Source organism: Streptomyces sp. NBC_00016, assembly GCF_045040885.1.
GTDB classification, from domain to species: domain Bacteria; phylum Actinomycetota; class Actinomycetes; order Streptomycetales; family Streptomycetaceae; genus Streptomyces; species Streptomyces coriariae.
On record NZ_CP108304.1, the window covers coordinates 4,690,769 to 4,806,111 of the forward strand.

At 71.5% G+C, this 115,343-nt stretch carries 101 protein-coding genes and 1 tRNA gene (1 of these 102 cut by a window edge); 45 read left to right on the plus strand and 57 right to left on the minus strand.

What is annotated here, in order from left to right; translation table 11 throughout:
• Positions 1–321, plus strand: the final stretch of a protein-coding gene (locus OG933_RS20720) for a hypothetical protein (protein ID WP_405628348.1). Its footprint begins 4,095 nt before the window's first position; only the last 321 of its 4,416 coding nucleotides appear in the window; its start codon lies beyond the left edge, outside the window; it ends in the stop codon at positions 319–321.
• 15 nt (positions 322–336) lie between these two features.
• Here the strand turns inward: OG933_RS20720 and OG933_RS20725 are convergent, their stop codons facing one another.
• The 3 genes from OG933_RS20725 to OG933_RS20735 form a co-directional block, all read right to left on the minus strand.
• Positions 337–1,002 (minus strand): DUF5063 domain-containing protein, encoded by a 666-nt coding sequence (locus OG933_RS20725; RefSeq protein WP_267019167.1) that lies wholly within the window; start codon positions 1,000–1,002, stop codon positions 337–339.
• Complete coding sequence (gene recR, locus OG933_RS20730; RefSeq protein WP_020129225.1) at positions 995–1,594, minus strand: recombination mediator RecR; 600 nt, start codon at positions 1,592–1,594, stop codon at positions 995–997. The genes OG933_RS20725 and recR overlap by 8 nt, the downstream gene beginning before the upstream one ends.
• Before the next feature lie 79 nt (positions 1,595–1,673).
• Entirely contained in the window at positions 1,674–2,018 is a 345-nt protein-coding gene (locus OG933_RS20735) for a YbaB/EbfC family nucleoid-associated protein (protein WP_028806749.1), read from the minus strand.
• Positions 2,019–2,337: 319 nt separating this feature from the next.
• On the opposite strand from OG933_RS20735, the gene OG933_RS20740 reads away from it, so the two are divergent.
• Positions 2,338–3,072 carry an SLATT domain-containing protein gene (locus tag OG933_RS20740; protein WP_405633454.1) on the plus strand — a complete coding sequence of 245 codons (735 nt, stop codon included), beginning with the start codon at positions 2,338–2,340 and terminating at the stop codon, positions 3,070–3,072.
• A 49-nt stretch (positions 3,073–3,121) separates the two neighbouring features.
• Here the strand turns inward: OG933_RS20740 and OG933_RS20745 are convergent, their stop codons facing one another.
• The 4 genes from OG933_RS20745 to OG933_RS20760 all read right to left on the minus strand — a co-directional run bounded on the left by OG933_RS20745 (position 3,122) and on the right by OG933_RS20760 (position 7,817).
• Positions 3,122–4,645 (minus strand): substrate-binding domain-containing protein, encoded by a 1,524-nt coding sequence (locus tag OG933_RS20745; protein WP_405628353.1) that lies wholly within the window; start codon positions 4,643–4,645, stop codon positions 3,122–3,124.
• 101 nt (positions 4,646–4,746) lie between these two features.
• Entirely contained in the window at positions 4,747–6,651 is a 1,905-nt protein-coding gene (locus OG933_RS20750) for a protein kinase domain-containing protein (RefSeq protein WP_405628356.1), read from the minus strand.
• A gap of 93 nt (positions 6,652–6,744) precedes the next feature.
• Positions 6,745–7,212: a MarR family winged helix-turn-helix transcriptional regulator gene (locus tag OG933_RS20755; protein WP_405628357.1), complete on the minus strand. Its 468-nt coding sequence runs from the start codon at positions 7,210–7,212 to the stop codon at positions 6,745–6,747.
• Positions 7,209–7,817 (minus strand): type 1 glutamine amidotransferase family protein, encoded by a 609-nt coding sequence (locus tag OG933_RS20760; protein WP_362522321.1) that lies wholly within the window; start codon positions 7,815–7,817, stop codon positions 7,209–7,211. The genes OG933_RS20755 and OG933_RS20760 overlap by 4 nt, the downstream gene beginning before the upstream one ends.
• A 180-nt stretch (positions 7,818–7,997) precedes the next feature.
• Between OG933_RS20760 and OG933_RS20765 the strand changes: the two genes are divergently transcribed.
• The 4 genes from OG933_RS20765 to OG933_RS20780 all read left to right on the plus strand — a co-directional run bounded on the left by OG933_RS20765 (position 7,998) and on the right by OG933_RS20780 (position 13,553).
• On the plus strand, positions 7,998–9,353 hold the full coding sequence (locus tag OG933_RS20765; RefSeq protein WP_362522319.1) for an aspartate aminotransferase family protein: 1,356 nt from the start codon (positions 7,998–8,000) through the stop codon (positions 9,351–9,353).
• A 278-nt stretch (positions 9,354–9,631) separates the two neighbouring features.
• Complete coding sequence (locus OG933_RS20770) at positions 9,632–10,333, plus strand: GntR family transcriptional regulator (RefSeq protein WP_383471049.1); 702 nt, start codon at positions 9,632–9,634, stop codon at positions 10,331–10,333.
• Positions 10,330–12,843: a glycosyltransferase gene (locus OG933_RS20775; RefSeq protein WP_405628361.1), complete on the plus strand. Its 2,514-nt coding sequence runs from the start codon at positions 10,330–10,332 to the stop codon at positions 12,841–12,843. The genes OG933_RS20770 and OG933_RS20775 overlap by 4 nt, the downstream gene beginning before the upstream one ends.
• A gap of 59 nt (positions 12,844–12,902) precedes the next feature.
• The gene (locus tag OG933_RS20780; protein ID WP_020129216.1) at positions 12,903–13,553 is read left to right on the plus strand and encodes a hypothetical protein; all 651 of its coding nucleotides are present in this window, start codon (positions 12,903–12,905) and stop codon (positions 13,551–13,553) included.
• A 20-nt stretch (positions 13,554–13,573) separates the two neighbouring features.
• Here OG933_RS20780 and OG933_RS20785 read toward each other — a convergent pair whose 3' ends face one another.
• The 3 genes from OG933_RS20785 to OG933_RS20795 all read right to left on the minus strand — a co-directional run bounded on the left by OG933_RS20785 (position 13,574) and on the right by OG933_RS20795 (position 17,221).
• Positions 13,574–13,867 carry a hypothetical protein gene (locus OG933_RS20785; protein ID WP_054241858.1) on the minus strand — a complete coding sequence of 98 codons (294 nt, stop codon included), beginning with the start codon at positions 13,865–13,867 and terminating at the stop codon, positions 13,574–13,576.
• Between the two features lie 97 nt (positions 13,868–13,964).
• Positions 13,965–15,794 (minus strand): bifunctional metallophosphatase/5'-nucleotidase, encoded by a 1,830-nt coding sequence (locus OG933_RS20790; RefSeq protein WP_405628364.1) that lies wholly within the window; start codon positions 15,792–15,794, stop codon positions 13,965–13,967.
• Between the two features lie 143 nt (positions 15,795–15,937).
• Positions 15,938–17,221 carry an adenylosuccinate synthase gene (locus OG933_RS20795; protein WP_028806748.1) on the minus strand — a complete coding sequence of 428 codons (1,284 nt, stop codon included), beginning with the start codon at positions 17,219–17,221 and terminating at the stop codon, positions 15,938–15,940.
• A gap of 206 nt (positions 17,222–17,427) precedes the next feature.
• On the opposite strand from OG933_RS20795, the gene OG933_RS20800 reads away from it, so the two are divergent.
• Positions 17,428–18,300: a diacylglycerol kinase gene (locus tag OG933_RS20800; RefSeq protein WP_405628366.1), complete on the plus strand. Its 873-nt coding sequence runs from the start codon at positions 17,428–17,430 to the stop codon at positions 18,298–18,300.
• A 95-nt stretch (positions 18,301–18,395) separates the two neighbouring features.
• Here the strand turns inward: OG933_RS20800 and eutC are convergent, their stop codons facing one another.
• The gene (eutC, locus tag OG933_RS20805; RefSeq protein ID WP_405628368.1) at positions 18,396–19,223 is read right to left on the minus strand and encodes an ethanolamine ammonia-lyase subunit EutC; all 828 of its coding nucleotides are present in this window, start codon (positions 19,221–19,223) and stop codon (positions 18,396–18,398) included.
• Entirely contained in the window at positions 19,220–20,659 is a 1,440-nt protein-coding gene (locus OG933_RS20810; protein WP_405628371.1) for an ethanolamine ammonia-lyase subunit EutB, read from the minus strand. Before OG933_RS20810 ends, eutC begins: the two co-directional genes overlap by 4 nt.
• A gap of 168 nt (positions 20,660–20,827) precedes the next feature.
• Here OG933_RS20810 and OG933_RS20815 point away from each other — a divergent pair, with 168 nt between their 5' ends.
• Positions 20,828–22,360 carry an APC family permease gene (locus tag OG933_RS20815; RefSeq protein WP_405628374.1) on the plus strand — a complete coding sequence of 511 codons (1,533 nt, stop codon included), beginning with the start codon at positions 20,828–20,830 and terminating at the stop codon, positions 22,358–22,360.
• A 20-nt stretch (positions 22,361–22,380) separates the two neighbouring features.
• Here the strand turns inward: OG933_RS20815 and OG933_RS20820 are convergent, their stop codons facing one another.
• Positions 22,381–22,896, minus strand: a complete 516-nt coding sequence (locus tag OG933_RS20820; RefSeq protein ID WP_171398517.1) for a GbsR/MarR family transcriptional regulator — start codon at positions 22,894–22,896, stop codon at positions 22,381–22,383.
• 73 nt (positions 22,897–22,969) lie between these two features.
• Here OG933_RS20820 and OG933_RS20825 point away from each other — a divergent pair, with 73 nt between their 5' ends.
• Complete coding sequence (locus OG933_RS20825; protein ID WP_362522308.1) at positions 22,970–23,860, plus strand: ABC transporter ATP-binding protein; 891 nt, start codon at positions 22,970–22,972, stop codon at positions 23,858–23,860.
• On the plus strand, positions 23,857–25,425 hold the full coding sequence (locus OG933_RS20830; RefSeq protein ID WP_405628376.1) for an ABC transporter permease: 1,569 nt from the start codon (positions 23,857–23,859) through the stop codon (positions 25,423–25,425). Before OG933_RS20825 ends, OG933_RS20830 begins: the two co-directional genes overlap by 4 nt.
• 180 nt (positions 25,426–25,605) lie before the next feature.
• On the opposite strand, the gene OG933_RS20835 is transcribed toward OG933_RS20830, so the two are convergent.
• Positions 25,606–27,777 carry a hypothetical protein gene (locus tag OG933_RS20835; RefSeq protein ID WP_405628379.1) on the minus strand — a complete coding sequence of 724 codons (2,172 nt, stop codon included), beginning with the start codon at positions 27,775–27,777 and terminating at the stop codon, positions 25,606–25,608.
• 143 nt (positions 27,778–27,920) lie between these two features.
• Here OG933_RS20835 and OG933_RS20840 point away from each other — a divergent pair, with 143 nt between their 5' ends.
• Positions 27,921–28,151, plus strand: coding sequence for a hypothetical protein (locus OG933_RS20840; RefSeq protein WP_405628381.1), 231 nt, complete (start codon positions 27,921–27,923; stop codon positions 28,149–28,151).
• On the opposite strand, the gene OG933_RS20845 is transcribed toward OG933_RS20840, so the two are convergent.
• The 20 genes from OG933_RS20845 to OG933_RS20940 form a co-directional block, all read right to left on the minus strand.
• The gene (locus tag OG933_RS20845; protein WP_405628383.1) at positions 28,135–29,352 is read right to left on the minus strand and encodes a cytochrome P450; all 1,218 of its coding nucleotides are present in this window, start codon (positions 29,350–29,352) and stop codon (positions 28,135–28,137) included. The two genes, OG933_RS20840 and OG933_RS20845, sit on opposite strands and share 17 nt — an antisense overlap.
• Before the next feature lie 9 nt (positions 29,353–29,361).
• Positions 29,362–29,559: a hypothetical protein gene (locus OG933_RS20850; RefSeq protein WP_362522301.1), complete on the minus strand. Its 198-nt coding sequence runs from the start codon at positions 29,557–29,559 to the stop codon at positions 29,362–29,364.
• 47 nt (positions 29,560–29,606) lie between these two features.
• The gene (locus tag OG933_RS20855; protein WP_020129201.1) at positions 29,607–30,272 is read right to left on the minus strand and encodes a response regulator transcription factor; all 666 of its coding nucleotides are present in this window, start codon (positions 30,270–30,272) and stop codon (positions 29,607–29,609) included.
• Entirely contained in the window at positions 30,269–31,630 is a 1,362-nt protein-coding gene (locus OG933_RS20860; RefSeq protein WP_362522299.1) for a histidine kinase, read from the minus strand. The genes OG933_RS20855 and OG933_RS20860 overlap by 4 nt, the downstream gene beginning before the upstream one ends.
• 101 nt (positions 31,631–31,731) lie before the next feature.
• Complete coding sequence (locus OG933_RS20865; RefSeq protein WP_020129199.1) at positions 31,732–32,409, minus strand: response regulator transcription factor; 678 nt, start codon at positions 32,407–32,409, stop codon at positions 31,732–31,734.
• On the minus strand, positions 32,406–33,896 hold the full coding sequence (locus OG933_RS20870) for a sensor histidine kinase (protein ID WP_405628386.1): 1,491 nt from the start codon (positions 33,894–33,896) through the stop codon (positions 32,406–32,408). Before OG933_RS20870 ends, OG933_RS20865 begins: the two co-directional genes overlap by 4 nt.
• Before the next feature lie 10 nt (positions 33,897–33,906).
• Entirely contained in the window at positions 33,907–35,157 is a 1,251-nt protein-coding gene (locus tag OG933_RS20875; protein ID WP_405633456.1) for an acyltransferase, read from the minus strand.
• 52 nt (positions 35,158–35,209) lie between these two features.
• Positions 35,210–36,220, minus strand: coding sequence for an alpha/beta hydrolase (locus tag OG933_RS20880; protein ID WP_405628388.1), 1,011 nt, complete (start codon positions 36,218–36,220; stop codon positions 35,210–35,212).
• Between the two features lie 231 nt (positions 36,221–36,451).
• Positions 36,452–37,336 carry an alpha/beta hydrolase gene (locus OG933_RS20885; RefSeq protein WP_405628391.1) on the minus strand — a complete coding sequence of 295 codons (885 nt, stop codon included), beginning with the start codon at positions 37,334–37,336 and terminating at the stop codon, positions 36,452–36,454.
• 275 nt (positions 37,337–37,611) lie between these two features.
• Entirely contained in the window at positions 37,612–38,814 is a 1,203-nt protein-coding gene (gene kynU, locus OG933_RS20890) for a kynureninase (protein WP_020129194.1), read from the minus strand.
• The gene (locus tag OG933_RS20895; protein WP_405628394.1) at positions 38,807–39,652 is read right to left on the minus strand and encodes a tryptophan 2,3-dioxygenase family protein; all 846 of its coding nucleotides are present in this window, start codon (positions 39,650–39,652) and stop codon (positions 38,807–38,809) included. The genes kynU and OG933_RS20895 overlap by 8 nt, the downstream gene beginning before the upstream one ends.
• A 160-nt stretch (positions 39,653–39,812) precedes the next feature.
• Positions 39,813–40,226, minus strand: coding sequence for a DUF3151 domain-containing protein (locus OG933_RS20900; protein ID WP_020129192.1), 414 nt, complete (start codon positions 40,224–40,226; stop codon positions 39,813–39,815).
• Positions 40,227–40,306: 80 nt separating this feature from the next.
• Positions 40,307–41,824: an MFS transporter gene (locus OG933_RS20905; protein WP_362522292.1), complete on the minus strand. Its 1,518-nt coding sequence runs from the start codon at positions 41,822–41,824 to the stop codon at positions 40,307–40,309.
• A 115-nt stretch (positions 41,825–41,939) separates the two neighbouring features.
• On the minus strand, positions 41,940–42,971 hold the full coding sequence (gene fbaA / locus OG933_RS20910; protein WP_020129190.1) for a class II fructose-bisphosphate aldolase: 1,032 nt from the start codon (positions 42,969–42,971) through the stop codon (positions 41,940–41,942).
• A 165-nt stretch (positions 42,972–43,136) separates the two neighbouring features.
• Positions 43,137–43,685 (minus strand): orotate phosphoribosyltransferase, encoded by a 549-nt coding sequence (pyrE, locus tag OG933_RS20915; RefSeq protein WP_020129189.1) that lies wholly within the window; start codon positions 43,683–43,685, stop codon positions 43,137–43,139.
• 36 nt (positions 43,686–43,721) lie between these two features.
• Complete coding sequence (locus OG933_RS20920) at positions 43,722–44,519, minus strand: aldose 1-epimerase (protein WP_405628399.1); 798 nt, start codon at positions 44,517–44,519, stop codon at positions 43,722–43,724.
• Between the two features lie 116 nt (positions 44,520–44,635).
• Positions 44,636–45,484 carry an SRPBCC domain-containing protein gene (locus tag OG933_RS20925; protein WP_405628401.1) on the minus strand — a complete coding sequence of 283 codons (849 nt, stop codon included), beginning with the start codon at positions 45,482–45,484 and terminating at the stop codon, positions 44,636–44,638.
• A gap of 97 nt (positions 45,485–45,581) precedes the next feature.
• A complete protein-coding gene (locus tag OG933_RS20930) occupies positions 45,582–47,228 on the minus strand; it encodes a polyamine aminopropyltransferase (RefSeq protein WP_405628403.1) in 1,647 nt (548 codons plus the stop codon).
• A 96-nt stretch (positions 47,229–47,324) separates the two neighbouring features.
• The gene (locus OG933_RS20935; protein WP_362522284.1) at positions 47,325–47,879 is read right to left on the minus strand and encodes a DUF2617 family protein; all 555 of its coding nucleotides are present in this window, start codon (positions 47,877–47,879) and stop codon (positions 47,325–47,327) included.
• Between the two features lie 409 nt (positions 47,880–48,288).
• A complete protein-coding gene (locus OG933_RS20940) occupies positions 48,289–48,585 on the minus strand; it encodes a hypothetical protein (protein ID WP_362522282.1) in 297 nt (98 codons plus the stop codon).
• Positions 48,586–48,725: 140 nt separating this feature from the next.
• Here OG933_RS20940 and OG933_RS20945 point away from each other — a divergent pair, with 140 nt between their 5' ends.
• A complete protein-coding gene (locus OG933_RS20945; protein WP_362270385.1) occupies positions 48,726–49,922 on the plus strand; it encodes a pyridoxal phosphate-dependent aminotransferase in 1,197 nt (398 codons plus the stop codon).
• A gap of 105 nt (positions 49,923–50,027) precedes the next feature.
• On the opposite strand, the gene OG933_RS20950 is transcribed toward OG933_RS20945, so the two are convergent.
• Positions 50,028–50,582, minus strand: a complete 555-nt coding sequence (locus OG933_RS20950) for a YbjN domain-containing protein (RefSeq protein WP_020129182.1) — start codon at positions 50,580–50,582, stop codon at positions 50,028–50,030.
• Between the two features lie 142 nt (positions 50,583–50,724).
• On the opposite strand from OG933_RS20950, the gene OG933_RS20955 reads away from it, so the two are divergent.
• A complete protein-coding gene (locus OG933_RS20955; protein ID WP_362522273.1) occupies positions 50,725–51,240 on the plus strand; it encodes a hypothetical protein in 516 nt (171 codons plus the stop codon).
• Positions 51,241–51,281: 41 nt separating this feature from the next.
• Here the strand turns inward: OG933_RS20955 and clpB are convergent, their stop codons facing one another.
• The gene (gene clpB, locus OG933_RS20960) at positions 51,282–53,885 is read right to left on the minus strand and encodes an ATP-dependent chaperone ClpB (RefSeq protein WP_405628406.1); all 2,604 of its coding nucleotides are present in this window, start codon (positions 53,883–53,885) and stop codon (positions 51,282–51,284) included.
• A 121-nt stretch (positions 53,886–54,006) separates the two neighbouring features.
• Between clpB and OG933_RS20965 the strand changes: the two genes are divergently transcribed.
• On the plus strand, positions 54,007–54,420 hold the full coding sequence (locus OG933_RS20965) for a pyridoxamine 5'-phosphate oxidase family protein (protein WP_362522271.1): 414 nt from the start codon (positions 54,007–54,009) through the stop codon (positions 54,418–54,420).
• Between the two features lie 177 nt (positions 54,421–54,597).
• Here the strand turns inward: OG933_RS20965 and OG933_RS20970 are convergent, their stop codons facing one another.
• Complete coding sequence (locus OG933_RS20970) at positions 54,598–54,933, minus strand: hypothetical protein (protein WP_054241900.1); 336 nt, start codon at positions 54,931–54,933, stop codon at positions 54,598–54,600.
• 525 nt (positions 54,934–55,458) lie between these two features.
• Between OG933_RS20970 and OG933_RS20975 the strand changes: the two genes are divergently transcribed.
• Together OG933_RS20975 and OG933_RS20980 are read left to right on the plus strand one after the other, a co-directional pair.
• Positions 55,459–56,307, plus strand: a complete 849-nt coding sequence (locus tag OG933_RS20975) for a hypothetical protein (protein ID WP_057601134.1) — start codon at positions 55,459–55,461, stop codon at positions 56,305–56,307.
• 162 nt (positions 56,308–56,469) lie between these two features.
• Positions 56,470–57,537 carry a helix-turn-helix transcriptional regulator gene (locus tag OG933_RS20980; protein ID WP_362522266.1) on the plus strand — a complete coding sequence of 356 codons (1,068 nt, stop codon included), beginning with the start codon at positions 56,470–56,472 and terminating at the stop codon, positions 57,535–57,537.
• Here OG933_RS20980 and OG933_RS20985 read toward each other — a convergent pair.
• Complete coding sequence (locus tag OG933_RS20985; RefSeq protein ID WP_362522264.1) at positions 57,425–58,540, minus strand: helix-turn-helix transcriptional regulator; 1,116 nt, start codon at positions 58,538–58,540, stop codon at positions 57,425–57,427. The genes OG933_RS20980 and OG933_RS20985 overlap by 113 nt on opposite strands.
• A gap of 382 nt (positions 58,541–58,922) precedes the next feature.
• On the opposite strand from OG933_RS20985, the gene OG933_RS20990 reads away from it, so the two are divergent.
• Genes OG933_RS20990 through OG933_RS21000 form a run of 3 tightly spaced genes read left to right on the plus strand, consistent with a single transcriptional unit; the run spans position 58,923 to position 62,262 of the window.
• Positions 58,923–60,470 carry a circularly permuted type 2 ATP-grasp protein gene (locus OG933_RS20990; RefSeq protein ID WP_362522263.1) on the plus strand — a complete coding sequence of 516 codons (1,548 nt, stop codon included), beginning with the start codon at positions 58,923–58,925 and terminating at the stop codon, positions 60,468–60,470.
• Positions 60,467–61,399 (plus strand): alpha-E domain-containing protein, encoded by a 933-nt coding sequence (locus OG933_RS20995; protein ID WP_405628410.1) that lies wholly within the window; start codon positions 60,467–60,469, stop codon positions 61,397–61,399. Before OG933_RS20990 ends, OG933_RS20995 begins: the two co-directional genes overlap by 4 nt.
• Before the next feature lie 5 nt (positions 61,400–61,404).
• Positions 61,405–62,262, plus strand: coding sequence for a transglutaminase family protein (locus tag OG933_RS21000; protein WP_362522507.1), 858 nt, complete (start codon positions 61,405–61,407; stop codon positions 62,260–62,262).
• Between the two features lie 92 nt (positions 62,263–62,354).
• On the opposite strand, the gene OG933_RS21005 is transcribed toward OG933_RS21000, so the two are convergent.
• Positions 62,355–63,464, minus strand: a complete 1,110-nt coding sequence (locus OG933_RS21005) for a substrate-binding domain-containing protein (protein WP_362522260.1) — start codon at positions 63,462–63,464, stop codon at positions 62,355–62,357.
• Between the two features lie 684 nt (positions 63,465–64,148).
• On the opposite strand from OG933_RS21005, the gene OG933_RS21010 reads away from it, so the two are divergent.
• A complete protein-coding gene (locus OG933_RS21010; protein WP_405628411.1) occupies positions 64,149–65,429 on the plus strand; it encodes a hypothetical protein in 1,281 nt (426 codons plus the stop codon).
• Between the two features lie 118 nt (positions 65,430–65,547).
• Here OG933_RS21010 and OG933_RS21015 read toward each other — a convergent pair whose 3' ends face one another.
• From OG933_RS21015 to OG933_RS21040, 6 genes are all read right to left on the minus strand, one after another.
• Positions 65,548–67,278 carry a type IV secretory system conjugative DNA transfer family protein gene (locus tag OG933_RS21015; RefSeq protein ID WP_405628412.1) on the minus strand — a complete coding sequence of 577 codons (1,731 nt, stop codon included), beginning with the start codon at positions 67,276–67,278 and terminating at the stop codon, positions 65,548–65,550.
• A gap of 98 nt (positions 67,279–67,376) precedes the next feature.
• The gene (locus tag OG933_RS21020; RefSeq protein ID WP_405628414.1) at positions 67,377–68,810 is read right to left on the minus strand and encodes a PQQ-binding-like beta-propeller repeat protein; all 1,434 of its coding nucleotides are present in this window, start codon (positions 68,808–68,810) and stop codon (positions 67,377–67,379) included.
• Positions 68,811–68,818: 8 nt separating this feature from the next.
• A complete protein-coding gene (locus OG933_RS21025; RefSeq protein ID WP_405628415.1) occupies positions 68,819–70,936 on the minus strand; it encodes a peptidoglycan DD-metalloendopeptidase family protein in 2,118 nt (705 codons plus the stop codon).
• Between the two features lie 6 nt (positions 70,937–70,942).
• On the minus strand, positions 70,943–71,623 hold the full coding sequence (locus OG933_RS21030) for a hypothetical protein (RefSeq protein WP_362522250.1): 681 nt from the start codon (positions 71,621–71,623) through the stop codon (positions 70,943–70,945).
• Between the two features lie 200 nt (positions 71,624–71,823).
• On the minus strand, positions 71,824–72,186 hold the full coding sequence (locus OG933_RS21035) for a DUF4913 domain-containing protein (protein ID WP_054241912.1): 363 nt from the start codon (positions 72,184–72,186) through the stop codon (positions 71,824–71,826).
• 74 nt (positions 72,187–72,260) lie between these two features.
• Positions 72,261–72,887, minus strand: a complete 627-nt coding sequence (locus OG933_RS21040) for a hypothetical protein (RefSeq protein WP_405628416.1) — start codon at positions 72,885–72,887, stop codon at positions 72,261–72,263.
• A gap of 335 nt (positions 72,888–73,222) precedes the next feature.
• On the opposite strand from OG933_RS21040, the gene OG933_RS21045 reads away from it, so the two are divergent.
• The 13 genes from OG933_RS21045 to OG933_RS21105 all read left to right on the plus strand — a co-directional run bounded on the left by OG933_RS21045 (position 73,223) and on the right by OG933_RS21105 (position 87,681).
• The gene (locus OG933_RS21045) at positions 73,223–74,962 is read left to right on the plus strand and encodes a conjugal transfer protein (RefSeq protein WP_405628417.1); all 1,740 of its coding nucleotides are present in this window, start codon (positions 73,223–73,225) and stop codon (positions 74,960–74,962) included.
• A gap of 69 nt (positions 74,963–75,031) precedes the next feature.
• Positions 75,032–75,286 (plus strand): hypothetical protein, encoded by a 255-nt coding sequence (locus OG933_RS21050; protein WP_230195104.1) that lies wholly within the window; start codon positions 75,032–75,034, stop codon positions 75,284–75,286.
• A 64-nt stretch (positions 75,287–75,350) separates the two neighbouring features.
• Positions 75,351–75,839 carry a hypothetical protein gene (locus OG933_RS21055; RefSeq protein WP_020129164.1) on the plus strand — a complete coding sequence of 163 codons (489 nt, stop codon included), beginning with the start codon at positions 75,351–75,353 and terminating at the stop codon, positions 75,837–75,839.
• Positions 75,840–75,893: 54 nt separating this feature from the next.
• The gene (locus OG933_RS21060; protein ID WP_405628419.1) at positions 75,894–78,884 is read left to right on the plus strand and encodes an ATP-binding protein; all 2,991 of its coding nucleotides are present in this window, start codon (positions 75,894–75,896) and stop codon (positions 78,882–78,884) included.
• Positions 78,885–78,949: 65 nt separating this feature from the next.
• Complete coding sequence (locus OG933_RS21065) at positions 78,950–79,555, plus strand: hypothetical protein (protein WP_405628420.1); 606 nt, start codon at positions 78,950–78,952, stop codon at positions 79,553–79,555.
• 13 nt (positions 79,556–79,568) lie between these two features.
• Complete coding sequence (locus OG933_RS21070; protein ID WP_405628421.1) at positions 79,569–80,186, plus strand: hypothetical protein; 618 nt, start codon at positions 79,569–79,571, stop codon at positions 80,184–80,186.
• Positions 80,187–80,205: 19 nt separating this feature from the next.
• Positions 80,206–82,395 (plus strand): hypothetical protein, encoded by a 2,190-nt coding sequence (locus OG933_RS21075; protein WP_405628422.1) that lies wholly within the window; start codon positions 80,206–80,208, stop codon positions 82,393–82,395.
• A 48-nt stretch (positions 82,396–82,443) separates the two neighbouring features.
• The gene (locus OG933_RS21080) at positions 82,444–83,073 is read left to right on the plus strand and encodes a hypothetical protein (protein WP_405628424.1); all 630 of its coding nucleotides are present in this window, start codon (positions 82,444–82,446) and stop codon (positions 83,071–83,073) included.
• 37 nt (positions 83,074–83,110) lie between these two features.
• Positions 83,111–83,719 (plus strand): hypothetical protein, encoded by a 609-nt coding sequence (locus tag OG933_RS21085; RefSeq protein ID WP_405628426.1) that lies wholly within the window; start codon positions 83,111–83,113, stop codon positions 83,717–83,719.
• Positions 83,716–84,969 carry a hypothetical protein gene (locus OG933_RS21090; RefSeq protein WP_362522231.1) on the plus strand — a complete coding sequence of 418 codons (1,254 nt, stop codon included), beginning with the start codon at positions 83,716–83,718 and terminating at the stop codon, positions 84,967–84,969. Before OG933_RS21085 ends, OG933_RS21090 begins: the two co-directional genes overlap by 4 nt.
• A gap of 7 nt (positions 84,970–84,976) precedes the next feature.
• Entirely contained in the window at positions 84,977–85,762 is a 786-nt protein-coding gene (locus OG933_RS21095) for a hypothetical protein (protein ID WP_405628428.1), read from the plus strand.
• A gap of 133 nt (positions 85,763–85,895) precedes the next feature.
• Positions 85,896–87,389, plus strand: a complete 1,494-nt coding sequence (locus OG933_RS21100; protein ID WP_362522227.1) for a WhiB family transcriptional regulator — start codon at positions 85,896–85,898, stop codon at positions 87,387–87,389.
• 34 nt (positions 87,390–87,423) lie between these two features.
• On the plus strand, positions 87,424–87,681 hold the full coding sequence (locus OG933_RS21105) for a hypothetical protein (RefSeq protein ID WP_362522225.1): 258 nt from the start codon (positions 87,424–87,426) through the stop codon (positions 87,679–87,681).
• 25 nt (positions 87,682–87,706) lie between these two features.
• On the opposite strand, the gene OG933_RS21110 is transcribed toward OG933_RS21105, so the two are convergent.
• The gene (locus OG933_RS21110; RefSeq protein ID WP_405628429.1) at positions 87,707–88,279 is read right to left on the minus strand and encodes a hypothetical protein; all 573 of its coding nucleotides are present in this window, start codon (positions 88,277–88,279) and stop codon (positions 87,707–87,709) included.
• Positions 88,280–88,341: 62 nt separating this feature from the next.
• Here OG933_RS21110 and OG933_RS21115 point away from each other — a divergent pair, with 62 nt between their 5' ends.
• A complete protein-coding gene (locus OG933_RS21115) occupies positions 88,342–91,329 on the plus strand; it encodes a hypothetical protein (RefSeq protein ID WP_405628431.1) in 2,988 nt (995 codons plus the stop codon).
• Positions 91,330–91,403: 74 nt separating this feature from the next.
• Here OG933_RS21115 and OG933_RS21120 read toward each other — a convergent pair whose 3' ends face one another.
• The 5 genes from OG933_RS21120 to OG933_RS21140 form a co-directional block, all read right to left on the minus strand.
• The gene (locus OG933_RS21120) at positions 91,404–91,856 is read right to left on the minus strand and encodes a heat shock protein transcriptional repressor HspR (protein WP_020129153.1); all 453 of its coding nucleotides are present in this window, start codon (positions 91,854–91,856) and stop codon (positions 91,404–91,406) included.
• Positions 91,857–91,861: 5 nt separating this feature from the next.
• Positions 91,862–93,040: a molecular chaperone DnaJ gene (gene dnaJ / locus OG933_RS21125; RefSeq protein ID WP_020129152.1), complete on the minus strand. Its 1,179-nt coding sequence runs from the start codon at positions 93,038–93,040 to the stop codon at positions 91,862–91,864.
• A gap of 39 nt (positions 93,041–93,079) precedes the next feature.
• Positions 93,080–93,736: a nucleotide exchange factor GrpE gene (gene grpE / locus OG933_RS21130; protein ID WP_054241924.1), complete on the minus strand. Its 657-nt coding sequence runs from the start codon at positions 93,734–93,736 to the stop codon at positions 93,080–93,082.
• Positions 93,733–95,571: a molecular chaperone DnaK gene (dnaK, locus tag OG933_RS21135; RefSeq protein WP_020129150.1), complete on the minus strand. Its 1,839-nt coding sequence runs from the start codon at positions 95,569–95,571 to the stop codon at positions 93,733–93,735. Before dnaK ends, grpE begins: the two co-directional genes overlap by 4 nt.
• Before the next feature lie 95 nt (positions 95,572–95,666).
• Entirely contained in the window at positions 95,667–96,926 is a 1,260-nt protein-coding gene (locus OG933_RS21140; protein ID WP_405628433.1) for an undecaprenyl/decaprenyl-phosphate alpha-N-acetylglucosaminyl 1-phosphate transferase, read from the minus strand.
• Between the two features lie 295 nt (positions 96,927–97,221).
• On the opposite strand from OG933_RS21140, the gene OG933_RS21145 reads away from it, so the two are divergent.
• From OG933_RS21145 to OG933_RS21155, 3 genes are all read left to right on the plus strand, one after another.
• On the plus strand, positions 97,222–99,513 hold the full coding sequence (locus OG933_RS21145; protein ID WP_405628435.1) for a heterodisulfide reductase-related iron-sulfur binding cluster: 2,292 nt from the start codon (positions 97,222–97,224) through the stop codon (positions 99,511–99,513).
• 146 nt (positions 99,514–99,659) lie between these two features.
• Positions 99,660–100,751 (plus strand): Yip1 family protein, encoded by a 1,092-nt coding sequence (locus OG933_RS21150; protein WP_362530613.1) that lies wholly within the window; start codon positions 99,660–99,662, stop codon positions 100,749–100,751.
• A gap of 184 nt (positions 100,752–100,935) precedes the next feature.
• Positions 100,936–101,715, plus strand: a complete 780-nt coding sequence (locus OG933_RS21155) for a hypothetical protein (RefSeq protein ID WP_362530610.1) — start codon at positions 100,936–100,938, stop codon at positions 101,713–101,715.
• 154 nt (positions 101,716–101,869) lie between these two features.
• On the opposite strand, the gene OG933_RS21160 is transcribed toward OG933_RS21155, so the two are convergent.
• Positions 101,870–102,403, minus strand: a complete 534-nt coding sequence (locus OG933_RS21160) for a phosphoribosyltransferase (RefSeq protein ID WP_405628437.1) — start codon at positions 102,401–102,403, stop codon at positions 101,870–101,872.
• Complete coding sequence (dcd, locus tag OG933_RS21165) at positions 102,400–102,975, minus strand: dCTP deaminase (RefSeq protein WP_020133056.1); 576 nt, start codon at positions 102,973–102,975, stop codon at positions 102,400–102,402. Before dcd ends, OG933_RS21160 begins: the two co-directional genes overlap by 4 nt.
• Before the next feature lie 540 nt (positions 102,976–103,515).
• On the opposite strand from dcd, the gene OG933_RS21170 reads away from it, so the two are divergent.
• Both OG933_RS21170 and OG933_RS21175 read left to right on the plus strand, forming a co-directional pair.
• Positions 103,516–103,589, plus strand: a tRNA-Gly gene (locus OG933_RS21170).
• Positions 103,590–104,029: 440 nt separating this feature from the next.
• On the plus strand, positions 104,030–104,506 hold the full coding sequence (locus OG933_RS21175; RefSeq protein WP_362530607.1) for a tautomerase enzyme: 477 nt from the start codon (positions 104,030–104,032) through the stop codon (positions 104,504–104,506).
• A 47-nt stretch (positions 104,507–104,553) separates the two neighbouring features.
• Here the strand turns inward: OG933_RS21175 and OG933_RS21180 are convergent, their stop codons facing one another.
• Entirely contained in the window at positions 104,554–105,138 is a 585-nt protein-coding gene (locus tag OG933_RS21180) for a TetR/AcrR family transcriptional regulator (protein WP_362530604.1), read from the minus strand.
• Between the two features lie 128 nt (positions 105,139–105,266).
• Here OG933_RS21180 and OG933_RS21185 point away from each other — a divergent pair, with 128 nt between their 5' ends.
• Together OG933_RS21185 and OG933_RS21190 are read left to right on the plus strand one after the other, a co-directional pair.
• Positions 105,267–105,698: a tautomerase family protein gene (locus OG933_RS21185; RefSeq protein ID WP_362530601.1), complete on the plus strand. Its 432-nt coding sequence runs from the start codon at positions 105,267–105,269 to the stop codon at positions 105,696–105,698.
• On the plus strand, positions 105,691–106,701 hold the full coding sequence (locus OG933_RS21190) for a zinc-binding dehydrogenase (RefSeq protein ID WP_405628439.1): 1,011 nt from the start codon (positions 105,691–105,693) through the stop codon (positions 106,699–106,701). Before OG933_RS21185 ends, OG933_RS21190 begins: the two co-directional genes overlap by 8 nt.
• Positions 106,702–106,916: 215 nt before the next feature.
• Here the strand turns inward: OG933_RS21190 and OG933_RS21195 are convergent, their stop codons facing one another.
• Positions 106,917–109,292: a histidine kinase gene (locus OG933_RS21195; protein ID WP_405628441.1), complete on the minus strand. Its 2,376-nt coding sequence runs from the start codon at positions 109,290–109,292 to the stop codon at positions 106,917–106,919.
• A gap of 138 nt (positions 109,293–109,430) precedes the next feature.
• On the opposite strand from OG933_RS21195, the gene OG933_RS21200 reads away from it, so the two are divergent.
• Positions 109,431–110,552 (plus strand): CPBP family intramembrane glutamic endopeptidase, encoded by a 1,122-nt coding sequence (locus OG933_RS21200; protein WP_405628442.1) that lies wholly within the window; start codon positions 109,431–109,433, stop codon positions 110,550–110,552.
• A 72-nt stretch (positions 110,553–110,624) separates the two neighbouring features.
• Entirely contained in the window at positions 110,625–111,686 is a 1,062-nt protein-coding gene (locus OG933_RS21205; protein ID WP_405628443.1) for a YihY/virulence factor BrkB family protein, read from the plus strand.
• 46 nt (positions 111,687–111,732) lie between these two features.
• On the opposite strand, the gene OG933_RS21210 is transcribed toward OG933_RS21205, so the two are convergent.
• Entirely contained in the window at positions 111,733–112,773 is a 1,041-nt protein-coding gene (locus OG933_RS21210) for a saccharopine dehydrogenase family protein (protein WP_405628444.1), read from the minus strand.
• On the opposite strand from OG933_RS21210, the gene OG933_RS21215 reads away from it, so the two are divergent.
• Positions 112,751–112,942, plus strand: a complete 192-nt coding sequence (locus OG933_RS21215; RefSeq protein ID WP_405628446.1) for a hypothetical protein — start codon at positions 112,751–112,753, stop codon at positions 112,940–112,942. The genes OG933_RS21210 and OG933_RS21215 overlap by 23 nt on opposite strands.
• A gap of 69 nt (positions 112,943–113,011) precedes the next feature.
• The gene (locus tag OG933_RS21220; protein ID WP_362530587.1) at positions 113,012–114,001 is read left to right on the plus strand and encodes a helix-turn-helix domain-containing protein; all 990 of its coding nucleotides are present in this window, start codon (positions 113,012–113,014) and stop codon (positions 113,999–114,001) included.
• A gap of 85 nt (positions 114,002–114,086) precedes the next feature.
• Here the strand turns inward: OG933_RS21220 and OG933_RS21225 are convergent, their stop codons facing one another.
• Positions 114,087–115,241 (minus strand): aromatic acid exporter family protein, encoded by a 1,155-nt coding sequence (locus OG933_RS21225; protein WP_405628448.1) that lies wholly within the window; start codon positions 115,239–115,241, stop codon positions 114,087–114,089.
• Between the last annotated feature and the right edge of the window lie 102 nt (positions 115,242–115,343).

The following is a 115,343-nucleotide window of genomic DNA, read 5'->3' on the forward strand; positions in this document are numbered from 1 at the left end:
ACAGAACCGCGGAACCTTGCCACATGGCTGGCCACGTACGGTTTCCAGGTCCTTCACGATCGGCTGGAGCTGCTGGACGAGACCGACCACCAGCTCTTTCGGCCGTCACGTCGAGGCGGATACGACTCGCAGATCGCCGCCCGCTTCAGCCTTCAGTCGCCGCTCACCGACTTCCTCCGGATCGCCCTCGCATCCGACCTGCCCGCCCCGGAACTCGTCGAGCGCCTCGAACGCCTGGATGTCGATCTCGACCGCGTTCGGGACACCGTCCGAGCCGCTCTCCCGCTGGTTCCCGGTCTGGTCATGAAGTCAGAGCCATAAGGAGGGCTACGAGGGCTACTCCTGTGCCTGGCCCAGGCGCAGCGGGGCCCCGATCTCCTCCTCCATGACCCGGCCCGCCTCGAACTCGAGGGTCTCGTCGCCCAGGGGGGACTGGTCGGTGTCGAGGCCGTTCAGTTCCTCGAGGGGCTGGTCCAGGCGGATGTGGGCGAGGACCGAGTGCAGGGCGCGCAGGGTTGCCGAGGCGGTGGAGCCCCAGTTGGAGAAGTAGGAGAACTGCCACCACCACAGGGCCTCCGTGGTGCGGCCCGCCCGGTAGTGGACCATGCCGTGGCGCAGGTCGGCGATGACGTCGGCGAGGTCGTCGGAGATCCGGGCCGGGACGGGCGCCTTGCGGGGCTCGTAGGGGTCGAAGACCTCCGAGTAGACGTCGACCGGCTCCAGGAGGCGGGCGAGGTTCTCGCGGAGTTCGTCGGCGTCCGGCTCGAAGCCCGGGTCGGGCTCGTAGCGCTCGTCGGGGACGATGTCCTCGTGGGCGCCGAGGCGGCCGCCGGCCAGCAGCAGCTGGGAGACCTCCAGGAGGAGGAAGGGGACCGCCAGGCCCGGCTCGTCGCCCTTCGCGACCTCTGTGACGGCTACCAGGAAGCTCTCGACCTGATCCGCGATCTGGACCACGAAATCGTCCGGGTTGTGGTCGGTCGCGTGCAGCGTGGCGTCAGACATCTAGGAGTCGTCTCCCCTCGAAGGCGCGACCGAGGGTCACCTCGTCCGCGTATTCCAGGTCGCCACCCACCGGGAGGCCGCTGGCCAGGCGGGTGACCTTCAGGCCCATGGGCTTGATCATGCGGGCGAGGTACGTGGCCGTCGCCTCGCCCTCCAGGTTCGGGTCGGTGGCCAGGATCAGCTCCGTGACCGTCCCGTCGGCCAACCGCGCGAGAAGTTCTCGTATACGCAGGTCGTCGGGACCGACACCTTCGATGGGGCTGATCGCGCCGCCCAGGACGTGGTACTTGCCGCGGAACTCACGCGTGCGCTCGACCGCCACGACGTCCTTCGGTTCCTCGACGACGCAGATGACGCTCGGGTCGCGGCGCGGGTCGCGGCAGATGCCGCAGAGCTCCTCCTGCGCCACGTTGCCGCAGGTCGCGCAGAAGCGGACCTTCGCCTTGACCTCCATCAGGCACTGCGCGAGCCGCCGTACGTCCGTCGGCTCCGCCTGGAGGATGTGGAAGGCGATCCGCTGCGCGCTCTTGGGACCGACGCCGGGCAGTCGCCCCAGTTCGTCGATGAGGTCCTGGACCACGCCTTCGTACAACGGACTGCCGTCCTTCCTGGGGTTCCTTGCGGTACGTACGGTAGTTGGCCGAGGCCGGTCTTAGAAAGGCGGACCGGTCCTAGAAAGGCAGTCCCGGGATGCCGCTGCCGCCGCCCAGGCCCTGGGCCAGCGGACCGAGCTTCTGCTGCTGGAGCGTCTGGGCGTTCTCGTTGGCCGCGTGGACGGCCGCGACGACCAGGTCGGCGAGGGTCTCGGTGTCGTCCGGGTCCACCGCCTTCGGGTCGATCCGCAGGGCGCGAAGCTCGCCGGAGCCGGTCACGGTGGCCTGCACCAGGCCGCCGCCCGCCTGTCCGTCGACCTCCGTGTTCGCCAGCTCCTCCTGGGCACGGGCCAGGTCCTGCTGCATCTTCTGGGCCTGCTGGAGCAGCTGCTGCATATTGGGCTGGCCACCACCGGGAATCACGATCAGCTCCTGTGTCCTACGACTGTCGGGCGTGCCTTCGGGCGGGTTATTTCCCGCTCGGCACGAGCCTACGTGGTCTGTGCGGGTGTCGCCCCAGCACTCTTTCGAGTGAGTCAGGTGTGAGGCCTATACCTGATCAAGGCCCACTTCCGGGCGTAAAAGAGATGAAACCTTCCTCTTCGCCACCCATTGGGAGGTAGGAAAGGTCCGGCGCAGCAGCATCAGGCGTCACGGGTGTCACGCAACGTGAGCGGTCGGGATCGGTCGGGTTCCATCGGCCGGGATCAGTAGGGAGTGCCGGGTGGGTCAGCAGCCGGAGATGCAGCCCGAGGGTCCGCCTCAGGACGGGCGGAGTGAGGGCGCGGCCGGGCTGCGGCCGGGCGACCTGGCCGGGCGGACGTTCCCGCTCGGGGACTGGGGTGAGCCAGCCGAGCGGCTGGACGAGCTGTACCGGTGGGTGGAGCGCGGGGCGCTGGAGACCGCCGCCTGGTACCTCGCGGACCGGGTGTGGAAGCGGCGGGGCGCCCGGGGCTTGCGCACCGGGGCGGCGGCGGGGGCGGTGTGCGCGGCCGCGCTGCCGTTGCTGGACCTCGCCCGGGTCCTGGGCGGTGCCGCTGCCTGGGGGTATCTGGCGTTGCTGCTCGCGGTGGCGTGTGTGGCGGTGGACCGGTTCTTCGGGGTGACGTCCGGCTGGATAAGGGACGTGGCCACGGCGCAGGCCGTGCAGCGCCGGCTCCAGGTGCTCCAGTTCGACTGGGCCTCGGAGAGCGTCCGGGAGGTGCTGGGCCCGGCGGAGGGTACGGCGAGCGAGGCCGCGGAGCGATGCCTGGCGGTGCTGCGCCGGTTCTCGGAGGACGTCTCGGAGCTGGTGCGTACGGAGACGGCGGACTGGATGGTCGAGTTCCGGACCGGGCCGGCGCCCATGGGGATCCAGGGGGCGGTCGCCTCCGGCGGGCGGGCGGACGTGGGCGGGGGGTACGGGCGGTTTCCGATGCCGCCGGGGGCGAACGCGCGGCCGAACATGCCGCGGCAGCGGCCGCCCGAGCCTCGGTGAGAGGGCGGCTTCGCCGCGTCTCCTCTCGCCCCCGCCGCCCCTTCCCTCTTCATCGGCACAGGCGCATGCCCTCCGGGGTCCAGCACGGTAGGTGGCCGTGGGTGCGGATCACGTCCTGGCCGTTGCCTCGGGTGAGGTAGGTCAGGAAGCTCGAGGCCAGGGAGTCGGCCGGGGGGCGGCCGTAGGTGTAGGCGTACTCGATCTCGCGGTACGGGTAGTCGCTCGTGCCGTGTTCGATGGCGTCCACGGAGGGCGGGTCGCCGCCCAGGTCGAGCGGGTGCAGGCCCTTCGCGCGTTCGGCCAGGTTGAGCTCGCTGTAGCCGATCGCGCCGGGGGTGGCGGCGACCGTGGACAGCACCTGGTCGGTGGAGTCGAGTTCGCAGCGGATGACGGGGGCCGTCGGGTCGTCCTTGTGGACACAGTCGACGGACGAGTTCGCGATCTCGCCGCGGCCCAGCACCCGCCGCTGGAACACCTGCCGGGTCCCGGAGTTGGCGTCCCTGCTGACCAGGACCACCGGCAGGTCCGGCCCGCCGACCTCGTCCCAGTTGGTGATCTGCCCCAGGTACAGCCGCCGCACGTCAGCCGTGGAGAGGTTCTTCAGCGTGACGTCGTCGTGGACGACCAGCGCGAACACGGACACGGCGACCCGGTTCTCGCGCAGTTCGTCGAGCCCGGCGGGCTTGGGGCCGTCGGAGAGGGCGACGACCGACGGCGAGCCCTTCCTGCCCGCCGCGGCGGCGGCGGCGAGTTCACGGATCCCGGCCGTCGAACCGTGCGGGTCCACGGTGATCGACGACCCCTCGCAGTCGCGCTCGTACTTGGCCGCCACCTCCCGGACCACCGGCGCGAACGCGGTCGAGCCGGTGACCGTGAGCGTGCCGCGCTCGCAGCCGACCGGGGGCGGGGCGTCCCGGACGACGACGATCGTCGCGAGGGTGACCACACAGACCGTGAGCAGGATGGAGATCAGCCGGGCGGCCCGGCTGAACAGCGGCGGGGTGTCGTCCGGGGTCGCGCTGCGGTTGGGGTGCACCTCGCCGTCGCGCAGCCCGCCGTAGAGCCGTATCCCGCGGCCGACATCGCCGCCCGACAGCAGCACGAGCAGCTTGAAGTGCTCGCGTGGGTTGAGCGGGACGCGCGGGATGCGCAGGGTGTTGTCCTCGTAGCCGAAGCCCCGGTCCGCAGTGAAATGGTCCATGAGGTGGTCGGTGTCGGTCGGCTGGGTCACCGACACCCCGCGGATGGTGCGGTCGGTGAAGACGGCGGTCAGACCGTGGCGTTCGGGGCCCGTGTAGTCGTCACGGGCGATGCCCTGCGAGCCGTCGTTCTCGATGCGCAGCAGGACGAGCGTCGCGTCCGACATGCCGGGGGCCTCGTCGAAGAGGCCGAGCCGGCGGTTGGGGCGGCCGGATCTGACGTCGTCGCCGATCGGGTTGTCCATCTGCACGCGGTAGCCGACCCGCTTGCGACGCGGCACCCGGCGCTCGTACCAGACCATGATCCCGGACGCGACGATACCGACGAAGGCCGTCCCCACGGCCACCACGTTCTCCGCGTTCAGCCACTCCACTGTGGGCGCCCCCGCCACTCCCGCCGACCGGCTCGTAGGCGGTCACCGTACGTCTGTCCGACGGGACATTCCGGACCGGTCGCCCGACGTTCGCGCGACGTTCACCGCCGGGTGTAGGTCAGCTTCTCCCCGGTGCCGGTGTTCACCCGGCGCAGCGTGCCGTCGGCGAGCAGGGTGACCTCGGAGGCGGCGCCCGGGCTGCACGAGGAGAGGGGTTCACCGGTGGTGACCTTGGACGGGCCTATCTTCAACGGGCCTTCACCGCCCGGTCGTTCGGAGAGGGCGGCGCTGAACTCGCAGTGGTAGCCGTCCCCGTCGGCGACGAGGGCGAGCACCGCGTCGCCCACCTTGCCCTGGGCGAGGGTCAGCCGGCGCGTGTTCGTGCCGCTCTCGTTCTCGATCGTGGTCGTCCAGGTGCCGAGGTAGGCCGCCGGGACCACTCCGTTCGCCGAGGACGCGGAGGGGGACGCGGAAGGGGACGGCGACGAGTCCTGCGCGGGCAGCTCCGAGGCCTTCGCGGAGGAGGACGCCGAGCCGCCGGACGTGGTGGGCGCCGCGTTCGCGGCGGCATCGTCGTCACCGTTCATGAACGCGTACACCGAGCCACCCGCGGCCATCGCGACCACCAGGGCGACGGCGACGAGCACGGCGGTCGTCCGGCCGCTGCGGCGCGGCGGCTCAGGCGGGCCGGCGGGGTCGGCGGGGACGGCCGGCCCGTACGGGTCGTGCGCGGGAGCGGCGCCGGGGCCCGCGGTGCCGTCCGCATACGGGTTGTACGCCGCCCCGCCCGGCGCCGCGGACCAGGCGGCCGACGGCTGCTGCGGGTGACCGTAGGCGGCCTGGGCCTGCTGCGGATGCTGCTGGGGATAGCCGTACACCGGGTGGGCCGGGGCGGCCTGTCCGCCGGGCGGGCGGGGCTGCGCCGGGATGCCGTCGGCGCCCGCGATCAGGGTGGGGCGGCGGTCCGGCGAGGGCGCGTGGCCGCGCGGGCCGGAGTGTTCCGGGAAGGCCTCGGGGGCGGTCGCCGCGTGGTCGAGGAGGGTGGGGCGCGCCCCGTGGCCGGCGGGGTACGGGGCCGCGCCCTCCGGGTCCTCCACCTCCAGCAGTCGCACGGCGTGACGGCCGAGCTGCGCCACGAGGGCACCGGGCAGCCAGGGGTCGCGGGAGCGGCCGTCGGAGACGGTGTCGTCGACGCCGGTGAGTTCCAGGACGCGGTCGAGGGAGGGGCGGGCGCCCGGGTCCTTGCGCAGACAGGCGCGGACCAGGTCGGCGATGCCCTCGGGGACGCCCGCGAGGTCGGGTTCGTCCTCGGCGATGCGGAACATCAGGGCGTGTGCCGCGCTGTCGGCGGAGCCGAAGGGGAGGGTGCCGGTCGCGGCGTAGGTGATGACCGAGCCGAGGCAGAAGACGTCGCTGGCGGGCGTGACCGGATCGCCGCGCAGCTGCTCGGGGGCCATGAAGCCGGGCGAGCCGATCACCGCGCCGGTCTGGGTCAGCCGGCTGTCGCCGGTCACGCTCTCCAGCGCCCGCGCGACACCGAAGTCGATGACCCGGGGCCCTTCGATGGTGACCATCACATTCGACGGCTTTAGGTCACGGTGGACGATCCCGGCCGCGTGGATGTTCGCCAGCGCGTGCGCGAGCCCGGCGGCGAGGATGCGCACCGACCGCTCGGGCAGCGGACCGTGGTCGTGGCTCACCACCTGCTGGAGGCTCGGCCCGGCGACATAGCCGGTGGCGACCCAGGGCACGGCGGCCTCGGTGTCGGCGTCGAGGACGGGCGCGGTCCAGAAGCCACCGACCCGCTGCGCGTTGCGCACCTCCTGCCGGAACCGCGCCCGGAACTCCTCGCGCGCCGCGAGCTCCCGCCGGACCAGCTTCACGGCGACCGTGCGCCCCCGGTCCGAGCGGGCGAGGTAGACCTGCCCCATGCCGCCCGCGCCCAGCCGCGCGAGCAGCCGGTAGCCGCCGATGCGCTGCGGGTCCCCCTGGCCCAGCTTCTCCATCGCAGCGCCGCCTTTCCCGCACATGTGTGATCGAGACATGTGCAACCCAGCCGAGAATAATCCGGCGGTTCGGGGAGTAGTGCGGTGCGGTGTCTACGGTTGCGTAACAGCGGGCGCGGCGGGCTCCAGGCCGTCCAGCACCTTGGACAGCCGTTCCAGTACATGGACGGCCTCGGCGAGCTCCGCCTGCCCGAACGCCTCCGCCAGCCGGTCGGCGAGGGCCTCGTGCCCGGGATCGATACGGGCGACCGCGGCCCGCCCGGCCTCCGTGGGCGCGAGCAGCTTGGCGCGCCGGTGGGCGGGGTTGGGCCGGTACTCGGCGAGGCCGTGCTCCACCAGCAGGTCGGCGACGCGCTGGACGCTCTGCCGGGTGATGCCCATGGCACGGGCGATGCCGGACACGGGCAGCGGGTCACCGAGCACCGCGCCGAGCACCTGCCACCGGGCGGCGGTGAGCCCGGCGGGCCCGGCCAGCTCCTCGGCCACGGCGAGGAACTGGCCGTTCAGCCGGAACACCCCGAGGGCGCTGCGGCTGAGCAGATCCTGTCGCTCCAGGCTCACCGGCCGGCCGTCGCCTTCTCCAGTACCTCGTACGCCGCCGCGTCGGAGTCGTGGAACAGCCGGTACCAGGCGTCCAGCACCTCGCCCTCGTACACGCCGAGCAGCCGGAAGATCTCACGCGCGAAGGCGACCGGCTCGGTCGGGCCCGCGGTGATCAGGTTCGAGTCGGTGACCGCGTCCGCCTCGACGTACCGGTCGCCGCCCGCGTAGCCGGTCGCCGCCAGGTAGAAGGAGACCGCACCGGTGTGGTCCCGGTCGTCCAGCAGCCCCTCGCGGGCGAGTCCCGCGGTGGCCCCGCAGATCGCGGCGACGGGCACCCCGGCGTCGAGGAACGCGCGCGCCGTGCGGGCGAAGGGCGCGAGGTCGTCGGAGGTGTCCCAGAGGTCGGCGCCCGGCAGGATCAGCAGGGAGCTGTCCTCGGGCCGTACGGCGTCCAGCGCCAGGTCGGGCCGGATCCGCAGTCCGCCGGTGCTGACCACCGGCTCCTCCGACCCGCCGACGGTCCGGATCTCGTACCCGTTGCGCGCGAGGTACGCCGTCGCGAACCCCGTCTCCCAGTCGGCGAGCGTGTCGTACACGGCGAGATGCACCGGCTTGTGGCTCATGGTTTCTCCTCGGTGAGCGGATCCCCGTAAAGCTTGATGACAGCAGACTGTCACTTCGACAGTAGGCTGTCAACACCGGAAGGGCTCCCCCCACGCCCGACAACCTGTCGCGGAATCGCCCCCTCCACGGAACAGGACGCCGATACCGCTTCCGCATCGCGGACATTTACGCTCACTGACATGACCCCTCAGTCCAGCCCCCAGGCCGGCGCCGCCGTGAAGGCCGCGGACCGCGCGCATGTCTTCCACTCCTGGTCCGCCCAGGAGCTCATCGACCCGCTCGCCGTGGCCGGCGCCGAGGGGTCGTACTTCTGGGACTACGACGGCAAGCGGTACCTCGACCTCACCAGCGGGCTCGTCTACGCCAACATCGGCTATCAGCACCCGAAGGTCGTCGCCGCGATCCAGGAGCAGGCCGCACACCTGACCACCTTCGCGCCCGCCTTCGCCGTCGAGGCGCGTTCGGAGGCGGCCCGGCTGATCGCCGAGCGGACCCCCGGCGACCTGGACAAGATCTTCTTCACCAACGGCGGCGCCGACGCGGTCGAGCACGCGGTGCGCATGGCCCGGCTGCACACCGGGCGCGCCAAGGTGCTGTCCGCCTACCGCTCGTACCACGGCGGCACCCAGCAGGCCGTGAACCTCACCGGCGACCCGCGCCGCTGGGCCTCGGACAGCGCGACGGCCGGGGTCGTCCACTTCTGGGCGCCGTACCTGTACCGCTCCCGCTTCTACGCGGAGACGGAGGAGCAGGAGACCGCGCGGGCGCTCGAGCACCTGGAGACGACGATCGCCTTCGAGGGGCCGGGGACGATCGCCGCGATCATCCTGGAGACCGTGCCGGGCACCGCCGGGATCATGGTCCCGCCGCCCGGCTATCTCGCCGGGGTGCGCCGGCTCTGCGACCAGTACGGGATCGTCTTCGTCCTGGACGAGGTCATGGCCGGGTTCGGGCGCACCGGTGAGTGGTTCGCGGCCGACCTGTTCGACGTGACGCCCGACCTGATGACCTTCGCCAAGGGCGTGAACAGCGGATATGTGCCGCTCGGCGGGGTCGCCATCTCCGGCGCGATCGCGGAGACCTTCGCCAGGCGGCCCTACCCGGGCGGTCTGACGTACTCCGGGCACCCGCTGGCCTGCGCGGCCGCCGTCGCGACGATCAACGTCATGGCGGAGGAGGGCATCGTCGAGAACGCCAAGAACCTGGGCGCCTCGGTCGTCGGACCGGGGCTGCGGGAACTGGCCGAGCGGCACGCGTGCGTCGGCGAGGTGCGCGGTGTCGGCATGTTCTGGGCGCTCGAGCTGGTGAAGAACCGCGAGACCCGCGAGCCGCTCGTGCCGTACAACGCGGCGGGCGAGGCCAACGCGGCCATGGCCGCCTTCGGCGCGGCCGCCAAGAAGGCCGGCGTGTGGCCGTTCGTGAACATGAACCGCACCCACTTCGTGCCGCCGCTCAACGCCTCCGAGTCCGAGATCAAGGAGGGCCTCGCAGCCCTGGACACGGCACTTTCGGTGGCCGACGAGTACACCGACTAGAACCGGACGGGACACGGACCGGAACCCGGACGGGACACGGACAGGAACCCGGACGGGACACGGACAGGACCGCGCGAGGGCCGGACGCGGACGAGTCCGGTCAGGGCGCCGCGCCCCTCGGGGGCGCGGGGAACTGCGCGACCGGACCCCACCGGCCCGCACCCTGCGACGCGACAATCGTCCAAGGTCTTGATTTCGTCGAACGCGTAAGGTGGCGTGCTCGTACATACCGACGAGCACGCCGCTTTCCCGCACCTGACGATGGAGACGCCCCGACCATGCCCGGCAGCACCGGCAACGGAGCCGTGACGCGCAGCACCCTGCGACAGCAGATCGCCGACGCGTTGCGCGACGAGGTGCTGGGGGGACGGCTCCAGCCGGGCCAGGAGTTCACCGTCAAGGAGATCGCCGAGCAGTACGGCGTCTCCGCGACCCCCGTCCGCGAGGCCCTCGTCGACCTCTCCGCGCAGGGCCTCCTGGAGGCCGACCAGCACCGGGGCTTCCGGGTCCACGAGTACTCCGTCGCGGACTTCCGGGGCATGATCGAGGCGCGCAGCCTGATCATCGAGGGCATGTTCCTCGCCCTGGACGAGGGCCGTCAGCGCCACCACAACTACGAGGACCCGCGGACCGCCGCCGCCATAGCGGGGGTGCGCCGCCGCGGCGAGGAGGCGCAGCGGGCCGCGGCCGCCGGTGACCTCACCGTCCTCATCGGCTACGACCTGCGCTTCTGGCGCGAGCTGAGTGCCCTGTTCGGCAACCCCTATCTCGCCGACTTCCTGCACCGGCTGCGGCTCCAGTCCTGGGTGTGCACGGTGCAGCACCTGCGCCGGCCGACCGATCTGCGCGGCCACCTGTGGTCCGGCCACACCGAACTGGTCGACGCCCTGTACGACCGCGACACCGCCACCGCCCGGGCGATGCTCGCCGCGTACAACGACGACTCCATCGCCCTGATCGAGCGACTGGCGGCGGAATGAGCAGGGCGCACGCCCCCGGCTCGCCCGCCCCCGGCACGTCCCCCACCGGCACGTCCCCCACCGGCACGCCCGCCCCCGCGCACCGCACCGCGCCCGTAGAACTCTCCGTCGTCATCCCCGCCTTCAACGAGGAGCGCCGGCTCGGCCCCACCCTGGACGCCGTCACCCGCTACCTCGACGCGACCGGGAGCCACTGGCGCACCTGGGAGATCCTGGTCGCCGACGACGGTTCCACCGACGCCACCCGTGAGCTGGTCACCGTCCGCCGCGACCCCCGGGTGAAGCTCGTCGCGGGCTCCGGCAACCGGGGCAAGGGCCACGCCCTGCGCCGCGGTGTCGCCGCCTGCCGGGGCCGCCAGGTACTGGTCATGGACGCCGATCTCGCCACTCCCGTGGAGGAGCTGGAGCGCCTGGAGAAGGCGCTCGCGGACGGCAACGCGGCGGCGATCGGCTCGCGGGCCGTACCCGGCGCGACCCTCGGCGACCGCCAGCACCGGATACGCGAACTCGCCGGCCGGGCGGGCAACCTGCTCATACGCAGGACGACCCTGCGCGGGACACGCGACACCCAGTGCGGTTTCAAGCTGTTCGACGGCGACAAGGCCCGCGCCGCCTTCGCCGCCTCCCGCCTCAACGGCTGGGCCATCGACGTGGAGGTGCTGCGCCACTTCCAGCGGGTCGGCTGGCCCGTCGCCGAGGTGCCCGTGCACTGGTCGCACCAGCCCGGCTCGAAGGTCCGTCCGGCGGACTACCTCCGGGTCCTGCGCGATCTGGTCCGGCTCCGGATCCCGGTGCCGAGACCCGCGGACGTCGTCGCCGTCCTGCTGTTCCTCGCGATGGCGGTGGCCCTCTACTCCGGCCGCCTCCTCGACCCGGCCCACCGCTATCTCACCGACTCCCTCCAGGACCAGAACCAGTGGGAGTGGTTCTTCGCGGTGACCGCCGACAACATCGCTCACCTGCGCAATCCCCTCTTCACCGGCCTCCAGGGCGCCCCGGACGGCGTGAACCTGATGGCCAACACCACGATGCTGGGCCTGTCCGTCCCGCTCACGCCCGTCACGCTGCTGTTCGGCCCGGCCGTCACGCTGAGCCTGGTGATGACACTGGGCCTGGCCGCGACGGCCGTCGCCTGGTACCGGCTGATCGTGAAACGGCTCGTCCGCCAGCGGGCGGCCGCCTTCGCCGGAGCCGCGCTGGCCACGTTCGCGCCGCCCATGATCAGCCACGCCAACGCGCACCCGAACTTCGTCGTGCTGTTCATGATCCCGCCGATCATCGACCGCGCGCTGCGGCTCACGGCCGGTGAACAGGTCACCCGGAACGCCGTCGTCCTCGGCCTGATGGCGGCCTACCAGTTCTTCCTCGGCGAGGAGCCGCTGCTGCTCGCCGCGATGGGCATGCTGCTGTTCGCGGCCGCCTACGCGGCCGTGCGCCCGGACGTCGCGCGGAACGCCGTACGGCCCCTGCTGAACGGTCTGGCGGTCGCCGCCGCCGTCTGTCTCCCGCTCGTCGTCTACCCGCTGGCCTGGCAGTTCTCCGGCCCGCAGAGCTACACCGGCATCGACCACGGCACCGCGCCCGGCGTCGCCAACTCCGTCCGGGCGCTGCTCTCCTTCGCCGAGCGCTCCCTCATCGCGGGCGACGCCCACCGCGCCGACGCCCTCTCCCTGAACCCGACCGAACAGAACGCCTTCTACGGCTGGCCGCTGGTGCTGCTCGCGTTCGCGATCGCGGTGGGGCTGCGGCGGCGGCCGGTGGTCAAGGCGCTGGCCGCTACGGCGGCGGCCGCGGCCGTGCTGTCCCTCGGCTCGCGCATCGCCCTCCCGCTCACCGACACCACGGTCCCCGGCCCCTGGGCCGCGCCGGCGGGCCTGCCGCTCTTCGATTCGGTCATCGAGAGCCGGGTGGCGCTGGTCTGCGCCCCGCCGCTGGGCATGCTGCTCGCCCTGGCGGTCGACCGCCTCGCCCAGGCCCGCCGGCTGGGCACGCAGTACGCCGGACTGCTCGCCGTCTGCCTCGCCCTGCTCCCCCTCGTCCCCGCCCCGCTGAAATCCGAGCCGCGCGCCGAGGTGCCCGCCTTCTTCACCGACGGCACCTGGAAGACCTACGTCCGGGGCGACGAGAGTCTGGTCCCGGTGCCGCTCGCCGAACCCGAGGACGCCGAGGCGCTGCACTGGCAGACGGCGGCCGGCCTCGGCTTCCGGATGCCCGGCGGCTACTTCAACGGACCGTACGGCGACGGCGACCGCACCGGCGTCTACGGCGTCCCGCTGCGCTTCACGGCGAGTCTGCTGCGGGACGTGCGCTACACGGGCGTCGTCCCGGTGATCGACGCCCGGGCCCGGGCCGAGACCCGCGAGGACCTCGCGTACTGGCGGGCGGGCGCGCTGGTGCTGGCCCCGCAACCGCACGAGGACCGGCTGCGTGAGACGGTGGAGAAGCTGGTCGGCCGGCCGGGTAGGCGGGTGGCCGGAGTGTGGGTATGGGATCTGCACAGGGGGAGCTGATGCGGGTCGCACCGACTAGTCTTCCCTGACCGGTCAACGTACTGAGTGAGGAGCTCTCTTTGGCCTGTGACCTGTGGCTGGTGCCACTCGTCGACGTGTTGTGCCACACCCCCGACAATCCCTTCGCCGACGAACTCGCCCAGTACAACAAGGTGCTGGCCGAGGCGGGTCTGCCGCCCGTGCCGGTGTACCAGTACATGCCGGGGCTGTCCGGCGAGGTCGCCCCGGTGGCCGGCTTCGACTACGACGCCCTGCACTTCCTGCGCCGCGCCTACCTCCTCCAGGTGTGCGGGCTGCCGGTGACGCCGGTGGACGCGCTGGGCGGCGACTACGAGCAGCTCCTGGAGATGTTCGAGGCGACGGCCCAGCAGTCGCACCTGGTCTGGCACTACGACCACGCGGGCGCCTACGTTCCGGTCGACTTCCCGCAGCCCCTGTCCAACGACGAACTCCTCGCGGGCGGCGGACCCCTGGGTTCCGCGCAGTCCCTGCTGCGGGAACTGGAGTTCGTGGCCCCGTCGATCGGCATCGATCCGGCCAATCCGCCGTTGGCTCCGCAACCGCCCGCCGGGCCCACGGAGTTGGAGGAGCCCGCCGTTCCGGCACCGTACGACTCCAGCCCCTTCGCGCGCGAGCGGCACGTCTGGCTCGGGCTGCACGCGGCGGCGACGCGGAGTCTGGCGCAGGGGTCGATGATCGTGTTCAGCTGAGCGGCCGGTCGGGTGGGCGGTCAACGGCCGAGCTGCGAGAGGCCCTTTTGTACGTCCTCCCTGTTCATCACCGGGGTGTAGGAGATCTCGGCCCCGAGGTTGAGGAAGAACGGTTCGCTGAGCACGGGCATCTGCGCGCTCTCTTCCATGTCGAAGAACAGGAAGGCGGTGCGCTTGCCGTGGTCGGTGGTGAAGTAGGCGGCCTCGGGCTTGAGCTGCGCCATGGACTCCTCGATCAGCTTCCCGAGGGTGCCGTTGCGGATGGCCTCGTTCGCCTTCTCGGTGTCCATGGACGCCTTCAGCATCATGCGCATCGCAGTCACTTCCTTCTGGTCGACACACATGTCTGTCAACCCCAGGATATGCCTGTATGCGGCATTTCTCCCCTGACTCGGGGCCGGCCGGCCGGCGTCAGAAGACGGCCGTGCCGGCCTGCGTCAGCTTCCAGTCGGCGGCGGCGAAGCCGGCCGGGTCCAGGGTTCCCTCGGACGTGACGTAGTCGATCATCAGCTGACGGATCTCATCGGTGGAGCTGTAGGCGATGTCGGCGGCGGCCATGTGCGGGTAGCCGCTGCCGCCGTTGGCGCGATAGTTGTTGACGGCGACCACGAAGACCTGGTCGTCGGCGACGGCGGCGCCGTCGTAGGTGAGGTTCCTGATCCGCGCCCCCTCCGCCTGCGCGATGTCGATGTCGTACGAGACGCCCGCCGCCGTGTCGTACATGTAGTCCCAGAAGCTGTTGGCGTTGGTCAGGGTCGCGGTGTCGACCGCCGTGCCCGCCGGCACCTGGTGGTAGTACCTCGCCGCGAACTCCAGGTAGTCCTTGAGCTGGGCGCCGGTGAGCTTCTTGCCGTACAGGGTGTTGTCGTAGATGTAGAGCCCGGCGATGTCGCGGATGGTGACGTCACCGGCCGGGATGTCGGCGGTGCGGCTGAAGGGCGCGGCGACGGAGATCAGGGGCAGGGCGGCGTCGGCGGCCGACAGCCCGGCGGCCACCGCCTTCATCTGGACCTCGTGGATGAAGTCCATGATCGGGACGTCCTTCCAGCAGGACTCCGCCGCCGACAGGTCCTGCGTGCAGGTGCCCACGGCCGTGTTGACGTACTTCACGACCAGGTCGTGGTCGGCCTTGAGGAGCCTGGTGATCTCCGGGTCCTCGTCGACGGTGCGGGGGTCGAGCGTCTGGGCCTTCTTGCCGGTGACCTTCCAGCGCCCGTGGTGGAGTTCGAGTTCGAAGTCGAAGACGGTCAGCCGATAGCCCCAGCAGTACGGCTCGGAGAGCAGGACCTCCTCGCCGGTCTCCGCGTTCTTGACGGTGTACGAGGGAACCTCGACGTGGGTGTGCCCGACGAGGATCGCGTCGATGCCGGGGACCTGCTCGGCGACGAGGTTGGAGGCGTTCTCGACGTACGGGAGCGCGTCGCCGTAGGAGGTCGATCCGTCGAGCCCGGAGTGATCGGTCAGGAAGACGACGTCACAGCCCAGCGCCCGCAGTCTCGGCACGTACTTCTTCGCCTGTTCCACCAGCCCCGGGAAGACCATCCTGCCGCTGACGTTGTCCTTGTCCCACAGGGCGATGCCGGGGTTGGTGAGCCCCAGGATGCCGACCTTGATGTCGGGGGCGCCCGGGACGCGGATCTTCTTGACCGTGTACGGGGCGAAGGCGGGCCTGAGGGTCTTGGCGTCCAGCGCGTTCGCGCCGAGCAGCGGGAAGCGGCACTGCTGCTCGAACTTCCGCAGCACCTCGATGCCGTAGTTGAACTCGTGGTTGCCGAGGGCGGCGGCGTCGTAGCGCATGTGGTTCATGGCGACGGCCATGGGGTGCTTCGGCCCCTGCCTGCCGTCGGTCCCGGTGATCGGGTCGACGCGCGCGAAGTAGTAGGCGAGCGAGGTGCCCTGGATGATGTCGCCGGCGTCGACGAGGAGGACGTGATCCTCGCCCTTCGCCGCCCGCTGCTGCTTGACGAGCGTGGCGACCCGGGCGACCCCGACCGAGTTGCCCTTGCTGTCCGTGTACGCGGCGTCGGTGTAGTAGTCCCAGTCGAAGACGTGACTGTGCAGGTCGGTGGTGCCCAGGATGGAGAACGACCAGGTGCGGGGCGGCTTCCCGGGCGCGTGGCCGGCGTGGCCGGTGGCGGCCTCGGCGCTACCGGAACCGACCGCTCCCGCGACGGCCACGGCCGCTCCGGTGACGGCCGACTTCTGCACGAACTCACGCCGGTTCATGGGGTTCACGGGCATACGGGGCTCCTGGAACTGGTGAGGAAGGAGGGGCAACTACCCGCGTAGATGCTTGCTTCCGCCAGTTACGGGCGTAACCGCGAACAGGCCATGGGCCGGTCAAGGATGTCCAAGACCGGCCCAAGCCGAGGTGGCCCGTGGGACTACAGGAACGAGTTGATCTCGATCGTCTCGTCCCGGCCCGGACCCACGCCGATCGCGGAGATCGGGGCGCCGGACATCTCCTCCAGCGCCTTGACGTACGCCTGCGCGTTCTTCGGCAGGTCGGAGAAGGACTTCGCCTTGGTGATGTCCTCGGACCAGCCGGGCAGGGTCTCGTAGATCGGCTTCGCGTGGTGGAAGTCGCTCTGCGAGTACGGAAGTTCCTCGACGCGCTTGCCGTCGATCTCGTACGCCACGCAGACCGGGATCTGCTCCCAGCCGGTCAGGACGTCGAGCTTCGTCAGGAAGAAGTCCGTCAGGCCGTTCACGCGGGTCGCGTAGCGGGCGATGACCGCGTCGAACCAGCCGCAGCGGCGGTCACGACCGGTCGTCACGCCCCGCTCGCCGCCGATGCGGCGCAGCGCCTCGCCGTCCTCGTCGAACAGCTCGGTCGGGAACGGGCCCGAGCCGACGCGGGTCGTGTAGGCCTTCAGGATGCCGATGACCCGGCTGATCTTCGTCGGACCCACGCCCGCGCCCGTGCAGGCGCCGCCCGCGGTCGGGTTCGACGAGGTGACGAAGGGGTACGTGCCGTGGTCGATGTCGAGGAGCGTGCCCTGACCGCCCTCGAAGAGGACGACCTTGTCCGCCTCGAGCGCCTGGTTGAGGAGCAGGACCGTGTCGGTGACGTACGGAGCGAGCTTCTCCGCGTAGCCGAGCAGTTCCTCGACGACCTGGTCGACCGCGATCGCACGGCGGTTGTACAGCTTGGTCAGCAGCTGGTTCTTGCCGTCCAGCGCCGCCTCGACCTTCTGGGTGAGGATCGACTCGTCGTACAGGTCCTGGACCCGGATGCCGACCCGGTTGATCTTGTCGGCGTAGGTCGGGCCGATACCGCGGCCGGTGGTGCCGATCTTGCGCTTTCCGAGGAAGCGTTCCGTCACCTTGTCGACAGTGACGTTGTACGGGGTGATGATGTGCGCGTTGCCGCTGATCAGCAGCTTCGACGTGTCGACGCCGCGCTCGTTCAGACCGCTCAGCTCGGAGAGCAGGACCGACGGGTCGACAACGACACCGTTACCGATGACCGGCGTACAGCCGGGTGACAGAATTCCCGAAGGGAGCAGGTGGAGTGCGTACTTCTGGTCGCCCACGACGACCGTGTGGCCGGCGTTGTTGCCGCCCTGGTAACGCACTACGTAATCCACCGAGCCACCGAGAAGGTCGGTGGCCTTTCCCTTGCCTTCGTCACCCCACTGAGCACCGAGCAGCACAAGTGCGGGCACGCGCGTACACCCCTTCCGGGTGGGGCATGTCCAAGGCCAGGGGCGTACGCGGTGGCACTTTCCACCGCGTGCACCACGTGCACCGCGACCGTCGTCGGTCGCCGCTTGTCGGACCCGGATGCCCCGGAATAGACCAAGCCCCTGGCGCAATAGCGCAAGGGGCTCTTGCACAAAGATGCTACCCGAGGAAGCGAGGCAGGACCGAGGTGGCGACTTTCGCGACGTCCGATCAGCTGCTGGTGATCATCGATCCGGTCGCCCGGCGCTGGGACGGGGAGTCCGTACGCATCGCGAAAGACGTGCTCAGCGCGGGTGCGGCGAGTACGAAGGTGTGCCTGCCCGAGGACCAGGACGAATTCGCCCGGGTGCTGGCCCGGCGGGGCTCGCGGCGGCCGGTGGTCGTCGGCGACGACCGCGCGCTGATGCGGGCGGTGGCCCTGCTGCACCGCCAGCGGGCCCTGGCCGAAACCGTGCTGTCGGTGGTGCCGGTGGGTGCGGGCCTGGGCGTCTCGCACGCCCTGGGGGTGCCCTCGGGTGCGGTGGCGGCGGCCCGGGCCGTCCTGGACGGCGCCGAGCGGCGCCTGGACGTACTGGTGGACGACAGCGACGGGGTGGTGCTGGGCGCGCTGCGGATCCCGCCGGTGCCGCTCGCCGCGCAGTCGGACCCGACCGTGGCGGAGGCCGGCCTCGAACAGGGCGGTGGCCACCCCTGGCTGCGGACCTACCAGTCGCTCTTCCGGACGCTGGTGCCGTCACGGCCGTCCCGGCTCTCCGCCGCCCCGGCCACACCCGGCCCGGCCCGGCTGCGGATCGAGGTCGACGGGGTGACCCTGGTCGACCTCGACCAGCCGGTGGAGGCGGTGTCGGTGACCCCGGGACCCTCCGGCACGGCGTTCGTGCGGGTGCGGCCGCTGTCCCTGGGCGCGGTGGCGGTGCCCCTGGAGGCGCGGGGGCGGACGGTGACCGTCTCGGGCGCGGACTTCCGCTACCGGGCGGACGCGGCGGTCGCGGGGCCGGTACGCGTGCGCACCTGGACGGTGCGCGAGGGGGCGTTGGGGCTGATGCTGCCGGGGCGGTGAGTCAGGCCTGCCCGTTGTCCGGTGCCGTTCATCGTCGGTCGCTCCGTCATCAACGTCATGATGCGCCCTCCCCTCGCCACGAAACCATCCGCCACTCATGGCAGTCGCTCGACTACAGCCTCGTCGCCGGACTCGTCCTTCAGGCCCACCCCCGACCGGCCCAGCTCCCGCGCCCCGGCCAGCAGCGCCACCAGCTTCGTCGCCGCCGTCTCGTAGGCGAGGCCCAGCGGCGGGCGGATGTTGGACAGGCAGTTGCGGTCGGCGTCGGTGGTGACGCCCGGTACGGGCCGGTGGGTCAGGTACGCGCCCAGGGAGTCCGCCGCCGACATGCCGGGGCGTTCGCCGACGAGGAGCACCACGGCCGTGGCGCCCATGGCGTGCGCGATGTCGTCACCGAGGGCCACCCGGGCCTGTTCGGCGAGGACGACGGGCGCCACCCCGGTGCCGGACGGCAGCCGCGCGGTCGTCGCCCGGATCAGCGCCGCCGCGTGCTCGTGCACCGCCCGGCTGGAGAGTCCGTCGGCGACCACGAAGACGACGTCCCACCCGCCCGTGGGCAGATGGGCCCGGTCGACGGGGTTCAGCCGGCGGCCCAGGTCGGGGCGCTGGAGGTAGGTGAGGCGGTCGGGGGCGGCGCTGCGGACCCGGACCACCGAGGTGCCGGTCAGCCGCGCGGCCACCGCGTCCGGGTCGAACGGCGAGTGCACCGCGTCCCGGGCGGCGGCATGCGCCGCCTGGAGTTCCAGGCGGTGCCGGGTGGGCAGGGCGGAACCGGCCCGGCCCAGGCCGATACGGGCCTGGGTGCGCAGGCGCAGGGACGCCCACAGCTCGCCCTGGCCGTCGGTGATCCGGTTGTCGGTGACCTGGCCGTCGGTGACCTGGCCGTCGGTGATCCGGCCGTCGGTGATCTGGTTGAGGGTCATGCCGCGAGCTCCCGTCCGGTGGCGTGTCCGGTGGTCCCGCCGACGGCGGTCCCGGTGGTGGCGATCTCCGTCAACGGGTGGGCCGTTCCGGACAGTTGGCGGATGCCGCCGCGCGGGTCCAGCAGCCCGATCGAATCCAGCCATGCCTCGAACTCCGGCGCCGGGCGCAGCCCCAGCACCTCCCGCAGGTACAACGCGTCGTGGTACGAGGCCGACTGGTAGTTGAGCATGATGTCGTCGCCGCCAGGGGTGCAGATCACGAAGGAGGCCCCGGCCACGCCGAGCATCGTCAGCATCGTGGCGATGTCGTCGTCATCGGCGTCGGCGTGGTTGGTGTAGCAGATGTCCAGGCCCATGGGCAGGCCGAGCAGCTTGCCGCAGAAGTGGTCCTCCAGGGCGGCGCGCAGGATCTGCCGGCCGTCGTAGAGGTACTCCGGGCCGATGAAGCCGACGACCGTGTTCACCAGCAGCGGGTCGTAGCGGCGGGCGACCGCGTACGCCCGCGCCTCGACCGTCTGCTGGTCGACCCCGTGGTGGGCGCCGGCGGAGAGGGCACTGCCCTGCCCGGTCTCGAAGTACATGACGTTCCGGCCGACCGTCCCCCGCTCCAGCGCCAGAGCCGCCTCGTACGCCTCGTCGAGCAGGCCGAGGGTGACCCCGAAGGAGGCGTTCGCGGCCTGGGTGCCCGCGACGGACTGGAAGACGAGGTCGACGGGGGCGCCCCGCTCCATCAGGTCCACGCTGGTGGTGACGTGGCACAGCACGCAGGACTGGGTGGGGATCGCGTACCGGCCGATCACCCCGTCCAGCAGTTCCAGCAGGTCCCGTACGGCCTTCGGGCTGTCGGTGGCCGGGTTGACGCCGATCACCGCGTCGCCGGAGCCCAGCAGGAGGCCGTCGAGAAGCGCCGCCGCGACGCCCGCCGGGTCGTCGGTCGGGTGGTTGGGCTGGAGGCGGGTGGCCAGTCGGCCCGGCAGCCCGATGGTCGAGCGGAACGCGGTCACCACCCGTATCTTCCGGGCCACCGCCACCAGATCCGCGTTCCCCATGAGCTTGGAGACGGCGGCCGCCATCTCCGGGGTGAGCCCCGGCGCCAGCGCGGCCAGTGTCACCGCGTCCGCGGCCTCCGACAGCAGCCACTCCCGCAGCTCACCGACCGTCCTCGACGCCACCGGCGCGAAGGCGGCCGGGTCGTGGGTGTCGAGGATCAGCCGGGTGACGTCGTCGTCCTCGTAGGGGATCAGGGGCCGGGTCAGGAAGTCGGTCAGCGGCACGTCCGCCAGCGCCCAGCGCGCGGCGACCCGCTGCCGGGCGTCCTGCGCCGCGAGACCGGCCAGGCGGTCGCCGGAGCGTTCGGGGCTCGCGGCGGCGAGCAGCCGGGCGAGCGAGTCGAAGCGGTACCGCTCGCCGCCGAGGGTGGAGGTGTAGGCGCTCATGGCGGCGACCGTACGAGGCGCGTGTTGCGACCAGATTTCTCAAGGGTCTGCCAGATTTCTAAAGGTCTGGTTGACAAGCATTTAACGCCCCGACACCCTTGACCGACTCATTCGGGCTACAGAGTTCCGGTCCAGCACACCAGCGGACGACCAGAGAGGGGCCACCCGATGGCAGTGGACGAGGGCGTCGCCTCAGCGGCGGGCGCGGCGACGGACACAGCGGCGAAATCAGGCGAGGAAGGCACCGTTCACCGGCTCAAGCCCAACGCCATCGGTCTGCTCGGGGTGGTCTTCATGGCCGTCGCGACGGCCGCGCCGATCACCGCGATGACCGGCAACGTGCCCTTCATGGTGTCGTCGGGCAACGGCATCGGCGCCCCGGCGAGCTATCTCGTCGCAATGGTCGTCCTGGCAATCTTTTCCGTCGGCTTCACCTCGATGGCGAAGCACATCACCTCGACGGGCGCCTTCTACGGCTTCATCTCCTACGGCCTCGGCCGCTCGGTCGGGCTCGCCTCGGGGCTGCTCGCGACCTTCGCGTACGTGGTGTTCGAGCCGGCGCTGATCGGCATCTTCTCGACCTTCGCCACCACCACCCTGCACGACCAGACGGGCCTCGACATCCCCTGGTGGGCGTTCGCGGTGCTGATGCTCGCGGTCAACGCGACGGGCACCTGGTTCGGCGTCTCCGTCGCCGAGAAGCTGCTCGTCGTCCTGCTCGCCACCGAGGTGACGATCCTCGCGGCGATGGCGGTCTCGGTCGCCTTCCACGGCGGCGGCCCGGACGGCTTCAGCATCGACCCGGTCAACCCGGTCAACGCCTTCAAGGGGACCAGCGCGGGCCTCGGACTCTTCTTCGCGTTCTGGTCCTGGGTCGGCTTCGAGTCGACGGCCATGTACGGCGAGGAGTCGCGCAACCCGAAGAAGATCATCCCCAAGGCCACGATGATCTCGGTGCTGGGCGTCGGCGTCTTCTACGTGTTCGTCTCCTGGATGGCCATCACGGGCACCGGACAGTCGTCGGCCGTGAAGGTCGCCGGCGACAACCCGCTCGGCCTGTTCTTCGGCCCCACCGAGCGGTACGTCGGCCACTGGGCCGTCGACGTCATGCAGTGGCTGATGATCACCGGTTCGCTGGCCTGCGGCATGGCCTTCCACAACTGCGCCGCCCGCTACATGTACGCCCTGGGCCGCGAGGGCGTGCTGCCCTCCCTGAAGAACACCGTCGGCCGCACCCACGCCCGGCACGGCTCCCCGCACATCGCGGGCCTGGTCCAGACCGTCGTCTCGGCCGTGCTGATCGGCGCGTTCTGGGCGGCGGGCAAGGACCCGTACACCGGTACGTACGTGCTGCTCGCGATCCTCGGCACGATGGCGATCCTGGTGGTGCAGGCGGTGTGCTCGTTCGCCGTGCTGGTCTACTTCCGCTCCCACCACCCCGAGAGCAGGCACTGGTTCAGGACGTTCACCGCCCCGCTGGTCGGCGGCGTCGCGATGCTCGCCGTGGTCACGCTGCTGGTGTCCAACATGGGGGTCGCGGCCGGGCCGGAGTCGGGTTCGCTGGTGCTGAAGGCGACGCCGTGGCTGGTCGCGCTGATCGCGGTGGCCGGCGTGGGGTACGCCCAGTACCTCAAGCGCCGGGACCCGTCCCGCTACCTGCTGCTGGGGCGGACGGTGCTGGAGGAGACGAAGGAGCGCTAGCGCGTGCCGGCCCCAGCGTGCTAGCCCTCCCCGAACACGGTGGCCCGGTGGACGCGCCAGCGTTCCATCATGGCCGAGATCTCGCCGTCGACGAACTCGAAGAAGGCGAGCGTCTCGGCCATGCGGCGTCCGGCGGGAGTGTCGCCGCCGAGGCTGGTGACGCCCTCGCGCAGCGCGCCCTCCCACCGCTTGAGCACGGTCTCGCGGTTGGTGAGAGCCTCGTACCACTGGTTGCTGTGCACCCGGTAGCGCTCGCGCCGTGAACCGGGCTCGCGCTCCCGCGAGACCATGTGCTGCTGGGCCAGGTAACGCACCGCGCCGGACACCGCCGCGGGGCTGATCCGCAGCTGGTCGCCCAGCTCGGCGGAGGTCATCGCGCCCTCGTCCGAGGAGAGGAGCGCGGCGAAGACCCGGGCGGGCATCCGCTGCATTCCGGCCTCGACGAGCTGCGCCGCGAAGGACTCGACGAACCGCGACACGGCATCGGCGTCCCGGTGACCACCGGCTTCTTCCCGCTCGACCCGTTCGTCCGCCATGGCCTCATCCTAACGTCGGTTCACCGTCTTCCTTAACTTCACAAATTTCTGAAAGAAGCGTACGTTCTGAAGCATGACGAAGGCCATCTCGGTGTCCGGACTGCACAAGTCCTTCGGCCGTGCCCACGCTCTGGACGGCCTCGACCTGGAGGTCGAGACCGGTGAGGTGCACGGCTTCCTCGGCCCCAACGGCGCCGGCAAGTCCACCACCATCCGCGTCCTGCTCGGCCTGCTGCGCGCCGACTCCGGCGCCGCGCAGGTCCTCGGCCGCGACCCGTGGACCGACGCGGTCGAGGCACACCGCCGCATCGCGTACGTCCCGGGCGACGTGACCCTGTGGCGCAACCTCTCCGGCGGCGAGGTCATCGACCTGTACGGCAGACTGCGCGGCGGCCTGGACCCGGCCCGCCGGGCCGACCTGATCGACCGCTTCGAACTGGACCCCACCAAGAAGGGCCGTACGTACTCCAAGGGCAACCGCCAGAAGGTCGCCCTGGTGGCCGCGTTCGCCTCCGACGTCGACCTGCTGATCCTGGACGAGCCGACCTCGGGCCTGGACCCCCTGATGGAGGAGGTCTTCCAGGCTTGCGTACGGGAGGAACGGGACCGCGGCCGGACGGTCCTGCTGTCCTCCCACATCCTCAGCGAGGTCGAGGAACTGTGCGACCGCGTCAGCATCATCCGCAAGGGCCGCACCGTGGAGACGGGCTCACTGGCCGACCTGCGCCACCTGACGAGGACGAGCGTGACGGCCGAACTCGCCCACTCCCCCAACGGGTTGGCCCAGCTGCCGGGCGTGCACGACCTCGACGTACAGGGAAAGCACGTGACGCTGCACGTCGACACCGACAAACTCGACGCGGTGCTGCGGTCGTTGGCGGACTCGGGCGTACGGTCGCTGAGGTCGACGCCACCGACGCTGGAGGAGCTGTTCCTGCGGCACTACCAGGAGGCGCGGGCATGACCACGCTGGCGGGCACCGGCCCGCTCCTGCGCTTCGCGCTGCGCCGCGACCGGGTGCTGATCCCCGTCTGGGTGGCCGTGAACACCCTGATGGTCCTCTCCATGCCGAACACGCTCGAGAGCCTCTACGGCACCCCGGCCGACCGGGCCGACCTGCTGCGGCAGCTGGAGACCAACGCCTCCCTGCGGGCCCTGATCGGCCCCGTCTTCGACGACTCGATCGGCGCGCTGACGGCCTGGCGGGTGGGCGTGTACGCGGGCGCGCTCGCCGCCGTGACGAGCCTGCTGATCGTCGTACGGCACACCCGTGACGAGGAGGAGAGCGGCCGCCAGGAACTCCTCGCGTCCGGCATGGTCGGCCGCCGCGCCTCCCTGACGGCGGCCCTGCTGGCGGCGGGCGTCGCCAACGCCGTGCTGGCCCTGCTGGTGACGGCGGGCCTGGCGGGTCAGGGAGCGGCGGGCGCGGTCGCGTTCGGCCTCGGGCTCGCCGGGGTGGGCATGCTGTTCGCGACCATGGCGGCCATCGTCGCGCAGCTCACCGAGAGCGCACGGCTGGCCCGCGGCCTGACGGCCGCCGCCCTGGGCGCCGCATTCGTCCTGCGGGCGGCGGGGGACTCGGCGACCGATGGGGGCACCTCCGTGCTGACCTGGCTGTCACCGCTGGGCTGGCTGGAGAACCTGCGGGCGTTCGCGGACGAGCGGTGGTGGGTGCTGTCCCTGTTCGCGGCGACGGTCGTGGCGCAGGGCGCGCTGGCGTACGGGCTGGCCGGCCGCCGGGACGTGGGCATGAGCTTCCTGCCCACTCGGCCGGGCCCCCCGACAGGACGTCTGGGCACGGCCTCCGCGCTGGCCCGGCGGCTGCAGCGGGGCGCCGTGCTGGGCTGGAGCGTCGGCTTCTTCCTCGCGGGGGTGGTGTACGGCGGGCTCACCGAGGGCGCGGCCGACCTGGTCGCCGACAACGACAGGGCCCGCGAGATCTTCGAACGGATGGGCGGCCGGTCGGATCTGACGGACGCGTTCCTCGCCTCGATGATCGGCATGCTCGGCCTGATCGCGGCCCTGTTCATCGTGTCGTCCGTCCTGCGGCTGCACGGCGAGGAGACGTCGGGCCGCGCGGAACCGGTCCTGGCGAACGCGGTGGGCCGGCTGCGCTGGGCGGCCGGTCACCTCCTGACCGCCTTCGTCGGCGCCACCCTGATCATGCTCCTGGCCGGGCTGGGCTTCGCGGCGGGCTACGGCAAGGAGGTCCTGCCGATCCTGGGCGCCTGTCTGGTGCAGCTCCCGGCGATCTGGCTGGTCGGCGGCCTGGCCGTCCTGCTGTACGGCACGGCCCCGCGACTGGCGCCGGCCGCGTGGGGTGTGGCGGGCGCGATCCTGCTCATCGGCTGGATCGGCCCGGCCCTGGACGCTCCGCAGGCCGTCCTGAACCTGTCGCCCTTCGGTCACCTGCCGAAGCTGCCGGGCGGCGGGATGCGGTGGGGGCCTGTGCTGGTGCTCTCGGGTGCGGCGGCGGCGCTGGTGGCCGCGGGGCTGGCGGCGCTGCGACGGCGGGACCTGACGACCTAGGGCGCCCGCGGGCCGGGTTCACCATGGCGGTCGGCGCACGGATGCCGCACGAAAACCGGGAGGCGCCGCGTGGGCGCCTCCCGGTCGAAGTCGACGGCGAGGAAAGCGAAGGAACTTGTTTCATTGCAGGAAATTGAGAAGGAAGCCCCTTCATGGCCTCGCCGTGGGCAACGCTAGCAGTCAGCCCGGGATCAGGTCGCGCAGATTTTCGAGCGTGATGACCCGGGAGTCCGGGTGCAGCCCCTCGGGACGTTCGAGACCGATGTACGTCACGGGCTCGTCCGGGACCGGCTCGCCGTCCCACAGTTCCGCATCCGTGGTGTCGCCGCACATCAGGTCGATCAGGTACCACACCGTCAGCTGCTCGCGCTCCACGATGGCGCGCACCGCCTTGGACACCGACACCTGGTTCTCCTCGACCCGGTTGGCCGACGAGATGCCCTTCAGATACAGGTGCAGCCACTTCGCGCGCCACCGGCCGTCGGCCTCGCGCCGGAACACCAGCGGCAGCGCCACCCGCCCCGCCCCGCGCAGCTCCGACTTCATCCGCACCGTGCGCGGCTCGAACGGCCGGCCCTTCTGCTCACCGTCGCGCAGCATGAAACCGAAGAACGACTCCTCGACCTCCTCGAAGCTCTCGCCGGCGTAGATGTTGACCTGCGGCACGATGAACGAGCTGCGTACCCGGTCCAGGGACAGGTTGATGAACTCCGAGGCCCCGTCGGGCGCCTCGGTGACATCACCCGAGTGCACGCCCCCGACAGCCCTGAGAGAGGTGTAGGAGAGCCAGGAGTCGGTGCTGTAGTCGGCGTGCAGGAGCAGCGCCGAGAGGTCGTAGTCGGTCCGGCGCTCGGTCTCCTTCCAGTACACGAAGAAGCGCAGCTGTTCGCCGTCCACCGCGGAGACGGAGCCCCGGGGCAGCACGCCGAGCCCGGCCGCGGTCGCCCTGCCGCTGAGCGGGAGCGCCACGTCGAGGATGTCGGGGTCGACGAGCAGCCGCCCCGGCGCCGGAAGCCTGCGGCGCAGCTCGGCGTCGAGGGCGGCGATCAGACGATCGCGGTCGGCGGCCGGTACGGGCGGCCGGTGGTCGGGGGTCACCCAGGCGCGGCCCAGGCGGTTGACGAAGATACGGGGTTCGTCGGTCTCCCGCTCCCGGTTGTGGAAGTGCTCGCGGACCGAGAGCACGACCCGGCCGGAGACCTCGGGGGCGACCCGCACCGCGGCGGCCACCACCGCGTCCCGCGCCTCCTGGTCGGCGGCGATACGCAGCAGGAGGTCAAGGGCGCGGAACAGCTTGCCGGGAGCGGACTCCAGCAGCCGCACCGCACCGAGGACGTCGAACTCGTCGAGCAGCTTCTCGGCACGGCTGTCGAAGGACCGCGCCTCCTTCTCGCCCCGCGCCACGGCGAACACGTCGGCGGCGTGCAGCCAGCGCGGGTACTCGTGCGGGTGGAGACGCTCACCGAGCCGCTTGAAGGGCTCGCGGTACGCGTGCACATCGGCGAGCTTGGCGGGGTTCGCCGCGACCACGGCGTCGAGGCCCGCGAGCAGCGCACGGCGGGCCGGCCGCGAGAGCGCCCGGAACCGGGTCGGCTCCCCCAGCGTCACGTCGCCGCCGGACAGCGCGCAGGCCAGCCGCAGCACATCGACGACGGTGTCCAGGAGCAGGTCCGCGCCGACGGCGAGACGGGCCTCGTTGACGACCGCCCGGTTCTCCCGGACCGGGATCGACTCCGGCTGGGGGCCGAGCGCGCACTGCTCGGCGAGGGCCTTGAGATCGCGCAGGTGCTCCTCGCCCAGCGGCGTCGTGCTGCCCGCCAGGGCCAGGTACAGGTCGGTGAGTTCGTCGTCCAGGTCCCGCCCGAGATGCAGGACGGTCACCCGGTCGCCCGCCGAGGCGATCAGCTCGTCCTGCGCCGCGAGCAGCTCCTCGTAGGTGTGCTGGTAGCGGCCGTAGGTGGGGAGGCTGAGCAGGTCCAGCACCCCGTGTGCCAGCTGCGTCAGCACGTTCTCGCGCGCCTTGTCGTCGCCGAGCGCCTTCGTCACACACCGCATCCAGAACTCTTCGGTGTCCGGCACGTTCGCCGGGAAGTCGATGAAGTACGCGTTGTGCCGGACGTGGTCGCCCACCATCTCGCTCACGGTGCGCAGCGTCCGTCGGGCGGTGTGCGCGACCGCGGCCTCGGACAGCCCCGACAGGTGCTCCAGCAGCTCCGCCGAGAGCTTGAAGCCCACGGACGTCAGCGCCGCGTCGAACTGCCGCGCGGCGGTGGCTCCTTGCCCGGCGGAGCCCTTCGGGAAGGGAAGGCGATGGGTGTGCCGGATGACCAGCGGTTCGAGACTGTGCGCCATCCGGGGATGATCGCAGAGCCGCACGAGCAGACGCGCGGGAGTTTTCTGCGCGCGGCCCTAACCGGAGCCACGGGCAGCCGACCCGGACCCGTGAGTGGCGCGGGTGGGGAACCCGGGGCGGCCGGCGTGCGTCCGTCCCAGGCATGGGACAACGTACGCAGGCCGCCGGCGGCTGCCTTGCCATGGCGCTCGGCTGGGGCGCGGGACTCGCGGTGTGGTCCGTCGACGTCCGCGCCCGCCTCTGGCGCTTCGAGCAGGCACCCGACTGGGGCGTCCTCTACGCGGAACTGCCGCTGGCCCTGCTGGGCGGGACGGCCGCGGGCCTGGCCCTGTGGGCCGTGTTCGCCCGCGTCCGCCTCAGAGGGTCACGCTGAGCCCCTCCAGCCCCCGGATCACGAAGTTCGGCTTGCGCCGGGGCTCCGCCGCCAGGGCCAGGGTGGGGGCCCGTTCCAGCAGGGCCGTCATCGAGGCGGCCAGCTCGATACGGGCCAGCGGGGCGCCGATGCAGTAGTGGATGCCCGCGCTGAAGGAGATGTGCGGGTTGTCGGGGCGGCTGAGATCGAGCCGGTCCGGGTCCGCGAAGACGGCCGGATCGTGGTTCGCCGACCCGAAGAGCATGGCGATCTCCGCTCCCCGGGGCACGGTCGTCCCGTCGATCTCGATGTCGTCGAGCACCCACCGCTCGAAGAGCTGGAGCGGGGTGTCGTACCGCATCAGCTCCTCGACGGCGGAGGGGACGAGCGAGTGGTCGGCGCGCAGCGCGGCCAGTTGCTCCGGGTTCCTGAAGAGCGCCGCCCACCCGTTGACGGTGGCGTTCACGGTCGCCTCGTGCCCCGCGTTGAGCAGCAGCACCGCGGTCGAGATCATCTCCTGCTCGGTGAGCCGGTCGCCCTCGTCGTGCGCGGCGATGAGACCCGAGATGAGATCGTCGCCGGGCTCCTTGCGCCGCGCGGCGATCAGCTCCAGCAGATACTCGGAGAACTCCACCGAGGCCCGCACGGCCTTCGCCGCGGTCTCCTTCGACGGGCTGAGCTCGTACATCCCGCAGATGTCCGCCGACCAGGGCCTGAGCGGCGCCCGGTCCGCCTCCGGGATGCCGAGCATCTCCGCGATCACGGCGACGGGCAGCGGCTCCGCGACGTCGCCGAGCAGATCGCCCCCGCCCGCCGCCACCAGCCGGTCCACCAGCTCCCCGGCCAGCCGCCGCACATACGGCTTCAGCCGCTCCACCGTGCGCGGGGTGAACGCCTTCGACACCAGCCGCCGGATCCGGGTGTGGTCGGGCGGCTCCAGGTCGAGCATCCCGTGGTCGTTGAGCGTGTGGAACGGCTCCTGCTCGGCCGGTGGCGCCGTCCGCCCGAAGTCCTCGTGCGTGAACCGGTGCTGATACGTCCGCCCGAGCCGCCGCTCCCGCAGCAGCGCCGAGACATCCGCGTGCCGCGGCACCAGCCACTGGTCGGTCGGCTCGTAGTAGATCACCCGCCCCCGCTCCCGGAGCTCGGCGTAGGCCGGGTAGGGATCCGCCACGAACGCGGGATCCCAGGGGTCGAACGAGAGAGCGTCAACTACTGCCATGAACGGACGCTAGCCGGTGGAGGGGCTGCTGACCAGGGGGGTCCCGCGGAACGGCGATCGGCTGCTCCCTCGGCGCGCGGACGGCTGGACCACCGACGGGCCGCCCCGGTGGGGCGTGGCGACATGGCGTTCGGCCGGTTCGGGCAGCGCGTCGACGCAAGCCCGCGAACAGGCGTCGAAGAGCCGCGGTTCCCCGCCCTCGGTCATGCCGACAAGCTACCGATGCACCGGCGGACGGCGATACGGTGCGCGTTCTAGCCCGGGGTCACCAGTCGGGCCTCGTAGGCGAAGACCGCCGCCTGGGTGCGGTCTCTCAGGCCCAGCTTGACCAGGATCCTGCTCACGTGGGTCTTGATGGTCGACTCCGCGACCACCAGCCGGCCGGCTATCTCCAGATTCGACAGGCCCTGGGCGATGAGGACCAGCACCTCCGTCTCCCGTTCGGTCAGGTCGCCGTAGGCCGCCTGCGCGGTCGGCGACAGTCGCGGGGTGTCGGACAGCTTGGAGAACTCCGTGATCAGACGCCGGGTGACGGACGGGGCCAGGAGCGCCTCGCCGGCCGCCACCACCCGTACCCCGTCGGCCAGTTGGCGGGCCGACGCGTCCTTCAGCAGGAAGCCCGAGGCGCCCGCGCGCAGCGCCTGGTAGACGTACTCGTCCAGGTCGAAGGTCGTCAGTACCAGGACCTTCGCCGAGCCGTCCGCCGCCACGATCTCCCGCGTCGCCTCGATGCCGTTCAGCTCCGGCATGCGGATGTCCATCAGGACCACGTCGGGCGCGAGCTCGCGGACGCGGTCGATCGCCTCCCGGCCGTTGACCGCCTCGCCCACGACCTCGATGTCCGGCATCGCGTTCAGCAGGACCGAGAAGCCCTCGCGCACCATCATCTGGTCGTCGGCGATCAGTACTCGGATCGTCATGTTCCACTCTCGCTCGCGGCGGGCACCGGCAGGAACACCGTCACCTCGTAGCCGCCCGTCGGGGTCGGCTCCGCCGTCATCTCGCCGTTCAGCATGCCGACTCTCTCCCGCATTCCGGTGATGCCGTGACCGGCCCCGGGTGAGGGCTTGACCAGGGACGGGTTCGGCGGTGCGCCGTTGACTATCCGCAGCCCCAGGCCGCCCAGTACATAGCCGATCTCCACGCGGGCGCCCGCCCCGGGGGCATGGCGCAGGGTGTTGCTCAGCGCCTCCTGGACTATCCGGTACGCCGACAGCTCCACGCCCTGCGGCAGCTCGCGCACCGCGCCGGTGACGGTCTTCTCCACGTCCAGGCCCGTCTCCCGCACGTTGGCGAGCAGCCCGTCCAGTTCGGCGAGCGTGGGCTGCGGGGCGTCGGGGACCTCGTAGTCCTCGGCGCGGACCACGCCCAGGACCCGGCGCAGCTCCGTGAGAGCCGCCACCGCGTTCTCCCGGATGGTGGCGAAGGCGTTCTCCAGCTCCGGCGGCGGATTCTCCACCCGGTAGGGGGCGGCCTCGGCCTGGATGGCGACCACCGACATGTGGTGGGCGACGACGTCGTGCAGCTCGCGGGCGATCGTGGTGCGCTCCTCCAGCAGGGTGCGGCGGGAGCGCTCGTGCGCGGTCACCGTCTGCTGGGCCGTGACCTTCTCCTCGGCCTGCCGGCGGATGTGCCAGACGGTGACGGCGAGGAGGAGGATCGCCGAGAAGACCAGCATGGGCGCGACGTTCGTGAAGTAGTGGCCCCAGCTGAAGACGGTCTCGGCGACGAAGCCGTAGGCCGCCGTCACCATCCACATCCACGCCGCCGTGCGCGGGCGGGTGCGTATCGCCACGACCGTCAGCACGATCAGGTGGGCGGCGAAGCTGCCCGGCAGCCAGGGCCACTCGGTGTACGTGGTGCCGATGACCGCGACGACGGTGGTCCCCGCGAGCGACAGCCAGAACGCGCCGACCGGCCGCACCAGCGTCAGCAGCACCGGGGCCAGGGCGAGCAGTCCGGTCGGCAGACCGACGCCGCTGCCCTCCGAGTCCGCCCAGGCGATCAACATCGCCAGGACGCCGGCCGCCCCGACCACCGCGTGCCGGGACCAGGCCGCGTACTCCCGCCTGCGGCCCTTCAGGCGGCCCAGGACACGTCCGGCGGGCTCCTTGCGGGGCAGCGGGCGGTAGGCGAAGGCGTCGTGGAAGAGGTCCTCCCGCAGGCCGCGCAGGGTGTCCACGGCCGCCCGGAACTCCGGACTGCGCGGCCGGTAGGCCTCGTAGGAGTCGTCCGGGTCGTCCGGGCGGGTGGTGTGCGTCTGCGTCGTCTCTGTCACGTTGAGAACGGTAGGCGGAGGAGGGGGTCCCGGTCGTCACCAGTGAGAGGGGTTCGTGCGGATCCCTCTCAAGTACTACGGGTCCGACGGGGAGCCATCGCTCAGTACCCCGACGGTCTCACCAGCCCCGACTCGTACGCGAACACCGCCGCCTGGGTGCGGTCCCGCAGCCCCAGTTTCACCAGGATGCGGCCCACGTGCGTCTTCACGGTCTGTTCGGCCACGAAGAGATGGTCGGCGATCTCCGCGTTGGACAGGCCCTGCGCGATCAGGGTGAGCACCTCCGTCTCGCGCTCGGTGAGATCGCCGACCCGCTCCTTCAGCGGGGCTCTGGGCCTGCCGTCGAGACGGGAGAACTCGGCGATCAGCTTGCGGGTGATGACGGGCGCGAGCAGGGCGTCACCGGCCGCCACCACCCGGACCGCCTCGGCGAGCCGGTCCGCGGAGGCGTCCTTCAGCAGGAAGCCGGACGCCCCGGCCCGCAGCGCGTCGTACACGTACTCGTCGAGGTCGAAGGTGGTGAGGACCAGCACCTTGATGTGCGGGTGCGCGAGGGTGATGCGCTGCGTGGCCTCGATGCCGCCGAGCTCGGGCATGCGAATGTCCATCAGGACGACGTCCGGGGCGAGTTCGTCGACCTTGGCGACGGCGTCCAGGCCGTGCACCGCCTGCCCGACCACCTCGATGCCCGGGTGGGCGTTGAGCAGCACGGTGAAGCCCTGCCGGACCATCTCCTGGTCGTCGGCGATCAGTACGCGGATGGTGCCGCCGGTCGTCATGGGGTTCCTTCTCCTGTCGGGGGCGGGCCGCCCGCGTCGTGCACGGCGTCCACGTCGTCCTTGCCGTCCATGCCGTCGACCTCGTCCATGTCGTCCGGGAAGACGAGTTCGAGGCCCTCGGGGGTAGCGGGATCCGCGGAGTCTTTTCCGGAGCGGGATGCGGGGAGGGCGTCCGAGTCGTCGCGGGGCGTCGCCGCGCCGTCCCGCGGGAGGAACGCCGACACCGCGAAACCTCCGTGCAGGGTCGGACGGGCGCTGACATGGCCGCCCAGCATCACCGCCCGCTCGCGCATCCCGAGCAGACCGTGCCCCGCTCCCGGGGAGGACGGTACGGGTGCGCTCGGGCGGGAGTTGACGACCTCCAGGTACAGGCCATGGCCATGGTGGGTGACCTCCACCCGCACCTGGGAACCCGGCGCGTGCCGCAGGGCGTTGCTGAGCGCCTCCTGGACTATCCGGTACGCCGACAGCTGCACACCCGGCGGATACACGGGAGCCTCGCCCTCGACGGTGGCGACCACGTCCAGTCCCGCGGCACGGGTGTTCTCCATGAGGGCGTCGAGGCGGTCGAGGGTGGGCTGCGGGGTGTCCGGGGCGGCGCCGGTGCCGGCCGCGCCGAGGCCGTAGGGGTCCTCGGGGTTCTCCGAGCGCAGCACGCCGAGCACCCGGCGCAGTTCGGCGAGCGCCTCCAGGGCGTTCTTCCGGATGCCGGCGAGGTTCTCCTTCAGTTCCTCGGACGGGTTCTCCACCAGGTGCGGGGCGACCTGGGCCTGGATGGAGATCACCGACATGTGGTGGGCGACCACGTCGTGCAGTTCGCGCGCGATCCGGTTGCGCTCCTCGAGCACAGTGCGACGGGCGCGTTCCTCGGCGGTGATGCCGGTCTGCTCGACCAGCTGCTTACGGGCCTCGCGCCGGCCGCGCAGAGAGCTGCCGACGAGGACCACGGCGGCGAACAGGATCACCGCCACGGGGCCGGTCGGCCCGTAGTTGGCGGCGCCGATGAGTCCTTCCACGACGTAGGTGACGAGCGCCGTCAGGCCCAGCGCCGCCACGGAGGCTCGGGTGGGCACGCGCAGCGACAGCAGAAGCAGCACCATGGCGTGTGCGATGAGGCCCGGTCCGCCCCAGGGCCATGAGGCCTCGGGCTCGGCCTGGCCCGAGAGCAGTTGGGAGCGGGCGCCCAGGGCCACGACCACCGTGACCGTCATCGACAGCCACCACGCCGGAACCGGCCGCCACAGTGCCAGGGCCACTGCCCCGCCCTGCGCCGCCGCGCACAGCAAGCCGTAGTTCACGCCCTGGCGGTATTCGTCGGCGATCTGATCCACTCCGCCCAGCGTGATGCCGACGGCGACCAGGATCACATGCACGTGCGGAAGCCGGCGCAGCCATACGAACGACGGCAGCGGTGCCGCCCGGGTCGTCCACAGGTCGTCACGCAGGACCCGCAACCTCCCGGTCAGCCACTCCCCCACACCGTTCATCCGCACCACCCTAGACATGCCGTGTCTCCCGCGAACCCGACGGCTTCGGCCGCCCTCCGACGCGGACCACACGCGATCGGCCCTCGCTCTTCCGCCCACGCCGCCCTCCGCTGTTCTCACAGCCGTGGAACGCCGCCCAGCACACCCCCAGCACCAGGGCGAAGACCGGCAGCCACAGCAGCCGGGCCGCCACCCAGTCCAGCCCGTCGGGGACCGTGTGCAGGCCGGGCAGGCGGCCCGCGAACAGACCCGTCGCGGTGGTCGCCATCATGGCCGTCTGGTGCCAGAGGAACACCGTCATCGCCGAGAGGTTGACCAGCGCGACCGCCGCCCAGGCCAGGGGCCCGCGCACGGCCCGGCGCAGCCGGTCACGCAGCAGCAGCGCCAGTCCGCACTGGGCGAGACCGAAGGTGACGGCGGCCAGCGTCGGCGGGTTGAGGTTGGACACCGCCGCGCCCGGCACACCCACCATCGACGGCGGGTATCCGGCCCAGCCGACGAGCAGTGCCGTCGCCACCGCCCCGCCGACCAGCAGCAGCCGGCCCGCGCGGGGCCGCTCCAGCTCACCGCGGGTCCAGGCCGCGCCCACGGTGTACGGCACCAGCCAGCCCGCCACCACGTTCACCCAGCCCAGCCACGACGGGCCGCCCAGGCCGAAGCGCACCAGATCCACATGGAGGACGACGGCCAGCGGCCACAGCGGGTTGAGCCGTACCAGCAGCGGGGTCGCGGCCGTCAGCACGGCGAAGACCAGCAGGAACCAGAGGGGGGACAGCGCCAGTTTGACCACGGTGTGCACGGTGACGAAGGACGCGCCGCCGAGCAGGAGCCCGATCGCGGCGACCGTCCACACGGCCGTCAAGGCGGCGACCGGGACGAACAGCCGCGTCAGCCGGCTTCTGAGCCATCCGCCGTAGGTCCCGCCCCGCGTGCGGGCCGAGGCGAGGCCTCGGGTCGCCACATGGCCGCCCACCATGAAGAACACCGCGAGGGTCTGGAACATCCACGACACCGGGGCCAGCCAGGGCATGGGCCCCAACGGGCTCGCGGCCCGCAGGGTTCCGCCGTCGGCGACGAGCGCCGTCACCAGCCAGTGGCCGAGGACGACACCGAGGATCGCCAGTGCGCGCAGGGCGTCCACGGCCCGGTCGCGCTGCGGCGGCGTGGCGGCGTCGATCCGGACGGCGGCCCGCCGGATCCCGAACAACGCCCGCCCCTGCGCCCCACGCTCCGGGGTCTCATGCTCCGGCGCCCCACGCACCGGCGCCCCACGCTCCGGCGACTCACGCACCGGCGACTCACGCTTCTGGGTCTCACGCACCGGTGACCTCCGAGGTCTGGCCGAGGACGATCCGGGCGATGTTGGCGAGGGAGGGCGAACCCGGCCTGAAGTAGTCGCTGTGGCCGCCGGAGCCCGCCGCGAAGACCCGGGCGCCGAACGACGGGGACAGGGGATCGGTGCCGAAGCCGACCGTCGTGCCGAACAGGTCGGCGCTGACGTGCGGGACGTCGGCCACCCAGTCGTCGGCGCCCCGGGCCGCCCAGATCCGCGCGCGGGTGCGCAGGTCGGCCGCCGATGCCGCACCCGTGCCCGGGCTGCCGAGGAGGACGAGATCCGTCACGTCCAGGTGCGGGGCGGCGCGGCCGCACACGACCGTGCCGTACGAGTGGCACAGGAGGGTGAACCGGGCACCCGGCGCGGTGACGGAGCGCAGTTCGCGCAGGAACTCCCGCAGGTCCGGGGCCGCTTCCTCGGCACGGTCCGGGGTGATCACGGTGGCGCTGACCGTGCCGGGGGTGGTGTAGCCGAGCCAGGCCACCACCGCCGTACGGGGATCGGCGCCGGTCTGCCCGGTGAGCCGGTGGTGCAGTGCGGCCGCTCCCGCGCGGAAGCGTCCGAAGGTGTCCAGCGAGGTGTCGGAGCCCGGTACGAGGACGGCGACACGATCGGCGTGGGCGAGGTCCCCGAACACCTCGACCGCACGGCCGGAACCCCGGCCGTCGAAGGAGAGCAGATTGCGGGACGGGGCGGCCAACTCCCGCTCGGCGGCGGCGCGGTGGCGGTCCCCGTGGTCGGCGGCCATCCCGGACGCCAGTGTGGCGTTGGCCCGGTTGGCGGCGTACGCCCTCTCCAGCGTCGCCGCCGTCGGCGGGGCGAGGGCGGCGGGGGCCGGGGCCGGGATCCGCGGCCGGGCCGCCGCCGCCGTGAGGGGGACGACCACGGCGGCGGTGATGAGGACGGCCAACAGGGCGCGGAACCAGTGCCGCCCCCCGCGCGTTTCCCTCGCACGGCGCCACCGCCCGCGAAAACGAAGCTCCGCCATCCCGCCCCTCCCCCGCCACAGCGCCCGGCCATCGGGCCTTTCTGGCATGGAAGTTACGGATCGGCGCTCGTCGTTCGCGTCCCGCTGAGGAGCTCTTCTTCGACGTAGCTCTCAGGTACTACGGGGACGACCTAGGGGACTTCACCCCGCCGGACCGCCCCGCCGGACCACCCCGCCGGACCGCCCCGCCGGACCACCCCGCCGGACCACCCCGCCGGACCGGGGCCACGGCTACCACGCCAGCTGCGCGATCTCCTCCGCCACCACCGCGCACGCGTCCGCCGCCGGGTCGATCAGCGGGAAGTGGCCGACGTCCTCCAGGAGGGTCAGCCCCACCACCTCACCCGCCTTCGCCGCCGCGTCCGCGTACGCCTCGGCGACCGCCTGCGGGACGACCAGGTCGGTGCGGCCCTGGACGAGGGTCGTCGCGACCCCGGTCGGCAACAGCAGCGCGGGGTCGGCGTACGGCCGCCGCTCTCCGAACTGCTCTTCGCCGCCCAGGAGTTGGTGGGCCGCTCCGCCGCACACGTCCAGCTTCTCGGCGACCGCGAAGTCGGCGATCGGGGCCAGCGCGACGACGCCCCGCAGCGAGGCCGAGCCCCCGGTGCGCCAGGGCGCGTCGGCGGGCAGCACATGCCGGGACGCCGCCCACAGGGCGAGGTGGCCGCCCGCCGAGTGACCGGTGAGCACCGTACGGCGGGCATCGGCCTGCGGCACGGCCTCCCGGACCAGGGCGGGGAGGGCGTCGAGGGCCGCGGCGACATCGTCGAAGGTGTCCGGCCAGCGTCCCGCGATCGGGGATGTCCCCTCCGGGGCGGGGCTCTCGGCGCCCCGCCGGTACTCCACGTTGGCCACGGCGAAGCCGCGCTGGGCCAGGAAGTCCGCGAAGGGCGTGATGTGCCGCCGGTCGTACGGCGCCCGCCAGGCCCCGCCGTGCAGCACGACGACGAGCGGGACGGACCCGCCCGGGCCGACCTGCGCACGCGGGACGTAGAACTCGATCACCTGGTCGGGGTGATCGCCGTACGCCGTGGTGACGTCGGGCTCGACGGGCGGATGCGCGAAGGCCGACGCCTCCTCGGCGGCGGCCCGGGCTGCGACAACGTCGTCCGGCATGCTCCAACCTCTCAGCGGCGAAACAGATTTGGCGGACCAGATGAGAATTCGGCCGTTGGCCGGGACGGTATCAGGCCCGTGACGTGCGCGGACACGCGGATGTCACGCTCGGTGAGAGGCAACCGGTTCAGGTAAACGGTTCTGCTGTTCCGCCGCCCCGGCAGGCCCGCCCGCCGGGAATCCCCCTGGGCGTACCCCTAGGTACGCCCGGGAGACCCGGCCGGTTCAGCCCACCGGGCCCACCGTCCGGGTCTGTCCGCCGGCCGGCCGCCGGGTCAGCCCAGTTCCTCCGCCAGCACCCGCGCCGCCCGCTCCACGTCCGCGAACCCGACGTACAGCGGGGTGAAGCCGAAGCGCAGGACGTCCGGGCGGCGGAAGTCGCCGACGACCCCGCGCCCGATCAGCCGTTTCATGACCTCGCCGGCGTCCTCGCAGCGCAGCGCCACCTGGCTGCCGCGCTCCTCGTGACGGACCGGAGTCAGCGACTCGACCCGCCCCTGGGGGACGTACGCGGCGACGCATTCCAGGAAGAAGTCCGTCAGGGCCAACGACTTCGCCCGCACCGCCTCGACCGAGACCCCGTCCCAGACCTCGAGTGCCGCCTCCAGGGCGAGCATCGACAGGATGTCCGGGGTGCCGACCCGCCCGCGCGGGGCACCCGCCGCCGGCTCGTACGTCTCCCGCATGCCGAAGGGCTCGGCGTGCGAGTTCCAGCCGGGCAGCGGTGAGTCGAACCGGTCCTGGAGGCCGCGGCGGACGTACAGGTACGCCGGCGAACCCGGTCCGCCGTTCAGGTACTTGTAGGTGCAGCCGACCGCGAGGTCCACGCCGTGCTCGTCGAGACCGACGGGCAGGGCGCCCGCGCTGTGGCACAGGTCCCACACGGCGATCGCGCCGGCCGCGTGCACGGCGGCGGTGAGCGAGGGCAGGTCGTGCAGCCGCCCGGTGCGGTAGTCGACATGGTTGAGCAGCACGGCGGCCGTACGCTCCGACAGCGCCGCCGGCACCTCGCCCGGTGTCACCGCGCGCAGGGTGCGGCCGGTGAGACGGGCCGCGGACTCGGCGATGTAGCCGTCCGTGGGGAAGGTCGTCGCGTCGACGAGGATCTCGTCCCGGGCGCCGTCCACCAGGCGTACCGCTCCCACGAGCGCCTTGAAGACGTTGACACTCGTCGAGTCGCCGACCACGATCTGGCCGGCCGCCGCGCCCACCAGCGGGGCGATCAGGTCGCCGATCCGCTCGGGCGCCGTCCACCAGCCGCTCTCGTCCCAGGAGCGGATCTTCAGCGCGCCCCACTGACGGCGTACGACGTCCTCCACGTGCCCGGGGACGGAGCGCGGCAGCGCGCCCAGCGAGTTGCCGTCGAGGTAGACGCCGTCGTCGAGAAGGAACTGGGCGCGCTTGCCCGCCAGTTCGTCGCCGCCGTCCAACTCCTTCGCCCTGAAGGCGAGTTGCTCGAAGCCGGGGCGCTCAGACATGGGACCTGGCCGTCCACAGCTCGGGGAACACATTCTTCTGCGCGCGCTTCTCCAGCCAGGCCACGCCGGCCGAGCCGCCCGTGCCGGCCTTCGCGCCCATCGCGCGGCGGGTGGCGACGAGGTGGTCGTTGCGCCAGCGCCACACCAGCTCGGCGACGTCCGTCAGCGCCTCGCCGAGGCGCGCGATCTCGTCACCCTCGTCGCCCGCGTACACGGCCGTCCAGACCGCCTCGACCTCCGTCGAGGGCTCGTACCGGCGCGAGATGTCCCGCTCCAGGACGGCCGCCGGGATCGCGTGACCGCGCCGGGCCAGCAGCCGCAGCACCTCGTCGTACAGGCTCGGCTCGTGCAGCGCCTTCTCCAGCTCCGCGTGGACGCGGGGCGCGCCGCGGTGCGGGACCAGCATGGACGCGGACTTCTCACCGAGCAGGAACTCCATGCGGCGGTACATCGCCGACTGGAAGCCGGAGCCCTCGCCGAGCGCGGAGCGGTACGAGTTGAACTGCGCCGGGGTCAGCTGCCCGAGCGGCCGCCAGGACGCGTTCAGCGCGTCCAGCTCGCGGACGGACCGCTTCAGCGCGTCGATCGCCACCGGCACCCGGTCCTGGCGGAGCGCCTGCGCGGCGGTCTCCCACTCGTGCACGATGACCGTGAACCACAGCTCCATGACCTGGGTGGTGACCAGGAAGACCATCTCTCCGGGATCGTCGGAGAGGGTGTGCTGGAGGTGGGTGAGCACGTCCGCCTTGACGTAGTCCTCGTACGGCGTCGTGCCGGCGAAGTCGAGATGCGGGGTCTCGGGCTCCGAAGCCTCTTGGGGCTGAGCCTGCTGGGACATCGCTGTCTCCTGTTGTGTACTCCGGGTAGCGGTCCGCCCCTGCCGTTACCGACACGGGGGCCCCGGTCCCCACCGGCACATAGTGCGCAATGCTCTCCCGAAAACGCAAGGCCCGCCTGGTCACACCAGACGGGCCTCGGAGGAACACACAGCTGAACGGCTATCCCAGGGTCTGGGCCGCCGTCGGCGAGGAGTCCTTCAGGAACTGCGAGCAGCGCTCCCACTCCGCCTGCTCGCCGATCGCCTGCGCGGCGCGGGCGAGGCCGTGCAGGGCACGCAGGAAACCGCGGTTCGGCTCGTGCTCCCACGGCACCGGGCCGTGGCCCTTCCAGCCGTTGCGGCGCAGGCTGTCCAGGCCGCGGTGGTACCCCGTACGGGCGTACGCGTACGACTCCACCACGCTGCCCCGCTCGAACGCGTCGTCGGCGAGCTGGGCCCAGGCCAGCGAGGACGTCGGGTACTTCGCGGCGACGTCGGCGGGCGCCGTGCCGTTCGCGAGGAGCTCGCGCGGCTCGGGGTCGTCGGGGAGGTGGGTCGGGGGCGGTCCCCCGAGGAGGTTTTCGTGAATGGACATGCGTCCAGTCTGCGCCATCCGCGGGCCCTCGGCCCCGGCCCGCCGGGTAAACCCGGACAGCCGTCGCGCCCGGGACCCGGCTAGGACAGCCGGCCCTTCGTCCGCTCCCCCTCGAGAGGCGGTGCCAGCACGCTCCCGTGCGTCCTGCACTCCGGCCTGCGGCAGTCCGGGGCCGGGCGGCGCACCGTCGTGAAGGCGACCACCGCGCCCACCACCAGCACCCCCGCACACAGCACCATGGCCCGCTGGAACGCCTCGTCGAAGGCGGTGGCCGAGCGGTACGCCTCCGAGCTCATCCCGGTCAGCAGGGGCAGCGCGGCCACCGCGACGAGACCGGCCGCGCGGGCCGCCGCGTTGTTGACGCCGCTGGCCACCCCGGCCCGTGTGACGTCCACGGAGGCCAGCACGGTCGCGGTGAGCGGGGCGACCAGCGCGACCATGCCGAAGCCCAGCACCAGGACGGCGGGCAGGACGTCGGTGGCGTAGGACGCGCCGGGCCCGACGCGCAGCATCAGGAGCATCCCGGCGGCGCACAGCAGCGGGCCGACGGTGAGCGGGATCCGCGGCCCGATGTGCTCGGCCAGTTCCCCGGAGCGGGCGGACAGCAGCAGCATCAGCACCGTCGTCGGCAGCAGCGCCGTACCGGCCCCGAGAGCGGACCAGCCGACCACGACCTGGAGCTGGACCGCGGACAGGAAGAAGAATCCGCCGAAGGCCGCGTACACGCACAGGGTGACCAGGTTGACGGCCGTGAACTGGCGGGACGCGAAGATGTCGAGCGGCAGCATCGGGTCCGGGTGGCGGCGCTCCACCGCCACGAAGGCGACCCCGGCGGCCAGTCCCGCGACCGCCGCCCCCGTGACGACCCCTACGGGTCCGCTCCGGGCCTCGATCAGCGCGTAGGTGACGAGGGCGAGCGCCAGCGCGCCCAGGAAGGCGCCCAGCACGTCGAAGCGCTCGTGCGGACGCCCTGTCCCGCTCCCGGTCACGCTCTCGGCCGCGCTGGGGCGGACGGGCCGCCCGTCCGACTCCGGTACGTGCCGCAACGCCACCGGCACGCACACCACCGCCAGCGGCACGTTCAGCAGGAACACCCACCGCCAGCCCGGACCGTCCACCAGCCAGCCGCCCAGGAACGGCCCCACGGCCGCCCCCATGCCGCCGAACCCGGACCACAGGCCCACCGCCCGCCCCCGGTCCTCGGGGTGGAAGGAAGCCTGGATGAGCGCGAGGGAACCCGGCGTGAGAAGCGCGCCGCCGACCCCCTGCAACGCCCGGGCGGCGACCAGCACCCCCGCGTTCGGGGCGATACCGCACAGCAGCGAGGCGACGGCGAACCACACCACCCCGACCACGAACACCTTGCGCCGCCCGTAGTGGTCGCCCAGGGAGCCGCCGAGCAGGATCAGCCCGGCCAGCGTCAGCAGATACGCGTTGACGGTCCACTGGAGGGCGGCCAGGTCGGCGTCCAGGTCGCGGCCGATGCGCGGGAGGGCGACGTTGACGACCGTCGAGTCCAGCAGGGCCATGCTGGAGCCGAGCACGGTGGTGAGCAGGATCCACTTGCCCTGCGGCGAGGCCAACCGGACGTCAGGCATGCCCCCAGGTATACAGCGAGCCCGGCGCCGTAGACAGACGCCGGGCTCACCCGTACCCGTAGTACCTCCGGGTGCCTGCGGGGGTCCGGAGGCACCGCGGAGGTGCCTTCGGGGATTACTTGATCTTCTGGCCCGCCGAACGCAGGTGCTGCGTGGCCTCGAGGACCCGCGCGGCCATGCCCGCCTCGGCCAGCTTGCCCCAGGTCCGCGGGTCGTAGGTCTTCTTGGAGCCGACCTCGCCGTCGACCTTCAGGACGCCGTCGTAGTTGCGGAACATGTGGTCGGCGACGGGACGCGTGAAGGCGTACTGCGTGTCCGTGTCGATGTTCATCTTGACGACGCCGTTCTCCAGCGCGGTCGCGATCTCCTCCGGGCTGGAGCCGGAGCCGCCGTGGAAGACGAAGTCGAACGGCTGGGAGCCGGCCGGCTTGCCGTACTTCGCGGCGATGCCCTCGTTCAGCTCCTTGAGCAGATCGGGGCGGAGCACGACGTTGCCCGGCTTGTACACGCCGTGGACGTTGCCGAAGGACGCGGCCAGCAGGTAGCGGCCCTTGTCGCCCAGACCCAGCGCCTCGACGGTGCGCACCGCGTCGTCGACCGTCGTGTACAGCGAGTCGTTGATCTCGTGCGAGACGCCGTCCTCCTCGCCGCCCGTCGGGGTGATCTCCACCTCGAGGATGATCTTCGCGGCGGCGGTGCGGGCGAGCAGCTCCTGCGCGACGGTGAGGTTGTCGGCGAGGGTCTCGGCCGAGCCGTCCCACATGTGGGACTGGAAGAGCGGGTTGCGGCCGGCCTTCACGCGCTCCTCGGAGATCGCGAGCAGCGGACGGACGAACCCGTCGAGCTTGTCCTTCGGGCAGTGGTCCGTGTGCAGCGCGATGGTGACCGGGTACTTCTCGGCGACGATGTGCGCGAACTCGGCGAGGGCCAGCGCGCCCGTCACCATGTCCTTGCTGTACTGGCCGCCGGCGAACTCGGCGCCACCCGTCGTGATCTGGACGATGCCGTCGCTCTCCGCCTCCGCGAAGCCGCGCAGTGCCGCGTGCAGGGTCTGGCTCGAGGTCACGTTGATGGCCGGGTAGGCGAACTTGCCTGCCTTCGCCCGGTCGAGCATCTCGTTGTAGACCTCGGGGGTTGCGATGGGCATCTGTCCGCTCCTTGGTATCTGCGGGTTGGCGATCTGTCGATCTGCGTACTACGGCCCTGACCTAGACCTGGGGTGCGACGTCATCGTCGGCCCCATCTTTCCAGACCTGGGCGAATGGTCCATGCCTGGTCCACGCCCCGGTCAAGTGCAGGTCAATACGGCCCGTCAGTCCAGACCCAGTTCATCCTTCGAGAAGGCGAACAGGTACGGCACACCCGCGCCCTCGCGGATCTTCTCGTCGGCGCCGGTCGCCCGGTCCACGATCGTCGCCACGGCCACGACCTCGGCGCCCGCCTCGCGGACGGCCTCCACCGCGGCCAGCGGCGAACCGCCCGTGGTCGAGGTGTCCTCGACGACCAGGACGCGCCGGCCCTTGATCTCCGGGCCCTCGACCCGCCGCTGGAGCCCGTGCGCCTTCGCCGCCTTGCGGACGACGAAGGCGTCCAGCTTCTTCCCGCGCGCGGCGGCCGCGTGCAGCATGGCGCCGGCCACCGGGTCGGCGCCCATGGTCAGACCGCCCACCGCGTCGAAGTCGAGCTCGGCGGTCAGGTCGAGCAGCACCTGTCCGACCAGCGGAGCGGCCTCCCCGTCGAGGGTGATGCGGCGGAGGTCGATGTAGTAGTCCGCCTCCAGACCCGACGACAGGGTCACCTTGCCGTGCACCACGGCCTTGTCCTTGATCTGCTGCAGCAGCGCGCCACGTACGTCCGTCATGCCGCCCAGCTTAAAGGCGAAGCCAGGAGGCCGAACTCAGAGCCGGGTCCAGTGCCAGGCGGTGGTGGCCTCCAGCGGATCCAGGGGCGTGACCAGGCGCGGAAGCGTGTTCAGTCCGTCGGGCGGCCCGGTCTGCGGCTCCACGCACACGGCCGCCTCCTGCTCGTCGTAGACGACGACCCACTCCTCGGGGCTGGTCACCCTCAGCTCCAGCCGGCCCGGCCAGGTGAGGCCGACGGCGACACCGCCGGGCATGCCGAAGCAGTCGTCCCAGGGCCCGGGCTTCGGCTCGATCCGGTTGCCGGTCGGCAGATGGTCCTCGCCGCGCTCCTCCTGCCACGCGGGGTCGAAGGAGACCCGCACGTCCTGGTCGTCCGGGCCGCCGAGGTTGCGGTTGAACCAGGGGTGCCAGCCGATCTGCGCCGGGAACGACGAGCCGTGCGTCTCCACGGCCATCGCGAGGGTCAGGGTGTCCTCGGTCAGCGTGACCACCTGGGTGACCCGGCCGGGGTAGGGCCAGGGTTCCACCAGGTCGTACGTCAGGACGGCCTCGTCGGCGGTCCGCCGCGCCACCTTCCAGGCACCGTCACGGACGGTGCCGTGGATGGCGTTGGGCGCGGCGTTGAGCGGCATCTGGCGGACGGTTCCGCCGTCCCGGAAACGGCCGTCGCGGATCCTGCCGCACCAGGGGACCATCGGGAAGCACCCGAAGCGCTCTCCCTGGCGCAGCAGTTCGAGGCCGCCGACGCGCAGCCCACCGACCCGGCCGCCGTTGCCCGGCTGGACGGTCACCTCCGCGTCGCCCGCGGTCAGCGTGATGTCTTCGTCACTCACGGGACGACCCTACTGGGGCGGTCGGACCGGTGCGGTGGCGGACCGGCCGAGACGCCGGGCGAGGCACCGGGCGACGCACCGGGCCGCGCTGTCGGCCCGCGTGGAGGTGTCGGTCCTCAGCCGCGTCGGCGCAGCGCCCTGCCCACCACGATCGCCGACGCCACGACCAGTGCGGCGGCCGGAGCGGCCCACCGCAGCGTGCTGTTCGGTACGACGGTCTGCGGGGCCGGGACCGGCGCGTAGCGCCCGCGCGGCGGGGCGTGGTCCACCTCCTCGGCGCTGCGCCCGATCATCGTCCGGCGCGCGTGCGCGGCCTCGGCGGGCGGCTCTCCGGGCCCGGCGAGGTCGTCGAGCCCGGCGGGCGACACCTCCGCCTCGAAGACGGCCCCGGGGACCGGTGATCCGTCGACGTCATCGACGTCATCGACCGCGTCGACCGCGTCGACGTGATCGGCGGCGTCGTCCAAGGCGTCCGCATCCACGGCTTTCGCCGATTCCGCCGCCTCTGTCGTTTCCGCCGTTTCCGCAGTTGCCGCAGTTGCCGCAGTTGCCGCGGCCAGGTTCGCCGCGAAGCGGTTCAGCAGCCGGGTGACCGCCGAGTCCACCGCCTCCGACGGCAGCTCCGCGATCCGGCCGTCCGCCGACGCCGTCCCCTCGAAGCGGAGTGTCGTGCCCGCCTGCGCCTCCCGCAGCCACAGCGTGAGGATCGGTTTCACCACCCCGCTGCCGCGCACCTCGGTCGCGTCGCCCTCCACGGCGTACGCACCGTCCTCGCGCGGGGAGACACGCAGGGCACCCCGGTACGTGATGGTGTGCCCGCCGACCCGCACCTTCAGCCGTCCCGCGACGGGCTCGGTGCCCGCGTCCTGCTGGAGCCCGGGGACCGCCCGGGCCACCTGCGCCGGATCTGCGAGAGCCGCCCTCAACCGCTCGGCCGGAACCGGAACGAACACCTCTTGCTCCATGACATCGGAGCCTACCCAGCAGGTACCGGAAAGCACCCGGCGAAACCGGGATTCGGCTCCGCCGGGGCCCGGCCGGTGATACGCCCCCGGCGCCGGGTCAGTACCGCGGATGCACCAGTGTCGAGGGCCGCAGCCCCGTCACCCGGGTCGCCTCCGCCGCCCGCGCGTCCGCCGTCAGCTCCGCCTGGGTCAGGGTGCGCGGCGGCTGCCCGAACCGGTCGAGGCGCAGTGGCGGGCGGGTGTCGGCGGTGGCCAGGACGAAGCCCCAGTCGCGGGGGGCCCGGGAGCCGCCTGCGGTGTCGGCGCCCGCGGTGCGGCCGGCGTCGCGGCCGTCCACGCGGTAGGGGGCGGTGTGCAGGCCCGCCGCGCGCATCGTCGCCTCGACCGTCCAGAACGCGCGCGGCCGGCCGGCGACCGGCCCCGCGTGCACGACGAGGCGGCCGCCCGGGGCGAGGGCGCGGCGGGCGAGACCGTAGAACTCCTGGGAGTAGAGCTTCGTGCTCGCCGTCATGCCGGGGTCGGGCAGATCCGCGACGACCACGTCGTACGTCGCCGGAGGGGCCCCGCGCAGCCACTGGAAGGCCTCCCCCGTGGCGACGTGTACGCGCGGGTCGCCGTAGACGTGGTCGTTGAGGCGGGACAGGCCCGGGTCGGTGCGGGCCAGCCGGACCAGGCCGGGGTCGAGTGCGACGACGTCGGCGCGGCGCACGCCGGGGTGGCCGAGGACCTCGCGGGCGGCCAGGCCGTCGCCGCCGCCGAGGATCAGCACGCGCGCGTGGGGGCCGCTCATCGCCGGCTGGACCAGGGCCTCGTGATACCGCCGCTCGTCGTGGCCGGCGAAGCGGAGCCGGCCGTCCAGGTAGAGGTCGAGGGGCCGGCCGTCGGTGCCGCCGGTGAGGACGATCTCCTGGACGCCGGTCCGCACCGCCACGCGCACGTCGTCGCCGTACACCGCCTGCCGGGCCGCCCGTTCGAAGTCGTCGACGAGGACGGCGGCGGAGGCGAGGACGCCGAGGACGGTGATGTTGGCGACGAGGAGCAGGCAGCGGGCCCGGCAGGTGAGGTCGCGCCGGAAGAGGCCCAGGACCAGGGCGGCGCCGGCCACGACGTTGACCCCGCCGGTCAGCAGGGAGCTGGTCAGCTGGCCCAGGAAGGGCAGCAGCAGGAACGGGAAGGCGAGGCCGCCCACCAGCGCGCCCACGTAGTCCGCGGCGAACAGGTCGGCCACCGCGCCGCCCGCGTCCTGGCGGCGGATGCGCTGGATGAGCTCCATGAGGAGGGGCACCTCGGCGCCGATGAGCACACCGATGGCGAGGGAGAACGCGACGAGGAGCACGCGGGGGCCGTGGGCCCACACGCCGCCCCAGTCGCCGGTCCAGGCGAACACCGCGTAGAGCGCCATGGCGCTGCATCCGCCGACCAGCGCGAGGGTCGTCTCCAGGGCGCCGAAGCCGACCGCGGCGAACCGGCGCAGCCGTTTGGCGGCGAGGGAGCCGATGCCCATCGCGAAGACCATGACGGACAGCACGACGGAGGCCTGGGTGACGGAGTCGCCCATCAAGTAGGAGGCGAGTGCGACGAGTTCCAGTTCGTAGACCAGACCGCAGGCCGCGCAGACGAAGACGCACGCGAGGACCAGGAACCGCCCGGTGGCCGGCCGGACGGGGAGCCGTGCGGGCCCCGGCGGGGGCGGCTCCCGGTCCGGTCGGACACCGGGCGGGGCCGGTGCGTGCGGTTCGATCACGACTGCGACGTTACGTCACGACCTGGTTGCCCTTCGTCACCCACACGTGTGGAATCCGAGGTCGTTCGCGCGGCGGACGTTTGAGCCGCCGGTGCCTCAGGCTCCCTGGGCGGAGGCGCTCACGGACAGGCCGGGATCGCCCGACCGGACCCGGACGCCCACCCTCGTCCTGGTCGCCACCAGCTGCCCGTCCTGCGGGTAGGCGTGCCAGGTGCGCCAGTGCACCTGGCCGTCGCTGCGGTGGGCGAGCAGGGCGGTGAAGGCGTGCGGGCTGCCGGGGAAGACGCCGGCGAGGCCGTGCGGGTGCTCGGAGACGAGGGCCAGGAGTTCCTGGGCGCGGCCCGCGAACTGGCCGGGCGAGAGCTCCTCGACGCGCGCCGCGAACTCGTACTCCCAGTCGCCGACCCGCTTGGCGACGCCCAGCGGGAGCGGGGTGCTGGTGCCGGGAAGGCAGGCCACCGTCTCGGAACAACTGCCCTGCTCCTCCTCCAGCAGCACCTGGTGCGATGCGCCGAGCAGTCTCAGCTGCAACCTGGCGGCGGACAGTTCGAGGTCGAGTGTGGCGAGGGCGGGCAGCGGCTCTCGCCCCAGTGCCCAGGCGAGATCGGCCGCGCGCGTGTCGGTGTAGGAGGTGTTCAGGGTCGTGAGCATGGATCGGCTCCGCGGAGACGCAAAGAAAGGAGGGGGCAGGTCGGCGCACCCCGGTCGAAGCCGGGAGAACGGCCCCGGTCGGCCCGGTCCGGAAGGTCGTCCGCACGGGACGTCCGAAGGGGTCCGAGGGGCTGCGTTGGTCGTCTAGAGGGAATCATGAACTGCGGTTGCTCCACAGCGTTTTTACCCAACTTCGTGGGGTTTCCATCCCTCGGGGGGTCCACAGCTCAATTGTTCAACTATGGCGTACCCCGGGCGGCCCAGGCGTGCATCCGCGCGCCCCACATGAAAGCGGCGAGCGCGGGTAGACGAGGTGGCCGTCCCGACCGTACGACCGCGGAGCCCGTGGTCAGCTCGGGCCCCGCGGTCCGGATGCGGCTTCCCCCGCGGGGAGCTCAGCTGCCCCGTGTCAGCTGCCTCCGCCGCATCCGCCGCCCCCGCCGCCTCCGCCGCAGGACGATCCGCCGCCCCCGCAGGACGACCCTCCGCCGCAGGAGTGGCCACCGTGGTGACCGCCGCCGGAGCCGCCGTCTCCCCCGCCGGCCCACCAGCTGCCACCGCCATCGCCGGCCGCGCTGCCGCCGGCGCTGTAGCGGCGCGGCCGGCCGCCGCGGTACGACCTCGCGGCGCCGCGAGTGCGGACGTTGACCAGCATGGCCGCCACGAGCACGATTCCGATCACCGCCAGGATGATGCCGAAGACCATGGCGCCACCCTCCTTCCCTGTCCCCCGAAGCGGCCCCCCGTGGGCGCCTCGCGTGGCGTCCGAGCGCCACGTGCACGGGGGATGCCCGCCCGTCTCATCTGCCAAAGCAGAGTTGAGGAACTCCAGAGCTTCGGCGCAGGATGACGGGCATGACCTCCACCGCGCGCCCCTTCCTCAACCGCCGTCTCGCCGAGTTCGGGACGACGATCTTCGCCGAGATGTCCGCCCTGGCCGCGGCGACCGGCGCGATCAACCTGGGGCAGGGTTTCCCCGACACCGACGGCCCCGAGGAGGTCCGCGAGGCGGCCGTGCGGGCGCTGCGGGACGGGCGCGGCAACCAGTACCCGCCGGGCCCCGGCGTCCCCGAGCTGCGCACGGCGATCGCCGACCACCAGCTCCGCCGCTACGGCCTCTCCTTCGACCCGGACACCGAGGTCCTGGTCACCGCGGGCGCCACGGAGGCCATCGCCGCGACCCTGCTCGCGCTGCTGGAGCCGGGCGACGAGGTCGTGGCCCTCGAGCCGTACTACGACTCCTACGCGGCCTGCATCGCGATGGCGGGCGCCACGCGGGTGCCGGTCACCCTGCGCCCGGACCCCGAGCAGGCCCGTTTCCGCCTCGACCTGGACGAACTGCGCGACGCGGTCACCGGGCGCACCCGGCTGCTGCTGATCAACACCCCGCACAACCCGACCGGCACGGTCCTCACCCGCGAGGAGCTGACCGCGATCGCCGAGCTGGCGGTGGAGCGGGACCTGCTGGTCGTGACGGACGAGGTGTACGAGCACCTGGTGTTCGACGAGGCCGAGCATGTGCCGCTGGCGACGCTGCCCGGGATGCGGGAGCGGACGGTCACCATCGGGTCGAGCGGCAAGACCTTCTCGTTCACGGGCTGGAAGGTCGGCTGGGTCACGGCGTCGCCCGGACTGGTCACGGCGGTGCGCTCGGCGAAGCAGTTCCTCACATATGTGTCGTCCGGTCCGTTCCAGTACGCGGTCGCCGAGGCGCTGGCCCTGCCCGACAGCTACTTCGCCGACTTCCGCGCGGACATGCGGGTCAAGCGCGACCTGCTGGCGGCGGGGCTCGCGGACGCGGGCTTCGCGGTCTTCCGCCCGGCCGGCACCTATTTCGTGACCACCGACATCCGCCCCCTCGGCGAGTCCGACGGCTTCGCCTTCTGCCGCTCGCTGCCCGAGCGGGCGGGCGTGGTCGCCATCCCGAACGCCGTCTTCTACGACCACCGCGAGGAGGGCGCGCCCTTCGTACGGTTCGCGTTCTGCAAGCGGGTGAGCGTGCTGGAGGAGGCGGCCACCCGGCTGAAGGCACTGGCGGGCTGACGGCGCCGGGCGGGAGCGGGGCCCACGGAAGCGGGCGCACGGAAGCGGGCGCCCGTCCACAGGCTGTGGACGGGCGCCCGCTCGGCGTACAGGCAGGGTGTGGACCTAGTTGTCGCCCTCGGCGCCCTCGGCGCCGTCTTCGGGCTTCTCGTCGGCGTCGTTGACCGCCGACTCCAGGCCCAGCTGCTCCACGAGCCACTTGTCGAACTCGATCGCCGCCCGCACCCAGCTCACCGTCGAGGAGACGAAGAGTTCGATGTTCACACCGGCGCCGATCAGCAGCTGCGCCTCGCCGATGAGGCGGACGGTGCCGTCGTCGTGGGTGTGGGTGTAGACCTTCGGCCACAGGGTGCGGCGGTTCCAGTCGTCGATCGACTCGAGCAGCGCCACCTTGTCGTCGATCTTGTGGGGCCGGTCGTAGAACGTCCGCACCGAGTAGACCGCCTGGTCACCCTCGCCGCGGAACATGAAGTACGTACGGAACTCCTCCCACGGCGCCGCGAGGTCACCCTCGTCGTCGACGACGTACTTCAGCTCCATCTGGTCGAGGAGCTGCTTCACGAGATCCTGATCCGGGACGACGGGGCCCGCCGGTCCACCCTGGGGCTGCGGCTCCTGCTGGCCCCCGAAGTTCGGAATCGAGGACGGGTCGATGCTCACCGTGATTTTCCCTTCGTACGGATCCCGCCATCCTCCCCCATGCGGGGAGGGGGGTGGCAAGCCCAGCACGGGCCTGTCAGCCCTGAGCTGACATGATCCGGCCTGTTGCGCGAAGAGGCAGTGACAGGTGGAGGGGAATCGCATGGCGAACGAGCGAAGCGAGGCCGCGGTGCCGCCGGGGCCGGCGCCACGGGGCCGGACCAGGTGGGGCCTGGTGGCGGCGGTCCTGGCCCTGCCGGTGCTGCTGGTGGGCGGCCTGCTGGTGCTGGCCGTCGTCTGGGTGCTGACCGACGACGAGGAAGTGGACGGGACCCGGCTGAAGAAGGTGCCCTGCGCCGAAGCGCTGGCGTTCGGCGGGGCCGAGCTGCCGACGGGCGCCCAGGACGCCGCGTGCACGGTGCAGTCCTGGCTGGACACGAACTACGAGGCCGACTTCCGGATGCCGCGCGCGGGCTTCGACGCCTGGCTGGCCGACACCTATCCGCAGGCGCCCGAGCCGGGCGGCCCCGGGACCCAGGCCTGTGTGCACGGCTCGGACTACTGCTTCCAGCTCGACGTCACCGACCGCCCCGGGACGGACGCCTACTACGTCAACGTGAACGTGACGCACGTGAACGCCGAGACCGTACGGGTGCGGTACTCGGCGTTCACGACGTGAGGTGACCGGGGCGGGCGGGGCCGGGGGTGGCGGCGGGGGCGCTACAGCGTCTTGCCGGTCGCCGGGCCCACGATCAGGCCCTCGCCCTCGCCGAAGGTGTCCACCCGGACCGTGTCGCCGTCCTTGATCTCGCCGGCCAGGATCTCCTTGGCGAGCCGGTCGCCGATGGCCGTCTGGACCAGGCGGCGCAGCGGGCGGGCGCCGTACGCCGGGTCGTTGCCCTCGTCGGCGAGCCAGGCCAGGGCCGCGTCGGTGACCTCCAGGGTGAGGCGGCGTTCGGCGAGCCGCTTGGCCAGGCGGTCGATCTGGAGGCGGGCGATCCGCTCCAGCTCCTCCTTGTTCAGGGCCGAGAAGACGACCAGGTCGTCGAGCCGGTTGAGGAACTCCGGCTTGAACGAGGCCCGCACCACCTCCAGGACCTGCTCCTTCTTCTCCGCCTCGGTGGTCACCGGGTCGACCAGGTACTGGCTGCCCAGGTTCGACGTCAGCACCAGGATGGTGTTGCGGAAGTCGACCGTGCGGCCCTGGCCGTCGGTCAGCCGGCCGTCGTCCAGGACCTGGAGGAGGACGTCGAAGACCTCCGGGTGCGCCTTCTCCACCTCGTCCAGCAGGACCACGCTGTACGGGCGCCTGCGCACCGCCTCCGTGAGCTGGCCGCCCTCCTCGTAGCCGATGTAGCCGGGGGGCGCGCCGACCAGGCGGGCGACGCTGTGCTTCTCGCCGTACTCCGACATGTCGATGCGGATCATGGCCCGCTCGTCGTCGAAGAGGAAGTCGGCGAGGGCCTTGGCCAGCTCGGTCTTGCCGACGCCGGTCGGGCCGAGGAAGAGGAAGGAGCCGGTGGGGCGGTCGGGGTCGGCGATGCCGGCGCGGGAGCGGCGTACGGCGTCGGAGACGGCCTGCACCGCCTGCGCCTGGCCGATGAGACGGCGGCCGAGCTCCTCCTCCATGCGCAGCAGCTTCTGCGTCTCGCCCTCCAGGAGGCGGCCGGCGGGGATGCCGGTCCAGGAGGCGACGACGTCGGCGATGTCGTCCGAGCCGACCTCCTCCTTGACCATGGTGTCCTTCGCGGCCTCCTCCTCGGCCTCGGACGCGGCCTCCAGGTCGCGCTCCAGGGTCGGGATCTCGCCGTACAGCAGCTTGCTGGCGGTGTCGAAGTCGCCGTCGCGCTGGGCGCGCTCGGCCTGGCCGCGCAGGTCGTCGAGCTTCTCCTTCAGCGCGCCGACCCGGTTGAGGGACTGCTTCTCCTTCTCCCAGCGGGCGGTGAGCAGGCGCAGCTCCTCCTCCCGGTCGGCGAGGTCGCGGCGCAGCTTCTCCAGCCGCTCGCGGGAGGCGGCGTCCGTCTCCTTGCTGAGCGCCAGCTCCTCCATCTTCAGCCGGTCCACGGACCGCTGGAGCTCGTCGATCTCGACCGGCGAGGAGTCGATCTCCATGCGCAGGCGGGAGGCCGCCTCGTCGACCAGGTCGATGGCCTTGTCGGGGAGGAAGCGGGAGGTGATGTACCGGTCGGAGAGGGTCGCGGCGGCCACCAGGGCCGCGTCCGCGATCTGCACCTTGTGGTGGGCCTCGTAGCGGCCCTTGAGACCGCGCAGGATCGCGATGGTGTCCTCGACCGACGGCTCCGCCACCAGCACCTGCTGGAAGCGGCGCTCCAGCGCCGGGTCCTTCTCGATCCGCTCCCGGTACTCGTCGAGCGTCGTCGCGCCGACCATGCGCAGCTCACCGCGCGCGAGCATGGGCTTGAGCATGTTGCCGGCGTCCATCGCGGAGTCGCCGCCGGCGCCCGCGCCGACGACCGTGTGCAGCTCGTCGATGAAGGTGATGATCTGCCCGTCGGAGTCCTTGATCTCTGCGAGGACGGTCTTCAGCCGCTCCTCGAACTCGCCCCGGTACTTGGCGCCCGCGACCATCGCGCCGAGGTCCAGCGCGACGAGCCGCTTGTTCCTGAGGGACTCGGGCACGTCGCCCTTGACGATCCGCTGGGCGAGCCCCTCGACGACGGCGGTCTTGCCGACGCCGGGCTCGCCGATGAGGACGGGGTTGTTCTTGGTGCGCCGGGAGAGGACCTGCACGACGCGCCGGATCTCCTGGTCCCGCCCGATGACCGGGTCGAGCTTGCCCTCGCGGGCGGCGGCGGTGAAGTCCGTGCCGAACTTCTCCAGGGCCTTGTACTGCCCCTCGGGGTCGGCGCTGGTCACCCGGCGCCCGCCGCGGGACTTCCGGAAGGCCTCCTGGAGCTTCTTCGGGGTCGCTCCCTGCCGGGCCAGCACGTCGCTGGCCTGTCCGCCCTTGGCGGCGATGCCGATGAGCAGGTGCTCGGTCGACAGGTACTCGTCACCCAGGTCGCTTGCCCGGCTCTGCGCGTCGGCGATGACGGACAGCAGCTCGCGGTTGGGCTGCGGGGGCGCGACGGTGGACCCGGTCACGCTGGGCAGCGCGCCGAGCACCTTCTCGGCCCCGGCCCGCACGGCCGCCTGGTCCGCGTCGACGGCGGCGAGGAGGTCGACGATGTTGTCGTTCTCCTGCCCCTGGAGCAGAGCGAGCAGCAGATGGGCGGGGATGAGGTCGGCGTGTCCCTGGGACACGGCCCTGTTGCTGGCCGCGTTGATCGCGTCCCGGCTCCGGTTGGTCAGCTCGGCGTCCACGTTCGCTTTCTCCTCCTGGCGTCAGCAGTCTCCCGTGTCTGACTCAGTCAGCGTACACAAAGTTGAGTCTATTCCGCTCAAGGTGTGCGCGGGAGTCCGGGAACGGGTTAGGTTCCGGGCCATGGCCGCATATCCCCAGGACCCGGGTTCCCCGGACGCGTCGTATCTCGCCTTCTGGCGCGAACGGCACCTGTGCACACTGACCACACCACGTCCGGACGGCAGCCCGCACGTGGTTCCGGTCGGAGTGACATACGAACCCGGGGCCCGACTCGCTCGGGTCATCGCCGACAAGCGCAGCACGAAGGTCGGCAACGTCCTGGCGGCGGGTCCGGACGGCGCCCGGGTCGCGGTGTGCCAGGTGGACGGCCGGCGCTGGGCCACCCTGGAGGGCAGGGCGTACGTGCGCGGGGAGCCGGACCGGGTCGCGGAGGCGGAGCGCCGGTACGCCGAGCGCTACGGGCGCACGCCGAGCCCGAACCCCGCGCGCGTGGTGATCGAGATCGAGCTGACCCGGGCGATGGGCCGCGGCTGACGCGGGTGAGGCGTGGCGGATGACCAGATCCGTCCCCGTCGTTTTTCGGCCAACGCTCAAGCGGGTGCATGTGCGGAAATGTCCCCGCAAATTACAGCGGCGTCACCGTGTTCAGGTCACGGTGACGCCGCTGCGGGGGGAAGCACCTGAGCGATCTGTTACGACGGGGGAATCGCGTCAGGCACTGCGGGGGGTGGCTGAGATGGTCTTCAGGGGCGGGGTCTCGGGCTCCACGAGCCTGTGGTCCCGCTGGTCCAGGTTCACAAAGATCATTCCGTAACGAATGGCGCACCGCACGGGCTGCGGCGCCCCCCGGGGCTTGCGCAGGCACCGGTAGGCCCGTACGTCCTCGTCCTCGTCGCGCGTCACGACCACCGGCTCGCCGAACACGGTCACCATCAACGAGTCACCACTGTGGGGGATGGCGGTGACCAGGTCGATGAAGTGCCAGCCGGAGCGGTAGGCGGTGGCCATTTCGCGGCGGAAGGAGCGGTCGTCGGGTGGAGTGGTCATGACTCGGCGACCCACGTACTGTCGCCGGGAGCGACCCATGTGCTGTCACCCGGCACGTCTGCCGCCGTGATCACCCATGTGCTGTCACTGGGCGCGACCCACGTACTGTCCGCGGGCGCCGCGACGGTCTCGGTACCCGTGCTCCAGGTACTGTCGCGCGCCGTGTCGCCCGTCGTTCCCGCAAGGCCACTCAGCGCCCCGAAGGCCAAGGCGGCGGAGAAGGCGGCGGCAAGCGCCGAGCGAAGCATTCTCTTATGCATAGTCGGCTTCGTCCTCATTTGAAGGTCACCTCTCCCCCGTCCACTACGACGATGGCCCATTCGGGCACGTCATGGCCACACAATCGATGCATCATGTTCCTGCACGTTCAGGACCCTGGGGGGTGGAGATTTGACGAAAAATGAGACAAAGCAGACACATCCTCATGCGTCGACTGAGCTGTGCGAGGAAGGTCGCCGTCTCTATGGGAACGCTCTTCGGACGGGCCGCCTAGCCCGTGCCGACGTGGAGCCTGCTCCGTGTTTGATGGAGTTCGCCCTGCTTCATGCGGACCCCGACGACGCGAACTGGCTACGTCCGGTGCCCCCGTCGATCGCCCTGTCCCAGCTGCTCAACCCGATCGAGCGCGAGATCACCCAGCGCAGACGGCTGTCGGTCGAACTCGCCGACGCTTTCGAGCCGTTCATGACCCTCAGCGCCCAGCCGACGCCGACCACACACTCGATCACGGTGCTGGAGGGCATCGACCGGATCAACGCGGCACTCGATCTGGCCACCTCCCAGTGCCAGACCGAGATGCTCACCGTCCAGCCGAGCCGCCGGCGCCTCGAACACACCCTCGTACAGGGCCTCGAGCGCGACCGGCCGCTGATCGAACGCGGCTGCCGGATCCGGACCCTCTACCAGCACACGGCCCGGTACAGCCCCGAGACGCTGGCCTACGTCTCCCAGTTCACCGACGGCAAGGTGGAGTACCGCACCATCGACGAACTCGTGGAGCGGCTGATCATCTGTGACGAGACCGTCGCCTTCATCCCGACCCGGGACGACGGACAGGTCGCCCTCGAGCTCCGGCACCCGGGACTCGTCCGCTACCTGATCAAGGTCTTCGAGTTCATGTGGGGCCGCGCGGTCCCGCTGGCCACCGGCGCCCCCTACGAGACCGCCCCCGACGGCATCACGGACATCCAGCACTCCATCGCCAAGCTCCTCGTCGAGGGGCATGTCGACGAGGCCATAGCCCGCCGTCTGGGCATGAACGTACGCACCTGCCGAGCCCACATAGCGAAACTCGCCACGGCTCTGGGCAGCGGCAGCCGCGCCCAACTCGGCTTCCTCATAGCTCAGTCGGGGATCCTCAAACAGGAACCCTGACCCTGCGGGCGGGCCCGGAACCGAGAACCGGGAACGGCACGCCCGCGCCCGGCCGGGCCGCGCACCTCCCGGCCGCCCGCAGTCGACCGCACGCCGTCGTCGTCCACCGTCCGCAGTCCGCAGTCCGCCGTCCGCCGTCCTCGAACAGGAGAGAGATTCGCAGTGAACGCGCCGCCGCACGCCCACCACGGCGTGGAGAACCTGTGCGCCGCCGGCACGAACCTCTACGAGACGGCCCTGCGCGACGGACGGGTCAAGACCGAGGAGGCCGAGACGGCGGCCCCCTGTCTGCTGTCCTTCGGCCTGCTGCACCCGGTCGTGGACGACCCGGACCAGCTCGAACCCGTCTCCCCCGCCCTGGCCCTGCACCGGCTGCTGCGCGCCTCGGGCACCCGCATCGCCGACGAACGGCGCCGCGAGGAACGACTGGCGACCCTCTTCGAACCCCTGATGCGGATCACCGGCAGCCGCACCGCCGCCGCCGATCCCGCCTCCCTGCGGCTCCTCAGCGGCACGGAACAGATCAACGGGGCCATCACCGAGGCGACGGCCGAGGCGTCCGACGAACTGCTCTGCATCCAGCCCAACGTCCACTACAGCGGGCCGCGCGGCGAGACGGCCCAGACCGTGGCCATGGCTCGCGACCAGGCCCTGCTCGACCGGGGCTGTCGCATCCGCACCCTCTACCAGCACACCCAGCGCCACCAGCCCCTCGTCCTGGCCCGCTACGAGCAGCTCCGGGGCGACGTGGCGGCCCGGACCCTCGACGAGGTCACCGACCGGCTGATCGTCATCGACGGCAAGGTCGCCTTCATCCCCGCCGGCGAGGACGGCCGACTGGCCCTGGAGGTCCGCCACCCCGCCCTCCTCACGTACTTCACCATCACCTTCGACCGCCTCTGGCGGCTGGCCACCCCGATGTACCCGCAGGCGGTGCACCGCCCCTCCCTCAACGGCGTCACCCCCCGGCAGCAGGCCATCGCCGCCCTCCTCGTCGAAGGGCACACCGACGCCGTCATCGCCGACCGCCTCGGCATGAACATCCGGACCGCACGCGTCCACATCGCCAAACTCGCCACCACCCTCGGCAGCGAGAGCCGCGCCCAACTCGGCTACCTCATCGGGCAGTCGGGGATCCTTGACCAGGAACGGAACCGGAACCGGGCGGCGCAGGAGCAGGAGCAGGAGCAGCGGCCGGGTCCGGACCGGCCCCCGGCGCCGGAAGGCTGACCGACGGCGGCTCCGCCTCCCCGGACGGCCGGTCGAGGCCGACCTGCGCGATCCGCACCCCCAACTGGGTCCGGCTGGCCGCGCCCAGGGTCTCCGAGAGCCGGGCGATGTGCGCGCGGCAGGTGCGCACACTGATGCCCAGGCGCTCGGCGATCACCGCGTCCTGATGCCCCTCCGCCAGCAGGGCGGCGATCGACTGCTCCCGGTGCGAGATGCCCTCGATCCGGGTCTCGGGCAGGGGCGCGGTGAGCGGGATCGCCAGCCGCCACAACCGCTCGAAGACCGTCACCAGGTAGGAGACCAGGGCCGGGTGGCGCAGCTCCAGGGCCATCGTGCGGTCGGTGTTCGCCGGGATGAAGGCGACCGTGCGGTCGAAGAGGATCAGCCGGTCGATGACCTCGTCCAGCGTGCGGGCCTCCACCGCGTCGCCCATCAGCTCCAGGTAGGTCAGCAGGCCCTGGCCGTGCCGGGCGACGTGGTTGTAGATGTCCCGCATGCGCACGCCCCGGCCGCGCAGCTCCAGCGCCCGGTGCAGGCCCTCCGACAACTCGTGCTCACGCCGGATGCCGCCGGGCTGCACGGTGAGGACCTCGGTCGTGCACGCCACGGTCGCCGCGTCCAGGGCGGCCTGGATGCGGGAGGCGCCGTCCAGGACCCGGATCGCCGCGCCCTCACCGGCCGTCCCGCCCCGCGCCGGGCCGCCCAGGCCCGCGTACCACTCGAAGGCGGCGACCGCCGAGCCCATCCGGCGCCCGCTCGCGCTCACCTCGTCGTACAGACCGCGCAGCAGCCGGGTCATGACCTCCTGCGGGGAGGTCGGCACCAGCCAGTCCATGTCGTCGGGGTCGGGGTGCAGCAGGGCGAGTTCCAGGAGGCACGGGACCGGCTCGGCGTCGGTCCGCGCCACCCGACCGCGCCGCACGGCCCGGGAATACACCCGATCCCCGGCCTCGCACAGTCGGTCGGCACCGTGTGGATGCTCCTCCGTCCCGTGCCCGGCCATCGCCCATCCCACCCCCGCCGTACGCCGCTTCCGGAGCGCAACTATGCGCGGCCCGGACCGGCTCCGCAACACGGCTGCCCCGGCCGACGCCTGAGAAAACCACCGGTCTGTTCCTGTTTCTCCCGGCCTCCTCCCCTCGCACTGCAACAAGCTGACGGTGGTGCCGGGCGCTCGCGACAAGGCATGGTGGGTTCCGCTTGCCCCCGGGTGCTCCCCACTCGGGGGAGGGCACAGCCAACCCGGCCGGACCACGGGGGAGTCCGGCCGGGCCCAGGCCACGGGCCACCACACCCGCGATGCCCCGCGGACACACCGAGCACCCGTGCACTCCCGGAAATGCCGGAGTGATCGCCGTGTCACGTACCCCACTTAACGTCGGCCCATGGCGGACATATTTGACGCGTACGCGCTGGCCGACGCGTGGGACGAGATGTTCGAGCGGCCGGGTGAGGTCAGGACCGCCTACGAGCCGGTACTGGCCGCGCTGCAGCCGATCGAACCGGGTGAACTGCGCTTCAGGGCAGACCAGATGGCCCGCGCCTTCACCGACCGCGGGGTGACCTACGCCTTCGCGGGCGAGGAGCGGCCCTGGCCGCTGGACCTGGTGCCCAGGATCCTCGACGCGCTGGAATGGGATTTCGTACAACGGGGGGTCGCTCAGCGGGTCAGAGCCCTGGAGGCCTATCTCGCCGACGCCTACGGGCCCTGCCGCGCCTTCGAGGACGGCGTCGTCCCCTGGCGGCTGCTGCTGGGCTCCCCGCACTTCCACCGCGCCGCCCACGGCGTCGAACCGCCCGGCGGGGTACGCATCCACGTGGCCGGCATCGACCTCGTCCGGGACGAGGCGGGGGACTTCCGGGTGCTCGAGGACAACGTGCGGGTCCCCAGCGGGGTGTCGTACGTCATCGAGAACCGGCGGGCGATGACCCGGGTGTTCCCCTCGCTCTTCGACGGACAGCACGTCGTGCCGGTGGACGGCTACCCCGCGCGGCTGCTCGCCGCCCTGCGGGCCGCCGCGCCCGAGGGGACCGCGGACCCACGGGTCGTCGTCCTCACCCCCGGCCCCAGCAACGCCGCCTACTTCGAACACGCCCTGCTGGCCCGGCTGATGGGCGTGCAACTGGTCGAGGGCCACGACCTCGTGTGCCGCAACCACCGGGTGTGGATGCGGACCACCAAGGGCGAGGTCCCGGTCCATGTCGTCTACCGGCGGCTCGACGACGACTTCCTCGACCCGCTCCACTTCCGCCCCGACTCGGTGATCGGCTGCCCGGGCATCATGACCGCGGCCCTGGCCGGAAAGGTCACGCTCGCCAACGCCGTCGGCAACGGCATCGCGGACGACAAGCTGCTGTACACCTACGTCCCGGACCTCATCCGGTACTACCTCGGCGAGGAACCGGTCCTCCCCAACGTGGAGTCGTACCGCCCCGACGAACCCGGGCAGCTCGACGCCGTCCTCGACCAGCTGGACAAGCTGGTGATCAAGCCCGTGGACGGCGCCGGCGGACAGGGCATCGTCATCGGCCCGAAGGCCGACGCCAAGACCCTGGCGAAGACGCGGAAGGCCGTCGCCGCCGACCCGCGCGGCTTCATCGCCCAGCGGCCCGTGGCCCTGTCCACCTCCCCCACCCTCGCGGGCGACCGCATGGCACCGCGCCACATCGACCTGCGGCCGTTCGCCGTCAACGACGGCACCGACGTCTGGGTGCTGCCCGGCGGACTGACCCGCGTGGCCCTGCAGGAGGGCAACCTGATCGTCAACTCCAGTCAGGGCGGCGGCTCCAAGGACACCTGGGTGCTCGCCGAGGGCCCGGCGGACGGCCCGGCCGCCCTGCCGGCCGACGACGCGCCCCCGGCCGTCGCACCCCGCCAGCTGGGCCCGGACGGGGTCCCCACCGCCGTACAGGAAGGGGCGCAGCAGCAGTGAACGACGTCATCCTCTCCCGCATAGCGGAAGCGCTGACCTGGACCGGCCGCTACGCCGAACGGGCCGACGCGACCGCGCGCATCCTCGACGCCTACCTCCACCGCATGCTGGAGGACCCCTGGCGCGACGAGGACGCGGCCTGCCGGTCGCTGTACGCGATCCTCGGCGTCGACGCGGGCCCCGACACCGTCGACATGCGGCAGGTCCTGGACCAGCTGGCCTTCGACTCCCGCTCCACCTGCGCCATCGAGGGCGCGCTGGGCGCCGCCCGGCTGAACGCGCGCAGCGCCCGCGAGGCCGTCTCCTCGGCGATGTGGGAGTGCCTGAACGCCACCTGGCACGCCCTGGCCGACCAGCGCCGCGCGGCCTCCCGTACGGGCCCCTACGGCTACCTGGAGCTCGTCCGCAGCCGCGCGGCCCTCTTCTTCGGGCTCGCCGACTCCACGATGAGCCGCGACGACAGCTGGCGGTTCGTCGTCCTGGGCCGGAGCCTGGAGCGGGTGGACATGACCGTACGGCTGCTGTCGGTGCGCGTCCTGGACGCCGCCCACGCGCCCGACTGGCCGACCCTGCTGAGCGCCTCCGGCGCCGACGAGGCGTACGCGCGCGTGTACGGCGGTTTCGGCGACACCCCGAGAGTGGCCGAATTCCTGCTCCTGGACCGGGACTTCCCGCGTTCGGCGCTGCACGCGCTGACGACGGCCGAGGAGTGTCTGAGTGCGCTCGGCCGTCCCCGGCAGGACCCCGCCCGCCGTCCCATCGGCCGGCTGCGCACCCGCCTCGAATACCTCGACTCGCCCGCCCTGGAGGATCAACTGCCGCTGCTCCTGGCCGACTTGCAGGCCGCGTGCATGGCGTCGGCGGAGGCGGTGGCGGAGCGGTTCTACCCGTACCAGGGGCCCGTGGTGTGGGCCCAGGAAGGAGCGTGAGCACGATGACCACCGCGGCCACCACCCGCAGGCTCCGTATCCGGCACACGACCCGTGTCTCCTACACGCAGGCCGCCGTCCTCTCGCACAACGAGGTCCGGATGACCCCGCTCACCCTGCCGGGCCAGACGACGCTGGACTCCCGGGTGACCGTCCGCCCGGCGGCCACCACCTGGTCGTACTGGGACTACTGGGGCACCCAGGTCACCGCCTTCGAGCTGATGGACCCGCACGCGGACCTGACCATCACGGCGTCCAGCCTGGTGGAGACGGCCCCGCCGGGCGCGCTGCCGCCGGCCCCGGGGTGGCCGGAGATCGCCGCGCACACGGCCGGCTCGCGCCTGCTGGAGTTCGCCGGCCCCACGGCCCGTACGACGGTCCCGCCGAAGCTGGTGAAGAAGGCGAGGAAGGCGGCCATGGGCCTGGACCCGCACGGGACGGCGGAGGCCGTGTCGGCGATGGTCGCCGACCAGGTGTCCTACCTGCCCGGCGTCACCGGCGTGAACACCTCGGCCGCCGAGGCCTGGGACCAGGGCGCCGGGGTCTGCCAGGACATCGCCCATGTCACGATCGCGCTGCTGCGCGGCCTGGGCCTGCCCACCCGGTACGTCTCCGGCTACCTCCACCCCGAGCGGGACGCGGAGCTGCACCGCCCGGTGGCCGGGCAGAGCCACGCCTGGGTCGAGTACTGGGCCGGCGACTGGCACGGCTACGACCCGACGAACCGGACCCGGCCCGACGAGTCCCACGTGGTGGTCGGCCGGGGTCGCGACTACGACGACGTCACCCCGCACAAGGGCATCTACCGGGGTGTCGCAGGCGGACCGCCGGAGGTGACGGTGGAGTTCACCCGGGTGGCGTGAGCGGCGGCCCGGGCGGGCGCGGGCCGGCCCGGTGCGGTCCGAGCCGGTACGTCCGGGCGGGCGCTCGGCCCGCCCGGCGTCCGTGGCTCGGATCAGAGCAGGTCGAGGGCCTGGCAGGCGGCCTTGTACTTGGCGGTGCAGATCTCGGAGACCTTGTAGATGCCGTCGGCGACGATGGTCGACTTGATGTTGCTCTTCGTCAGCGCGACCACGGTCACCAGCTTGGCCGGGATGTCCTTGGCGGTCGGGCTGTCGACCCGGTCGCGGGTGAGGGCGTCGAACTGGATGTCGCGGCCCTGGACCTTGGCGACGGCGGCCTCGGCGGCGGCCTCGGCCTCGTTGGGGTACGGCTTGTAGACGCTCATGAACTGCTCGCCGCTGATGATGCGCTGCACGGCCGCCAGCTCCGCGTCCTGGCCGGTGATCGGGGGCAGGTCGCCGGAGCTGACACCCGCGGCCTTGAGGGCCTTGATGATGCCGCCGGCCATGGCGTCGTTGGCGGAGTAGACGCCGGCGATGTTGGACACGCCCAGTGCCTCGATCGCCTTCGTCATGTTGGCCTCGGCGACCTCGGGGCTCCACTTGTCGGTGTCGTACGACTTCGCCACCGTGACGCGGCCGTTGAGCTCGTTGAGCGCGCCCGCCTTGAACTGCCCGGCGTTCGGGTCGGTGGGCGAGCCGTTCACCATGACGATCTTGTCGCTGGCCTGAAGGTTGGGGATGGCCTCCGCGAGGGTGCGGCCCTGCACCTCGCCGACGAGCTCGTTGTCGAAGGAGACGTACCCGTCGATCGGCCCCTGGGCCAGGCGGTCGTAGGCGATGACGGGGATGTTCGCGTCCTTGGCCTTCTGCACCATCGTCGCGATCGACTTCGAGTCGACGGCGTCCAGCAGGATGACGTCGACCTTCTCGTCGATCATCTTCTGCATCTGGGTGAGCTGCGTCTTGGCTTCCCCGGCGGCGTTCGCGTACTCCGTCCTGCCCTTGTTCTCGGTGAGCTCGGCGACCTTCTTCTTGATGATGGGGTAGTCGAAGTCCGCGTACCGGGTGTTGGTCTCCTCCGGCATCAGCACGCCCACCGTGACGTCGTTGCTCCGGGTCGGTGTCGCACTGCTGCTGTTCTCCGAGGCCCCCAGCATTCCGCACCCGGCGAGCGACAGGGACATCGTGGAGGCGACCACAGCTATGGCGATACGACGCATTCGGGGGCTCACTTCAGGTGCGTTCGGTGCGATTCCGGACACATGGGTGTGACATGTAGACCCAGGTGTCTGAAAAGACAACGCGGCGGCGGCCGTCGGCGTCAAGCGGAACTACTTAACGAAGTAGCAACATCACACTCCGCTTAGCAGGTGAAGACGCATGGAGAGCACGCGGAGACGTTGAAAAGACCTGGACGGAGAACCAGCCGACGAGTGCGCAAAAAGGTCGCACGACCAAGGCCGTTCCTCGCGGTCACGATCACGACGGCGTCCCTTCCGGCCCGAGGGACGTACGAATCCCGCCGGCCTCGCCACGGCCGTCGTACTGACCACGACCGGCGGCCTCCTCACCACCGACGTCGCCGCCGCGCGAGGACAACCGCCTCCGCAGGGCACGGCGGAGCGGAGCGTGACCCCCCGGTTATAGGCCCGTGACCAGCGGAATTGTCGCCTCCGGCGCTGTTGCGAAGTGGTGACGGAGCGACGATTGATCACCTATGAAATCCGGGTGAAGATGAGTGCACCGCGAGCCGCCGGGGGGACAAGCAGTACCGGCGGGCGGTCACTTCTCCTCCTGCTCGTCGCACTTCCTCGTCGCGCTTCCTCGTCGCACTTCTCGCTCGTGTCTTCGCCCGCCGTCATCACGGCGTGCCCTTGCTGATTGATTCCTTGGGGGGATTCATCATGTCCGCTGGTTCCGTCGCCGCCCGCCGCATCCGCACCGTGGCCGCGACCGCCGTCGTCACCGCGGTCGCCGGCGCCGCCTTCGTCCCGGCCACCGCTGTCGCCGCCGACAAGGCGGGCGAACACGCGCTGAAGATGACGCTGGGCGCGCCCACCCCCACCGGCCCGCTCAAGCGCGGCGGGGCGACGGAGTCGATGATCCTCACGGTCGCCAACTCCTCCGACAAGGCGCAGGACTTCTCGGCCTGGCTGCCGGGCACGCCGGACGGTCCGAGCCCGGTGCTGAAGGACTCCATCGTCTTCGACGTGACCGCGGTCGACGCCCCCGCGACCAAGTCGGCCGTCGGCCGCCAGGACGGCTCCTTCCAGGGGCTGTTCTTCCCCGCCACCGGGAACGCGGCGTCCACCTTCTCCATCCCGGCGAAGACCGAGTACACCTGGAAGGTCACGGTCGGCCTCGGCGCCTCCTACCCCACCAACGACGGTGACTTCACCCTCACCGCCGGGCGGCTGGTCGGCGACACCGACGACGACCCGTCCCGCAACACCCAGGTCTTCAAGACCGATCCGGCGATCACGCCCGGCAAGCTCAACGTGGCGTGGGAGCAGAAGACAGGCGCCGTCGCGCGGCCCGGTCAGCGTGCCGAGCTGGTGCTGAACGCCACGGCCACCGGCCCCGGCGAGTTCCCCGCCGAGCTTCAGCGCACGGTGTCGGCCCAGCAGTTCCGTGAGGGCGCGGGCAACCCCGACTTCGTCCTGGAGGCCGAGGTCGACGGCAAGATCGTCAAGCTGAAGGAGTCCAACGACAGCGAGTGGGAACTCCCCGCCATATCCAAGGGCTTCGGCTCCGCCAAGGGCACCGAGAGCATCAAGCTGTACCTCTCCCTGGGTAAGAAGAGCGACATCAAGAAGGACACCGTCGTCCCGCTGGAGGCGCTGTTCTCCATGGCCGACTCCTGGGGGTTCAACGGCGCCCGGACCAAGGTGAAGGCCGGCCCGGCCCTGGTCACCCCGCCGAGCGGCACTCCGTCCACGACGCCGTCGGCGTCCGCGTCCGCCTCCGCCTCCGCGTCTCCGTCGGCGTCCGCGTCCGGCTCCGCGGCCACCACCACGGGCGGCACGACCGGCGGCACCACGAACACGACGAGCACCACCGGTTCGCTCGCCGCCACCGGTTCGGGCGGCGGTGCCCTCTACGGCGCCCTCGCGGCCGCCCTGCTGGCCGTCGGCGGTGCGGCGGCCTGGTTCGGCACGCGCCGCCGGCGGTCCGCGCGCGTCTGATCCCCGTCGTCCGTCGGCCGACGGACGAAGACAACGGACGAAGACGACGGACAGGGGAGGGGCCCGGAGGCAGTCGCCTCCGGGCCCCTCCCCTGTCCTCGGTGCTGCCGGCGTCGGCTCAGCGCGCCCCGGGGTCGTACTTCTTCAGCGAGGCCTGGACCTCGGCGGCGTACGCGCCCTCCCACCACGGGACCGTCTCGACCAGCACCGGCTTGGTGCCGGAGGCGAGGACGAGGGCCCGGCCGGGCGGCATCGCGCCGAGGTCGGAGACCTGGAGGACGCGTTCGCGGCGCGTGGACTCGCTGATCGCGCGGTTGCCGGACCAGCCGCCGAACTCCGACTCACGGCTGGTCTGGTACTCACGCAGCTCGTACTCGCCGGCCAGCTCGCTCAGGTCGCCCAGGAAGCGGGTGTCCGAGACGCCGCCGCCGTAGACGCGCACGTTCGCGGCGGACCACAGCTTCTCCATGCCGCGCTCGCCCCACACCTCGATGCCCTGCGCCCAGGACTGCAGGATCGTCATCAGGATGATCCCGCGCGAGCCGTAGTGCGAGTACAGGTCGGGCAGGGTCCGCCAGCGGCACACGTTGGCCGCCTCGTCGAGGACACCGACGAGAGGCAGCGGGAGACGGCCGCCGCGCTGGGTGGTGGCGTACTCCTCGGCCGCCTCGACGACCGCCACGGTCAGCGCGGTCACCAGCGGCCCGGCGGAGTCGCGCCCCTCCCGGCTCAGCGAGTACAGGGTGCCGCCGGTGCGGACGAACGCGTGCGGGTCGAACTCGCCCGCGTACTCGTCGGCCGGGGGCGTGACCCACCGGTTGACCTCGGGATTGACCAGGCAGGACGCCATCTGCTGGGCGACACCGTAGATGCCGCTGCGCTGCTTGTCGGGGGCGTTGATCACGCCGGCCAGCCCGTCCGCCGACATGGCGTGTCCGGCGCCGCGCAGGATCCGCTCCGGGGCATCGTCCTTGGGGTTGGACAGCCAGGTGTAGATCTGGGTGATCGGCGCCTTGGCACAGGCGGCGGCCAGCAGCAGGTTGGCGAGCAGGTCCTGGCCGGCCGGGTCGAAGAAGGCGTCGGTGGAGGCGTTGGCGTCCCGCGAACCGCTGGCGAAGTGGTCGGCCATCTTGCGGGCCTTGGCCACGTCGGTGACGTACGACAGCGGGTTCCACCACCAGCTCGGCTCCTCCTGCGCGACCTGCTGCGGGTCGAACACCCACACCGGGCCGCGCGCGGTCCGCGGACCCCGGGTCGCGTCCACGATGTCGCGCTTGTTGGAGGTGACGAGGACGGCGCCGGGCCCGTCCAGGATGGCGGGAATGGCACGCCGGGTCGTCTTACCGGTCCGCGGGCCCCAGATGTCGACGTGCATGTCCTCGTACGACCCGTACAGCGGCTGACGCCCCTTGACGGACCGTCCGATGAACACGCCGGGCGTGCTCGACTGCACGCCGAGGCGCTCGGCGGTGGCGGCCGCGCCCTTCATCGTCAGCTTGCCGAGCTCCTCGCCCTTCGCGAGGTGCTGGGCGGCACCGTCCACCTTGGGCTTGTTCCTGAACCGCTCCCGCACCCGGTAGGCGACGAGGCCGAGGATCCCGACCAGCACCGCCTCACCGGCCGCGACGGCACTGGCCGCCGAGCCCGGCCAGCTGTAGTCGCCCTTGATCACTTCGACGAGGAACGTCAGCGGGTTGCCGGGCGGCGCGGGCGCGTCGGCGTACCCGGCCCCGACCTTCGCCGCCAGCCAGGCCCCGGCAGCGACGAGGAGCACGACCGCGACGGCGATGACGATCTCGAAGGTCCAGTCGTCCTCGGCGCGGGGTTTCTTCTGCTGTTCTGCGGTCACCCGCGGGTCCGTCCTTTCTGGACTGTGGACTTGCTGAGTTGTCTGGGGGGTGGCTGGGGGGTGGGGGTGCTGGGAGGCGGTGTCCGCGAGGACCGGGGTCAGGCCTTCTCCGGAGCGAAGACGAAGACGCCCTCGCTCGTCGCCAGCAGGGCGTGGCCGTCGGACGTGCGCTCCAGCACGTCGACGTCGTCGTTCAGCGAGGAGCCGGGCTCCAGGCCGGAGGCCAGCACCTTCTTGGTGCGCATGTCGAGCGCCGCCAGCCCCAGGTCGCTGACGGACGCGTACAGGACGTCGCCGGTCGGCAGGGCCACCGGCTCGATGTCCTGCTCGTCCGCCTCCTGACGCCAGAGCTCGTCGCCCGTCTCCGCGTCCCAGGCGACCGCGCCTCCACCGAACTGGGTGACGACGCTCTTTCCGTCCGCGGAGAGGACGACGACCGGCTCGTGCGCGTCGTTGGGGTCGAGGAAGGTCTTGGGGCCCTCCACGAGGGTGCGTCCCGTCTTGAGGTCGACCACCGTCAGGAGCGCGTCGTACGTGTCGTCCTTCAGGCCCCAGGCGAGCAGGCCCTTGTCCCCGGCGAGCGGGAAGAGGGAGGCGGCCGCCCGGTCGCCGTCCGGGGTCTGCGCCGCCACGGCGGCGGGCAGGGTGACGCCCTCCGTGTCCCACAGTGCCCTGCCGGTGAGCCGGTCGGAGACCTGGAGCCGCTCGCCGCTGACGTAGAACTCGGCGAGGGACGTCGCCACCCGATAGCCGAAGCCCGGGCCGATCGGTGCCTGGTCCTCCCACCGGTCCTGGACCTCGACGGTGGCTCCGCCGCCGAGCGGGGCGTAGGAGCCGCTGTCGTTGCCCGCCTTCAGCCGCACATGGCCGGCCTCGACGGTGTGGTCGGTGCCGTCCTCGCCGTCGTAGGCCGAGCTGCCCAGCTTCTCGCCGGAGGGGGCGTACATGGTGTACGTCGTCCGGACCGACTCCTTCTTCAGGCCGCTCGCCGGGGTCACGTCGCCGTCGACGGCCAGGAGGGCGGGTGTGCCGTCCTTCCACTGCCCGATGGTGAAGAACTCGGCGGGCGCCGGATCCCGGTCGCTCGACCAGCCGTCGGCGGGGATCGTGACCTCGACCGACGTGCGTTCCCGGCCGGTGGCCGCGTCGAGGAGGCGGGCCCGGAAGAGGTATTCCTCCGGTGTGCCGCCGGTGCTGTCGGGGTACGTCGTCGCGTCCTCGGTGAGGACGACGGCGTCACCGAGGACGCAGGTCTGCGAGTGGTCTCCGACGACCCTGCTCGTGGCCCGCTCGACCGGGTCTCCGGGGCATCCCGAGACACCGTCCGCGGTCAGGCTCCACACGGGCTTCCGGGCCAGGCCGGGCAGTGCGGCGCCCTCGTACGCGGGGCCTCGGGCGATGGACGCGGACGCCTTGGGCGTCGCCTTCTTGTCCGTCGCGCCGCCCGTCCCCGTGTCGTCGCCTCCGCCGCAGCCCGCGACCAGCCCCAGTGACACCAGGGCCCCGGTGAGAGGAAGAAGGTGACGCCTCATCTGTTGGTTCATGCTCCTGTTCCGCTGTCTGTGCCGTCGCCCTCGACCGCGTTCGTGCCCTGGGGGATCGGTACGCGGTAGACCCCGGTGATCGTGTCCTGGTAGTCCCAGTTGCTGAATTCGACGGACTTGCCCGGGCGCGGGGCGTGGATGATCTTGTGGCCCTTGGGGTCCCAGACCAGGCCCACATGGCCCGAGTGGCCCGCCTCCGGCCGGAAGAAGATGACGTCGCCGGGCTGTGCCTCGGACAGCGACACCTCGTACTTCTTGAGGTACGGCTCCTGCGTGTAGGTCGTCGTACCGATGTTGATCTTGCCGTCGCTGGCCATGTAGTACGCCCACTGCGTGAAGCTGGAGCAGTCGAAGCTGGTGGGGTTCTCGCCCTGGAGCCGCGGGGCGCCGAACACGTATGGGACCCCGATGCCGCGCTGGGCCCAGCCGAGGACCGCGCGGATCACCGGGTCGTCGGCGTCGGGAAGGACACCGGAGGCGCCCGCGCCGTCCGGGGCCACCGCGGCGCCGCCGTTGTCCTCGGCGCAGTCGGCGTACTGCGCGTCCCTGCTGCTCTCGTCGGATCCCGGGACGGTCCCGTAGTCGGGGTTGGCGGTGACCTTGCCCTTCATCCACTCGTCCGGGTCGACCATGCCCGGGCCCTTGTCCTGGCCGCCCACGAACGGGTTGTCGACACCGGGAACGAGGACCTCCCAGTGCAGGTGGGGTCCGGTGACGTTGCCGGTCGCGCCGACCGTGCCGATCTGCTGACCGCGCTTGACGGTCTGCCCGACGGACACCTTGATCGAGGTCTGGTGGCCGTAGAGCGTGATGACCCCGCCCGCGTGCTCGATCTTCGTCATGTTGCCGTACGAGCCGCCGGGACCGGCGTGGACGACCTTGCCGTCGGCCGGGGCGTAGATCGGGGTGCCGCTGGAGGCCACCAGGTCGAGGCCGGTGTGGTAACCGAGGCTCCACATACGGCCGTTCTGGTGGTAAGGGGTACCGACCGTGTACGTGCCCTGCTTCATGGGCCACTGCCAGTCCTTGCCGGTGGTGGGCTCCTTGGCAAGGGGGAACGACACGGTCGTCGCGTAACCGGCGCCGATGCTGTTGCTGTTGCTGTTGCCGCTGATGTCGCTGCTGTACGCGGCGAGGGACATCGCGGTCGTGCTGCCGTCACCGCTGTCGTCGTCCAGCGCCGGCGTCGACCAGGAGCGGGCCGGGGTCGCGGCGATGCTGAGCGCGGAGCCGGGCTGGGCGTTGTTGCCGACCGGTTCGGGAATGTCCGACTGCTTCCCGAGGGTGGGGAAGCCGGGGTTCTTCTCGATGGTCTCCTTCAGATGCGCGTACCAGCGCTTGATGAGGTCCTGGTCGCCGGTGAGCACCCCGCGGTAGCGCGCGGCCTGGGTGAGGACGACCCGCGGGTAGATCGTGTTGGCGGCCGTGGAGCCGGAGTAGACCTGGAGCGCCTTGAAGGGAGCGGTCTCGGCCTTCTTGGCGTGCAGGAAGTTGGCGGCGGCCCAGGCCGCGTCGTCGATGTTGTACAGGTCCTTCGTGCCGTCGGCGTTGCCGTCGGCGCCGTAGTCCGTCCAGGCCGGCTTGCCGAACTGGAGGATGCCCATGTAGCCGAGGGAATTCTTGCCGCCGGGCGCGGCCGAGGGGTCCTGGCCGTACTTGGTCTCCTGGTACATCTGCCCGGCGATGAGCGTCCAGTCGAGGCCGTCGTAGCGGGCGGCGGCGCGCATCGCGGCGAGGATCATCTTCGGCGGTATCTCGTTGCGCGCCGTCTCGCTCGGCATGTACATCTTGCCGGCCGGCATGACCGGGTTGGTGGCCGCGGCGTCACCGGTGTTGCCGGCGTTGGCGTTGTCGGCGTAGTCGCCGCAGGAGGCGGCCGCGGCACCGGCGCCCACCCCGCCGATCATGCTTCCCACCAGGACCATGACGAGGGTGCCGACCCCGGCGATGGGCAGGCAGCCGACACCGCCGGCTATCCACATCCACTTGTTGTTCTTCTTGTCGCCGCCGCCACCCTGACCGCCGCCGCGCTGGGCCGCCGCCTTGGCCGCCTTCGCGGCCTTGGCGACCTTCGCCGCCTTGCCGGCGGCGGCCAGTACCGCTGGTGCAACCATGCCGGCTCACACCCCCGAGTCGTCGGACGCGCCCACGTCACCGAGGCCGAAGACGTCGAACCCGGAGACGAGCCAGTCGCCGCTGTCCTCCTTGACCGTCACCAGCCACTGGTTGGACTCGGTCGTGGTCCGCCCGTCCGCGGTGTGCGTGGCGGTCACCTTGACCAGGGTGGACATCGAGCGGCCGCTGTCACGCACCAGGTCGTCCGAGACCAGGGCATCGCGCACCACGACGGCCTCCCCCTTGGAGGAGCACTGCTCGGCCTGGCAGGTCGCCCACTCCTTGCCGGTCGGCAGCGAGGTCGCGGCCTTCATCCGGTCGTCGTTCGTGGTGAGCCGGACCAGCGGAACACTCCAGGTCGCGGCATTGCTCTCGTGGTCGTACGTGGTGAGCCCGGCCATGTACTGGACCATGGCGGCGTGCGCCTTCACGGCTTCGGCGGCCGAGACGATCGGGGCGACCGCGGTGCTCTGCGATCCGTCGCCGTCGGCTCCCTCCCCGTCCGAGCCTGCGGCGCCGCCGCCCGCGGTGGCCGTGGGCACCGCGGAGCCGTCCTTGGCGTCACCGCCGTCGCCCTCGTCGTCTCCGTCGAAGACGGTGAACACGGTGAGCACGGCGATCAGGAGAAACCCGAGCACCCCCAGGGCCAAGAGCCCCGTGCGCTTGTTCTCCGCAGGCAAGTCCACGTTCCCGCGCCTCCCTTGTGCTGAGCCGGTACGGCGGGTGACCGGGACACGGTAGGGGGAGGCGGAAGCGGGGAGTCGGGGGAATTCCCGGCGAGGAAAACGGGCGGGCGGCGGGCGGGAATCCGGGGGAAAGCACGAAGCCGGTTCACCTCGCCTCGGCGCCGTTCACGGATCGCGTGTCCGGCTGACCGCTGCGGCGGTCACTCGGGCCGCGGATCCACCGGCAGCGGGTCGAACGGGTACGCCGTGTGCCCGTCCTTGGGCGAACAGGCCGCGAACGGGCCCGAGTCGGCGTCCATCAGGACCCGCAGATGCGGGTCCGCGTGATGCAGCCACCACGTCGACATCCCGAGCGCCGGGTCCTGACGCAGATGCTCCCAGGCCAGCCAGAGCGCCGACAGACGGGCCCCGGCCTCGGGGTGCTCCCACCACGTGGGACACCAGGTGGCCGAAGTGCCGTTCACCCGGCGGCGGATCATCTGGGCGAGATAGTCGGAGACGAAGACGAAGACGTCCGCGAAGTAGAACTCCGGCTCCTCGGAGCCCTCTGCGGTGCCGGACATCGTTGCCCCCATCGGTCGTTCGGTCGAGCTGCGGCTGTCGGGTGATCAGGCGGCGCCCGGCGGGTACCGCGTGGTCAGGTCAGGACGATACCGAGCAGCAACAGCACCACCACGACCGCGCCCATCACGATGCGCGCCGTCGGGTCCTCGCGTTCCCACAGGTCGTGGACGACGGCCCAGCCCGTCAGGCGCGCGGCCCGGCCGCTGTGGATGTCGGAGGCGGACGCCTGCAGCTCCTCGTCCACCACCTCCTCGTCCGGCGACGACAGCTCAAGATCCTCGTCGAAACCGACCGGCATCCCCTGCTGCTCCTGCGCCACCAGGACCATCTGCTCGAGGAGTTCGGGAATCGTGTTCGGCGTGAGGGGATAGGCGAAGGTCCCGTACGGCGTCTCCACGCACAGGCTGGCCTGCCAGGGGTTGCCGGGCTCATAGCCGTCGACCCAGGCGCGCTCGGCCTGGAAGACCTGCGAGGCCTGGGCCGGCTCGGGGGCCGGTACGGCGACGGGGGCGGATGCCGGAACCGGAGCCGGAACCGGAACCGGGGCAGGGGCAGGGGCCGGGACCTGCTGGACCGGCGGGGCCTGCTGGACCGGCGGGGCCTGCTGGGGGATCTCCCAGGTGCGCGGGTCGGGCTGCTCCGGGGGTTGCGGCTGCTGCGGGTACTGCGGCTGCTGCGGGTGCCCGTTGTGGTCGGTCAACTCTCGTCCTTCGCCGGGTCCGTCGGGTCCAGGGGGTGGTGCCGGGTGACGGTACCCAGCACCTCGGGCACACGCGCCCAGCGCATTCTGGGCCCAGGGCGGGCCGGCACGGCACGGCGCCTTCCCGGCGTGTCCCTGACACTTTTCCCGACCGGTTTCCTCATGGACACGGCATCGGGAATTCCCGCAGTCCCGGCGAGGAAAGCGACACCGGTCCGGTGACAGGTCTTTGTCACACTGCCAAGCGCACCTGGCCGGGCCAGGGCCCGTCGTGCGGTGCGGTCGTGAACCCGCCCAGGCGGACGGGGAACCGACTCGCTGGAGTAACCGACTCGATGACAGACCACAACAGCCCTGCTGGCGCGGTCGGCGGAGGCCAGCCTTCCGGGCAGCCCGGGTCCTTCGGTCCTTCCCAGCAGCAGCCGCAGCAGGCGTGGCAGGGGCAAGGGCAGCAGGCCCCCGTCCCGCAGCAGGCCCCCGCCCCGCAACAGCCGCAGCCGCTGCCCTCCGACGCGGCCCGCGCCCAGGTCGCCGCCGCCTGGGTGCGCAGCACGCCCCGGGCCGGCCAGGCCGCCGTCCCGTCCCTGCCGCCCCGTGAGACGCGGCCCCAGGGCGAGTCGAAGAAGGAGAAGCGCGAGCGCGAGCGCGCGGCGCGCAAGGCGGCGTACGAGCAGAAGAAGGCGGAGAAGGAGCAGCGCAAGCGGGGCGGCACGGCGACGGCCGCGACCGCCGCGGCCACCGCGCCGGCGCCCACGCCCTCGCCCACCACCGCCGCTCCGCACCCGCCCCAGCACGGCCACCAGGCCCCCGCCCACAGCTCTTCCACGATGTCGCTGAGGGCCACGGCGGCCCCGACCGCGGGCGCAACCGCCCCGGCCGCGGGTGCCGCCGCCCCCGGCGCCGTCACCCCGGGTGCCGCCACCCCCGGCCGGGCCGCCCCGAGGCCCGCCCCCGCACGTGACTTCGACGTGCCCAAGCCCGGCGGTCGTATCTCCGGCGGCGGGCGCCGTACGCACGTCGCGCTCCGCGCCACCCTGCTGATCACGACCTGCGTGTTCGCGCTGGGCTCGTGCGGCGTGATGGGACTGGTGATCGGCAAGTCCTCCGGCACCACCACCGCCGGGCTGGACTCCTCGGACGCCACCCGGTACCGCCTCACCGAGTTCCCCACCGAGCAGGCGGCGGCCTTCGCGGAGCAGTACGCGCAGCTCTGCATGACGTTCTCCCCGGACACCTCGTCCGCCCGCCGCACCGACCTCGCCCGCTACGCCTCCGCCGGTGTCGACCCCGACTGCGGCTGGAGCGGTGAGGGCACCAGCAAGGCCCTCTCCGTCACCTGGGACGGCACCGCCGAGAAGCTTCCGGAGTACGGCGACCACGGCCGCTACATCGGGGTCCAGGTCCGCACCGACGACGGCACGCTCACCACGCTCACCGTCCCCGTGTACGTCCAGAACCTCAAGACGGGCGAGGGCATGCGCGTCTCCGGCGACGTGGGCCAGATGCCGCTGCCGGCCGCCGCGGACGTGCCCGAGGTCGACCAGGGCGACGAGGTCGTGGACGACAGCCTGTCCACGCAGCTCCAGAAGGAGGTGCTGCCGGGCTACTTCGAGGCCTGGGGCGCCTCCGACGCCACCGCCATGGCCCGCTTCCTCACGCCGGACGCGACCCTGACGGCCACCACCGGTCTGGCCGGCCGCCTGACGGGCCCGCAGATCGGCACCGTCGTCGCGCTCGTCCCGGCGAGCGCCCAGGACACCAAGCCGTACGCCTACGACGCCGGACAGGCCGTCCAGGTGCGGGTGGCCGTCGACTGGACCGACGCCAAGGGCGTCGCCGTTCGCCGCGCGTACCGGATGACGATGGTCAACACGGCCCAGGGCTGGTTCATCAAGGACGTCCGGGGCGGCGTGCTCGACGCCGAGGGCGGCCGGGCCGACGGCGACACCGACAGCGACACCGCGACGGGAACGGCCGCGCCCTCGGCCGGTGCCTCCGGATCCCCCTCACCCTCGGCATCCGCCTCTGCCTCCGCGGCCGTCCCGTCGTCCACGGCCAAGCCCGCCAAGCCCTGACCGGACCGCGCCGCCCACACCCCCATACCACTACCGCCGCTCCACCACCCGAGAGGAACCACCATGTACATGGCCGAGACGACCCTGAACGACATGTTCGGGCAGATCGAGGACATCCTGCGCAACGCGGGCACCATGGTCGCCGTCATCGCCCTGCTCATCCTCGGCATCCGCATGCTCCTGTCGATGAAGCGCGGCGACGGCATGCGCGAGGCCTTCCAGGGCTTCGGCATGATCGCGCTGGCCGCCCTGATCATCGGTGGCGCCGGCGGCCTCGCCGGTGTGCTGATCGGTCTCGGCAGCCAGATCGGCGGCGGCAACTGACGGACCGCTCGGGCACCGCCCGACGTACCGTCAGCCGCCGTTTCAAACAGGGGAGTTCGCAGACATGAGCCAGGAGGCACCACCGGAGCCGCTGGTCGCGTACGACCACACCGACCTGGTCAACCGCCCCAAGCGGATCTGGAACTGGGGCAACATCCCGCTGCCCGGACTGCTGCTGCCCGCACTGGGCGCGGCCTTCGGCTTCGGGCTGGTCTGGCTCATCACCCTGTTCACCGTGTCGGCGTTCCTGCCCTTCCTCGGCATGTCGATGTGGACGTCGGTCCTCTACTTCGGCCCGCCGTTCGGCATCTACTTCGTCTGGGGGCGCCCGCTGCCCTCGGCGCTCACCCTGAGCCAGCAACTCGTGGTGTGGACCGACTGGTGGTTCCAGCCCAAGCGGCTGCAGGGTCTCGCCGCGGACCAGGAGCCGGAGCAACTGCACTGGCAGGTCATCCTCTTCACCCCCGGCTCGCCGCGCTGGCAGGCCCGCTACGAGGCCGCGCGCCGCGTCGCCGCCGAACGCGGCAGCGCCTTCGCCGCCGCCAGGCGCTGACCCCGCGATCACCCCACCACTTCCCGATGTCGACTACCGCAGGATGAGTCCTCCATGTTCATGATGATCCTTCTGGGCGGGGCGGCCGCCTTCTTCGTGGTCGCCATGATCATGGCCGCCTCGTCGAGCAAGAAGAACGGCCAGGGCGGCTCGAAGCAGTCGTCCTCGGCACGTTCCAAGCCGTCCGGCTCGTCGGCCGCCACCCGCCGCGAGGACCTCCGCCTCCCCTACCGCTACGCCGACGACATGATCTTCGTGCACGGCGACTCGGTGTGGACGGGCATGGTCCTGCCCAACGCCATCGACGAGTACCTGAACGCCGGCGAGCTCCAGGCGATGGCCGAGGGCCCGGCCCGCGGTCTGCTGAACCTGGCCCGCGGCGACCGCAACGTCGAGTGCCACTACCGCAAGGTCTACCAGCCGATCACCGCGCTGACCTGGGCGGAAGACCTGAACGCGGTCGCCTGGGACCCCACCGAGAACTACAAGGCGTACAACCTGCGCAAGGCGGAGTACCAGGAGCGCATCGGTGCCAAGCGCGAGCGCAACATCCTGCTGGTGAAGCTGGGTTCGCTGAAGCGCACCAACGGCGGCAGCGGGGTCGTCGCCCAGGACGACGAGCCGTACGACGAGCCCGGCCTCCTCCAGGGTGTCCGCGGCGCCGCCGACCAGGCCGCCGCCACCGCGACCGGCGTCACGGACGAGTACCTCTCCCCGCACGTCCTCGCCGAGTGGACGCAGGTCGCCGTCGAGGTCCACGAGAGCCTGGAGGGCCTCAAGGGCACCCCGCTCAGCCGCGAGGAGCTCGTCTGGCTGATCCGCAAGCCGCTCCACGGCGACCTGCCGGTCCCGCCGGAGCCGGTGCTCGGCTCGCGTGCCTGGGGACCGAACCAGTTCGACCTGGTCGTCGACTTCTCCGGCGAGAACCGCAAGACGCACATCGTCCTGAACCAGTACGACGAGGTGACGGGCGAGCAGCAGACCAGCTACACCACCACCCTGGTGGCCGCCAACTGGCCCGCGGAGACCCGCTTCCGCCAGTCGACCGCGTGGGCGCGTTACGCCGCCCAGCACGTGGACTTCCCCGTCGAGATCGACATGCGGTTCACGCTCATCCCGTACCTGAAGTTCAAGGACCGCGCCGACAAGATCCGCGGCAACCTCGTGGACGAGATGAACGACATGGCCAACTCCGGCCGCAGCCCCGACACCAAGCTGGCCACGCAGGTCACCCGCGCCCAGGAGCTCGTCGACGACATCGACGAGCACAAGATGCCGGGCATGGAGGCGCAGATCCGCTTCACGATCTCGGCGCACGACGTGAAGGAGCTCGAGCGCCGGCGCCGGGTCCTGGAGATGCAGTTCAAGCAGGACCTGAAGGTCACCCTGCTGCGCCCGACCCGCCAGCAGTGGCGGCTGCTCCAGGCACAGCTCCCCGGCGACGCGCCCAAGCTCCCGATCGCGCCCTACCTGCGGCTCCAGGAGGTCGAGCAGCTCGGCGCCGGACTGCCCACCGCGGGCACGGAGCTGGGCGACAACCCCGAGCACCGTTCCGGCAAGCGGCTGGGCTGGGTCGGCAACCTGGTCGGCTGGGCGGGCAAGATGCCGGTCCACTACTCCCTCCATGTCGGCCCGGCCCGCAACGACGGCGGTGGCCTGGCCATCGTCGGCGCCTCCGGCGGTGGCAAGTCCTCGCTGGCCCTCCAGAAGTTCTACGAGGAGTCGGAGTCGGGCGTCCGCTGCCTGGTCATCGACCCGAAGACCGACTTCGCCCAGCTCTGCTACTACCTGGCCTTCGGCGCCCAGGTGAACGACCCGGACTTCGCGGGCGACGCGGAGACCGGCCTCCTCGGCACCCCGGCCAGCAAGTTCCAGCCGGTGAACCCGGACTTCTGGGCGGAGACGGAGGTCGTCGACCTCCTGAAGGGCCAGGCCGGCGTCCTGGACCCGTGGGTCATCGCCCGCGACGTCCCCGCGGGCCGCCTGCTCGCCGAGTCCATGCTCCGGGGCTTCCTCGGCGACGAGGACTACCAGCGCGTACGCCTCCCCGTCATCGAGGGCATGGCGACCGTCATCGGCCGCTACAACTCCGCGATCCGCCAGGCGGTCGAGCAGGGCTACACGGCCCGCGACGCCGAACTCGCCGTTCCCCGGCCGACGTTGTGGCAGGTCGTGGACGAGGTCGTCGCGGCGTACGACCACGCGGTGGCCAGCGGCGACCGCGAGGCGATCAAGGACCTGAAGCTCGCGCAGATGCTCCTGACCGAGCTGCGCACGCTCCCCTACGCCCGGCTCTCCTTCGCGGAGCGCCCGCAGCCCCTGTCCAGCATGCGCAAGCGCCGTACGGTCATCACCCTGCGCGGCTTCCAGTCGCCCGCGGCCTCCGACCCGCGCAGCTGGAACCCGGCGGAACGCCTCGCGGCCACGGCCCTCATGGCGGTCGTGGAACTGGGCAGCCAGATGCTCGACGTCGGCTACGAGAAGAACCCGGTGACCGGCGAGATCGGCCTGCGCCCGAAGGCGCTCTTCGTCGACGAGGCGTACGTCGTCACGGCGACCGAGTCCGGCCGCGACCTGATGCGCCGCGCGCTGAAGCAGGGCCGCTCCTATCTGGCGGTCACCGTCCTGATCACCCAGCAGGCCATCGACCTGGTCCAGATCGAGGACTCCGAGGCCCGCAGCGGCGGCGCCAACCAGATCCACACGGTCTTCGCCTTCAAGCAGAAGTCGGCGCAGGAGGCGTCCCTGGTGGCCCCGCTCCTGGGCCGCCCGGAGAACGACCCGAAGGTCATCGCCGCCCTCCAGGAACTCCGCACCGGTGTCTGCCTCCAGCGCGACGCGGACAAGCGCGTCGGCACCGTCGCCGTCGACCTGGTCTTCAAGGAGATCCTCGCCGCCACGGACACCAACGGCACCACCCGCCCGGCCCGCCAGGGCATCAACCCACCGCTGAGCGTCTGGGACTGGACGTTCCTCCAGGAGGCGGAGGAGGACCCGGCACAGCGCACGGCACCGGCGCAGGAAACGGCGACGGCAACGGCATGACGCGCCTCACCGGTCCCACCCGCACGCACACCCGCACACACACCCACCGAGGAGCCCGTCCCGCCGTGCGCCTGTCCAGAAGTCTCGTCACCGGGGCCGCGACCCTCGCCCTGCTCACGACGCTGAGCGGGTGCGGGTCGGACTCGGAGTCCGGCTCAAAGGCCAGGACCGGGGCGGACTCCGTCTTCGGCTCGGACGCCGACTCGGACGGCGGCAGCGGACAGACCACGACCGGTGGCCTGCCCCGGGCGTCGGACACGGAGTCCGTCGCGAGCTACCTGAACCGGTACACGCCCTGCCAGGGCGTGGTGACGGGCGACGAGTACGACGGCGGGCACGACGGTGACGCCTGGGGTACGGACGAGTCGGAGGACCCGGCCTGGGGCATCGAGGAGCGCGCCGTGTGCACGGACGGGTCGGACCGGCCCATCGCGCTGCTCACCGTCTCCGACATGAAGGAGTTCCAGACCGCCGCCAAGGCGAGCGGCGACGAGTTCCTGGTCGGCGAGGACTTCGCGGTCGTCCCGGTCGGCGACGAGGCGATCCGCAGCCTCCAGCGGTCCGACCTGAGATTCCTGACGTGCGATGCGGACCTCGCGGTGCCGAGCGGCTTCGAGAAGGAGCCGGCCCTCGTGGACGGCTGCGTCCTGACCAACTACGTCCCCGAGTAAGGCGAGACACACCATGCGAATCAGGCGAGCGATCACCATCGGCGCCCTCCTCCTCATGTCGGCGTCACTGACGGCCTGCGGCGACGACGGCGACGCCGGGAACAGCGACGGCGACGGCAGGAGCAGCGCGAGCGCGAGCACGGGCGCCGGCAAGGGCGACAGCGGTGAGTCGGCGAGCACGGAGCTGCCGGAGGCGTCGGACATGGCGTCCATCGCGTACTACCTCAACCAGTACGGATCCTGCCTGGATCTCACACCGGGCGCCGAGTACGACGACTCCTCCCTGGCAGACCATGATCCCGCCTGGGGCGACGACAACATGACCCGCGACCCCGCTTGGGGGATCAAGGAACGTGCCGTCTGCCGGGACAACTACGACGACTCCAGCACGCTGCTGGTGCTGTCGGACATGAAGAAGTTCCAGACCTCCATGCGCGCCGGAAACTACAGCTCCATCCTGATCGGCAAGGACTTCGCGGTGGAGCCGGGCGGCACCGAGACGATCGAGGACCTGAAGGCCTCCGGCCTCGTGGCCCTGTCGTGCGATCCGGAACGCCAGATCCCCAGCGGCTACAAGCAGGAGCCTGCGCAGGTGGACGGGTGCGTCCTCACGAACTACTACGCCAACTGATCCCTCCGAAGGGCTTTTCATGCTGACCCGCTTCCGGCCGCGCTCCGGCCGTCCGGCACGGCCCCGGACGAGGCGCTCCCCGCGCGAGAAACTCATCAGCACCGGCATCGCCGCGCGGGCCGTGCTGTTCCTGGTGCTCGGGGTGATCGCGCTCTCGTTCTCCGCTCCACAGCAGGCGCAGGCCCTCTTCGACACCTGTGACTGGGCGCAGCAGAGCATCAACCAGAAGGCCGACATGCCAGGCCCCGCCGCGGAGAACATCTTCCCCTCGGTGAAGCAATGGGACGGCAAGCGCGAACTCGTCGCCGGGGCGACGAAGATGGACGGCCCCGCGTCGAAGTACACGCTCTACGAACTCAGCGCCATGCGCGGTCTCAACTGGGCGTCGACCCAGCAGAGCCAACACGACGCGAAGCAGGGCGAGCGCGGGCAGGCCGCCGACGACGACGAGTGCAGCCTGCAGAACGAGATCTACAACGGCGTCGCCCAGGCCATCTTCGACCTGAGCAAGATCATGAGCCGCGCCGCGATCAGCATCAAGGAGATCTCCTCCAACCCCAGCCCGCTGGCCGCCCTCTACGACGGCACGGTCTCGGGTGACGACAGCGTCGTCGACCGCCTGAACAACGGCGTCTTCAAGCTCGCCGTGCCCACCATGATCCTGCTCACCGGCCTCTGGGTGTTCGGCAAGTGGCGCAAGGGCGACATGCGCGAGGTCTGGTCGGGCGTCGGCTGGGCCGCGTTCGTCGTCATCGCCGTGTCGGCGTTCCTCGTCAACGGAAACTACGTGGCCGTGGTCGAAACCGCCGACTCGGGAATCGCGCAGGGAAACGCCGCCCTGACCGAGGCCGTGCTGGACGGCGCGATCGACGGTGTCGACCCGCCCTGCGACCTGCCCGACAACGCACCGCAGCGCGGCATGCGCATCTCCAGCTGTGCCATGTACGACACCCTCGCGTTCCGCCCGTGGGCCATCGGCCAGTTCGGCGACCCGGGCAAGGCTCGCATGGAGTACAAGGGCACCGAGAAGTGCGACTTCGGCACGGGCAAGCGCTGCACCGACCTACGGGTCAAGCAGGTGATCATCCAGTCGGTGACGAACATCGAGTACTACCAGCACCCTTCGCCGGTCGAAGTCGAGGAGGGCGAAGAAGGCGACATCATCAAGGCGAAGGAGAACCAGTACGGCGAGCTGCGCAACTACATCGCCAAGAACGAGGATGCGCGCATCTACGAGCAGTGGTCCGGCGACAAACCCGCCAACCGCATCAGCATCGGGGTCTACGCCCTGGTCGCTTCGCTCATCGTCGGCCTGATGGTGGTCGTGCTCAGCGCCCTGACGCTGCTGTGGCACGCGGTCACGCTCATCATGGTGATCCTGTTGCCCCTGGTCGCGATCATCTCGATCCACCCGACCCAGCAGAAGCTGCTGCGGGGCTGGTGGCAGACCTTCGTGCACAGCTTCGTCCTGCGTGCCGGATTCGGCGTGATCCTCACGATCCTGCTGCTCTTCTACCAGCTGATCCTGCCGCTCCAGGTCCCGCTGGGCATGCAGCTGCTGATGCTCCTGCTGGTCACGGTCGCAGTGATCATGCTGCTCAAGAACCTGCTGTCCGGGAAGTTCAGCCCGCAGGTCCAGGGCGCGGACGACGCTCTCGGCGTCGGGGACATGGCCGGCAAGGTGACCGCCATGGCTCCCGGTCTGGCCGCGTCCGCCGCAGGCTCCACCGCCCGCACCACGGGCCGCGTCGCGAGCACCACGGCCAAGGGCACGGCCCGCGCGACGGGCAGCACGGCACGCGGGACCGCCTGGGCGGTGGACAAGCTCGCCTTCAAGGGCAAGGGCCGGGCCAAGATGCAGGAGAAGGGCTGGCTCGGTCAGTCCAAGCGCGAGCAGCGGCAGACGGCCTACCAGGGTGCGCAGGTCGCCCAGAAGAACTACGACCGGGAATTCGGCGAGCAGGGAGGCCAGGAGTCACCGGCTCCGGAGCCGCCCCGCACCCGAGGCCGCCGTGTCAGCGGGTCCAGCAGCGCGCCGGCTCCGCAGCCCACGACGCCGACCGAGTCCCGCCCGGCACCCGCACCCGCTCCTGCTCCCGCGCCCGCTCCGGTACGGCAGGCGCCGGCCCCCCGCCCCCGGCCCGCCGAGCCGCCGGTGGCACCGACCCCGCCGCCGAGGGATCCGCGCGGTCCCAGCGGCCGCGTCTAGCCCCGCCCTGCCTCCTCCGCCTCCCTTCCCACACCAAGGAGCCATCCGATGCCCGCCCTGACCGCCGACCGCAGTCCCGACCAACTGGTCGCGGAACTGGAGCGGCTCATCGGTGTGGACTGGCCCACGGTGTGGGCGGGGGTTCCGGAGGACGCGGAGAAGCGGGCGCGGTGGTGCGCCGGGTTCGACTGGCGTCCGCTGTGGGCCGAGGCGGGACTGCGCGTCCGTACGGCCCTGGGCGGCCGCCTGTATCTCGCCTCCGCCGTCCCCGGCGGCCCGGTGACCCGGATCGACCACACGGTGTGGTCGGCCCGGGCCCGGGACACGGACGAGAACGCCCTCGTCACCGACCTGGCGGAGGCCCACTGGACCGCCTGCCTGACCGCCCTGCGCAGCCTCCTGGGAAACCCGACCTGGCACGGCACCTGGAACACCCCGGACTTCCCTGAGCTGCCGGGCCCGGGGGCCTGGCCCGACGCAGGGTGGCGTACGCAGTACCAGGACCCGCACCGCGTCGCGGTGTGGCGATTCCGGGTGCCGCAGGCACCGGTGTTCGAGCTCAGGGCGACGCTCGGCGCAACGGCACGACGTGGTCCGGTTCCGGCCAATGCGAGGATCGAACTCGTCTGCCATGACCCCGACCACGCGGAGTCCCGTCGGCAGGAGCGGCGCGGATGAACCGGAGCCGTGCGGAACGCGAGGAAGGTGACAAGCGATGACGAGCCTCACGATCGAACGCAGCCCCGAGCAGCTGGCAGAGGAGCTGAAGGGACTGGAGCACGTGGACTGGCCGGCCGTCTGGGCGGGCCCGCCGAACCCCGGTCAGGCACTGGACGACTGGTGCGCGCTGTTCGGCTGGAAGCCGACATCGGCGGAGCGGGTGCTGACCGTGCGCAGTGGCACGGGCCAGGACTTCGCCCTCTTCCCCGTGCGCTCCGCCGGATGGGCTCCGGTCAAACAGCTCAGCTGGACGAGCTGGCACATGTCCGCGGACGACTCGTCCGAGAACGACGAGGTCCTCACCCAGGCTGCCGAGACATGGGCCGCCTATGTGGGGGCTGCCCGCACCGTGCTCGGTGACCCTTCCTACGCGGGCGCCTGGGACGACCCCGCCTTCCCGGAACCGCCGCACGACCGGCACTGGCTCATGCCCAGCGACCTTCGTCTGGAGGACATGGACCCCTACCGCATGGCGGTCTGGCGAGAGGAAGGGCCGGAGGGCCACGTCACCGTTCTCGCCGTCAAGCCGGGATCCGTCCGAGCGCCGGGTGCGCTCCGACGCACGTCCATCAAAGTCACCTGCTATCCGCCGGAGGCCGTGTGATCCAGGCACACATCCCGGACCGTGTCCTCGACAACGCCCGTGACCGGCAGCGGACCGTCGAGCCCGAGCTGACCAAGGCCGAGGCCAAGCGGATCGCGAGGGGGCTGCGCGAGGGCATCGATCACCTCCCGGAGAAGGAATACAGGGAGCAACTCCACCAGCGGCTGCGGGAGTTCGCGTCCGCTCAGGACATGGACCTGCCCTCCCCCGACACCAGGTCGACCTTCTGGTCCTACCGGCTGGAGGATCACCCGCAGATCAATATGGAGCCCGGGGAAGAGCTGCACAGCATGCACATGGCGGCTGCGTACACCGAGGCACAGAACTCGATCGTGCAGGACACCCTGCGGTACTTGGAGGGCACGCCCGGCGGCGAAGCGCTGGGCCGGCTCCATCTGTGGGACACGGAAATGCAGGACGCGCTGGACCTGGATGAGAAGGCGGGTCTGTCCCTGGCCTACGAAGCCTGGGGCACCCTCTCCGAGAAGTACGCCGCGAAGACGGAGAACGAGGCCCTCTTCTTCATGGGCGAACTCAACCCCGGAACCGTCGCCTACCAGACGGAGTCCCGGCAGCTCCGCCAGGACGGCAAGCTCGACATCATCCAGTTCATGTATCCGGCGCCGACCCAGAAGTACGCGGATCTCGCCCCGGAGACACAGGAGTTGCTGGCCTCTCAAGCCGTCCGCGCCCAGGTCCACACCTTCTGGTACGACGAGAGCGACGCGAAGTACACGCCGCTGACCAAGGCGGGCCACCTGGACCTGAAGGAATTGGCGGCGCTCCCCACCCCCGAGGCCCAGCGCGCCGCCGTCCTGGAGGTGTGCGCCCGGGTGGCGACCATGGACGGCCCCGCTCGCGCGGCCGACGTGGAGAAGCTCATCGAGGAGATCAAGGTCCTGCGTCCGGACCACGAGGTCACCCTGCCCAGCGTCGAGGACCAGCAGTGGGCGGCCGGACTGCGCAGTCCCGGACCGGACTCACCGGCGGGACCACCACCCGTCGCCGTCAGCACCCACGGTCAGTACCTCCCCGGCGTCACGGTCAACGCCAAGACGGGACCGGCTCCTCTCGAATCGCTCACCCTCCCGACAACGGGGGCGGCCACCGTCCAGGCACACAGCTTCCTCCCCGGCGTCACCCCGCAGGCGAAGTCGGTCGTCGCCCCGAACGGGACCGACACCCCGACGGCTCCCCCGAAGGCGCCGCCGGCCCCTGAGCAGTCGAACGACACCGGAATGGGAGTGTGACCGGCCCATGAGCCGCACTCCGGGCACCCCCCGCACCCCGCGTACCTCCCGTACTCCAGGCACCCCCCGTACTCCAGGCACCACCCGCACCCCGCGCATCACCCCGCAGCCCGCCACCGGCCGACCGGACACACCCACCGCCCCGGCACCCACCGCACAGGCACCCGCCGCCCCGGCACCCACCGCCCCGGCCCTCCCGCTCCTCCGCCGTTTCCTCCGCCAGGAGAAGAGCGACGCCTGGGCCGTCCGTCTCCTCCCCCGCATCGTCTTCGGCGTGGCCGCGCTCTACACGGTGATCACCCTCGCCTCCCAGAGCGGCTCCGCCTTCTTCGCGGTCGTCACCGCGCTGCTCCTCGGCCTCGCGCTCTGGCTCCTGCGCCGCCGCACCCAACTGCTCCTGGCGATCGGGGTGAGCATCCTCGCCATCGCCTTCACCGGCTACTTCTCCGCGGTCGGCGACGCGGCCCGCACGAGCGAGGACGCCGGCGCCACCGTCACCGGCGCAGCCGCCTTCGGCTACTGGGCGCTCGCCGGAATGGCACTCCTCGGCGCCTGGATGGTGAAGGAGCACCCGGGCCGACGGGGCATCACCGTCGTCCTCGCGGATGTGATCCTCGTCATCGCGTCCGTCGTCGGGATGTTCCTGCCGGAAGCGGGCGTACCGCTCGGATTCCTCGGCGTGCTCGGCGTACTGGCGGTGCGCGGAAGCAGCGCGAAAGCGGTTGCGGGCCGGGCCCGCCAGGCACTTGACCGCCTGCGGACGCGCAAAGCCAGTGACCCGTCGGACAGTTGAGGCCCGTGTGAACGTTTCGTCTCGTCACTGTGCCAAGTCGGCACATGCTTTGCAGATGCGTTGCACCGGGTTGACGGAACGTTTTAGAGTCCCCCCCGATCACGTATCACCACGGGGGACAACACACATGCCTATGGCCAGCCATACGGCGCTGCCCACGCGCCCCGCGCGCGGGCCGGTACGGGGAGCGGGGGCGGGGACGGGGGTCCACACTCCCGACGCCGCTCTGCCCTGCCAGCGCCGACCGGACGTCTTCCAGCACCCGCTGCTGGAGGCACCCACGGACATTCCGTACACCTCGCCCGAACAGCGCCACCAGCACCTCGTGCTGCTCCGCACCGCCCGCGACCTGTGCGCTTCCTGCCCGTTGTGGGCGGAATGCCTCCAGGACGCCGTCGCCCACGCCGAGCCCTACGGCTACGCGGCCGCGACCACTCTCGACGACCGGCGCTGGATCCGCCGCGCCCTCGGCGTCGGCGACGCGAACGGCGACCTGCCCACCCACACGGTGGACGGCCCCGGCGCGGGCCCCGGCTACAGCTCCGGCGAAACGTCCCGCCGGCTGCTGCGCCTGCGCTCCCGCAGCACCGACACGGCCGCCCGGCACGACGCGGAGCACGGCCAGCCCACGCTGGAGCGAATCCTCGACGCGTTCGACGCACGCCAGGACCAACTGGCCAGGCCACGACGCGAGTTGCCCGGCATCCCGAGGCAGTTGCACGAGCACACCACGGCACAGCAGCCGCACGGCAGCGGCCACCATCTCAGACCCACCCACCCGGAAAGCAGGAGCGAGGACATGGCAGCGGCCGAGTCCGGGCAGCGGATCGCCTTCTCGTACGAGGATCCCGCCCAGGCCGTACGACAGGCTCTGCTGGCCCCCCTGATCCGCTCCGCCCTGCCCACGCTCACCGGCCTGGAGCAGCTGGTCACGATGCTGGCGAGCGTGCCCGGCGGCGAGATCGCGCCGGAGATGCCGGACACCATCCGCGCCGCGCGCAAGGCCGTGGAGGCACTGGCTCCGCAAGGGGGCCGAGGCTCCCGCGACTCCGCCGACGGCACCCCGGACACCGCCGGCCCGCTCCGCGCCCTCACCGGCTCGGTCTCCGTCGAACTCGCCACCACCGACCCGGTCGCGGCCCTGCGCCGTGACTTCCTGGAACCGCTGCTGCGCGAGCTGGCCTCCTCGCTCGCCAACATCGAGAAGGTGGCGACCATGCTGGCCGCGACCGAGGCCTCGGTCGACGACGAGATCCACCTGGAGCCGATCCGCACCGCGCTGCAGGGCATCCGCGCGTGCCTGCCGCGTCCGGCCCCGACCGGCAGGACGTCCACCGGCACGGGCCGGACCGCCGCCCTCGCACCCGCCGGCGCCCCCAGCATCCGGGCGGCCGTGGAGACGGCCGTGTCGACCTTCCCCGGCCCCTTCTCGGCCCGTGACGTCCTGCGCGCCCTCCCGCCCGGCGTCTACGGCGACCCCTCGAAGACGATCAGCAACGTACTGTCCGCCCTCGTCAAGTCGGGCCGTCTTCAGCGCCTCGCCCGAGGCACGTACGCTCGCACCGTCGACGTCACCATGGACGTCGCCGTGGACGTCCCCGAGCAGGACGAGGCGAAGAGCGCCTGAGCCGGAACCGAGCCGGAAGGAACCCCGACCCCCGATGACCGAACCGACGCCGACACCCCCCGCCACGGCGGACGCCCAGGTGCACGTCTTCTCCCCCAACGCCGGCCTGATCGACGGCGTCCCGGTCACCGCCCCGCCCTACGGCGACATCCAGGACGTGGTCCTGGCGATCCTCCAGCAACGCGCCCAGCAACTCGGTGCCCCCACCCCGGCCACCATCACCGACAACCGCTACGGCGGCGCGATCCGCCTCCTGATCCACCCGGACGGCACGACGGAACAGCTGGGCTGAGCCGTCCGCGCCGCCGAGCCCGCCCTCAGGCCCGGGGTCCGGTCCCCCCGGGCGGAGGGCTGACCGCGTCGATGTCGGCGAGGATCTTCCGTGTGAGGTCGATGTCCATCTCGAGGATGTCGCGGTCGAACTTCGCCGGCTCCCGCTCGTAGCGGGCCCTGCCCACCTCGGAGGTGAAGGCGGAGGCGGGAACCGCGTCCTGCCCCGGGGGGATGAACTTCACCACTTCCTCGGAGGCGGCCAGCGCGTACGCCATGGCTCCCCGGTACTTGTGGTGCTCGGATTCGGGTGAGTTGAGCATGTCCAGTCCCGCGCGGCGCGAGATGTCGTGCGCGACCTCGACGAACTCACCGGGGTCGATGATCTCGGAGGGCCCGGGGCCGCCGAAGGCCGGCGGAGGCGGAGGGATCTCGTCGGCCATCAGGAAGGCGAAGTTCCGGTTGCGGCCGCACTGGGTGCACGGCCCCTCGTACACGGCGAGGATGCCGTCACCGCGCTGCTCCAGGCGGTGCCGGCGGACGAAGTCGGAGCTCCCGCACTCGCATGGGTGCAGGTCCATGTACAGGTGCGCTTCGAGTGAGGAACGGGCTCTCAACATGGGATGATCCTAAAGTCTGTTGTGCGGTGTGCATATGTACAGAGCCTGGGGGAGGGCATCACGTGGACACATCGGCCGATCCGCAGATCGTCATGGGCACGCTCCGGCCGGGCGGACCCGCGCAGCAGCAAGATCTCGTGTGGGCCGCGAGGCGGGACATGGGTGCGGTGGCGGCCGTCGTCCTGGGGGACCGGCTGACCTCCCTCACTCCGGCTCAGACCGAGGACGGCCGTCAGTATTTCGTGTTGCAGGACAGCCGAGGGGAGTCCGCCCAGATCTGGGTGGACGCCATTCCGCTGACGACGGGAGCGATCGCCGACACGGCGACGAACACCGCCTCGCAGAACTACGTCATCCGTGTGTCCGACCGCCTTCCGACCGCGATGCTGGGACGAGTCCTCGCACACGAACTCGGTGAGCTCGCCGCCGTGCGCGAACGCGCCGCCGATGGTCTTGCCCCCGTACGGGACAATCTCCTGCGCGAAGGGGCCGAACTCCCCGCGTACCAGGAGCTGTCCACAGCGGACCGAGGCCGCATAGGTGAGCTCAACTGGCTCGCCGCGCGGAGCGCGGCACCCGATCTTTCCCCACAGCAGCAGCTGGAAGCGCGTGCGCAGTTCTCGGCGCTGCTCGATCCCTACGGCATCCGGCCGACCGCCGCCATGAGCGACGAGGAAGCGTTCCGCCCCCAGGAGAGGGCGGCACGTGTGCGCCACCGGGTGTCGGCCGATTTCCTCTCCGCCGGCTCCCGGCGCCTGCTCACCACCCTCGCCCACCCCATGGAGAACCTCTCCCCCGCCGACGCCACCGCGCTCCAGGCGTCCCGGGACGCAGCGCTGCGGGCCGAGCGGCAGGTCGAGGCGTTCATCGGGCGGCGTGACGTCACCATGCCCATGCCCGGCTACGACCAGAACGGGTTGCCGCTTCCCCGCGACGAGCTGGAGCCGGCCGCCGAGCGGTGGGCCGAGTACCGCGCCCAGGTCAGCGAGCGCACCGTCCAGACGCTGGAGGGACAGCTCGCCGAAGGGCAACTCCCGCTGCGCAAAGTCGTGATCGGCGGCGGGGCGAGTCTCACCGGGCGGGATCCGGAGGCGCTGCTGGTGGACGGGGCGGGCCGCTGGCACCTGGACCCCGGTGCCGGGATCGTGCAGTCGGCGGACCAGGACCGCGACCTCGCTCAGTGGATGGGCGTCGACCCGTACTCGGCGGTCGAGGACCCCCGGCACCGCATCTCCATCCACGCCGTCCGCGTCTGGGAGGACCAACTCGCCACGCAGGGCGACGTGGTGAACGGCCACGCCCGGCTGCGCCTGGGGCAGAACGGCGAACTCCTCGCCGAGGTGCGCACGTTGGGCGAGGACGGCACGGAGAGCGCGACCCCCCTCTGGGTGGCCTGCGACGGCACCCCCAGCATCGCCACCGGCCTCACACCGGAACTCGTACCGGGAATGCCACGCGGAGAACTCGCCGTGGAGAGCCGCGGCGAAGCCGTCCGGCTGATCAGCGATCGGCTGCGAGAGCTGGAGGGGCAGGGGTTCGCCGGTGCGGGCGAGATGCGCGCCTGGCTGACCCGGGCCGAGCGGAGCGGCACGGACGCCGGTACCGTGCTCGGCGCCCTGAACTCCTATGCGGAACTGAAGGACGCCCTCTCGGCCGGCCTGGGCGCCGCGGACGAGACCCGCATGGGCAACTGCTTCACCGCTCTCGACTCGACGCAGAAGTGGGAGGCGGCGCGCACGGCCGCGCAGGGGCGGGCGCTGCTGGGCGACGAGGTCGCCGAGAGCCGTTTCGACCCGCACGCCGCCCAGGAGTGGATCGTCGTGGGATCCGGCGGAACGGCCGTCGCCAACGCGGAGATCATCCTGATCCAGAATCCCGACGCCCACGTCACGATCATCGGCTCGAGGCCGCCGCCGGCACTGCAGCACCAGGTCCAGTTCCCGGCGATGGAGGCGAAGTTCGGCCACGGCGAGGGCGGCGAGAAGCGTCTGAGCTTCGTCGAGGCACGTGTCGGGGCCATCGAGACGTACCAGGACGAGAAGGGCGAGACCCGCTTCCAGGTCCCCTACGTCGAAAAGGGAACCAAGGAACAGAAAGTGGCCCGCAGCGACGGCTACGTCACCAGCCTCGGCCGCACCAACCCCCTTCCGCCCGCCCTCCAGGTCCTCGCCGACGAGGTGCGCGACCGCGGTGGGGAGATCTCCGGGGACCTGCTGTTCGACAAGGACGACCAGTACATCGGCTACGGGCTCACCTTCACCGTGGACGGCAGGGAGCACCGCGTCGACGTGGACGGCGCGGCCTCCTGGCAGCTGCCGCGCGAGATATTCACCCCGGAGACGGGAATCCAGGGCCGGTTGAACGGGATGGGCGTCCGCGGTCTGCCCTCCGAGACCGGCAACGCGGCTCCCGGCTTCTCGCCCATCGCCCGCCAGAGCGCCCTGCGCGCACGCGCCGTCGCGGCGGCAGCGGCGGGCGACCCCGAAGCCGTACGACGGCTGTCGACGATCCCGGACCGCTGGCGGCGCCCTGACCTGAGCCAGGACCAGAACCAGGACACGGGCAAGGAGACAGACAAGGGCACGGACAAGGGCACGGGCACGGGCACGGAGGCGAAGCCACCGGCTGCGGGCACGGGCAGCGCCACCCCGCACCAGGAGAAGGCCAAGCCCGCACCGGAACACGAACAGGGACACGAACAGGGACAGGGACGGGAACGGCAACGGGAACAGGACCAGGTACGAGAACCGGACCCGGAGCCCGTCCCCACCCCCGAATCGGCCACAGCCCCGGGCCCGACCCCGACGCCAGCCCCGAGTCCGGCACCGGGACCTGCCTCTGCATCGACCCCGACCCCGGGCACGGCCCCGACGACACCCCCGGCGCCCGCACCGGCCCCCTCCCCCGCTCCGGACATCCCCGGCTCCCACCTGTGGCAGATGGGCGTGCCCCGGGGCGGCGGCAACCGGCCCCCCGCTCCCGTCCGGAAGCCGGAGCAGCAGCCGCCGGGTCACGAGCGGCCGGAGCCGGGCGTCGACATGGGCGAGTGACGGCCGTGGAGTACGAGGAAGGGGCCCGGAGACGAATCTCCGGGCCCCTTCCTTCGTATACGTACCGCCGGGTGTCAGTCCGTCGGCTGCTGTCGCTTGGGCCGCCAGACCACCAACGCGCTGGTCTGCTGCACCTCCTGGTACGGCACCAGGTCCCGCCGGTAGGAGGCGTGCACCGCCGCCTCCCGCTGCTGCATCGCCGCGGCCGCGCCGTCCAGCGCGGCTTCCAGCTCCGCGGCCCTGGCCTGGAGCGCGGCCACCTGGTTCTCCAGCTCGATGATCCGCTTGATGCCGGCCAGGTTGATGCCCTCGTCCTGGGACAGGGCCTGCACCGTGCGCAGCAGTTCGATGTCGCGGGCCGAGTAGCGGCGCCCGCGGCCGGCGGTGCGGTCGGGGGAGACGAGACCCAGGCGGTCGTACTGGCGCAGGGTCTGCGGATGCAGGCCGGAGAGCTGGGCCGCCACCGAAATGACGTAGACCGGAGTCTCCTGGGTCAGTTCATACGGGTTACGCCGACGGCCGTCCATCACTCTCATGCTCCCTTCGCGGCCTCGAACAGCTCCGCCCGCGGATCCTCGCCCGCGGTCGCCTCGCGATACGCCTCCAGCGCCTCACGAGCCTTCCCCGACAAGTCCTTCGGAACACTCACCTCTACGGTGACCAACAGGTCGCCGCGGGTGCCGTCCTTGCGGACCGCGCCCTTGCCCCGCGCCCGCATGGTGCGGCCGTTGGGCGTGCCGGGCGGAAGCTTCAAGGTCAGGGACGGCCCGCCGAGCGTCGGCACCTTGATCTCGCCGCCGAGTGCCGCCTCGGTGAACGTGACCGGCACGGTCACCGTCAGGTTGTCCTCCTTGCGGCCGAACACCGGGTGGGCGCCGACATGGACGACGACGTACAGGTCGCCCGCCGGGCCGCCACGCTCGCCCGGGGCGCCCTTGCCGCGCAGCCGGATGCGCTGACCGTCCGTCACCCCGGCGGGGATGCGGACCTGCATGGTCCTCGACGACTTCGCGCGGCCGCTGCCCTTGCAGTCCAGGCAGGGATGCTCGGCGATCAGGCCGCGCCCCTTGCAGTCCGGGCAGGGGTCGGTCAGGGAGAAGCCGCCTCCCGAGCCCCGCGCCACCTGGCCCGTGCCCACACAGGTCGGGCACACGCGCGGAGTGCCGTTCTTGTCGCCCGTCCCCGAACACGCCTTGCAGGGGGCCTGCGAGGACATGCGCAGCGGGACCGTCGCGCCCTCGATCGCCTCCGTGAAGGTCAGGGTGACCTCGGTGTCGATGTCCTGGCCGCGCCGGGGCTGGGTACGGGTCGTGCCGCCGGGGCCGCCGCGGTTGAACAGGCCGCCGAACACGTCCCCGATGCCGCCGCCGAAGCCGCCCTGGGCACCGCCGCCCTGGGCACCGCCTCCGAAGAGGTCGCCCAGGTCGAAGTTGAAGTTGCCGCCCGCGCCCGGACCGGGGCGGAAGCCGCCGTTGCCGAAGAGGGCGCGGGCCTCGTCGTACTCCTTGCGCTTCTTGGGGTCACCGAGGATGTCGTTCGCCTCGGAGATCTCCTTGAAGCGCTCCTCCGCCTTGACGTTGCCCTTGTTGGCGTCCGGGTGGAACTCACGGGCGAGCTTCCGGTACGCCTTCTTGATCTCGGCCTCGGTGGCGTCCTTGGGGACGCCGAGGACCTTGTAGAAGTCCTTCTCGACGAAGTCTTTGGTGCTCATCCTCGACGTCCCTCCTCCCCATCACTCATCCGATCGAGCTCAGCCCTCGTCCGGGCCACCGCTCTCCTTGTCGTCGGCCGCCTCGGCCTCGTCGGCCTTCGCCGCCTGTGCACCGGGCTGCGGTTCGGCGACGGCCACCCGCGCGGGGCGGATGGTGCGCTCGCCGATCCGATACCCGGGCTGAAGGATCGCCACGCACGTCGTCTCGGTGACGTCGGGCGCGTAGCTGTGCATCAGGGCCTCGTGGATCGTCGGGTCGAAGGGCTCGCCCTCCTTGCCGAACTGCTGGAGGCCCATCTTGGCCGCGACGGTCTCCAGCGATTCGCCCACCGACTTGAAGCCGCCGACGAACTCGCCGTGCTCGCGCGCACGGCCGATGTCGTCGAGGACGGGCAGGAGCTCGGTCAGGAGGTTCGCGATGGCGATCTCCTTGACCGCGATCCGGTCGCGCTCGACCCGGCGGCGGTAGTTCTGGTACTCGGCCTGGAGGCGCTGGAGGTCCGCGGTGCGCTCGCCCAGAGCGGTGCGCACCTGGTCCAGCTGGGCCACCAGACCGGCTGTCTGGTTCGTGTCCCCGGCCGGGGCCGCCCCCGCCGCCGAAGCGGAGGAGGAAGCGGCCTTCGGCTCGGCGTCTTCAGGGGTGGCGCCGGAGGGGACGTCGGGCTTCTCCTCGAAGCCCGGGGTCTCCTCCGTCACGCGGCACCGTCCTTGCGCTCGTCGTCCACGATCTCGGCGTCCACGACGTCGTCGTCCGCCTTCGGGGCGTCGGCCTTGGGAGCGTCGGCGCCCTGACCGGCCTGGGCGTCGGCGTACATGGCCTGGCCGACCTTCTGCGAGACCGCGGCGACCTTCTCGGTGGCCGTGCGGATCTCGGCGGTGTCCTCGCCCTTGAGCGCGGCCTTCAGCTCCTCGACGGCGGCCTCGACCTCGGTCTTGACCTCGGCCGGGACCTTGTCCTCGTTGTCCTTGAGGAACTTCTCCGTCTGGTAGACGAGCTGCTCGCCCTGGTTGCGGGACTCGGCGGCCTCGCGACGGCGGTGGTCCTCGTCCGCGTACTGCTCGGCCTCCTGGCGCATGCGGTCGACCTCGTCCTTCGGCAGCGAGGAGCCGCCGGTGACGGTCATCTTCTGCTCCTTGCCGGTGCCGAGGTCCTTGGCCGTGACGTGCATGATGCCGTTGGCGTCGATGTCGAAGGCGACCTCGATCTGCGGGACGCCACGCGGCGCCGGCGGCAGACCGGTCAGCTCGAACATGCCGAGCTTCTTGTTGTAGGCCGCGATCTCGCGCTCGCCCTGGTAGACCTGGATCTGCACCGACGGCTGGTTGTCCTCGGCCGTCGTGAAGATCTCCGAACGCTTCGTCGGGATCGTCGTGTTGCGCTCGATCAGCTTGGTCATGATGCCGCCCTTGGTCTCGATACCGAGGGACAGCGGGGTCACGTCGAGGAGCAGGACGTCCTTGACCTCACCCTTGAGGACACCGGCCTGGAGCGCGGCGCCGATGGCGACGACCTCGTCCGGGTTCACGCCCTTGTTGGCGTCCTGACCGCCGGTCAGCTCCCTGACGAGCTCGGCGACGGCGGGCATCCGGGTCGAACCACCGACGAGAACGACGTGGTCGATCTCGGAGAGGTTGATGCCGGCGTCCTTGATGACGTTGTGGAACGGCGTCTTGCAGCGCTCCAGCAGGTCGGCCGTCAGCTGCTGGAACTGGGCGCGCGTGAGCTTCTCGTCCAGGTGCAGCGGGCCCTCGGCGGACGCCGTGATGTAGGGCAGGTTGATCGAGGTCTCGGTGGACGAGGACAGCTCGATCTTCGCCTTCTCGGCGGCCTCACGCAGACGCTGCAGCGCCATCTTGTCCTTGGCGAGGTCCACGCCGTGGCCGGCCTTGAACTGCTGCACCAGGTAGTCGACGACACGCTGGTCCCAGTCGTCACCACCGAGGTGGTTGTCACCGTTGGTGGCCTTCACCTCGACGACGCCGTCACCGATCTCCAGGAGGGACACGTCGAACGTGCCGCCACCGAGGTCGAAGACGAGGATCGTCTGGTCGTCCTTGTCGAGGCCGTACGCGAGCGCGGCCGCGGTGGGCTCGTTGACGATACGAAGGACGTTGAGACCGGCGATCTCACCGGCTTCCTTCGTCGCCTGACGCTCGGAGTCGTTGAAGTACGCCGGGACGGTGATGACCGCGTCGGCCACCTTCTCGCCCAGGTAGGCCTCCGCGTCGCGCTTGAGCTTCTGCAGGATGAACGCGCTCATCTGCTGCGGGTTGAAGTTCTTCCCGTCGAGCTCGATCGTCCAGTCCGTGCCCATGTGGCGCTTCACGGAGCGGATGGTCCGGTCCACGTTCGTGACTGCCTGGCGCTTTGCCACCTCGCCGACGAGCACTTCACCGTTCTTGGCGAAGGCGACGACGGACGGCGTGGTCCTGGCACCCTCGGCGTTGGTGATGACGGTGGGCTCGCCGCCCTCCAGAACGCTGACGACGGAGTTGGTTGTGCCCAGGTCGATGCCGACCGCACGTGCCATGGTGATCTTCCTCCAGCTGACTTGAGTGGAACGGACTCAAGTGTGCACGAGGCTCACCTCCCGGTCAACAGACCTGAGTCGCGCCCACTCAACTCTTATCCGTTCCTTACGCGCAAGGAAGCGTTGACCTGCGGCGATACGGATCGACCGGTTCTCCTCACACCGGGTTCCGGGTGGTGCGCCTGGTCCTCGGATTGACGCCGGGGCGCGTACACCGACGCCGAACCCGACCCGGGACGCTGCTCGGGGCGGGGCGCGGAACGGCCCGCGAGCCGCGCCTCCCGAAGACCGCCACCGGCGCCATGACCGGCACCGCCCGCCCCCCGAGCGGCGCCCGCGGTACGGGCACGCCGAGCCCGTCGGTCGCGTCGGCCACGCGCGCGTGGGGGCCCGTACACCGCGACCCGCAGCATTCCGAGCACGACGACGAGTGCCCCGCCCGCCACCCACAACACCGCCCGCGCGTCGACCCAGCCGGCGTGCACCAGCACCCCGACGAGCACCGCGGCGAAGGCCGCCACCGCGACCAGGACGGTCACGCCCTGCGCGGTGAGCCCCAACCGCCGCAGCCGGTGGGCGAGATGGTCGGATCCGCCGCGCAGCAACGGCCGTCGGGCCAGCCGCCGGGACAGCACGACCAGGACGACGTCGGCCACGGCGACCGCGGTGAGCGCGACCAGCACCCCCGCGCCGGCGACCGGATCGTGCCCCGCGCGGGCGATCACGGCGGCCGCGGCGAGAAGGAACCCCGCGAAGAGCGATCCGCACGCCCCGAGGGCGACACGCGCGGGGGGCCAGTTGTGCATCAGGAAGCCCGTCAGCGCGGCGGCGAACACGCTCAGCAGTACCGCCAGCCCGTCCATGACCTCGACGGCGGCACAGGCGGCCACGCCGAAGGCGGTGACGACCCCGACGGTTCCGGCCACTCCGTCGGCGTGGTCCAGCGACCGGAAGGCGAGGGCGACGAAGGTGATCCAGCCGACACCGGCCACTCCGGCCACCACCCCGGTGTCGCCGTACGGCACCACGAAGGCGGCCGCGACCGCCGTACCGATCACCAGGAACCGTGCGTTGAGCCGCCACACGTCCGCGACCAGCCCGAGCGCGGCGACGGCACCCCCGGCGGCGAGCAGCACCTCGATGCCGTCGCCGAGCGGGGCGATGCCCGTCCAGTCCCCGGCGACCGCGACGAGACAGGTGGCGAGCACCACGGCGGCACCCCCGAACAGAGGCACCCGCCGCTGCCGCTGCCGCCGGTCGAGCAACCCCAGGCGCAGGGCGGGTACGCGCAGCAGCGCGGCGAGGACGGCGGCGAGGAACAGGGCGGTGATGGCGGCGACGATCCCGTAGAGCACGGATATAAATTAGTCACATATGTACCAATTTGGTACGAATAACACGGCCGATTCGCCACCGGATCCCAACCGGATCTCAGGCGGATCCCCACCGGAACCCGACCGGATCCCAGCCGGAACCCAACCGGAACCCGACGCTCCACCCACCCGAACCCGACCCGATTCTGAGGCAACCCTCAGCGACTGAGATCACTCCGCACCCCGCTACAGTGCGACGGAGAATACGGGGTAGTCTCAAACGGACTGCATAAGTTACCGCTTAGTAATTTCCCTCGCAGGCCCGAGGAGCCCCCAAATGCAACTCGCCGCGATCATCGTGTCGCTGCTTCTGACCGTGGTCGGCGTCGCCCTGATCGCACGTGCCGTCGGCCAGTTCGTCCGGTACTTCAAGCTGGGCCAGCCGCTCCCCGCCGGAACCCGGACAGACAACCCCTACGCGCGCAGCGTGACGCTGGTACGGGAGTTTCTCGGCCACACGCGGATGAACCGCTGGGGCATCGTGGGCTTCGCCCACTGGTTCGTGGCGATCGGCTTCCTGACGCTGCCACCGACCCTCGCCCAGGCCTTCGGCCAGCTCTTCGAGGCCGACTGGGTGCTGCCGATCATCGGCGACTTCCTGCCGTTCGAGCTCTACATCGAGTTCATCGGCGTGATGACGATCCTGGGCATCGTCGTCCTCATGGCGATCCGCCTGCTGAACCTGCCCTCCCGCGCGGGCCGCAAGTCCCGCTTCGCCGGCTCCAAGTCCGGCCAGGCCTACTTCGTCGAGTACGTCATCCTCACCATCGGCCTCGCCATCTACGTGCTGCGCGGCCTGGAGGGTGCACTGCACCACGTGGAGCACTACGAGGCCGGCTACTTCGCCTCGTACCCGCTCGTCCTGGCCTTCAAGGGGCTGGGCGTCACCACGCTCCAGAACCTGGTCTACCTCGTCGCGATGATCAAGATCGGGACGTCGTTCATCTGGATGATCGTGGTCTCGCTGAACACCAACATGGGTGTGGCCTGGCACCGTTTCCTGGCGTTCCCGAACATCTGGTTCAAGCGCAACGCCGACGGCGCCACCGCGCTGGGCGGCCTGCTGCCGATGACGTCGGGCGGCAAGCCGATCGACTTCGCCGACCCCGGCGACGACGACGTCTTCGGCGTCTCCCAGGTCGAGCAGTTCTCCTGGAAGGGCCTGCTCGACTTCTCCACCTGCACCGAGTGCGGCCGCTGCCAGTCCCAGTGCCCCGCCTGGAACACCGGCAAGCCGCTCTCCCCCAAACTCCTGATCATGTCGCTGCGCGACCACGCGCACGCCAAGGCCCCCTACCTCCTGGCCGGCGGCGGCAAGACCACGGAAGGCGAGGAGAAGGCCTCCGCCGAGCAGCTGGCCGGGGTGCCGGCCGCCGCGCTCGCCGAGGCCGAACGCCCGCTGATCGGCACCGCCGAAGAAGGCGGTGTCATCGACCCGGACGTGCTGTGGTCGTGCACCACCTGCGGCGCCTGCGTCGAGCAGTGCCCCGTCGACATCGAGCACGTCGACCACATCGTCGACATGCGCCGCTACCAGGTGATGATCGAGTCCGCGTTCCCGTCCGAGGCGGGCACCATGCTCAAGAACCTGGAGAAGAAGGGCAACCCCTGGGGCCTGGCGAAGAAGCAGCGCCTGGAATGGCTCAAGGAAGTCGACTTCGAGATCCCCGTCGTCGGCCGCGACATCGAGGACCTCACCGAGGTCGAGTACCTGTACTGGGTCGGCTGCGCCGGCGCCCTGGAGGACCGCGCGAAGAAGACCACCAAGGCCTTCGCCGAACTCCTGCACATCGCGGGCGTCAAGTTCGCGATCATGGGCGGCGACGAGAAGTGCACCGGCGACTCCGCCCGCCGCCTCGGCAACGAACCCCTCTTCCAGGAACTCGGCATGGAGAACGTCATGTCCCTCAACGCCGCGTTCGGCGAGGAGACGGACGACGACGGCAACGTCACCGAGGAGTCGAAGAAGCCGAAGTCGGCGAAGAAGATCGTCGCGACCTGCCCGCACTGCCTCAACACCCTCGGCAACGAATACCCGCAGCTCGGCGGCGACTACGAAGTCATCCACCACACCCAGCTGCTCCAGTACCTCATCGACGACGGCAAACTCATCCCCGTCACCCCGGTCGAGGGCCTCATCACCTACCACGACCCCTGCTACCTGGGCCGGCACAACAAGATCTACACGCCCCCGCGCGAGATCATCGCCAGCGTCCCCGGCCTGCGCAACGAGGAAATGCACCGCCACAAGGAACGCGGCTTCTGCTGCGGCGCCGGCGGCGCACGGATGTGGATGGAAGAGCGGATCGGCAAGCGCATCAACAACGAGCGCGTCGACGAAGCCCTCTCCCTCAACCCCGACATCGTCTCCACCGCCTGCCCCTTCTGCCTCGTCATGCTCACCGACTCCGTCAACGGCAAGAAGAACGAAGGCAAGGCCAAGGAGACCATCCAGGTCGTCGACGTCTCCCAACTCCTCCTGGAGTCCGTCAAGACCCCGGTCGACGACGAGCCCCCGGCGGGCGAGGCACAGACCGAGAACGAGCCGGAACCCCAGCCGGTGAAGTAGCCCGAACGGCTGCACCCCAGCTGCACCCCAGCTTCACCCCGGCTGTACCGACGCCCCCGTGTCCCACCGTGGACACGGGGGCGTCGCCGTGCACGCCTTCACTCCTGAAGAACCACTGAATTCCGCCCCGTTACTCCCCTTAGGGGATGTCACAGCTCGGCAGCAAAGCCGTACCCGGACGGCTGGCCCCGCCACGTCACTCTCCGGGACCAGGTACGTTCGAAGGCGTGGCTGGATTCAGGATGGGACGCGGCGGCCGGGACAACCGTGCCCCGCAAGCGCGACCGCAAGACCCTCCGTACGGGCAGCAGGCGCCCCAGGGGCCGTCGCGGTCCTCGGGACCGTCGGGACCCTCGGGGCCGTCGTACGGCTACCCGTCGGCCCAGCCGCCGTACCCGCAGCAGCGTCCGCCGTACGGCGGCACGGGCGCGGGCGGCGGCCAGTGGCCGCAGGCGAACGGCGGAGGGTACGGCGGGCAGAACGGCGACGAGCCGGAGTACTTCGGCGGCGACGCCCCGTACGGCGCTCCGGGCGGCCCCGGTGGGCCCGGCGGCCCGGGAGGTGCCCCGCACGACCCGTACGCCGCGAACAACCCGGGGCACACCCAGGCCTTCTCGATCGACGACCACCAGCAGTACGACCAGTACAACCAGGGTGGTACGTATCACGCGGGTTCCGCCCCGGCGGGCCCGGTCGGTCCGCGCCTGCACTGGAAGGAGCTGCTGAAGGGGATCGTCCTCACCCCCAAGCAGACCTTCCTCCAGATGCGGGACTACACGATGTGGGGCCCCGCCCTCGTCGTCACGTTCCTCTACGGCCTGCTCGCGGTCTTCGGCTTCGACGACACGCGCGCGGACGCGATCAACGCGACGCTGTCCAACGCGATCCCGATCGTCCTGACGACGGCCGTCGCGATGGTGCTGAGCTCCTTCATCCTGGGCGTGGTCACTCACACCCTGGCCCGCCAGCTGGGCGGCGACGGCGCCTGGCAGCCCACGGTCGGCCTCTCCATGCTGATCATGTCCCTCACGGACGCCCCGCGTCTGGTCGTCGCGATGTTCTTCGGCGGCGACGCGTCGTTCGTACAGCTGCTGGGCTGGGTGACGTGGGTGGCGGCCGGCGCCCTGCTGACCCTGATGGTCAGCCGCTCCCACGACCTGCCGTGGCCGAAGGCGCTGGGCGCGTCGTCGATCCAGCTGATCGCACTGCTGTCGATCGTGAAGCTGGGCACGTTCTAGTACCTGGCGGACACCGGTAGGGCCCCCGACGGATGGTCGGGGGCCCTTGGCATGCCATCACCTGAAGCAACCTCTCGCGGCCACCAGCCGGAACGAACTACTCAAAATGCCGCATGTCGCACCATGACAACTACAGAGCGTAATATATTGTGACTGTTCCCTACACCTCCTACAAGGAGTGCGCGTGAAAGCTCGCTTTGGCGTGAGGCGGGGAACGGCGCTCGTGGCCGCCCTGCTGGTCGCCGTCATCGCCCTGATCCTCCCGGGATCGGCAGCCGCCCGGACGGACGACGGCCGAGCCCACTCTGACCACTGGGGCGTGATCGCCCGCAACACGATCGGCTCGCCGGTCGCCGAACTCCGCAACGGCCCCTTCGGCCCGTTCGGCGCCACGGGCACTGCCGCCAAGCCCCCGTACGGGCGAGGCAGCCTCGGCATCGAGGTGTTGGGCGCCACCCAGACGGTGACTCCGACAGTGGTCGAGAAGGTCGACTTCGGCAATGAAGTGGACTTCTTCGGGAAGCAGCTGCTGGGGCTGCGCCGAATCGGTTTCCACGTGTTCCAGACGGGCGAGAACGTCGGCTACGGGGGCGCCACGCCGAACATGCCGAACATCAGGTTCGAGATCGACCCGAACGTGACGGGAAGCGACGACTACTCCACGCTGGTGTGGGTGCCGGCCGCGTCCCCGGTGTCGAACGGCTGGAGCCCCTTCCTCGACGCCACGAGGACGGGCTACTGGTACCTCACGGGCGGCGAGACGACCTGCACCCAGGCCGCCCAGTGCACCTTCGCCCAGCTGAGGGCCTCGTTCACCAACGTCAACGCCAAGCCGACGGTCTACACGGTCGCCGTGGGCAAGGGACGCGACTTCATGTGGATCGGCGCGGTCGACGGCCTGCGGCTCAACGACTACGTCTACGACTTCGAACGGGACGGCGTCAAAGTACTCCGCGCGAAGTGACGAACGGTAACGCGGAGAAACAGAAGAAAACATGAGCCGGACCGGGCCGGCCGCCACCAGAAACGGCCGGCCCGCCTCACTCATGCCCCACACGGCCCACTCCCGGAGGGCCATGCCCCACGAGGTCGCCAGAGGGCTTCCCTAGAGGGCTTCCCTAGAGGGCTTCCCTGGAGGGCGTGACGGCCTCGCCCGCCTTACGCACCACCGGCAGGACGCTCCACGGGAAGTTGATCCAGTCGTCGGTCCGCTTCCACACGTACTCGCACTTCACGAGCGACTGCGGCTTCTCGTAGATGACGGCGCTGCGCACCTCGGCGACGGCGCCCAGACAGAAGTCGCGGACGAGCTTGAGCGTCTTGCCCGTGTCGGCGACATCGTCGGTGATCAGGACCTTCTTGTCCGAGAAGTCGATGACGTCGGGGACGGGCGCGAGCATGACGGGCATCTCGAGCGTGGTCCCCACCCCGGTGTAGAACTCGACATTCACCAGGTGGATGTTCTTGCAGTCGAGGGCGTAGGCGAGCCCGCCGGCGACGAACACTCCGCCGCGGGCGATGCTCAGTACGACGTCGGGTACGTAGCCGTCGTCGGCGATGGCCTGCGCGAGGTCACGGACGGCGGTGCCGAACTGCTCGTAGGTCAGGTTCTCCCGCTCCACGCCCACGCCGGTCAGGTCGTCGCCGCTCACACCTGGGTCCGGTGGAAGTTGAGGAAGGACCGGGAGGCCGTCGGCCCGCGCTGGCCCTGGTACCTGGACCCGTACCGCTCGCTGCCGTACGGGGACTCGGCCGGCGAGGTGAGCCGGAACATGCACAGCTGGCCGATCTTCATACCGGGCCAGAGCTTGATCGGCAGGGTGGCGAGGTTGGACAGCTCGAGCGTCACATGCCCGGAGAACCCGGGGTCGATGAACCCGGCGGTGGAGTGGGTGACCAGCCCGAGCCGCCCGAGGGAGGACTTGCCCTCGAGTCGCGAGGCGAGATCGTCGGGAAGCGTGATGACCTCGTAGGTACTCGCGAGCACGAACTCCCCCGGGTGGAGGATGAACGGCTCATCGCCCTCGGGCTCCACGAGCCGGGTCAGGTCGGCCTGCTCGACGGAGGGGTCGATGTGCGGGTACCGGTGGTTCTCGAACACCCGGAACAACCGGTCGAGCCGTACGTCGATGCTCGAAGGCTGCACCATAAATTCGTCGTAGGGATCGATCCGTACTCGCCCGGCGTCGATCTCGGCCCGGATGTCCTTGTCTGAGAGAAGCACGTCCCGAGGATACGCAAAGCGCGCGGAGCGACCACCATCGGACGACTCCGCGCGCCAGACCGGCGGCGCCTCCAGCGCCTCCGGCTCCTGTTGCCGCTACCGCTTCTCGAGCACCACCGGTACGGCACTCCGCAACCGGGTACACCGAGGGCACCGGACGAGTCGCCCGGGACCGAGCCGCTCGGCCTGCTGCATCGGGAACGAAGCGGTGCTGAACACGTGCCCATCGGCACAACGGACGACGGTGCGCTCCATCAAGTCCTAGAGTCCCTTCCCCAAGAGCCCTGTCCGGCTGCTGCCCGCCGGACCACGAAAGCCACATTACGGGACGAACGGGACGACCCTCCAGGCGGCACTCCGACCCCGCCCGACCCCACTTCCACTACCCCACCGTACGCCCCACCGTACGCCCCAACTCCGGCCGCTCGCAGCAGGATCCACCCCCTGAAACGCGCTCGGACCCCATGGCTTCATCGGCCGGGGCCCGGCATGAGGTAGAGTGACGGGGCGTTCCGACACCGGTTCAGACCGGCGTATTACGCGGGTGTAGTTTAGTGGTAGAACATCAGCTTCCCAAGCTGAGAGTGCGAGTTCGATTCTCGTCACCCGCTCCACACCAAACCCCCAGGTCGACGACCCGGGGGTTCTTTGTTGTTCAGCCCGGTGGGCGGGGCAGGCGCACATCCGCACCACAGGGGCTCGGCCAGGGCTTCTCCTGCTGGAGGTGCCCGGCGTCACCCCGCTCGACGGTCCGGCGGGCCGGCCAGGACTTCTCCAAGTCCGAGACAGGGAGTTCGGGCCCCGGACCGGTCTCGTCATCGTCGCCGTAAGGCCCGCCGCTGAAGACGGCGTGTGGACCACGAGCGGACATCGGTTGACCGTGGCCCACCCCACCAGGCTGGCCCACGGACGCCGCCATGGACACCTACAGCGCGGGCGACCGGCTGCCGATGGCGGGCAATCCGACGATCAGCCACGCGGACGTCGCCGACTATGACGGTCGTTATAGAACATGTAGCCTCAGCGCCTATAACGACTGTCATAGGAGGATGTCGTGACGATCATTACCGTGAACACCCCCAAGGGGCGCCTGGGTCTCGAGCAGCGCCGCGAGCTGGCCGAGACACTGACGGACGCGGTGCTGGTGCCCGAGGTGGGGCAGTCGGCCCCTGCCGCCCGCGTCGGGTTCCAGGTGCACTTCGTCGAGCGCGAGCAGGACATGATGGCGATCGGCGGACGGCTGCTCTCGGACGCCGGTCGGGAACTCGACGTGATGGTGATCGACATCGCGGTCATGGACGCCGCCTGGCAGCCGGACGTACGCGCCCAAGCCATCGGGCGCGTCCTGGCCGCACTGGCGGCGGCCTGCGGACTGGAGAGGCCGTCACCGACGTGGTGGGTCAACTTCCGCGTGATAGACGAGGGAAGCTGGGGCTCGTCCGGAGCCGTACTGTCGATCCTGCCGCTTCTCGAGAGCGGAGTATTCACGGCGGAGAGGGTCAAGGCCGTCCGGGCCGCACTCGGTGCCTGACGTCGACTGCGACGCGCTTGCGGGCATGCATCGAACCCGCCGCACGGTCAGTCCTTGATCGCGGCGAGGACGAGTGCCTGCAACTGCTCCGCGGCACGGTCCAGGGGCTGAGTGCTGCGCTTGGCGCGGCACATGGCCACGGTCCCCTCGACGGCCGCGACGACGAGGGTCGCGAGCTGGGCCGCCTGCTCGCGTTCCGCGCCGTGCTCGCGCAGCGAGTCGGCCAGCAGGTTTTCCCAGGCACTGAAGACGTCAGCCGCCGCTACCAGGACAGCGGGCGTCTCGTCAGTGGGTGGCTCCTCGATGGAGACGGCGAGAACCGGGCAGCCCGCCCTGAAGTCACTGTCGACGACGATCTTGCGCCACAGGACGAGGAACGCCCGCAGTCCCGCAACCGGCCCCGCCTCCAGCTCCTTGCGCAGGGCGCGGGAGACCCACTCGCCCGTGTGGCGGACGGCCTCGGTGGCCAACTGCTGCTTGCCTTCCGGGAAGTAGTGGTACGTCGAGCCGAGCGGCGCCCTGGCGTGCTTGGCCATCTCGCGGATGCTCGTCGCGTTCAGACCGCGCCGACTGATCATGTCGGCCGCGCCGGCCACGATCCGCTCGCGCGCCGCCGTGCTGGACTTGGTCACGTACAAGATCCCTTCCGACCCCCTGGCTATAACAGCCGTCATAGTCTAACGTGACCGCCACTTATAACGATCGTCATAGACCTGTGTCGCCGAACGACACGAAGACGAACGACAAAGCGAGGTATGCCATGCCGATGATCCGGCTCACGGCCCCGGCCGCCGCCCTGACCCCACAAGGCCGCCAGAGCATCCAGCGCGACCTCGCGGCGTTGCTGCTGCGCTGGGAGGGCGCACCCGACACGCCGTTCTTCCGGGCCCAGGCTTGGAGCTACCTCGTCGAACTGCCGGAAGGCGCCCAGATCACCGCCGAGGACGACGCGCCGCGCTTCCTGGTGGAGGTCGCCGTCCCGCAAGGAGCCCTGTCCGAACGCCGCAAAGCGGGCCTGGTCGAGGAGGCGACGAAGACCGTCCTGGCCGCAGCCGGCCTCGACCGGGACGACGCCCTGCGGGTGTGGGTGCTCGTGCACGAGCAGCCCGACGGCACGTGGGGCGCCGGCGGCTCCGTCATCCGCTACGCCGACCTGGTGGCACTGGCGAAGGGACAGCGCGCCGATGCGTGAACTGGCCTACGTCGCCCGGCGAACCGTCGAGTGGCGCGAGACACCGGACCCGAGACTCCAGTCCGACGGACAGGCGATCGTTGCACCGGTGGCAGCCACCTCCTGCGACGTCGACTCCTCCATCCTCGCCGGTCACGGCTTCATCGATCCGCCCTTCGCCCTCGGCCACGAGTGCGTCGCCCGGGTCGTCGAAACCGGCGACGCCGTCACCACCGTCGCCCTCGGCGACCTGGTCGTCGTCCCCTGGTCCATCAACTGCGGCACCTGCGAGCGGTGCCTGGCCGGGCTGACCGCGCACTGCACCGCCGTGCCCTACATGGCGATGTACGGCGCACCGATCGGCGGCAGCTGGGGCGGACTCTTCTCCGACCTGGTCCGCGTGCCCTACGCCGACGCCATGCTCGTCCCGCTACCGGCCGGCCTGGACCCGGTCGCCATGGCCTCGGCCAGCGACAACTGGTCCCTGGCCTGGCGCCTGGTCGCCCCCCACCTCAAGGCTCGCCCCGGAGCACGCGTCCTGGTCGTCGCCCGCGGCAGCATCGGGCTGTACGTGTGCGACATCGCCCGCGCCCTCGGTGCCTCCGACGTCCTCCATGCCGACCCCGACCCCGAACACCGCGCCCTGGCTCGCGCTTTCGGGGCCGCCACCGCCGAAGCCCTGGAACCGATCCACCAGGGCTACGACATCGTGGTCGAGGCCACCGGACGCGTCGACCAGCTCGCTCTGGCCGTCAAGTCCCTCAGTCCCGAAGGGATCTGCGAGTCGGCGGGCAACCATTTCCGCCCGGGCGAGCTGCCCCTGCTCGACATGTACCTCACCGGCGTCACCCTGCGCATCGCGCGGGACAACGTCCGTGCCCACATACCCGATGCCCTCGAACTCGCCGCCTCCGGCAAGGTCGCCCCCGAGAAGGTGGTCTCCCACGTCATCGACTGGGAGGACCTGCCGACCGCGCTGCCGGAGAAACACCTCAAGCCCGTCTTCGTCCGGGCCGCTGACTGATCCGCCCGGCCCGCACCCCACGAGTCACCGGCCTTGCGTCCGGCTCGGTACCGGCGGTTCTGACCAGCCGTGTCGGACGGCGTGGGCGCCGAGTTGCATGCGGGTGCGGACTCCGGCCAGGTCCATGGGGTGGCGCAGGCGGCGGTGGTGTTCAACTTGACGGCGGCGATCCGGGGGCTCATCGGCTGGGCCGGGGTACGGCCCCGCCCGACCCGTCATGCGGGTGACGACGGGGACACCTCCGGTGCGGGCGCCGGACCGGGCGGCCGGGTCGTCAGCAACGCCCTTACGACACCCGGCTGTTCGAGAGTGATGCGTCCGGCACCCGTTCCCGCCCGCACCTTCAGGCGTTCGGCCACGGGGCCGGTGACGGCCAGCGGTACGCCCGACACCGTCACGCGCAGGGTGTCCCGCCGTCGCCTCAGCGTGACCCGGGCCGGTCCTCGATCGCCCGCGCCGAGCGCCGCCTCGACGATCCGGTACGCCGACAGGGCCACCGCGGGCGGCAGATCCCGCGCGGCCTCCGGCAGGCCCCGCAGGGTCACGTCCCGCCCGGCCGCGCGCACGGTCCGGCACAGTGTGCCGAGGTCCGCGACGGTGGGCGCCGGAGCCAGTGCGTGCCCGGGATCCTCCGACTCGCCCAGGCTGTGCAGGAGTTCGCGCATGGCGGCGAGTGCCGACCGGGCCTCGGCGGCCACCGCCTCCAGCCGCCCCTGCCGGGCCTGTTCGACCAGTGCCGCCGTGAGGTGCAGGACGGCGTCCCGCAACTTCGCCGCCAGCCGCTGACGTTCGGCGTCCGCGGCCCGTTCCGCGTGCCACAGCGCGCCCGCCAACGCGAAGTCGTCCAGGGCCAGGATCCGCAGCCGTCGGCGCCGCACGGCGAGCCCGGCACCCCACAGGCCGGCGAACACCGCGCCCAGCACCATGGCCAACGGCACGAACATCACCACGGCGGTGGGCCACATCGCCTCCTCGCCCGACAACGCGCCGTCCGCGCCCGCCGTCGCGACCAGGGTCCCGGAGAGCGAGATCGCCGCCGCGCCCCACGCGGGCCAGGTAGGGGCGGCGCCCCGGCCGTAGACCGCCACCGCGTACACCGCCAGCAGCTCCGCGAGCGCTCCGCCGGCGAAGAACACGAACACCCGCGACGGCAGCCCGGCCCCGGCGACCGCCACCGGCCACAGCCACGACGTGGCCAGCACGCCGAGAAGCGCCGGCCACGGGGCACGCCGTCGCCACAGCAGCGGCACCGCGTGAGCGGTCAGCAGCACCGCCCCGACGAGCAGGCCGGGCACCGCGGCGCGCAGGCTCGCGCCTGTCCACTCCTCCGCCGTGACCAGGGCGAACACCAGGGGAAGGAGCGTCGCCGTGCACACCAGCGCGGGATCGGCCAGCCGTTGTTCCCGCAGCACGTCGCGCCGGCCCGCGCCCTCGGGCGGACCCCACGGCCCCGTGACGTCGGGCAGGGTGGCCCGGACCCGCCAGCCACCGCCGGGTGCGGGGCCGGCCGTCAGTTCCCCGCCGACGGCCGCGGCCCGCTCCTTCATCCCCGTGACGCCGCGTCCCGACCCCAGCCCGTCGACGGGGTCGACGGCGTCGACGCCGTCCGGTGCCGAGCCGCGCGGGGGAGCATTGTCGACGCGCAGTTCCAGGACGCCCTCCCCGCGCAGGACGCTGACGTGCGCGGCGGAGCCCGGGGCGTGCCTCAGGGCGTTCGTCAGGGCCTCGCGGACGATCCCGTGCACCGCCTCGGCCGCCGGTCCGGCCAGGTCGTCGGGGAGCACGGCGTCGATCGGTCGCCCCAACCGGCCGAATCCGGCGATGAGTTCCTCGATGCGCGCGGTCATCGGAGGGGGAGCCGGACGGTCGGCGTCGCGCAGCAGACCGACGAGGCGCTGCAGCGCCGTCAGGGTCTCGGTGCCGGTGCGCTCGGCGAACGACAACGCCTCGGCCGTCAGCTCGGGCCTGCTGTCGCCGAGTCTTCGCGCGGCGTCGGCCGTGATGACGACCGAAGTCAGGTGATGGGCGCTCACATCGTGCAGTTCACGGGCCAGCCGCCGCCGTTCGGTGTCGCCCGCCAGCCGCCGGGCCTCCTCCGCGCCGGCCAGCAGGCGGGTCGCGAGCGACCGTCCCCTGAGCCACTGCCGGCGGGCCTCGCCGAGCCCCGCGCAGACGACGTACAGGAGCGCGCCGAGCACCCACTCGGAGGCGAGCGCGGGCCGGACCCCGACATGGACGAGCGACAGGAGCCACTCGACGCCCACGGCCGCGGCGACCGCGCGTACGGTCACGGGCACGGGGCAGCGCACCGCGACCGAATACAGCGCGACCGGCGCACCCACCCCGAAGTAGCCGTCCTGCCAGGCCGTTTGGCCCACCAGGAGAGCGCCGAGGGACCAGGCCAGGGCCCGGACCGGCGCCTGCCGTCGACGGCCCAGCGCGGCCGTCTCCACGACCAGCGCGCCGAGCACGGCGACGAGCGCCGCCGCCCCGGGCACCTCCTCGCCGGCCAGACCGGCTCCGGGCCACAGCCAGGCGATCTGTCCGGTCGCGAGCAGTGCGGGGAGCAGCCAGTTGCGTATCGTCTCCATCTCGGCACGAGCGTAGGGCGGGGTGCGGCGGCACGGTACCGGCCCCGGGGAGGAGGCCGCTCTCTATCCTCCGGCAGAGGCGCCGTTCGTGCCCGCGGCCGATGTGGGGGGCACGGGCCCGCGGGGAGGCTTGTCGCCATGACGCCTCCGCTCGCCGCCCCGGTGCCCGCGCTCCTCCCCGAACTGCTCCCCTATCACCGCATGGCCCGGGTCTCGGCACGTCACCGATGGTGGCGGCCCGTGCTCGGCACCGGGTTCGTGGCCGTGGCGTGCGTGCTGGTGGCCGGACTGCTCTACGCCCTCGTCTCCGTCCTGGGAGCGGCCAGGGGCTACCCCGAAGCCGCCGACGGGACCGTCGAGTTCGGCCCCGTCTCGGGCACCGCCCTCGACCTGCTGGCGATCGCCTCCGCCATACCTGTCGTCCTGCTCGCGGTGCGCTGGGCCGGCCGTCGGCCGGCGGGCACGGTCTCGTCCGTGACGGGCGGACTGCGGTGGCCCTGGCTGGGGCGGTGCGTGCTGGTGGCCCTCCCGGTCCTCGCCGTGACCACGGGGGCCATGCTCCTGCTGCCCACGGACGATGCCGCGCCGTCGCGGTGGGCGGGCTGGGAGGTCTTCGGTCCGGCCCTCGCCATGCTGGTGGTCCTGGTACCGCTGCAGGCGGCCGCCGAGGAGTACGTCTTCCGCGGCTGGCTCACGCAGGCGGTCGGCGCGTTCCTGCGCTCTCCCTGGTGGGCGCTCGTGCCCCAGGCCGTCCTGTTCGCCGCCGCCCACGGCTGGGGCACCCCGTGGGGCTTCGCCGACCTGGCCCTGTACGGAGTGGTCGCGGGCTGGCTCACCGTACGCACCGGCGGGCTGGAGGCGGCCATCGGCCTGCACGCCGTGAACAACCTCCTGGCCTTCGGTGTCTCGGCCGCCGTCGTCGACGGCCTCAAGAGCGACGACACCGCCGCGGACGCTCCGTGGCAGCTCGTGGCCCTCGACCTGGTCGGCATCGCCCTGTACACGGCGGCCGTCCTCTGGCTGGCGCGTCGCCACCCGCCGACCCGCACCGTCCCCGCACCGGCCCCGGTCCCGGTCCCGCCGCCGTGGCCCTTGCCCGGCCCGCACCCCCAGGCCCACGCCGCTCACGTCCCGGTGTCCTGGGCCCCTGTGCCTGGGCCGGTCCCGGTCCATGGGCCTGGGCCGGTCCCGTACGCCGACCGCGCGGACGCGCCGGGTCTGCCCCCGGAGGCTGCTCCCTGCAGGGAGACGTCGCCGTGACCACCACCGTCGCAAAGTCCGATATGTTCCATATATGTGCATGGGCGGTGTCCGGCCGGATACCCGTACGGCATGGCACGGACACTGAAGCCGCACAAGCGGCACGGCGAGCAGACGGCGGACCGTGAGGACGGGACCGGACAGGATCCGGTCGCCGCCGGTCCGGACGAGCAGGTGGAGCGACAGGCCCCCGACAAGCCCACGGACCTGCCCAAACGCTCCTGGGGAGCGGTACTGAAAGGGACCCTGAAGGAGTTCAAGAAGGACGAGCTGGCCGACCGCGCGGCGGCCCTTACCTACTACTCGATCCTGGCGCTGTTCCCCGCGCTGCTGGCGCTGGTGTCGCTGCTGGGGATCGTCGGGCAGTCGGCCACACAGGCGGTCCTGGACAACATCCAGAAACTCGCGCCGGGCGCGGCTCAGGACGTTCTGCGCAGCGCGGTGCAGCAGATGCAGGGCAAGGGCGGGGTCGGCTCGGTCATGGCGATCGTCGGTCTGGTGCTGGCGGTGTGGTCGGCGTCCGGCTATGTCGCCGCGTTCATCCGCAGCGCCAACGCGGTCTACGACATCCCCGAGGGCCGTCCGGTGTGGAAAGTGCTGCCGGTGCGGGTCGGCGTGACCGTCGTACTGATGGTCATGGCGGTGATCAGCGCGCTGATCGTGGTGTTCACCGGCAGTCTGGCCCGGCAGGTCGGCACCACCCTCGGGGTCGGCGACACGGCGCTCACCGTGTGGTCGATCGCCAAGTGGCCGGTGCTGGTGGTCCTGGTCACGGTGATGATCGCGGTCCTGTACTGGGCCACTCCGAACGCACGCGTGCGTGGCTTCCGCTGGGTCACGCCGGGCAGCTTCCTGGCCCTGCTGATCTGGGTGGCGGCGTCCGCCGGGTTCGCGCTGTACGTGGCCAACTTCGGCTCGTACAACAAGACCTACGGCACGCTCGCCGGCGTGATCATCTTCCTGGTGTGGTTGTGGATCACCAACCTGGCCATCCTGCTCGGCCTGGAGTTCGACGCGGAAATGGTCCGCCAACGCGCCGTCGCCGGTGGCCACCCGGCCGACGAGGAGCCGTACGTCCAGCCGCGCGACACCCAGAAGTGGGACGAGGAGGACCGCCGCCGCCTCGGGTCCTGACCCGGCGGCGGCCGGGGCCCAGGGCCGCCGCCGCCCGCATGCGAGGTCAGGACACCGTCCGCTCCCGGAGCGGTTCGAGGGAGATGTGCGGGGACAGGGCGCGGAGGAAGTCCGGCGCGTCGAAGATCGCGCCGGCCGAGGCGACACCCACCGTGCGGGTCCGGCCGGTGAGGATGCGGTGGACCGCCTCCACCGCGAGCGGCGCGCTGACCGCGTAGATGTCCCGGCCGCTCGCCACGGCGCGCCGTTCGGTGTCGCCCGAGCGCACGACGACGTCGACGACGAAGGTCTGGTCGGACCGGCCGTTCCCGTCGGCCGCGGTCGGCGCCGGTGTGTCCGGGGCCGCGAGGTCCGTGGCCGCCTCGGTCGTCATGTGGGTGCGTACGGCGGGGACGGCGAGGTGGCTGGGGAGGGTGACCACGTCGGCCATGGTGAACTCCCCGACGACCTCCCTGGTGCCCATCGGGTCGGGGAACGCCCACTTCAGGAGCGTCGGACGGTCGTCGTGGTACTCCAGTCGCCCGCCGGTGTAGCGGACGCGCCTGCCGCCGCGCCGCTCCCGCGAGACCGTCCCGGCGGTGCGCGTCCCGGGGGTCGGATGCCAACCGCTCAGTCCGTACGCGACGGTCGCCTCGTCGGCCGCCGTCCAGTCGCCCATCGCGGCCGTGGCCAGCAGATCGCCGAGACCTCCGTAGAAGGCCATCGCGGGGACGATCACGGCTCCCGCCGCGCGGGCGCGGTCCGCGAAGTGCGCGAACGTGTCGAGGTTGGCCTCGATCTCGGCCGCCACATCGACGTACGGGATCCCGGCGCGCAGTGCCGCCTCGATCAGCGGAGCGGCGGTCGTGGCGAAGGGCCCCGCGCAGTTGATCACGGCGTCCACGCCGGCCAGGGCACGGTCGAGCGAGGCGGGGTCGTCGACCGACGCCGGCCGGACCTCGAGTCCGGGTGCGGGTTCGGATGCCGCAGCCGCCGCCGCTGCCGCTCGCAGTTTCTCGGCGTCGCGGCCGGAGAGGACCGGAACGAATCCGCGGTCCCGCAGCTGTGCCACCACGAAGCGTCCGGTGTGGCCGTACGCGCCGTACACCGTCACCGTCCGCCCCGACCCCGACTCCGACGCCGTTCCCGATCCGGATGCCGATGCCGATGCTGATACCGATTCCGATGCCGATGCCGATGCCGATGCCATGGTTTTGTCCCCCGTCTTCGAAAGATCCGCGATCCGTGTGATCCGCGTGATCCGCGTGATCCGTTGAGAACATCCTGGCGAAGGCGGGTGTCTCCGTGGGAGTGTCCGGAACGACACGCCCCGTACACTTTCGGACATGGGTACCGTCGCGCTGGCCGTCACCGAGGGGATGCTGCACTTCGAACTGTCCATGGCGTACGAGGTGTTCGGCGCCGCCCCGGTCGGCGTGACCGTCCCCTGGTACGAGGTCGAGGTCTGCGGGTCGGACGCCGTGCGGGTCGGCCGGTTCCGGCTGGAGCCCGACCAGGGGCTCGACCGCCTCCGCCGCCTCCGGCCCGCCGACACGGTGATCGTCCCCGGCTGGGCGGACGTCGACGAGGAGCCGCCCGCCGAACTCGTCGGCGCGGTGCGCGCGGCCCACGAGGCGGGTGCGCGCGTGGCTTCCCTGTGCACGGGCGCGTTCGTGCTGGCCGCCGCCGGGCTGCTGGACGGCAGGCGCGCGACCACGCACTGGGCGCACACCGAGGTCCTGGCCGCCCGCTACCCGCGGCTGGAGGTCGACCCGGACGTGCTCTACGTGGACAACGGCAGCGTGCTCACCTCAGCGGGCAAGGCCGCCGCGATGGATCTGTGCCTGCATCTCGTCCGCCTCGACCACGGCTCGTCCGTCGCCAACGCGGTCGCCCGCCGCCTGGTCGTGCCGCCGCACCGGGCGGGCGGCCAGGCCCAGTTCGTCGCCGCCCCGGTGCCCGCCCGGGACGACCACCCGCTCGCCTCCCTTTTCCCCTGGGCGATCGAACGGCTCGACCGGCCCCTCGGCGTGGAGGACCTGGCCCGCCGGGCGGGGATGAGCTCGCGCACCCTGGGCCGCCACTTCAGGACGGTGACCGGCACCACCCCGCTGCAATGGCTGCTGACCCAACGGATCCGCCGGGCGCAGGAGCTGCTGGAGACCACCGACGACGTCGTCGACGTCATCGCGACGGCCACCGGCATGGGCACCGCCACGACACTGCGCAGGCACTTCAACCGCACGGTCGGCGTGCCTCCGGACACCTACCGCCGGACCTTCCGCTCACGGCCCGACACCGACCCGGCGCAGGCCACACAGGTGCGGGCCACATAGGCGCAGGCCACATCGGTGCGGGCCGCATCGGTGCGGGCGCCCGCGCGAGCCCCGGCGGTCCTCGGGGACGGCGTGGGCGGGGGCGTCAGTCCCGGACGAGCTGGTCGGCCAGGCGGTGCGCCTGGGCCAGCAGCGTTCCGTACGTCACCAGCGCGTCCGGATCGTCGGGCACGGCTCCCGGCAGCCGCCGGCGGAACTCGTCGAGAGTGCGGTGGAGCTCCTCGACCGCCTCGCGCAGTCGCTCCGCCGCACGGTCGTCGGAGCCGCCCGGGGCGAACCGGGTCCGACCGTACAGCCGGACCGCGCGGGCCGTGTGGCGCAGGAAGTCCGCGTAGGCGTGGGTGATGCCGGCGGGCGGCCGGGCCTTCTCCCCGCGCTCCGCGATCTCCCACACGGTCCGGGTCACCCCCACCGTGTGGACGGCGACGTGGTCGAGCACGACCAGCGCGTCGTCGTACGCCTTGCCGCGCGAGGAAGGGAGCCGCGCGCGGCGCCCCCGCGGATTGCCGCGCATGCTCTCCCGGCTCCAGCCGATCGCCGACCGTGCCTGGTCGACGAGCCGGCCCAGCCGCAGGGCCCGCTCGTGCCGGCTCCCGGCCGCCTGCCCGTCCCACTCGCCGTCGGCCAGGCCGTCGGCCACCGCGTCCAGGATCTCCTGCGCCTCACGAGCCGCGTCCTCCAGCGCGGCACGGGCGTCGCGCAGGTACACCGGCGGCCGGATCAGCACGTTGACCGCCACCCCGACCACCGCGCCGAAGACCGCCTCCGCGATGCGGGCGGCCGACGAGACGACACTCACCTGGCCACCGGTCAGCACGAAGAGCGCACCGGTGGCGGCGTAGACACCCTGGCTTCCCAGCCGCTGCCACTGCCCCAGCAGCAGCACCGCCGGAAGGACCAGGGCCATGGCGGCCATCGTGCTGCCCAGCAGCAGCGCCCCGGCCGTCGCCACCGCGGTACCCACCGCGATCGCCGCGAGCTGCTGGAGCCCGTGCGCGACGGACCGGTACACGGTCGCCTCCACCAGCACGACGGCGACCCACGGCGCGACGAACGCCATCGGCGCCTCGAGCCACCAGCCCACGACCGCCCACGCCAGCCAGGCGGCCAGCGCCGCCTTGCCCGCCTGCACCGCCAGGTCCCGCTCCCGGCCCGGCCCCTCCCCCGCCCGCCGCACCGCGGCCACGACGGAGCCGGCCCACCGCCGAACAACCCATGTCGCCCTACGCGTCCACTCCATGTCACAGCGAGTGCCACACCAGGGGCGAGACGCACCCCCCGTTCCGAGGGCCCAGCCGGGGTCACCGGGCCGGATGGCCGGGTCACCGGGCCGGATGCGTGC

Coding starts and splice junctions, on each gene's coding strand:
- OG933_RS20725 (WP_267019167.1), bottom strand. CDS start 1,002: ATGTCTGACGCCACGCTGCACGCGACCGACCACAACCCGGACGATTTC.
- OG933_RS20740 (WP_405633454.1), top strand. CDS start 2,338: ATGCAGCCCGAGGGTCCGCCTCAGGACGGGCGGAGTGAGGGCGCGGCC.
- OG933_RS20750 (WP_405628356.1), bottom strand. CDS start 6,651: ATGGAGAAGCTGGGCCAGGGGGACCCGCAGCGCATCGGCGGCTACCGG.
- OG933_RS20760 (WP_362522321.1), bottom strand. CDS start 7,817: ATGAGCCACAAGCCGGTGCATCTCGCCGTGTACGACACGCTCGCCGAC.
- OG933_RS20765 (WP_362522319.1), top strand. CDS start 7,998: ATGACCCCTCAGTCCAGCCCCCAGGCCGGCGCCGCCGTGAAGGCCGCG.
- OG933_RS20770 (WP_383471049.1), top strand. CDS start 9,632: ATGCCCGGCAGCACCGGCAACGGAGCCGTGACGCGCAGCACCCTGCGA.
- OG933_RS20775 (WP_405628361.1), top strand. CDS start 10,330: ATGAGCAGGGCGCACGCCCCCGGCTCGCCCGCCCCCGGCACGTCCCCC.
- OG933_RS20785 (WP_054241858.1), bottom strand. CDS start 13,867: ATGCGCATGATGCTGAAGGCGTCCATGGACACCGAGAAGGCGAACGAG.
- OG933_RS20790 (WP_405628364.1), bottom strand. CDS start 15,794: ATGCCCGTGAACCCCATGAACCGGCGTGAGTTCGTGCAGAAGTCGGCC.
- eutC (WP_405628368.1), bottom strand. CDS start 19,223: ATGACCCTCAACCAGATCACCGACGGCCGGATCACCGACGGCCAGGTC.
- OG933_RS20810 (WP_405628371.1), bottom strand. CDS start 20,659: ATGAGCGCCTACACCTCCACCCTCGGCGGCGAGCGGTACCGCTTCGAC.
- OG933_RS20815 (WP_405628374.1), top strand. CDS start 20,828: ATGGCAGTGGACGAGGGCGTCGCCTCAGCGGCGGGCGCGGCGACGGAC.
- OG933_RS20820 (WP_171398517.1), bottom strand. CDS start 22,896: ATGGCGGACGAACGGGTCGAGCGGGAAGAAGCCGGTGGTCACCGGGAC.
- OG933_RS20825 (WP_362522308.1), top strand. CDS start 22,970: ATGACGAAGGCCATCTCGGTGTCCGGACTGCACAAGTCCTTCGGCCGT.
- OG933_RS20830 (WP_405628376.1), top strand. CDS start 23,857: ATGACCACGCTGGCGGGCACCGGCCCGCTCCTGCGCTTCGCGCTGCGC.
- OG933_RS20835 (WP_405628379.1), bottom strand. CDS start 27,777: ATGGCGCACAGTCTCGAACCGCTGGTCATCCGGCACACCCATCGCCTT.
- OG933_RS20840 (WP_405628381.1), top strand. CDS start 27,921: ATGGGACAACGTACGCAGGCCGCCGGCGGCTGCCTTGCCATGGCGCTC.
- OG933_RS20845 (WP_405628383.1), bottom strand. CDS start 29,352: ATGGCAGTAGTTGACGCTCTCTCGTTCGACCCCTGGGATCCCGCGTTC.
- OG933_RS20850 (WP_362522301.1), bottom strand. CDS start 29,559: ATGACCGAGGGCGGGGAACCGCGGCTCTTCGACGCCTGTTCGCGGGCT.
- OG933_RS20855 (WP_020129201.1), bottom strand. CDS start 30,272: ATGACGATCCGAGTACTGATCGCCGACGACCAGATGATGGTGCGCGAG.
- OG933_RS20865 (WP_020129199.1), bottom strand. CDS start 32,409: ATGACGACCGGCGGCACCATCCGCGTACTGATCGCCGACGACCAGGAG.
- OG933_RS20870 (WP_405628386.1), bottom strand. CDS start 33,896: ATGAACGGTGTGGGGGAGTGGCTGACCGGGAGGTTGCGGGTCCTGCGT.
- OG933_RS20880 (WP_405628388.1), bottom strand. CDS start 36,220: ATGGCGGAGCTTCGTTTTCGCGGGCGGTGGCGCCGTGCGAGGGAAACG.
- OG933_RS20885 (WP_405628391.1), bottom strand. CDS start 37,336: ATGCCGGACGACGTTGTCGCAGCCCGGGCCGCCGCCGAGGAGGCGTCG.
- kynU (WP_020129194.1), bottom strand. CDS start 38,814: ATGTCTGAGCGCCCCGGCTTCGAGCAACTCGCCTTCAGGGCGAAGGAG.
- OG933_RS20895 (WP_405628394.1), bottom strand. CDS start 39,652: ATGTCCCAGCAGGCTCAGCCCCAAGAGGCTTCGGAGCCCGAGACCCCG.
- OG933_RS20900 (WP_020129192.1), bottom strand. CDS start 40,226: ATGTCCATTCACGAAAACCTCCTCGGGGGACCGCCCCCGACCCACCTC.
- OG933_RS20905 (WP_362522292.1), bottom strand. CDS start 41,824: ATGCCTGACGTCCGGTTGGCCTCGCCGCAGGGCAAGTGGATCCTGCTC.
- fbaA (WP_020129190.1), bottom strand. CDS start 42,971: ATGCCCATCGCAACCCCCGAGGTCTACAACGAGATGCTCGACCGGGCG.
- pyrE (WP_020129189.1), bottom strand. CDS start 43,685: ATGACGGACGTACGTGGCGCGCTGCTGCAGCAGATCAAGGACAAGGCC.
- OG933_RS20925 (WP_405628401.1), bottom strand. CDS start 45,484: ATGGAGCAAGAGGTGTTCGTTCCGGTTCCGGCCGAGCGGTTGAGGGCG.
- OG933_RS20935 (WP_362522284.1), bottom strand. CDS start 47,879: ATGCTCACGACCCTGAACACCTCCTACACCGACACGCGCGCGGCCGAT.
- OG933_RS20940 (WP_362522282.1), bottom strand. CDS start 48,585: ATGGTCTTCGGCATCATCCTGGCGGTGATCGGAATCGTGCTCGTGGCG.
- OG933_RS20945 (WP_362270385.1), top strand. CDS start 48,726: ATGACGGGCATGACCTCCACCGCGCGCCCCTTCCTCAACCGCCGTCTC.
- OG933_RS20955 (WP_362522273.1), top strand. CDS start 50,725: ATGGCGAACGAGCGAAGCGAGGCCGCGGTGCCGCCGGGGCCGGCGCCA.
- OG933_RS20965 (WP_362522271.1), top strand. CDS start 54,007: ATGGCCGCATATCCCCAGGACCCGGGTTCCCCGGACGCGTCGTATCTC.
- OG933_RS20970 (WP_054241900.1), bottom strand. CDS start 54,933: ATGACCACTCCACCCGACGACCGCTCCTTCCGCCGCGAAATGGCCACC.
- OG933_RS20975 (WP_057601134.1), top strand. CDS start 55,459: ATGGAGTTCGCCCTGCTTCATGCGGACCCCGACGACGCGAACTGGCTA.
- OG933_RS20985 (WP_362522264.1), bottom strand. CDS start 58,540: ATGGCCGGGCACGGGACGGAGGAGCATCCACACGGTGCCGACCGACTG.
- OG933_RS20990 (WP_362522263.1), top strand. CDS start 58,923: ATGGCGGACATATTTGACGCGTACGCGCTGGCCGACGCGTGGGACGAG.
- OG933_RS21000 (WP_362522507.1), top strand. CDS start 61,405: ATGACCACCGCGGCCACCACCCGCAGGCTCCGTATCCGGCACACGACC.
- OG933_RS21005 (WP_362522260.1), bottom strand. CDS start 63,464: ATGCGTCGTATCGCCATAGCTGTGGTCGCCTCCACGATGTCCCTGTCG.
- OG933_RS21010 (WP_405628411.1), top strand. CDS start 64,149: ATGTCCGCTGGTTCCGTCGCCGCCCGCCGCATCCGCACCGTGGCCGCG.
- OG933_RS21020 (WP_405628414.1), bottom strand. CDS start 68,810: ATGAGGCGTCACCTTCTTCCTCTCACCGGGGCCCTGGTGTCACTGGGG.
- OG933_RS21025 (WP_405628415.1), bottom strand. CDS start 70,936: ATGGTTGCACCAGCGGTACTGGCCGCCGCCGGCAAGGCGGCGAAGGTC.
- OG933_RS21035 (WP_054241912.1), bottom strand. CDS start 72,186: ATGTCCGGCACCGCAGAGGGCTCCGAGGAGCCGGAGTTCTACTTCGCG.
- OG933_RS21045 (WP_405628417.1), top strand. CDS start 73,223: ATGACAGACCACAACAGCCCTGCTGGCGCGGTCGGCGGAGGCCAGCCT.
- OG933_RS21050 (WP_230195104.1), top strand. CDS start 75,032: ATGGCCGAGACGACCCTGAACGACATGTTCGGGCAGATCGAGGACATC.
- OG933_RS21055 (WP_020129164.1), top strand. CDS start 75,351: ATGAGCCAGGAGGCACCACCGGAGCCGCTGGTCGCGTACGACCACACC.
- OG933_RS21060 (WP_405628419.1), top strand. CDS start 75,894: ATGTTCATGATGATCCTTCTGGGCGGGGCGGCCGCCTTCTTCGTGGTC.
- OG933_RS21070 (WP_405628421.1), top strand. CDS start 79,569: ATGCGAATCAGGCGAGCGATCACCATCGGCGCCCTCCTCCTCATGTCG.
- OG933_RS21075 (WP_405628422.1), top strand. CDS start 80,206: ATGCTGACCCGCTTCCGGCCGCGCTCCGGCCGTCCGGCACGGCCCCGG.
- OG933_RS21080 (WP_405628424.1), top strand. CDS start 82,444: ATGCCCGCCCTGACCGCCGACCGCAGTCCCGACCAACTGGTCGCGGAA.
- OG933_RS21085 (WP_405628426.1), top strand. CDS start 83,111: ATGACGAGCCTCACGATCGAACGCAGCCCCGAGCAGCTGGCAGAGGAG.
- OG933_RS21095 (WP_405628428.1), top strand. CDS start 84,977: ATGAGCCGCACTCCGGGCACCCCCCGCACCCCGCGTACCTCCCGTACT.
- OG933_RS21100 (WP_362522227.1), top strand. CDS start 85,896: ATGGCCAGCCATACGGCGCTGCCCACGCGCCCCGCGCGCGGGCCGGTA.
- OG933_RS21105 (WP_362522225.1), top strand. CDS start 87,424: ATGACCGAACCGACGCCGACACCCCCCGCCACGGCGGACGCCCAGGTG.
- OG933_RS21110 (WP_405628429.1), bottom strand. CDS start 88,279: ATGTTGAGAGCCCGTTCCTCACTCGAAGCGCACCTGTACATGGACCTG.
- OG933_RS21120 (WP_020129153.1), bottom strand. CDS start 91,856: ATGGACGGCCGTCGGCGTAACCCGTATGAACTGACCCAGGAGACTCCG.
- dnaJ (WP_020129152.1), bottom strand. CDS start 93,040: ATGAGCACCAAAGACTTCGTCGAGAAGGACTTCTACAAGGTCCTCGGC.
- dnaK (WP_020129150.1), bottom strand. CDS start 95,571: ATGGCACGTGCGGTCGGCATCGACCTGGGCACAACCAACTCCGTCGTC.
- OG933_RS21145 (WP_405628435.1), top strand. CDS start 97,222: ATGCAACTCGCCGCGATCATCGTGTCGCTGCTTCTGACCGTGGTCGGC.
- OG933_RS21150 (WP_362530613.1), top strand. CDS start 99,660: ATGTCACAGCTCGGCAGCAAAGCCGTACCCGGACGGCTGGCCCCGCCA.
- OG933_RS21185 (WP_362530601.1), top strand. CDS start 105,267: ATGCCGATGATCCGGCTCACGGCCCCGGCCGCCGCCCTGACCCCACAA.
- OG933_RS21190 (WP_405628439.1), top strand. CDS start 105,691: ATGCGTGAACTGGCCTACGTCGCCCGGCGAACCGTCGAGTGGCGCGAG.
- OG933_RS21195 (WP_405628441.1), bottom strand. CDS start 109,292: ATGGAGACGATACGCAACTGGCTGCTCCCCGCACTGCTCGCGACCGGA.
- OG933_RS21200 (WP_405628442.1), top strand. CDS start 109,431: ATGACGCCTCCGCTCGCCGCCCCGGTGCCCGCGCTCCTCCCCGAACTG.
- OG933_RS21205 (WP_405628443.1), top strand. CDS start 110,625: ATGGCACGGACACTGAAGCCGCACAAGCGGCACGGCGAGCAGACGGCG.
- OG933_RS21220 (WP_362530587.1), top strand. CDS start 113,012: ATGGGTACCGTCGCGCTGGCCGTCACCGAGGGGATGCTGCACTTCGAA.
- OG933_RS21225 (WP_405628448.1), bottom strand. CDS start 115,241: ATGGAGTGGACGCGTAGGGCGACATGGGTTGTTCGGCGGTGGGCCGGC.